Annotated in this window: 86 protein-coding genes, 1 tRNA gene and 2 pseudogenes (1 of these 89 only partly in view); 37 read left to right on the forward strand and 52 right to left on the reverse strand. The window is 43.8% G+C overall.

Annotation, left to right across the window (positions count from 1 at the left end):
• Positions 1 to 398: 398 nt before the first annotated feature.
• The 9 genes from BM100_RS03430 to BM100_RS03470 all read right to left on the reverse strand — a co-directional run bounded on the left by BM100_RS03430 (position 399) and on the right by BM100_RS03470 (position 11,862).
• Complete coding sequence (locus BM100_RS03430; RefSeq protein WP_092507976.1) at positions 399 to 869, reverse strand: MarR family winged helix-turn-helix transcriptional regulator; 471 nt, start codon at positions 867 to 869, stop codon at positions 399 to 401.
• 91 nt (positions 870 to 960) lie between these two features.
• On the reverse strand, positions 961 to 1,716 hold the full coding sequence (locus tag BM100_RS03435) for a maleate cis-trans isomerase family protein (RefSeq protein WP_092508476.1): 756 nt from the start codon (positions 1,714 to 1,716) through the stop codon (positions 961 to 963).
• A gap of 14 nt (positions 1,717 to 1,730) precedes the next feature.
• A complete protein-coding gene (locus BM100_RS03440) occupies positions 1,731 to 2,753 on the reverse strand; it encodes a carbon-nitrogen hydrolase family protein (RefSeq protein WP_092507978.1) in 1,023 nt (340 codons plus the stop codon).
• 32 nt (positions 2,754 to 2,785) lie between these two features.
• Positions 2,786 to 3,697 (reverse strand): fumarylacetoacetate hydrolase family protein, encoded by a 912-nt coding sequence (locus BM100_RS03445; RefSeq protein WP_092507980.1) that lies wholly within the window; start codon positions 3,695 to 3,697, stop codon positions 2,786 to 2,788.
• A gap of 2 nt (positions 3,698 to 3,699) precedes the next feature.
• Complete coding sequence (locus BM100_RS03450; RefSeq protein ID WP_175494906.1) at positions 3,700 to 4,839, reverse strand: cupin domain-containing protein; 1,140 nt, start codon at positions 4,837 to 4,839, stop codon at positions 3,700 to 3,702.
• 180 nt (positions 4,840 to 5,019) lie between these two features.
• Positions 5,020 to 7,353, reverse strand: a complete 2,334-nt coding sequence (locus BM100_RS03455) for a bifunctional salicylyl-CoA 5-hydroxylase/oxidoreductase (RefSeq protein WP_244590590.1) — start codon at positions 7,351 to 7,353, stop codon at positions 5,020 to 5,022.
• 105 nt (positions 7,354 to 7,458) lie between these two features.
• Positions 7,459 to 7,878, reverse strand: a complete 420-nt coding sequence (locus tag BM100_RS03460) for an acyl-CoA thioesterase (RefSeq protein ID WP_092508482.1) — start codon at positions 7,876 to 7,878, stop codon at positions 7,459 to 7,461.
• A 139-nt stretch (positions 7,879 to 8,017) separates the two neighbouring features.
• Positions 8,018 to 9,661: an indolepyruvate oxidoreductase subunit beta family protein gene (locus BM100_RS03465; RefSeq protein ID WP_244590591.1), complete on the reverse strand. Its 1,644-nt coding sequence runs from the start codon at positions 9,659 to 9,661 to the stop codon at positions 8,018 to 8,020.
• A gap of 14 nt (positions 9,662 to 9,675) precedes the next feature.
• The gene (locus BM100_RS03470) at positions 9,676 to 11,862 is read right to left on the reverse strand and encodes a thiamine pyrophosphate-dependent enzyme (protein ID WP_092507982.1); all 2,187 of its coding nucleotides are present in this window, start codon (positions 11,860 to 11,862) and stop codon (positions 9,676 to 9,678) included.
• Between the two features lie 555 nt (positions 11,863 to 12,417).
• Here BM100_RS03470 and BM100_RS03475 point away from each other — a divergent pair.
• Positions 12,418 to 14,592, forward strand: coding sequence for an autotransporter domain-containing protein (locus BM100_RS03475; protein WP_092507984.1), 2,175 nt, complete (start codon positions 12,418 to 12,420; stop codon positions 14,590 to 14,592).
• Positions 14,593 to 14,724: 132 nt separating this feature from the next.
• Here BM100_RS03475 and BM100_RS03480 read toward each other — a convergent pair whose 3' ends face one another.
• Complete coding sequence (locus BM100_RS03480; protein ID WP_092507986.1) at positions 14,725 to 15,960, reverse strand: MFS transporter; 1,236 nt, start codon at positions 15,958 to 15,960, stop codon at positions 14,725 to 14,727.
• A gap of 550 nt (positions 15,961 to 16,510) precedes the next feature.
• On the opposite strand from BM100_RS03480, the gene BM100_RS03485 reads away from it, so the two are divergent.
• On the forward strand, positions 16,511 to 17,560 hold the full coding sequence (locus tag BM100_RS03485) for an AraC family transcriptional regulator (RefSeq protein WP_092507988.1): 1,050 nt from the start codon (positions 16,511 to 16,513) through the stop codon (positions 17,558 to 17,560).
• Positions 17,561 to 17,597: 37 nt separating this feature from the next.
• On the opposite strand, the gene BM100_RS03490 is transcribed toward BM100_RS03485, so the two are convergent.
• On the reverse strand, positions 17,598 to 18,356 hold the full coding sequence (locus tag BM100_RS03490; RefSeq protein WP_139216927.1) for a hypothetical protein: 759 nt from the start codon (positions 18,354 to 18,356) through the stop codon (positions 17,598 to 17,600).
• A 136-nt stretch (positions 18,357 to 18,492) separates the two neighbouring features.
• On the opposite strand from BM100_RS03490, the gene BM100_RS03495 reads away from it, so the two are divergent.
• A complete protein-coding gene (locus tag BM100_RS03495; protein WP_092507992.1) occupies positions 18,493 to 18,702 on the forward strand; it encodes a hypothetical protein in 210 nt (69 codons plus the stop codon).
• 123 nt (positions 18,703 to 18,825) lie between these two features.
• Here the strand turns inward: BM100_RS03495 and BM100_RS03500 are convergent, their stop codons facing one another.
• The 7 genes from BM100_RS03500 to BM100_RS03530 form a co-directional block, all read right to left on the reverse strand.
• Positions 18,826 to 19,716 carry a SphA family protein gene (locus BM100_RS03500; protein WP_092507994.1) on the reverse strand — a complete coding sequence of 297 codons (891 nt, stop codon included), beginning with the start codon at positions 19,714 to 19,716 and terminating at the stop codon, positions 18,826 to 18,828.
• A 67-nt stretch (positions 19,717 to 19,783) separates the two neighbouring features.
• A complete protein-coding gene (locus BM100_RS03505) occupies positions 19,784 to 21,385 on the reverse strand; it encodes a phytoene desaturase family protein (RefSeq protein WP_092507996.1) in 1,602 nt (533 codons plus the stop codon).
• Complete coding sequence (locus BM100_RS03510; RefSeq protein ID WP_092507998.1) at positions 21,382 to 22,185, reverse strand: cyclase family protein; 804 nt, start codon at positions 22,183 to 22,185, stop codon at positions 21,382 to 21,384. Before BM100_RS03510 ends, BM100_RS03505 begins: the two co-directional genes overlap by 4 nt.
• 62 nt (positions 22,186 to 22,247) lie before the next feature.
• On the reverse strand, positions 22,248 to 22,796 hold the full coding sequence (locus tag BM100_RS03515; RefSeq protein WP_092508000.1) for a flavin reductase family protein: 549 nt from the start codon (positions 22,794 to 22,796) through the stop codon (positions 22,248 to 22,250).
• A gap of 13 nt (positions 22,797 to 22,809) precedes the next feature.
• The gene (locus BM100_RS03520) at positions 22,810 to 24,078 is read right to left on the reverse strand and encodes a styrene monooxygenase/indole monooxygenase family protein (protein ID WP_092508002.1); all 1,269 of its coding nucleotides are present in this window, start codon (positions 24,076 to 24,078) and stop codon (positions 22,810 to 22,812) included.
• 72 nt (positions 24,079 to 24,150) lie between these two features.
• Entirely contained in the window at positions 24,151 to 25,002 is an 852-nt protein-coding gene (locus tag BM100_RS03525; protein ID WP_092508004.1) for an SDR family oxidoreductase, read from the reverse strand.
• A 450-nt stretch (positions 25,003 to 25,452) separates the two neighbouring features.
• The gene (locus BM100_RS03530) at positions 25,453 to 26,070 is read right to left on the reverse strand and encodes an Ail/Lom family outer membrane beta-barrel protein (RefSeq protein WP_092508006.1); all 618 of its coding nucleotides are present in this window, start codon (positions 26,068 to 26,070) and stop codon (positions 25,453 to 25,455) included.
• Positions 26,071 to 26,594: 524 nt separating this feature from the next.
• Between BM100_RS03530 and BM100_RS03535 the strand changes: the two genes are divergently transcribed.
• On the forward strand, positions 26,595 to 27,869 hold the full coding sequence (locus BM100_RS03535) for a bifunctional O-acetylhomoserine aminocarboxypropyltransferase/cysteine synthase (RefSeq protein WP_092508008.1): 1,275 nt from the start codon (positions 26,595 to 26,597) through the stop codon (positions 27,867 to 27,869).
• Between the two features lie 145 nt (positions 27,870 to 28,014).
• On the opposite strand, the gene BM100_RS03540 is transcribed toward BM100_RS03535, so the two are convergent.
• From BM100_RS03540 to BM100_RS03565, 6 genes are all read right to left on the reverse strand, one after another.
• On the reverse strand, positions 28,015 to 29,415 hold the full coding sequence (locus tag BM100_RS03540; protein WP_092508010.1) for an RtcB family protein: 1,401 nt from the start codon (positions 29,413 to 29,415) through the stop codon (positions 28,015 to 28,017).
• Between the two features lie 360 nt (positions 29,416 to 29,775).
• Positions 29,776 to 31,053, reverse strand: coding sequence for a F390 synthetase-related protein (locus BM100_RS03545; RefSeq protein WP_092508012.1), 1,278 nt, complete (start codon positions 31,051 to 31,053; stop codon positions 29,776 to 29,778).
• Positions 31,050 to 31,856 (reverse strand): MBL fold metallo-hydrolase, encoded by an 807-nt coding sequence (locus tag BM100_RS03550; RefSeq protein WP_092508014.1) that lies wholly within the window; start codon positions 31,854 to 31,856, stop codon positions 31,050 to 31,052. Before BM100_RS03550 ends, BM100_RS03545 begins: the two co-directional genes overlap by 4 nt.
• A gap of 1 nt (position 31,857) precedes the next feature.
• Positions 31,858 to 32,868: an NAD-dependent epimerase/dehydratase family protein gene (locus BM100_RS03555; RefSeq protein ID WP_092508016.1), complete on the reverse strand. Its 1,011-nt coding sequence runs from the start codon at positions 32,866 to 32,868 to the stop codon at positions 31,858 to 31,860.
• Positions 32,865 to 33,863, reverse strand: a complete 999-nt coding sequence (locus BM100_RS03560; RefSeq protein ID WP_092508018.1) for a 3-oxoacyl-[acyl-carrier-protein] synthase III C-terminal domain-containing protein — start codon at positions 33,861 to 33,863, stop codon at positions 32,865 to 32,867. Before BM100_RS03560 ends, BM100_RS03555 begins: the two co-directional genes overlap by 4 nt.
• Positions 33,864 to 34,410: 547 nt before the next feature.
• Positions 34,411 to 35,046 (reverse strand): phosphatase PAP2 family protein, encoded by a 636-nt coding sequence (locus BM100_RS03565; RefSeq protein WP_092508020.1) that lies wholly within the window; start codon positions 35,044 to 35,046, stop codon positions 34,411 to 34,413.
• A gap of 750 nt (positions 35,047 to 35,796) precedes the next feature.
• Here BM100_RS03565 and BM100_RS03575 point away from each other — a divergent pair.
• From BM100_RS03575 to BM100_RS03585, 3 genes are all read left to right on the forward strand, one after another.
• Positions 35,797 to 36,402: a LysE family translocator gene (locus BM100_RS03575; protein WP_092508024.1), complete on the forward strand. Its 606-nt coding sequence runs from the start codon at positions 35,797 to 35,799 to the stop codon at positions 36,400 to 36,402.
• Positions 36,403 to 36,418: 16 nt separating this feature from the next.
• Entirely contained in the window at positions 36,419 to 37,216 is a 798-nt protein-coding gene (locus BM100_RS03580; RefSeq protein WP_092508026.1) for an AraC family transcriptional regulator, read from the forward strand.
• A 240-nt stretch (positions 37,217 to 37,456) separates the two neighbouring features.
• Positions 37,457 to 38,173 (forward strand): hypothetical protein, encoded by a 717-nt coding sequence (locus BM100_RS03585; protein WP_092508028.1) that lies wholly within the window; start codon positions 37,457 to 37,459, stop codon positions 38,171 to 38,173.
• Positions 38,174 to 38,295: 122 nt separating this feature from the next.
• On the opposite strand, the gene potD is transcribed toward BM100_RS03585, so the two are convergent.
• The 5 genes from potD to BM100_RS03615 form a co-directional block, all read right to left on the reverse strand.
• Positions 38,296 to 39,348 carry a spermidine/putrescine ABC transporter substrate-binding protein PotD gene (potD, locus tag BM100_RS03590; RefSeq protein ID WP_092508030.1) on the reverse strand — a complete coding sequence of 351 codons (1,053 nt, stop codon included), beginning with the start codon at positions 39,346 to 39,348 and terminating at the stop codon, positions 38,296 to 38,298.
• Positions 39,349 to 39,638: 290 nt separating this feature from the next.
• Entirely contained in the window at positions 39,639 to 40,418 is a 780-nt protein-coding gene (gene potC / locus BM100_RS03600) for a spermidine/putrescine ABC transporter permease PotC (protein WP_092508032.1), read from the reverse strand.
• Positions 40,415 to 41,275, reverse strand: coding sequence for a spermidine/putrescine ABC transporter permease PotB (gene potB / locus BM100_RS03605; RefSeq protein WP_092508034.1), 861 nt, complete (start codon positions 41,273 to 41,275; stop codon positions 40,415 to 40,417). The genes potC and potB overlap by 4 nt, the downstream gene beginning before the upstream one ends.
• Positions 41,259 to 42,374 carry a spermidine/putrescine ABC transporter ATP-binding protein PotA gene (gene potA / locus BM100_RS03610; protein ID WP_092508036.1) on the reverse strand — a complete coding sequence of 372 codons (1,116 nt, stop codon included), beginning with the start codon at positions 42,372 to 42,374 and terminating at the stop codon, positions 41,259 to 41,261. Before potA ends, potB begins: the two co-directional genes overlap by 17 nt.
• 1,085 nt (positions 42,375 to 43,459) lie before the next feature.
• Positions 43,460 to 43,936 (reverse strand): DUF2165 family protein, encoded by a 477-nt coding sequence (locus tag BM100_RS03615; protein ID WP_175494907.1) that lies wholly within the window; start codon positions 43,934 to 43,936, stop codon positions 43,460 to 43,462.
• A 660-nt stretch (positions 43,937 to 44,596) separates the two neighbouring features.
• Here BM100_RS03615 and fruB point away from each other — a divergent pair.
• From fruB to fruA, 3 genes are read left to right on the forward strand one after another with little or no spacing between them, the layout of a single operon-like run.
• Positions 44,597 to 45,736 carry a fused PTS fructose transporter subunit IIA/HPr protein gene (fruB, locus tag BM100_RS03620; RefSeq protein WP_092508040.1) on the forward strand — a complete coding sequence of 380 codons (1,140 nt, stop codon included), beginning with the start codon at positions 44,597 to 44,599 and terminating at the stop codon, positions 45,734 to 45,736.
• Positions 45,733 to 46,722, forward strand: a complete 990-nt coding sequence (gene fruK, locus BM100_RS03625; protein WP_092508042.1) for a 1-phosphofructokinase — start codon at positions 45,733 to 45,735, stop codon at positions 46,720 to 46,722. The genes fruB and fruK overlap by 4 nt, the downstream gene beginning before the upstream one ends.
• Positions 46,719 to 48,410, forward strand: a complete 1,692-nt coding sequence (fruA, locus tag BM100_RS03630; protein WP_092508044.1) for a PTS fructose transporter subunit IIBC — start codon at positions 46,719 to 46,721, stop codon at positions 48,408 to 48,410. The genes fruK and fruA overlap by 4 nt, the downstream gene beginning before the upstream one ends.
• Before the next feature lie 240 nt (positions 48,411 to 48,650).
• Here fruA and BM100_RS03635 read toward each other — a convergent pair whose 3' ends face one another.
• Both BM100_RS03635 and BM100_RS03640 read right to left on the reverse strand, forming a co-directional pair.
• On the reverse strand, positions 48,651 to 50,465 hold the full coding sequence (locus BM100_RS03635; protein WP_092508046.1) for a Hint domain-containing protein: 1,815 nt from the start codon (positions 50,463 to 50,465) through the stop codon (positions 48,651 to 48,653).
• A 373-nt stretch (positions 50,466 to 50,838) separates the two neighbouring features.
• Positions 50,839 to 56,541 carry an inverse autotransporter beta domain-containing protein gene (locus tag BM100_RS03640; protein WP_092508048.1) on the reverse strand — a complete coding sequence of 1,901 codons (5,703 nt, stop codon included), beginning with the start codon at positions 56,539 to 56,541 and terminating at the stop codon, positions 50,839 to 50,841.
• 697 nt (positions 56,542 to 57,238) lie between these two features.
• Here BM100_RS03640 and BM100_RS03645 point away from each other — a divergent pair.
• Together BM100_RS03645 and BM100_RS03650 are read left to right on the forward strand one after the other, a co-directional pair.
• Positions 57,239 to 57,559, forward strand: a complete 321-nt coding sequence (locus BM100_RS03645) for a heavy metal-binding domain-containing protein (RefSeq protein ID WP_092508050.1) — start codon at positions 57,239 to 57,241, stop codon at positions 57,557 to 57,559.
• A 231-nt stretch (positions 57,560 to 57,790) separates the two neighbouring features.
• Positions 57,791 to 58,498, forward strand: a complete 708-nt coding sequence (locus tag BM100_RS03650) for a GNAT family N-acetyltransferase (RefSeq protein ID WP_092508052.1) — start codon at positions 57,791 to 57,793, stop codon at positions 58,496 to 58,498.
• A 41-nt stretch (positions 58,499 to 58,539) separates the two neighbouring features.
• Here the strand turns inward: BM100_RS03650 and BM100_RS03655 are convergent, their stop codons facing one another.
• Genes BM100_RS03655 through uxuA form a run of 3 tightly spaced genes read right to left on the reverse strand, consistent with a single transcriptional unit; the run spans position 58,540 to position 62,261 of the window.
• The gene (locus BM100_RS03655) at positions 58,540 to 59,526 is read right to left on the reverse strand and encodes a sugar kinase (protein WP_092508054.1); all 987 of its coding nucleotides are present in this window, start codon (positions 59,524 to 59,526) and stop codon (positions 58,540 to 58,542) included.
• Between the two features lie 27 nt (positions 59,527 to 59,553).
• Positions 59,554 to 61,065 carry a fructuronate reductase gene (locus BM100_RS03660; RefSeq protein WP_092508056.1) on the reverse strand — a complete coding sequence of 504 codons (1,512 nt, stop codon included), beginning with the start codon at positions 61,063 to 61,065 and terminating at the stop codon, positions 59,554 to 59,556.
• Positions 61,066 to 61,076: 11 nt separating this feature from the next.
• Complete coding sequence (gene uxuA, locus BM100_RS03665) at positions 61,077 to 62,261, reverse strand: mannonate dehydratase (protein ID WP_092508058.1); 1,185 nt, start codon at positions 62,259 to 62,261, stop codon at positions 61,077 to 61,079.
• A gap of 397 nt (positions 62,262 to 62,658) precedes the next feature.
• On the opposite strand from uxuA, the pseudogene BM100_RS03670 reads away from it, so the two are divergent.
• From BM100_RS03670 to BM100_RS03680, 3 genes and pseudogenes are all read left to right on the forward strand, one after another.
• Positions 62,659 to 63,174, forward strand: a pseudogene (locus BM100_RS03670) (type I restriction enzyme endonuclease domain-containing protein); the annotation flags it as partial.
• Between the two features lie 205 nt (positions 63,175 to 63,379).
• Positions 63,380 to 64,363: an AAA family ATPase gene (locus BM100_RS03675; RefSeq protein ID WP_092508060.1), complete on the forward strand. Its 984-nt coding sequence runs from the start codon at positions 63,380 to 63,382 to the stop codon at positions 64,361 to 64,363.
• 15 nt (positions 64,364 to 64,378) lie between these two features.
• Positions 64,379 to 66,889, forward strand: a complete 2,511-nt coding sequence (locus BM100_RS03680) for a S8 family peptidase (protein ID WP_211284488.1) — start codon at positions 64,379 to 64,381, stop codon at positions 66,887 to 66,889.
• A gap of 109 nt (positions 66,890 to 66,998) precedes the next feature.
• On the opposite strand, the gene cuyB is transcribed toward BM100_RS03680, so the two are convergent.
• Positions 66,999 to 67,685: a cysteate racemase gene (gene cuyB, locus BM100_RS03685; protein ID WP_092508062.1), complete on the reverse strand. Its 687-nt coding sequence runs from the start codon at positions 67,683 to 67,685 to the stop codon at positions 66,999 to 67,001.
• 129 nt (positions 67,686 to 67,814) lie between these two features.
• Here cuyB and BM100_RS03690 point away from each other — a divergent pair, with 129 nt between their 5' ends.
• Complete coding sequence (locus BM100_RS03690; RefSeq protein ID WP_092508064.1) at positions 67,815 to 68,705, forward strand: LysR substrate-binding domain-containing protein; 891 nt, start codon at positions 67,815 to 67,817, stop codon at positions 68,703 to 68,705.
• Positions 68,706 to 68,769: 64 nt separating this feature from the next.
• Here BM100_RS03690 and BM100_RS03695 read toward each other — a convergent pair whose 3' ends face one another.
• Positions 68,770 to 70,053: a dicarboxylate/amino acid:cation symporter gene (locus BM100_RS03695; RefSeq protein WP_092508066.1), complete on the reverse strand. Its 1,284-nt coding sequence runs from the start codon at positions 70,051 to 70,053 to the stop codon at positions 68,770 to 68,772.
• A gap of 215 nt (positions 70,054 to 70,268) precedes the next feature.
• Here BM100_RS03695 and BM100_RS03700 point away from each other — a divergent pair, with 215 nt between their 5' ends.
• The gene (locus BM100_RS03700; RefSeq protein WP_092508068.1) at positions 70,269 to 70,973 is read left to right on the forward strand and encodes a hypothetical protein; all 705 of its coding nucleotides are present in this window, start codon (positions 70,269 to 70,271) and stop codon (positions 70,971 to 70,973) included.
• 346 nt (positions 70,974 to 71,319) lie between these two features.
• On the opposite strand, the gene abgT is transcribed toward BM100_RS03700, so the two are convergent.
• Both abgT and BM100_RS03710 read right to left on the reverse strand, forming a co-directional pair.
• Complete coding sequence (gene abgT, locus BM100_RS03705; RefSeq protein ID WP_092508070.1) at positions 71,320 to 72,846, reverse strand: p-aminobenzoyl-glutamate transporter; 1,527 nt, start codon at positions 72,844 to 72,846, stop codon at positions 71,320 to 71,322.
• A gap of 5 nt (positions 72,847 to 72,851) precedes the next feature.
• Entirely contained in the window at positions 72,852 to 74,165 is a 1,314-nt protein-coding gene (locus BM100_RS03710) for a M20 family metallo-hydrolase (RefSeq protein ID WP_092508072.1), read from the reverse strand.
• A 269-nt stretch (positions 74,166 to 74,434) separates the two neighbouring features.
• Here BM100_RS03710 and BM100_RS03715 point away from each other — a divergent pair, with 269 nt between their 5' ends.
• Together BM100_RS03715 and BM100_RS03720 are read left to right on the forward strand one after the other, a co-directional pair.
• On the forward strand, positions 74,435 to 75,334 hold the full coding sequence (locus BM100_RS03715) for a LysR family transcriptional regulator (RefSeq protein ID WP_092508074.1): 900 nt from the start codon (positions 74,435 to 74,437) through the stop codon (positions 75,332 to 75,334).
• 691 nt (positions 75,335 to 76,025) lie between these two features.
• A complete protein-coding gene (locus tag BM100_RS03720) occupies positions 76,026 to 76,844 on the forward strand; it encodes a purine-nucleoside phosphorylase (protein ID WP_092508076.1) in 819 nt (272 codons plus the stop codon).
• A gap of 83 nt (positions 76,845 to 76,927) precedes the next feature.
• Here BM100_RS03720 and BM100_RS03725 read toward each other — a convergent pair whose 3' ends face one another.
• The 3 genes from BM100_RS03725 to BM100_RS03735 all read right to left on the reverse strand — a co-directional run bounded on the left by BM100_RS03725 (position 76,928) and on the right by BM100_RS03735 (position 80,208).
• A complete protein-coding gene (locus BM100_RS03725; RefSeq protein ID WP_092508078.1) occupies positions 76,928 to 77,455 on the reverse strand; it encodes a P-loop NTPase family protein in 528 nt (175 codons plus the stop codon).
• A gap of 281 nt (positions 77,456 to 77,736) precedes the next feature.
• Positions 77,737 to 78,900 (reverse strand): MFS transporter, encoded by a 1,164-nt coding sequence (locus BM100_RS03730; protein WP_092508080.1) that lies wholly within the window; start codon positions 78,898 to 78,900, stop codon positions 77,737 to 77,739.
• Between the two features lie 48 nt (positions 78,901 to 78,948).
• Positions 78,949 to 80,208, reverse strand: a complete 1,260-nt coding sequence (locus BM100_RS03735; protein ID WP_092508082.1) for an ATP-grasp domain-containing protein — start codon at positions 80,206 to 80,208, stop codon at positions 78,949 to 78,951.
• Between the two features lie 539 nt (positions 80,209 to 80,747).
• Between BM100_RS03735 and BM100_RS03740 the strand changes: the two genes are divergently transcribed.
• From BM100_RS03740 to BM100_RS03760, 5 genes are all read left to right on the forward strand, one after another.
• Positions 80,748 to 81,944, forward strand: a complete 1,197-nt coding sequence (locus BM100_RS03740) for a saccharopine dehydrogenase C-terminal domain-containing protein (protein ID WP_092508084.1) — start codon at positions 80,748 to 80,750, stop codon at positions 81,942 to 81,944.
• Entirely contained in the window at positions 81,928 to 83,208 is a 1,281-nt protein-coding gene (locus BM100_RS03745; RefSeq protein WP_092508086.1) for a SidA/IucD/PvdA family monooxygenase, read from the forward strand. The genes BM100_RS03740 and BM100_RS03745 overlap by 17 nt, the downstream gene beginning before the upstream one ends.
• Before the next feature lie 78 nt (positions 83,209 to 83,286).
• Positions 83,287 to 85,275, forward strand: coding sequence for a class I tRNA ligase family protein (locus tag BM100_RS03750; protein ID WP_092508088.1), 1,989 nt, complete (start codon positions 83,287 to 83,289; stop codon positions 85,273 to 85,275).
• Between the two features lie 107 nt (positions 85,276 to 85,382).
• Positions 85,383 to 86,693, forward strand: a complete 1,311-nt coding sequence (locus BM100_RS03755) for a KamA family radical SAM protein (protein WP_092508090.1) — start codon at positions 85,383 to 85,385, stop codon at positions 86,691 to 86,693.
• 64 nt (positions 86,694 to 86,757) lie between these two features.
• Complete coding sequence (locus BM100_RS03760; RefSeq protein WP_169924671.1) at positions 86,758 to 88,005, forward strand: ATP-grasp domain-containing protein; 1,248 nt, start codon at positions 86,758 to 86,760, stop codon at positions 88,003 to 88,005.
• Positions 88,006 to 88,144: 139 nt separating this feature from the next.
• Here the strand turns inward: BM100_RS03760 and BM100_RS03765 are convergent, their stop codons facing one another.
• The 4 genes from BM100_RS03765 to BM100_RS03785 all read right to left on the reverse strand — a co-directional run bounded on the left by BM100_RS03765 (position 88,145) and on the right by BM100_RS03785 (position 90,878).
• Positions 88,145 to 88,642 carry a hypothetical protein gene (locus BM100_RS03765; protein WP_092508094.1) on the reverse strand — a complete coding sequence of 166 codons (498 nt, stop codon included), beginning with the start codon at positions 88,640 to 88,642 and terminating at the stop codon, positions 88,145 to 88,147.
• Between the two features lie 132 nt (positions 88,643 to 88,774).
• Entirely contained in the window at positions 88,775 to 89,131 is a 357-nt protein-coding gene (locus BM100_RS03770) for a DUF7079 family protein (protein ID WP_092508096.1), read from the reverse strand.
• A 377-nt stretch (positions 89,132 to 89,508) separates the two neighbouring features.
• Positions 89,509 to 90,306, reverse strand: a complete 798-nt coding sequence (locus BM100_RS03780) for a helix-turn-helix transcriptional regulator (protein ID WP_092508100.1) — start codon at positions 90,304 to 90,306, stop codon at positions 89,509 to 89,511.
• Positions 90,307 to 90,575: 269 nt separating this feature from the next.
• Positions 90,576 to 90,878, reverse strand: coding sequence for an HTH domain-containing protein (locus tag BM100_RS03785; protein ID WP_244590592.1), 303 nt, complete (start codon positions 90,876 to 90,878; stop codon positions 90,576 to 90,578).
• A 447-nt stretch (positions 90,879 to 91,325) separates the two neighbouring features.
• On the opposite strand from BM100_RS03785, the gene BM100_RS03790 reads away from it, so the two are divergent.
• From BM100_RS03790 to BM100_RS03800, 3 genes are read left to right on the forward strand one after another with little or no spacing between them, the layout of a single operon-like run.
• Positions 91,326 to 93,917: a type I restriction-modification system subunit M gene (locus BM100_RS03790; RefSeq protein WP_092508102.1), complete on the forward strand. Its 2,592-nt coding sequence runs from the start codon at positions 91,326 to 91,328 to the stop codon at positions 93,915 to 93,917.
• Position 93,918: 1 nt separating this feature from the next.
• A complete protein-coding gene (locus BM100_RS23390) occupies positions 93,919 to 95,112 on the forward strand; it encodes a restriction endonuclease subunit S (protein WP_211284489.1) in 1,194 nt (397 codons plus the stop codon).
• 9 nt (positions 95,113 to 95,121) lie between these two features.
• Positions 95,122 to 98,358, forward strand: a complete 3,237-nt coding sequence (locus tag BM100_RS03800) for a type I restriction endonuclease subunit R (protein ID WP_092508104.1) — start codon at positions 95,122 to 95,124, stop codon at positions 98,356 to 98,358.
• 383 nt (positions 98,359 to 98,741) lie between these two features.
• Here the strand turns inward: BM100_RS03800 and BM100_RS03805 are convergent, their stop codons facing one another.
• The 3 genes and pseudogenes from BM100_RS03805 to BM100_RS03815 form a co-directional block, all read right to left on the reverse strand.
• Positions 98,742 to 99,782, reverse strand: a complete 1,041-nt coding sequence (locus BM100_RS03805; protein ID WP_092508106.1) for a DUF4917 family protein — start codon at positions 99,780 to 99,782, stop codon at positions 98,742 to 98,744.
• Positions 99,783 to 100,078: 296 nt separating this feature from the next.
• Positions 100,079 to 100,234, reverse strand: a pseudogene (locus BM100_RS24020) (Arm DNA-binding domain-containing protein); the annotation flags it as partial.
• A gap of 483 nt (positions 100,235 to 100,717) precedes the next feature.
• Complete coding sequence (locus BM100_RS03815; RefSeq protein ID WP_092508108.1) at positions 100,718 to 100,981, reverse strand: helix-turn-helix domain-containing protein; 264 nt, start codon at positions 100,979 to 100,981, stop codon at positions 100,718 to 100,720.
• A gap of 1,084 nt (positions 100,982 to 102,065) precedes the next feature.
• Here BM100_RS03815 and BM100_RS23790 point away from each other — a divergent pair.
• From BM100_RS23790 to BM100_RS03855, 9 genes are all read left to right on the forward strand, one after another.
• The gene (locus BM100_RS23790) at positions 102,066 to 102,197 is read left to right on the forward strand and encodes a hypothetical protein (RefSeq protein ID WP_255296583.1); all 132 of its coding nucleotides are present in this window, start codon (positions 102,066 to 102,068) and stop codon (positions 102,195 to 102,197) included.
• 180 nt (positions 102,198 to 102,377) lie between these two features.
• Positions 102,378 to 104,165 carry a type VI secretion system baseplate subunit TssF gene (locus BM100_RS03820; protein WP_092508110.1) on the forward strand — a complete coding sequence of 596 codons (1,788 nt, stop codon included), beginning with the start codon at positions 102,378 to 102,380 and terminating at the stop codon, positions 104,163 to 104,165.
• A 34-nt stretch (positions 104,166 to 104,199) separates the two neighbouring features.
• A complete protein-coding gene (tssI, locus tag BM100_RS03825) occupies positions 104,200 to 106,215 on the forward strand; it encodes a type VI secretion system tip protein TssI/VgrG (RefSeq protein ID WP_092508112.1) in 2,016 nt (671 codons plus the stop codon).
• Entirely contained in the window at positions 106,212 to 106,709 is a 498-nt protein-coding gene (locus tag BM100_RS03830; RefSeq protein ID WP_092508114.1) for a DUF4123 domain-containing protein, read from the forward strand. The genes tssI and BM100_RS03830 overlap by 4 nt, the downstream gene beginning before the upstream one ends.
• A complete protein-coding gene (locus BM100_RS03835) occupies positions 106,706 to 107,053 on the forward strand; it encodes a hypothetical protein (protein WP_092508116.1) in 348 nt (115 codons plus the stop codon). The genes BM100_RS03830 and BM100_RS03835 overlap by 4 nt, the downstream gene beginning before the upstream one ends.
• A 1-nt stretch (position 107,054) precedes the next feature.
• The gene (locus BM100_RS03840; RefSeq protein ID WP_092508118.1) at positions 107,055 to 107,672 is read left to right on the forward strand and encodes a restriction endonuclease fold toxin 5 domain-containing protein; all 618 of its coding nucleotides are present in this window, start codon (positions 107,055 to 107,057) and stop codon (positions 107,670 to 107,672) included.
• Between the two features lie 11 nt (positions 107,673 to 107,683).
• The gene (locus BM100_RS03845; protein WP_092508120.1) at positions 107,684 to 108,400 is read left to right on the forward strand and encodes an Imm52 family immunity protein; all 717 of its coding nucleotides are present in this window, start codon (positions 107,684 to 107,686) and stop codon (positions 108,398 to 108,400) included.
• 3 nt (positions 108,401 to 108,403) lie between these two features.
• On the forward strand, positions 108,404 to 108,667 hold the full coding sequence (locus BM100_RS03850; RefSeq protein ID WP_092508122.1) for a PAAR domain-containing protein: 264 nt from the start codon (positions 108,404 to 108,406) through the stop codon (positions 108,665 to 108,667).
• Positions 108,668 to 108,750: 83 nt separating this feature from the next.
• A complete protein-coding gene (locus tag BM100_RS03855) occupies positions 108,751 to 109,248 on the forward strand; it encodes a hypothetical protein (RefSeq protein WP_092508124.1) in 498 nt (165 codons plus the stop codon).
• 539 nt (positions 109,249 to 109,787) lie between these two features.
• Here BM100_RS03855 and BM100_RS03860 read toward each other — a convergent pair.
• The 4 genes from BM100_RS03860 to BM100_RS03875 all read right to left on the reverse strand — a co-directional run bounded on the left by BM100_RS03860 (position 109,788) and on the right by BM100_RS03875 (position 114,200).
• Positions 109,788 to 112,226 carry a toprim domain-containing protein gene (locus tag BM100_RS03860; RefSeq protein ID WP_092508126.1) on the reverse strand — a complete coding sequence of 813 codons (2,439 nt, stop codon included), beginning with the start codon at positions 112,224 to 112,226 and terminating at the stop codon, positions 109,788 to 109,790.
• Between the two features lie 107 nt (positions 112,227 to 112,333).
• Complete coding sequence (locus BM100_RS03865; protein WP_038240319.1) at positions 112,334 to 112,540, reverse strand: helix-turn-helix transcriptional regulator; 207 nt, start codon at positions 112,538 to 112,540, stop codon at positions 112,334 to 112,336.
• Between the two features lie 154 nt (positions 112,541 to 112,694).
• Positions 112,695 to 113,951 carry a tyrosine-type recombinase/integrase gene (locus tag BM100_RS03870; RefSeq protein WP_092508128.1) on the reverse strand — a complete coding sequence of 419 codons (1,257 nt, stop codon included), beginning with the start codon at positions 113,949 to 113,951 and terminating at the stop codon, positions 112,695 to 112,697.
• A 164-nt stretch (positions 113,952 to 114,115) separates the two neighbouring features.
• Positions 114,116 to 114,200: transfer RNA gene (locus tag BM100_RS03875), tRNA-Leu, on the reverse strand.
• Between the two features lie 383 nt (positions 114,201 to 114,583).
• Between BM100_RS03875 and ampH the strand changes: the two genes are divergently transcribed.
• Positions 114,584 to 115,343 carry the 5' portion of a D-alanyl-D-alanine-carboxypeptidase/endopeptidase AmpH gene (gene ampH, locus BM100_RS03880; RefSeq protein ID WP_092508130.1) on the forward strand. Its footprint extends 458 nt past the window's final position, so 760 of the gene's 1,218 nt are visible here — the first part of the coding sequence; it begins with the start codon at positions 114,584 to 114,586; its stop codon lies off the right edge, out of view.

The raw sequence follows: 115,343 nt of genomic DNA on the forward strand, positions 1-115,343 counted from the left end.
TTTGCTTTTTTTGGGGGTTTTAATCAATCTATTTAATAATACCATCACATTTATTTATATCCTGACTTCCTCAACGCTTTTTCAATTCGTCAAAAGTCATGATCTCATTTGGATATTGGCTTTGTTTCCTGTCTCAATAATTATTATTTATCGTCTTGCAAAAAATAGCACAAGCAAATAAACAACAGAGATATTATTGCGTGCGCTTGAAACAAGCGATAAGCAATTCAGAGCAATCGTATCTAAATTTGTTGTCCTTTAACTTAAATCAGTTTCAATGAATTTTCGATGCGGTTGCCCTGTGATTTCATATGCGTACCGTTACGAAGCGCCCATTTCGCTGTAATGGCACTGTACTGCTTGGGATTTGTGGGGTATTTTTTTTCCAGCCATCGCTGTTATTTTTCCAATCCCCCCAATATCTTATAGACCGGCGTATGCCGTTTAATGAGTTCTTGCAGAACCTCTTTCAACAATTCGCTTTTCCCACTGCCCAAGGGTTCCAGTACACTTTTCTCATGGGATTCCGCTTTAGACAACAATCCCGTTACTGTTTGCAGCCCCACTTCTGTCAGGCGTACCAAGGTGACACGACGATCACCGCCGCCATTGGAAAAACGCTCCACATAGCCTTGTGACTCCAGGCGCTGCAAAACACGGGTAATCGTTGGTTGTTTACTGACTGTTTTTTGCGCCAACAGGCTAATGTTGATCGCCCCACTTCCCGCCAGCGTTGATAACACCCGCCACTCCAACACTGACAGCCCTTGCGCTTCAACAATGTCATGGAACTCAGAAGAAACCAACATCCATGCCTGCCCCAGTAAGGCAGGCAAGTAATTGTCAACAAACACTTTTGAATCTGGCATAAGTTGAACAACCCTTTTATCTCAGGAAGTTTTTCGTTTTCCGATTTTAAAAGGTTCAACCGTGAAAAACACGTCCCTGATCATAATCTTCTCAATATTTTCCTGATAACAGTGAGCCAAATCTCGGAACATATGTATTCAAGCCAAGCTGTTTCAATATCCTGTAGGTTGTTGCCACAGATGAGGAAATAACAGGCAACCCAACCCTCTCTTCTATCAGTGGCACTGACGCCAGTGACGGCATTTGTACACAAGCGGAAGCAACCATAACATCGACATTGCTGTTCAAGCGCTTGGTTATCTCCAGTGGCGCGAGGGGATCTTGCCGCCCGACATCAAGGTTATCGGGGATTTCCAACGAAATGCTATCAACAACTTCAATGCCTTCGTTTTCAATGTAATCAATCACCAATTGCGTCAATGGCTTCATATAAGGGGTCAGTATGGAGATCCGTTTTGCCCCCAATGTGTGGAGGGAATCCACCAATGCTCCCGCACTGCTGACGACTGGAGCTGGATGCCCGTTTTCCTGTGTCCGCAGATGCAGACGTTTTTCAGATATCCGGTGATACCCTTTTCCCATGCTCATGATGGCAACCAAACAGGCATATCCCAGCACATCCACGGCGGCATCCGATAATTCAAGCGCACAGCGATCACTGTCGGCGTCCATTGCCGCCAGTTCATCCTTGGTGACGGTTTTCATTCTCATCCGGCTGGCATGAAAGGTAAAACGTTCCGGGCCAATCGCTTCACGGGCACGTAAAATGGCGGGGATCTCCGTTTCCATCGTCGTGTTGGAGGAAGGGACAATCTGGCCGATTCTGAAATTACGTTTCTCGCTCATGGCTGGTTTATCGCTCATGGCTGCTTCCCCTGCACAGGCTCCATCCCTATATTGAGATCATCTTGTTCCTGTGGAGTATCCGTAAACCGGATCGCATTGCCGGGCCGACGGTTGACTTGCAAGTCAAAAATATCAAAGCGATTGTAATGCCCTGTTATATCGTGCATCTGGCGAGGCTGGATACAGCGGTTCAAATCGATGTCGGCATACACTATCCCTTCATCATCAATCAAGGGATTGCCTATCACGCGGCCATCCGGCCCAATCACGCCCGTAAATGCGCTTTTGCGGCGGGACAACAACTCTTCCGCTTCGGGGTGGCTTTCCGCCATCGCCTTGATTATTCCCGCTGAGATGGTGGAACAGGAAACAATGGTAAACACCTTACCTTCGAAAGAGTGGGCCGCCGCCCGCAAACGAATGGCCTCAGCCATATCATAATCCGGCGGTGCGACCGGCAAAGAAATGTAGCTGGCGACATGTACCAGCTCCCCCTGAGACAACAAAGAAAAGCGCGCCAGCGTATTGGTATTTTCGCCGCAAGCCAGCACTCCCAATGGGCCAATGCTGGTGTCATGCACTTTCAGCGAAGAAGCATCACCATACGCCCACGTCAGTTTTTCTGCCCACGTTGGAACCAATTTACGATGGCGTCCAAGGATGATCCCTTCATCAGAAATGGTCACCAACGTGTTATACAGTGTCGCGACGCCCTTGGGATTGCGTTCGTTCACACCAATCACGACATTAATGCGATGGCGAGCCGCGGCCTGCGCGATTTTTTGGATTTCCGGCCCCGGTATTTCGATGGCTGATTTGCACAGCTTTTCAAACCATGCGCTTCCCTGCACTGGGTTCATGATCCAATTCCAATAAGGATAGCCGGCAACAAAGACCTCAGGAAAAGCGATCAGACTCGCACCTTTGTTTGCTGCTTCATGAATTATCTGGCAAACAAAGTTAACTGTGGCCTCCGTATCCAGAAAAATTGGGGCTGCCTGTACTGCGGCTGCTTTGAACTTAGGAAGATTCAGCATATCAGGCTCCTGTTTTTACGTTTTCAATGGCGCTACACAGCGATGACGGAATGTCGCAAATCACCTATTTTTTCAAGGTGCGCTTCGATAATATCCCCCGGCCAGACCCATTCTTGTGGCGAACGCCCCGCTCCCACACCTTCAGGCGTTCCCGTCGCGATGATATCGCCCGGTTCCAGCGTGATTCCTTTGCTGATATCTGCAATCAGGGTGTTGACCTTAAACAACATATGACGAGTATTGGACGCCTGTTTGGTGACTCCGTTGACTTTCAGGCTCAGGGCAAGATCTTGGGGATCAGGAATTTCATCAGCCGTGACAATGCAAGGGCCGAAAGGCGCATAAGTGTCTTGTCCCTTGGAATAAATCCACTGCCCGGCACGGCGGCAATCACGGGCACTCATATCAATAATCAGGCTATAGCCAAAAACATATTTCAACGCATCTTCTTCCGATACCCCTTTGGCCCGTGTTCCCATAATCACTGCCAGCTCAACTTCCCAATCCAGTTGTTGAGTGATTTCACTGTTATGTTCAATGGCATCACCGGGGCCAATTACTGTCGTCGGCGGCTTGGAAAAAATAACCGGTTCTTTTGGCAGATCTTTCGCCGTATCTAGAGCCAGGCTGGATTCCGCCACATGTTCAACATAGTTCAGGCCAATGCCAAAAATGTTTTTCCGTGGCCGGGGAATGGGAGCCAGAATTTTCACATTCTGCACGGACAATGCCACGCCCAACGGCCATTGTTCATTGAAAGAATCCAGCAGGTCACTTGTGTGGCTCACTGCCAGTGGCCCCAAATCGATAAAATCCAGCATATTGTCCGGTAACACTTCCCCGATATGGGCCGCCAACTTTGCCAGATCCACCACATGATGATTTACAATCGCCCCCAACCGTGCTGCGGCGGTTATTTCTGTACGGTAAGTCACTAGACGCATCTTTATCCCCCCACTTGTTGATGCCCGCCGTTATCGTGCAAGGCTTCTTCGTAATACAACTGCAATGCCTGAATAACCGGCAAATCATTGAAGCAGAACAGGCAGGCATCCTCGGTTTGTGAAGTATTCACATGTTCATGGAATGCCCATGAGGGAACGCAGAAAATATCACGCTTCTGCCAGTCAAACCGTTGCCCATTGATGATTGAGTATCCCTGCCCTTTGGCTACCTGATAAATGAAGCTGCCGGTATGGCGATGTGCCTTGCCGACAAAGCCGGGACGCAATAACTGCATGCTGGCACCAAGGGTTGGCATGACATGCCCACCGGTCAGCGGATTGGTGTAATGCATCAGAATATCGTCAAAAGGAGATCCTTCCGCAATGCTGGCATAACGCTGCAAGGCTTCATAAGTTGGCCCCCATTGATATCTGAACAGCGGTGAATAGGGTTTGTCCCAACCGACATTTTGCGGGCGCAAAGCCGGAGCCCCCCATAAGGCAATGCTGGAATTTACTGGCTCAGTGACAGCCTGGCGCAACTCGGGATGCACTTTATAAAAACTGGCTTCCAAGGTATTGACCAGCGGGATATCCAGCCCATCCTGCCAGATGCACTGCGAGCCATCAGGTTCAACGCCGTGTTCATGCCATGTTCCATTCGGCGTCAAGACGAAATCATTCTCTTCCAGTAACATTTTTTGCCCATCGACGATGGTGTAGGCTCCACGCCCTTCCATGATAAAGCGCAGGGCGGAAGAAGAGTGGGCATGGGCTGATGCCGATTCACCGGGTTGCATGGTCTGGAGGCCGGAATAGAGCAATCCCACGGCGGTGGACATTCCCTTTCCCCCTGAGTTGTTCAGATAAACTACTCGACGCCCTGCCTGCTCCGGTGTCACCAAGTCGGCAGATTTAATAACGTGCTCCCGTAGATCGCTATAGCGCCAAAGTACGGGAACTGAGGCGGATTGCGGCTGCCAAGGCTCAATCTTATTGGCGATGGTCCAAAGTGCCCCTGTTTTGTATTTTTCCAATTCCTGATAATAGGCCAGTAATTCAGGGGAATCGGATACATTGGCTCGACCGAGAATATCTTCCTTGTATAAGTCATGAGCCAGATATTTTTCTTCTTGAGACATAAATATCTCCTGCGCTTTCATGTTGGAATGTCTGTCTGCCGTCTCTCAAATTGCCGCTTTGCTGGCGGCAACTTGAAATCCATCGGGGACAGAATTGGCTATAAATCTGAGTATAAAGTTGGGTATTAAAGATAATGCCGACATGCACGGATAACGTTGAAACCGTCGCTGCCTGAAAATCTATTGGGCATGTTTCTGTGCAAGTTGGCGTTCCAGTTGCTCTTTGCCGTAGAGATAAGGTTCAGGCCACTGAATATGTGTCCAACCGTATCTGGCGCACTCACGCAATAACCAAGCCGCATCAGATAAAAATGGGCGTGACAAGGCACAGAGATCGGCACGGCCAGAAGCAATGATGCTGTTGATTTGGTCAGCATCTGTAATGGCACCGACGGCAATAACAGGGACTCTGCCTTCATTGCGAATGCGATCCGCCATTGGGGTTTGGTACATGCGTCCGTAAATGGGTTGCTGTTTTGTGGAAACTTCACCTGTAGAGCAATCGATGATATCCACCCCTGCCTCATGGAAATAGCGGCTGATAGCCACTGCTTCATCAACTGTGGTTCCCCCGTCAAGCCAGTCCGTGGCAGAGATCCGCACAGATATCGGCAAATCAGCGGGCCACACTTCACGTACCGCGTTAAAGACCGCCAGCGGAAAGCGCAGGCGATTTTCCAGTGAACCGCCATATTCATCAGTACGCTGATTAGTCAGCGGCGAAATAAAGCTGGAGAGTAAGTAGCCGTGGGCAGCTTGAATTTCCAGCCAGTCAAAATCCGCCTCTATGGCACGCCGTGTTGCAGACACAAACTGATCAATAATTTCACCCATCTGTGCCTCGGTCATTGCCTCCGGCACTTGTGAAATTCCCGGGAGATAAGGCACTTCTGACGCGGAAATCAAAGGCCAGTTGCCTTCGGCCAGCGGATGATCCGACTGCTCCCATCCCCGCTGGGTTGATCCCCGGCTTCCTGCGTGCCCCAGTTGAATGCCTATCCGGGCATGAGTGTGCTGATGGACAAAATCAGTAATTGCCTTCCACGCCTGCACTTGTTTGTCATTCCACAAACCCGTGCAAGCTGGCGTAACACGCGCCTGTGGTGAAATTGCCGTCATTTCGGCAATGACCAACCCCGCTCCGCCCTGTGCCCTGCTGCCCAGATAAACTTGATGGAACAGCCCGGGAACGCCATCTTCTGCGCTATACAGAAGTGTCGGAGACACAACGACGCGATTTTTTAAAACAACGTTCCGTACCTTATAAGGTGTCAGCAAAGGCGGAACGAATTCAGAAGAATCACCGGCCTGTTGAGTAAACCAATCCTCATAATTTTTCAGCCATGTTTTATCCCTCAGCCGCAGGTTTTCATGCGAGATGCGCTGCGAGCGCGTCAGCAGCGAATAGGCAAATTGCTCCGGTGAAAAGTTTTCATAGCGCATCACGTTTTCAAACCATTCCGTTGAATTACGCGCGGCATTCTGGATTTTCAGCACTTCAATGCTGCGCACGGCTTGATAGTGGGTTAAACCCGCCTGTAGATCCCCTTGATGAACCTTCAGGCTGTTGGCGAGTTCAATGGCATCTTCCAATGCCAGTTTTGTGCCGGAGCCAATGGAAAAATGGGCGGTATGGGCGGCATCTCCCATTAACACAATAGGAAGCGGCTTGCTGTTTTCTGTCTCTGGCTTGAGCCAATGCACCCAATTAGCGCAGATTACCCGGGGAAAACGGATCCAGATTGCAGCACCGCGCAGATGGGTAGCATTAGAGATAAGGGGGTGCCCATCCAGCCATGACGCAAACAGCTTTTCACAGTAAGCAATTCCCTCTTCCTGTGACATGTTGTCGATCCCCGCCGCCAGCCAGGTTTCTTCTGTGGTTTCGACAATAAACGTCGATAGCCCTTCCTGAAATTGGTAGGCATGAACCTGAAACCAGCCATGTTCGGTTTCTACAAACAGAAAGGTAAAAGCATCGAATACCTTGCGGGTGCCCAACCAGACAAAACGGCAATGGCGTTGGTCGATATCAGGCTTAAATGCGTCGGCATGGCGGGTACGGATCTGGCTGTTGATCCCGTCGGAAGCAATCAGTAAATCTGCATGATATTGGCGGGCAATTTCTTTCTCGTCATCAACTTGGGTTTCGAATACCAACTCCACCCCAACCTCCTGACAGCGATCTTGCAGAATATTCAGTAATTTTTTGCGGCCAATTCCGATAAATCCGTGACCGCCACTGCGATTGACCGTGCCCCTGAAATGGATGTCGATATCATCCCAATGACTGAATTCCTCTCCAATTGTTCGGGCCGATACGGGATCTGCCGCGTTCAGGTTTTCCAGCGTAGCATCCGAAAACACCACGCCCCAACCAAATGTGTCATACGGACGATTTCGCTCAATCACGACAACGCGGTTGTCAGGATTTTGCAATTTCATCAACAGGCCGAAATACAAACCAGCCGGCCCGCCGCCAACACACACTATATTCATACTTTTTGGGTTCATACTTCCTCTCCTGTCACACCGAGTCTGGCACCTGATAGTGCGATTGGAATTTAAATCAATGAAGATGCGGATTGCCCAAGTGCCATCGCGAAGGCATCTGTTTTGTCAGGGCATTTGTCTTGTTAACGCATAATAAAGCTCGTCAGGAATAGGTATTGCCCGATGGGTATCCAATGAAGTGGTCACATAAGTCTGCATTACCCTCATCCTTAACTCCCCGTTCTTGCTGATGCAGCGCTGGAGTAATTTCAAAGATTTCCTGCCAACCTGTTCAACCGCCAATTCAAGATTGACTTCATCCCCCATCCTGCTGATGGCTTTAAACTCAGCCTCCAGATGCACTGTCGGCAACCCGAAACGGTGTTTGGAGATGTAATTGGCATATCCCATTGAGGTCAATTCATCGAACCACGTTTCCAACAGGTTGTTGAACATCACGAAATATTGTGGGTAGAAAACAATCCCCGCGGGATCACATTCAGAAAATCGAATCTTATGAGGTAAGGCAAATTTAAGCAGGTTCACCACAAACGCTCCCTAATTCAGCTTCATTGATATACCGCCCCTGTCACGAGTCAGTTAGTCAATATGTTGTTTGTTTAGCATGTTGTTTATTCAATACGTTTGTTGCTCAAAGCACGGGCTATTCAATCTGGCCGGCCCGTCAATACAATGAGAGATGCCGCTGGCATGCGCGCAGTTGATCACCATGTTCATCAGCCAAAGCCGCTTCCCTGAGCAATCGCAAACTGGTTGGGGACAGGTGAGGCAAATGGCGATCAATAATTTGCATCAAGGTTTGGAAGTTATTCATCCCACGGGTATAGGTATCCCCATATCCCTTGATCAAACGCTGGCAGTGAACAATTTCCAGCGCCAACGCCGGCTCATGTGCTGCTGTCGTTCCAATTCGCTGCAACCACTTTTCAATTCGCTCCGTTTCCTGCTGAAAGCGTAAAGTATGCCGGCGCATCCGACGCCAGCTCGCCAACGTATACAGCAGCAGATAACCGCCAATCGAACTTGTGGTGATCACGTGCCCACGACTTAGCCATTTTTCCAATATTCGCTTAACGAAATGAGAATCAGACAACCAGCGGGCAACACTGACTGGCAAGGTGTCACAGATTTCCTCGATTCTGGGATGCAGGAATTCCTTGATCTCAATAAGTTGATCACTTCCGGCCGCCACATCTCTGCTTATCCGCTCAAATCGGCTGGCGCGGATTTTCAGATCTGCCACTCGGATGGTGTCTTCATATGCCATCCACAGCGCCAAGTGGCGGGCAGTTTCACAGAGTAATTTTTTACTGCGACTGTGGTTATGATCCGGCTTTCCAGCCCTGCCTATCAGCGCTTGCAATCGCTCAAGGTACAATCGGGCATACGCCGGATCTTGGTAATCAATTAAACGTCTGATCCCTTTTTGAGCAATATCGTGAAGGTAAGGTGGCATCTGCTGCTGGATATGCTGCAATAGGCTTTTTACCTCGTGCTGATCCGTCGGGCCATCATGGGACAGGCCACGATCACTGTGCCCATGATGAGGATCCGGTGTATTTTCCTGAATATCGCCATCAGTATTGGGGGTGTGAAATGCAGAAGTTGAAGCCGCAATACCATCTTCTGACTGCACTCGCCCCAGCCCCAAACCAAAAGCAGTCAAACTGGGTTTTATCCCTACACCACCTTTGATAATAGTTTCTTCAAACTGGGTACGATTGAATGGCAGGATGCCGATACCACAAAGCGCCCCGAACAGCACGGCACTGATCACACTGCCACTTTTTTCCGCCACTGACGCCATATCAAAATGGACAAAGTGTCGGGCAGCCTGACGGCACTGCTGGATCAACACATTGCTATCCACGCGCCCGTCTCCCATCGCCGATTTTTCTTTCATGGAGAATACGCGATGAGTTGAAGTGATCAGCGTGGTGCGATCGGGTGTAACAAGGCCACGCTGAACCGCACGACCGGCTTCCATCAATTCAGAAGCCAGCACAATATCCACGTCACCGGCAGTCGGCATCAAAGCCAGTACAGGCACAGCTGTCTCCGGATTATCTGCACCGGGAAATAATTCAACGTAATAAACGGTTGCCCCCGTTCTTTGCGCAACACCGGGCACAGAGGTCGTTTGGGCAAAATAGCCATGCGCTTCAGCTAAATTGACAATCCAGTCAGCCAGCACGCCGCCGCCTTCTCCCCCCATCGCCAAAATAGCAATTTTGATCAGCTGCATTTGCGATTGCATGAGCGTCTGTTTCGTCGGTTGAACGCCCTGTATTTCATTGGGTGATTTCATTAAGAGCAACTCCCTTAAAAATCATACCGTGCGCGGCGTTTAGCATCATGGCGCTGCAAATAACCGATCACTTTTTTGCGTACACGATGCATGATCCGCTCCCAGCGAGTCGGATTGGCAATAATTCTCGTCTTGAAAAAAGAGGGGCACAGCACTGCGGCATGGGAAACTTCTCCGCATAACCCACAGCCCACACAGCTATTCAATACGGTGGCAATCGGATCTGTACGCAACGGATCCGGATTGGGCTTGATTGACAACGAAGGGCAGCCGGATAAACGAATACAAGAGTGATCTCCCGTACACGTATCAGGATCAATGCCAAAACGCTCACGGACGATCCTTTTCCCCGCTGCAATCGCTTTATGGTTCTGCCTCTTTTCACGACGTTGCTTGTTCAACATGCACTCGCTCTGGGCGATCACGATTTTTGGTCCTTTTTCGCGGCTCGTCAGAGCTTCTCGCAAGGTCTGGATCATCGTTTTCAGATCATAGGTACGCCTGACTGTCCGCACCCATTTCACGCCAACGCCTTTTACCGCTTTCTCGATGGCATGACCTGTGCTGCGGCTCCGGTTCAGAGCGCTGGAGGATGGGATATCCTGCCCTCCTGTCGCTGAGGTGTAGCTGTTGTCGACGATAATCGTCAGATTATCGCTGCGATTAAAAACGCTATTGGCAACGCCGCTTGTCAGCCCGTTGTGCCAAAATCCACCGTCTCCCATGACGGAAACCGCCCGCTTGTTCGAGTTTGGCGTATTCAGCGCCGCCGAGCCGGCAGCCCCCAGCCCATATCCCATCGTGGTATTGCCAAAATTGAATGGCGGCAGAATGGCAAACAGGTGGCAGCCAATGTCAGCACTGACATGGTGCGGCCCCAATTCCCGCTCAATCAATTTCATGGCCGTAAAGATCGGCCGTTCCGGACATCCCGTACAAAACCCGGGGGGGCGGGTATGAACCGCGTTCAACAGAGAATCTTCCGGTACAGCATTGGCGCGCAGCTCCCCGACAGGCAAGGTGACCGCGGGAATGCGTACCTGACAAGCGGCTGCCGTGACCTCAGCTTTAATCTTGTCGTAACGTTCAAGGAACGCCCGCAGCCCCGCCAGCACTGTGGCCGTGTTGTATTCGCCCGCCATTGGCAGCAGATCTTTGCCGTGTAAACGGGTAGTAATGCCACGTTGGTGCAGGATATTGGCAACATTCTGCTCGACAAAATTAGGCTGGCCTTCTTCCAATACTAAAATGGCCTGCTTGCCATGACAGAAGCATTCAAACTCTTCGTCGATCAGCGGATAAGCCACATTCATCACATACAGTGGGATCTGGCTATTGCCGAAAACATCGGCCAACCCAAGCAAATTCAAGGCCCGGATGACGGTGTTGTAGCATCCGCCTTGCAGCGCAAGACCGACATCATCCGCCCGTTCAGAAAAAAATTCATTCAAACTATGCTGCCGGATAAAGTGCACAGCAGCAGGCCAGCGTTGCTCAATTTTCTCTTTCTCATGCAGAAAGCTGGCGGGAGGCAGAACAATCCGGTTCAGATCGCGCACCGGATGTTCCAGCGCATCTTTGATAAAAAACGACGGGGCGCGGTTCTGCGCACAGACAAATCGGCCATGTACATGGCAGGCACGAATGCGCATCTGCAACATAACCGGCGTATGGCTGGCTTCCGACAGCTCAAATCCCATTTTCACTGCCTGAACAATTGAAGGTAAATTGGGACGCGGATCGAGCAGCCAAATCTGGGATTTCATCGCAAAAGCATGGCTGCGTTCCTGCATGATAGAAGAACCTTCGCCATAATCTTCTCCGACGATAATCAACGCGCCGCCAAGCACGCCCCCCGAAGCGAGGTTTGCCAGCGCATCTGAGGCAACGTTGGTGCCAACCGTGGCCTTGAAGGTGACGGCACCACGCAAGGGATAATTCACGGATGCGGCGAGTGTTGCAGCAGCAGTCGCTTCACTGGCACTGTTTTCAAAACGGACACCATATTCGGACAGGATATCTTGCGCATCAGCCAGTACATCTATCAAATGTGAAATCGGGGCGCCCTGATAACCGGCCACATACGCAACCCCTGACTCCAGCAGTGCTTTTGTCACGGCAAGTATGCCTTCACCACTGAAAACATCGCCCTGACCCAGACGCAATTTTTTGACTTCTTCTACAAATGATCGCTCTGCCATGCTCACCTCGTGGTATCCGTTAATCATATTCACCTGTATTCGCTTCAGGCTTTTTAATTATTTTTTGCCTGCCAGTAATTCACCTTTAATTAGGTTTTTATATCATTCAGCGTTTATGTAATTCAGATAAGGATTAACGGTCAATGCATGATTTGTCATGCAGTTGTTATTTATGCAGTGTTTGGATAAAGCATGCAGCAAGCGGATAAATAATGAGGAAAAACAGAGGGAGATAGGATTATTCGGAATAGATATCGATTCTTAAGCCATGGCTCTCCAATTTAAACACAAAAACATTTCATTAACATCGACGCAATTACCTCACTGTTCAAAATACAGGCTCAATATCACACTTTTTTCATTAAATTCAATTCGAAATGGAAGAACCACAATAAGCAACCATACTTACATGAAGCCATTTTGTTACCAAATGGTTAATTAAAAATATCCGTTAATTAAATGCATCAGCAAATCCATTGAGAGGCATCATCTATATTTTTCCCTTAATAAGCGATGTGCTGATAATTAAAAAAAGATCCTTAAGGAGAATGCTAAATGAAAAAGGCATTTTTATTTACACCTGTGCTGCTGGCTATTTCAATCAGTTCCTTTTCCCATGCTTTTACCAATATAAATCCATGTATCATTGGGGATAGCTTAAGTGATACAGGAAATGTCAAAAACTTAAAGGGAGGTACACTCCAGGCGCGTTACACCACGGATGGGGACACATCAAGGCTTTGGCATGAATCAGATAACGGCCACAGGTCAACACCCTCCAAATTAGGTGGCACCAACTATGCCGTAGGCGGCGCAACCGCAATCGGAAAATTTAACCTCACCAACCCCAACAACACGACAGCAAATCAACTGATAAATTGTCTGAAAAATAGAACCAACCCAAACGGAATTTATGCTCATTACGTAGGCGGAAATGATATCAAAGCCGCATTGGTGATGAATCAGGAAAAACTGTTTAACCTCAAAAACCCCTCCGACTTTAATCCCGATGCGCTGATAAAAGAAAGTGCGGACGCTGCCGCAGCACAAATCAACACATTGGTGAAAAACGGCGCATCGTTAGTTATTGCCCCTAACATTCCTAATGTGGGTGCAACGCCAATATTGTTGGATATGGTATTGGCAGAAGGCATAAAAATGAAAGTCAAAAAAATAGTCGATACTGAACTAGATAAAATGAACGGGTTTATACGCGGGTTTGCCGAAGGCAAAATCAACAAAGCTATCCAAAATGAAATGCCAAAACAAATAGAAAATATTTTGGGCGAAATACATTTAAAAATTAATGAAAATCCCGACCTGGTTAATGAATATGCCCGTCAAGTAGCACTCCAAAAGTTATTTGAGAGACTCGGTCAACAGGCTGAAGAAAAAGTTAAAGACATGGCGAGACAATACGAAACAGATCTTTCGATGGCTGGAATAGATCTGAAAGATATAAAACTAGACCCCAAACAAATTGAAAATGAGCTTAGCCAAGGCTATGCCAAATTCGCTGCTGCGGCGACAGCCTTGACTGAAGCTTATAACAAACGAGTGGATGACAATATCAACGGGAATATCTTACGTGTTGATTTTGATGGCCTGCTGCGTGAGGCTATGGCTAACCCATTGATTTATGGCTTCGGCAATAACCTCGGTTATGCTTGTGGCGCGGGGGTTGCTGCCAATCAATGTTCTTCCAAATCGAACGGCACTGGAAAGCTCGGCCCTAAAGATTTTGATGGCAGCAAAGAATTTATTTTCTCTGATGGTTTCCATCCATCGCCGTTGGCACACAAGATCATGGGCCAATCTCTTAAATCCACCTACATCGCGCCAACACAGGTCATGACCTTGAATCAGGTCAATCGCTTGGCCGTCAATAACACCCGTCATTCCCTTGATGCTCATTTACAACAACTGCGCAAAGGCGGTAATGAACAAGGGAAAATTGGCGTCTTCGGTGCCTATACCGGCAACCGTCATAACTCCTTTACGCTGGGTGGCGATTATCAATTGGCCGAAAACTTTTTGTTGGGCGCGTTGTACTCCAATGACGAATTCGATCGCTCGCCTACTTCCGATTTCAACTATGATGGAATGGCTCATGTGGTAACAGGTTATGCTTTATGGAATGTCTTTGACAATGCATGGTTGAACGCCGATCTCCATTACGCACGTATGAAATATGATGATCTGACCCGCAGCATCCAGCTGGGTATGGCGACCCGCAGAGAAACAGGCGCAACCAACGGTAACCAGTGGGGCGGCCGTCTTTCCGCCGGTTGGGATATTCCTGTGACCAATGCCATCAGCACCAGCCCAATTTTCCAGTTCGCTTGGGATAAAGGGGATATAGATGGCTACCGGGAATCCACCCAAAACAGTACTTCCATGCGCTTCGGTGACCAGAATTACACGTCTAAAGTCGCTACATTAGGCTTGCGTGTCGATACTCAATTAGGCCGTTTCAATCCTTATGCCTCTATCACGTTTAATCACCAATTCGGGGATAACCGCTACTCGCTGCGCAGTGCCATTAAATCCACCAGAACGTCCTTTGTGACGGAGAGTGACCAACAGAAAAGAAACTGGCGCGAATATACAATAGGCGCAAACGCTAATCTGGTCGGTAATGTGCGTGGTTTTGCTTCCGCCACCCGTAATGAAGGCCGTTCGCAAGACCCTAAATATCATTTCACTCTGGGTATCAATGCCAGTTTCTAAATATGTAACGGTTAGTACGAAAAAATACAGTTTACTACTAAACCAATACCCCCAGCTCTCTGGCTGGGGTATTGGTGTATATTGAATCCAGTAACGTGATATCGGTGCTCACAAATTTATAAATCACCCAATTTATAAGCCGCCATATTCTCTCTCATATAAATCAGCAATATCGTCTTGCTCATGAGCAAGCAGCTCATAAAAAAGAGGAATAAAGCGAATAAAAATAGAAATAACGATAATTACTGACGCTGAAACTATCAATGCTGATACATAGCCATAATTTGCGATCATAAAAGGCGTCAACAATAGGCCGAGCGGGTTACCAATCCCAATAAAAGCATTATGGATAGTTTGTACTTTCACTCGATTTCTTTCAGGAATTGCGATGGAGCGACTTGATTCGATACTGACATTATTCATCACTATGGCTATACCGATAATAAATGCCAGAATACTCCAAATACCAATATGATTGGTGAAAGAAAATAATAAGAAACAAATCCCTATAGCAAAAAAGGAAAGAATGACACTGCGAGACTTCCCTATAATCGGTTCGATTTTCTTTTGTAAATAACATGATGAGAAAATAGCGCCGCCCGCTGCACACCCTTCAATTAATCCAATAGTGACAGGCTCCCCTCCAACGACTTTTATTATAAAGTAAGGAATGATAAATGATGAGAATGAAACAAGGAACATATTGACTACCATTGAGGAAAAAGCCCACCAAGGCTCAAAGCGGTAGCCCATGAATATCGCTATTGAATTTTTCATGTTATTACTGGAAGGCGGTGGACTTGAAGAAACGGGTATGCCTTTACAGCTTATGGAATGAAGAATAACGAGAGAGGCTAATGATAAAAGAATAATAGCCCATATCATATTTTCAAACCCAACCCATTGGTATGCCCCCATTCCAATTGCAATCCCGAATAAATTATTTGAAGCTTGAATCAAGAAAGTTTTTCTGAATGCTTCAGTAATAAAGTTTTTATCCACTATCGTCGGGATAAAAGCATTAACAACAGGTGAAAAAAATGCCTCAACAAACCCTACGCCAATAGCAATCGGTATCAATGCCAACAAGCTCACCGACAGGGATTTGAGGAGCATAGTTGTCAGTAACATACAGATAAATAAGAATATTAATTGAGTCAGCAGCCGTTTTTTGCCTAATTGTTCAAATTTATGTGCAAGAAAAAATCCGAATACACTTTTAGACAAGAAATAGATGGCAAGAAAGCAAGATGATAACCAGACATTGTCGTCATGTAGAAGGTAAAGTGTCATGACAGAAATAAAGATACGTGACGATAGTATATATATCGATTCACCATAACGTATTTTCCAAAAATCACTCGTCATTATGTTCTATAACTCCTGACTTAGCCTTGTCTCTATTAAATGAGTCAACAGATTCTTTCCGGCTGGTGTAAGTTTAGAATGGTTTTTAACGGCTATTAATTTTTTACTTCGTAATTTATCATGGCATTAATTAATGTATTTATTAATTAATCACCTTTTTTACATGAATAAATGGTTGATAGCTGACATATTTTTGACTAAGTTCAACATATGCTAACAACAAGAAGTTTATGTGTTTTTTTATCTATTGTCTATTGTTTGTTTAAAAAACAAACGTAGGGTATTTATAGTTAATTATTCTAATAATAAATATATTGAATATCATGTAAGAAAATAACTTTTCATAAAAATGCCATACTTCGTAAGGCATGTAACCTCAATGTATCCGCCATTCATTGTGCCCGCCATTTATAGTAAATATATGCTTATAATAATTGTGAAAAACTATTTATATTCCATTTAAATAAAATATGGATACTGTCAGTAGACAAAGAGATAACGTTAACAGCACGTTATTGTTTATTCATATTTATTGATGGAGGCATCTGACATGGTGAACAGCACTTGGCCTCTCTATTCAGACCCCAGATCTTCTGATTCAAAATGTGCGGACCCCAAATACGCCGTGCCAAAAATTGAGGCTCATCTCAGTTCACCAGAACATTTACTTTTTGCATCCAATGATCTTGATGAAATAAAGTCGATGGTTGGGCGGGTGATGCAACCTCATCAACTCAATATATTGGGCAGCAATCAAAAGCTGGATGCCCGGATGCATTATATTCCGCTTGGGGATTTTTCCATGAGCCGCTTGCGTTACGGCGCCAATGTGAATATCGATCCGGGTGAATTAGGTGACTTTTTTCTCGTCCAGATGCCATTGGTAGGCCGCGCTTGCATTGAAAGCGGTAACCGGCAACTTGATTCGACTCCTGATATGGCGTCTGTACTTAGCCCCAATCAACAGACTTCCATGCACTGGCATGCGGATAATGATCAGTTCATGGTCAGAATTTCCCGCTCTTTGCTGGAAAGAACGTTAATCGGGCAGATCGGACATCCGCTGGATCATCCCTTGGTATTTGAATTGGGATTTGCGTGGCGGAATTGTCAGGCATGGCGCTGTTTGATGCTTTATCTGCTGGAGTGCGCAACTCAGGTGCCTGATATTCTACAATACCGGATGATCACCAACCAGATGGAACAATTGCTTTCTGTTACTCTGCTGTCCACACATCAGCACAATTACATTGAATCGGCTAACCACCGTTGCGCTATTCGCCCGCGGCATGTGCGGCGAGTACAGGAATATTTGCAGGCACATGCCCACGAACCCATTACGGTCGAACAGCTCGCCCAAGTCGCGGGAGTCAGCCTGCGCAGCCTTTATTCAGGTTTCAAAGAATTTCTGAATATCAGCCCCATGCAATATTTACGCGATCTGCGCATGGCACATGTCCGCACAGAACTGCTGGCAGGAGAAGCCTCCAGCGTCACTGGTGTCGCCCTGCGTTGGGGGTTCGCCCATATGGGGCGATTCAGCGCAGAATATAAAGCCCGCTATGGTGAAACACCGAGTGAAAGTTTAAAACGCGGTTAATTTGTTATCACATTCAGAGCGGGTTGCAGCCCGCTGTTTATATCCAGAAAGGATCTGCATCTTCAGGCGGTTCTGCTCCACGGGGATAGAATTTTTCCAGTTGATTTTGTTGATAGTCCCTTACACAAAAGCAACTAGTCCCTCTAGAAGTTGAATGGAACCGATTACGAATTTCACCTCGAGGGGCATAGACAGGCAAAGTTAATCTATCGGCCAGATATTGTAGATACTGGTGCAGATAGTCATGTATGAAGCTAGTCGTAGAAGTGCCAGCGAGGGCTATGAAGGCATTAGTGGTTGTGGCAGCGATATTTGGTACGGCCACAAAAACAGCATCGAGCTTATTTCTTATGTCCATCCTGTTCGGCTCTGGAACTGATTTATATGTAATCCAAAAACCTTCCTGCAATATTATTTCTCTGACACTTGAGTAAAGCATCCAGGGAGTTATATGTGGATTCAGTAAGTCGTGACTCTCTTCTGAAGAGATGAGAACAAGCACATTTGCCTTGCCATCCGAATGATCGATGAAATAACCAAGACTAAATGGATTTGGAGCGTTTGCTACAAACGTAGTGCGAGAGCGCAGGGGAGCATAATTGCTATGATTTACCAAATCAGGGCGATCACCATAATGACTCATTTGTTGATAAAATTCACGAAAGGGCTTTCCCATCATTTCCCTCCTTGACTTACAAATTAAAGCTGTATTCACCATAAGGTAAAAACAATTTAATTTATAATAGTGATAATTTATTTGATAATAATCACATATATCAAATAAACCACTTGTCATTTAACTTACCTCCTGCAACCTGATTGAAGCGTATTTTCCAAATGTTTTTGGTTCCAATTTTTGCAAAATTTCTTTCTTTAGCTGTTTCTTTTTTCTGACATCGACCTGTCCACACCGGAATTTATAGGAGTAGGTGATGAAAATAAGCACAATAGCAGTGGCCATAATTGGTTTCACTCTGACCCCATCAGTACTGGCTGCAGATAACATTCATCCAAAAACGGGAGACGTTAAAATAAGTACCACACTGGGCTGGTTGGGTGGAGAGTCTAAAGAGTATACATACGCCGTAAGTTATTCTGGCAAAAAAATGGCTTATCAGTATCCAGACGATATACGACGTTGAGGGATCGATTCATTCCTCAACGTCGATAAAAGCAGAAGTCTAAACACCGTAAGGTTCCTCTCCCCTTAGAACGAGGAGTATGTCGACTATGCAGCGATTATTATTTGAATCCCCAACGTAATATTAGAATGGCACCACCGCTTTCAAGAAAATTTGCGATCCCGCCGGACGGTTACTGACTGCAATATCTTTTTGCCATTTCAGTGCCAGCAACCAGCCTTTATTATTGGCATAACGCACAGAAGGGCCAAAACCAAATCCGCTCTCTTTGCCTTGTGCTGAATTTGGCCCGTGGTCATTGGTAATTTGCTGGAAAACATAGCCCCCACCCCCCAAGACCAGCCCGTTGCCAACGCCCCACCCCAATGCGTAATCGGCATGAATGGCCTGACCAGAAGTCGTGTTGGTCGCTCTGTTCCTAAAGTTGATGTCATACATCACCTTAAGATCGGCATTAATGCCATAGGCAGGGGAGTAACTCAGCGCCAGAGCCGGTTGCAGTCCCCAATGGTTTTTTCCTACGCTGGCAGGGTCTTGACGATCATAGCGGCCTGTTGGTGCGTAGGTATCTAAACCAATCACATAGTCTAAATTAGGCGTCGGGTGATAACCCAAGACAGAGCCAACTGTGATATCCCCTATCCCCTTGCTGCGGCTGGATTGGCCTTTTCCCTTTAGGGTTACATCCAATATGGGGGCAACCATATGGAAAGCCAGTTGACCGCCAAAAATCTGTTTTTCAGTCACCCAAAGCGCCCTTGGGGCAAAGAAATTAACGTTAGCCTTAAAGCCGGGAATCGGTAGCAGCGCGCCATGATTTCCCCGCAATTCCGTATAATGAACATGACCCGCATAAAATGCGGTATGGAATCCCGGGGGTGGCAGTGCACCTGACAAGTAGCTATCCAAGCCATCGGGATACAAGCCAACACCACCATTTTCTGTCGCCATTGCAGAGGTGCCCAGCAGGGATAACGTGATTGCATAAATAAGCTGTCTGAATTTTGTTGCCATACGCTTTTCCTCTCAGTTAGAGATAAGTTATGAATAAACAAGCTGTGAAATGTCTGGCTAATGTCGATTAGCGCCGCGCAAGTTGACGGGCGACAAGGTAGCCGGAAGTTCCGCCTAATCCGGGGCCGGGATGCGTTGAGGCCCCAATGTGAAATACATTGCTGACAGAGGTTTGATGCGCTTTTGCGCCTTTCGAGGAAGCGAAGGGACGCAACCAGAAAAATTGGTCAGGCGAGCAAATACCTGAGTAGGGATCCCCTCCGACCAAGTTACAATTCAATGCCTGCAAATCCGCCGGGGAATAAGATTTACGCCCGACAATTGAAGATGAAAAACCGGGGATCACTGTTTCAAGACGCTCCTGCACACGATCGGCAACGGCCTCGCGGAGAGCCGCATTCCATTTCCCGTCTGAAGGTATCGAAAGTTCTCCCAGAGCATCCCCTTTCACATGAGTGGGCAACTCCTGCATCTGGATCCACAAGATCCAGCCCCCGTTCGGCGCCCGTGAGGGATCAACCGCCGTGGGTTGCCCGATGGCCAATGTCGGGTGGCTCGGCAGATAGCCGTTGTTGGCCTGCGTTACCGATAAGCACACTTGTTCCATGCTTTCGGTTAAATGGATGAGTGGTACATAGCGCAATTCCGGCTCACGCCATGCAGGTGGCGCGCTTAAAGCAAAGTGGATTTGCATGCCGCCACGTCCATAGCGATAGCTCTGTGCGCGTTGCAGGACAGCATCGGGCTGGTCATCCAGCAACTGCCCATACAATTGCTGGGGGGTCACATTGCAAACCACCGCCTCACTTGCGTGATAAACCTTCCCTGCCACTAACACACCAGAAGCACGGCGTTTTTTTCCTTTCCCTTGTGTGATGATCCGATCAACCTTGGCATTGGTGATAAGTTGGCCGCCATGTTGCTCTATAATGGTGCTGAGTGCTTCTACCATCCGGAAGCTGCCGCCTTTCACTACCGGCATTCCCCCAGCGACCACTGCGGCGAAGGTCAGCTTGCCTATCAGGGCGGAGCTGGCATCATCAGGCCCCAATCCTGTATGCAGCACCCACGGTGCTATCAAAGCGCGGTTGAAATCAGACTGTAATTCACGTTCAGCCCAGCGTCGGAAAGTTTCCAGTGAATGACCGGTAAATTCAGCCAATCCATCAATGCCCCGCTTCCGCCATTCAGAAAAGAGCAATTTGAGCATTCCCAGTCCATATGGATTTTGTCCCAACAAACCAAAAATCAATCCAGCATCATCATGGAAAACGTGTTGCACCATGCGCTGCAATACAGCGCCATCCCCCAGGGCGATGCTATCCAACCACAAGCTAGAACTGACAATATCCCGCGTTAAAGCAATGCTCTTGCCATTCGGCTGTATCAGCCCAGTTGAATAATCACTTTGCGCGAACGCCAAACCCGCTTTTTCCAGGGCCGGTTTCAGTATCTGGTAGGCTGGACTGCTCAAAAACAGCGGATACCAACAGGAAAGCACATCATGGGTATAACCGGGGAAAAGTTCTTCTGTGCGGATACAACCCCCCAATACTGCATTCCGCTCAAGCACCAGCACAGACTTTCCCCATATTGCCAACAGTGCGGCGCATACCAACGAGTTGATCCCGCTGCCAACGATGATGATGTGTGGTTTCGATCCTGTCATGAGGCAGCGGCTCCTGAAAGTGGATCGACCAAAGCCAGCACACGCAGGGGGCTGCCTGAACCACCGCCAATTTTCAGGGGAGCCGCAATCAGTACCGTTCCGGTTGGCGGTAATTGATCGAGGTTTTTCAGGCATTGCAAGCCGTATTTATTTTCTCCGTGCATTAAGGTATGGCAAGGGTAAGCCAATGGCCATGCATAGGATTGGCCCGCATCAGTATTGATGGTTTCGACCCCGAATCCCCGGATGTCGCGCTCGTGGATAAGCCACTCTACGGCTTCCTGCGTTGGGCCGGGGGTATGCGCACTGCCACCTTGCATATTGAGGAAGCGAGCCGGATCTTCTGCCCATTTCGACCAATCGGTTCTGAACAGCACCCATGCGCCTGCGGGAATGCGCCCGTACTGCTCTTCCCACGCCAGTAAAAACGCCACGGTCAGGAGCCAATCCGGATCCTGTGCCACCTGCTGGCTGGCATCCACCACCACCGCAGGAGCCACAAAGTTATGCAAGGGGATGGTATCGACACTGTTATCCGGGTGATCTTTGCCGCTTATCCAGTGAACCGGTGCATCAAAATGCGTTCCCGTATGTTCACCGCAACTAAAATTATTCCAGTACCAGCCCGGGCCATTCTCGTCATAATGGGAAATGCGCTCCATCTTGAATGCCCAGACTTGCCCAAATTGCTCAGGCAATTGCAGGGCAGGAAAATCCGACGTTAATGTCTGAGTCAGATCGACAATCTTCACATTTCCCTGATCCAGCGCGCAAATCAGCGCATTTAATGGGTTTTTCATGAGTGTTCTCCTGAGTTTTTCAATTCGATGGATATGCAGACAAAAAAAAAAGCAGAATGGCTTTATATTTCGCGCATATCATGCAGTGCAGTGAACATACCGCCATGAAAAACCAGTGGCCTGCCTTCAATGCTGGCAACCCGCCTCACTTGCCCAATCATCAGTAAGTGATCACCCAAATGCGTTTGCTGGTGGTTAGTGCAAACCAGCGTTGCTATTGCACCGCCGATTGAGGGGATCCCTTCCGGCGTCTCCTGTACCTCAATATCCTGAAATTTGTTTTCTACTCTTGGATTCGCAAAGCGCAGTGCCAGATCCTGATGTTCACACCCCAAAATGCTGACCGTGAAATATTCACAATCACGGAATACTCTCAGGTTTGGAGAGTGGTTGACCAAACTCCAGAGGATCAACGGGGGTTCCAGAGAAAGCGAGGCAAATGAGTTGATTGTCAGCCCTACATTGCGTCCATCGCTAGTGCGTGTGGCAACCACGGCCACACCGGTCGGGTAATTTCCCAAGATTGCGCGCAGCGTCCTCGACTCAAATTCAGTGATCCCCCATTCGCAATCAAGCCCCGGTATCTGGCTGTTCAATATATTGATACTCATGGCAATCCCCCCTCTACGCCCTGACTTTTTCAATTGGCTGTGAATGTGTCAGTGAGCGTGCCTGTAAATGAATGAACTCCTCACAGGCATGACTCTCTTTCCACCATGGAAACAAGACAGGGGGATGGTTGAAGGCATTGGCGATAGTGCTTGCAAGTGCCGGTAATTGTTGGGCGGCTCCCAATAAATGGAGGATGTGGGGTTCCGGCGGGGCAAGCAGGCTGTTTGTCCATTCCACGACATGATGGCCATATTGCCAAAATTGCTCGAAGGTATCGTTCATCCATTCAGCCGTAAAAGGTCTGTCGCCGCGGGCAATGATCGCTTCATAGTATACTTTGCAGGCTTTGGTGGCGTTGTTGGAACCTTGTCCGGTCAGAGGATCATTGGTCACCACCGCATCGCCCAAACCGAAAACCTGCCGACCCGACGGCAACGTCAGCACGGGCTTACGTACCACCGGTGCAAAACATCCGGCCAGAATGCCATTTGCATCCGTCAACTCCACGTTCTCGCAACGTTCAGCTTCCCACGGCAGGAAAGTCTTGAGGATATGCTTGCTATAGGCCAGATGTTCCTGCGGTGTTCTGACCTCTCGCCAGCCATCCATTGCTCCCCCCGGAATGCCTTCAAATACCATGATATCGCAGGGGCCATTGAGGGTCAGAGCCGGAAAAACGAAATATTCCCCCACGCCGGGGATCAGGTTAAAAGACACGCGCGAATAATTGGGTGTTGGCAGCATGCCGTTCACATAAGTCAGTGCCAACGCACGCTGAGGCTTATCATAGGGAGAACGGGCAGCGTCACGTTCCAGCAGTTTCACGATTTCGCCTTTTCCTCCCGCCAGAATAACCAGCTCATGGTTAGCGGCCAGCTCTTCCAGCTCCGTGACTCCGACATCGCGGATTTCCAGATTGCCGCCACGGGCAGCGAATTGTTCCATCCAGATTGGCATTTTGATTCGTTGATCGACGGCTTGCGCATACTTATCAAGTCTGGCGCTCCATTCAATCAGCTTATCACCGGGAATTTCAGGATGAGGAACCGTGAAACCAATGCCTTCAACGGGCGGACATTCTTCCTCCCACTGGTTCAATCCTAAATCACGTTCGAATTGCAAAGAGGTATCGAACATACACTGACTCGACATCACCCGGCCATTGCGAACATCATCAGGAGTGCGATTGGTAACAACTGTCACCTGATAGCCCTTGTCCAACAGCCCAAGGGCCAGAGGCAGTCCGGCTTGACCACCTCCCACGATAGCTATACGACGCATAATATTTTCCTCTTTCATTTTATTCTGGGCTGTGGAATCGAAACGCTTTCGTTATCCCCTTTTCGGGCATATCTACTGTTGTTGCACAGGTTCTGGTGGAGCGGTTGTTGGTGGAGTCGTTTTTGGTGGAACAGAAGATTCCGTCAAACGTGGAATTGCAGGCTTGGCCTGCTCTGGCCCCATCGCTGAATAGCCACCATCAACGGCATAATCAGCACCGGTCACAAAACTCGCCAAATCTGACAGCAGGAAAGCAACCACTTGGGCAATTTCCTCTGGATCACCCACGCGGCCAAGCAAGTGGTAATCGGCGGCGACTTCATCGGTTTTTTGGCGATTTCCCTGAGTCAACTCATCCATGATTCGTGACCAAGTCCAGCCAGGTGAAACGGAATTAACGCGAATGCGATCAGGGGCATAATCCATTGCCATACTGCGGGTGACCTGCAATAAAGCGGCTTTTGACGCGGGATATAACCAACGCCCTGTCTGGGCTACTGAAGATGAAATGCTGCTGAAGTTAACGATGGCCCCGCCACCGGCGGCCACCAAATAAGGACGCACAAATTGGGCAGCCCTGATAGCGCTGACCACATTGATATTCAAAGCGGTCAACCAATCTTCTCGATTGGCATCAGCACCATCATCCAGATAGGTTGCGGCGAGATTAACGAGGAAATCCAGACTTTCATAATATGCAACAACTTCGTGTATCCCCTCAGAAAGTTGTTTGTCGTCTGCAATATCAATATGCCAAAAACGGATGGATTCCGGTTGCTGGCTGGCGGCTTTGCGCCCTCCTTCTTGATCAATATCGAAAATCGCAACCTTGATACCATATTCACTCAATACTTTGGCAACTGCGGCCCCAATTTTGGTAGCACCACCAGTGATAATGGCGACTTTATTATTTAAGCCTTTCATGAGTGATCACCTTTAGTTATTTAATCAATGGTTTTTAGGGGATCATCATTACGTAAAATAAATAAATTCAATTAGCCGCTATATGCAGAAAAGATCCATTAAATGCAGATATGTCAGGAATATTTGGGAGGAAATGGGAAATTATCCGAATTGTGAATTGGTTATCCAATAAATGACTCAGCACACTGAATAATCCGGTAAATAATAATGAAAAGGTAGGTGATACCCTACTTATTTTGGCAGAAAGAATGCTGACATGAAAAGAAAAAATAAGGTGTTCCAAAATGGGGAACACCTTTTTTATATTAAGGTAATGTTTCCAGAAGAATAGCAAACTACTTCATCAAGATAGAACTCAATACATCAATGCCATTTTTAAAACACGACTATTTAAAAAGCTATGACTTTAAAAATAGTTACTTGAAAAACCATTGCTTATAAAAGCATTAGTTAAAAACGATAGCCTATCCCGATATTGAACCCATTAATGCCATGGTTTTTATTGCCAACGACTTTTGCTGATGAACCTTCATAACCAGCATATACGCTGAAGTTCGGCATTGGATTCACTTCTACGCCAGCACCGTACGCAAAATCGGTAGATTTTTTATCTAAACTCGTTCTGCGAGAGCTTATTGGGCCGTGTTCTCCTTCAAGCAATTCCTTAATATCTGCATCTATTTTTGTATGGGCAAACCCCAATAACCCATATATGCTGACATAATCATTAATGCGGTAAGCAGGGCCAGCCATCAATGAATAGTATTTCCCATCCAAATGGCCTCTGGCAGAATAATATTTTGCATCCATCGCCCCTCTGCCAGAGTCAAATTCTCTCCTGCCACTGTGGTTCTCACTGCCTTTCATATACGTAAATGAACCGATGATGCTGACAGGCGAATCCCACTCATAACGATAATGAAGATTCACACCACGAATATTTTTAAAGTCTTGCACTTTACTTTGAGCATACCCAATGGCAACAGTATGCGAATCTGCATAAGCGAGAGAGCCATACATAAAACCGGATACAACCAACGTTGCCAGAAGCGCTTTTTTCATCACCATCAGAAGTTACCTTTTGAGTTTATTAACCATTTTAAATAGATAAAACTTAGGCACGGAACCCGGATAAAACAAAACAGCTTTGATTAATATTAGTTTATTTATTCAATTACCAATCATTACTTATAGATATATTTCATTTAAAAAACCAAATAAAGGCTGTTTAAATCAGGTATCAAATTGATATCTATTAATATTTATTTTTGATATTGCCCTAACACATTGCCATTTTGTAAATTAGCCAATAATCCACCTTGTTTAACAAGCTGATAGCAAAGCAAAGTAAGATACCTTCTACTTATGCTGCTTTAAGAATGCGCTTCCAGAATGTGCTTTCCGGATGAAATAGCTTTACTGAGACTCACCATACCAAAATAGTTTCATGCGCCGACAAGCAATAAAAGAACCACCATATCAATAGAATCAAACACATCGCGATATTTTGACTGTCATTATTTTCACAGCCCGTATTTTGAGTTTCAGTCTCGAATGTAAGTATCTCGTCACTAAACTAATAGGAAATGACAATGAAATTAGAAACTTTGTCCATCCATGCTGGTTATTCACCTGATCCGACAACGAAATCAGTTGCTGTTCCGATTTACCAGACCACATCTTACGCTTTTGATGATACCCAACATGGTGCTGATCTATTTGATTTAAAAGTTGCAGGCAACATTTACACCCGCATCATGAACCCGACAAACGATGTATTGGAAAAACGCGTAGCCGCTCTGGAAGGGGGAATTGGTGCGCTGGCCGTTGCATCTGGCATGGCAGCAATCACCTATGCCATTCAGACCATCGCAACCGTGGGGGATAACATTGTCGCAGTCGCAAAACTGTATGGCGGGACTTATAACCTGATGGCGCATACTTTCCCCAATATGGGGATAGAAACCCGTTTCGTTGATCATAATGATATGGCGGCCATGGAAGCGTTGATTGATGGGAAAACCAAGGCGCTGTTTTGTGAATCCATCACAAACCCTGCCGGGCATATTATCGATATTCAAGCAATGGCCGATGTTGCCCATCGTCACGGTATTCCCCTTATTGTCGATAATACTGTCGCCACTCCTTACCTATGCCGCCCGTTTGAACATGGCGCCGATATTATTATTCATTCCCTGACCAAATATATTGGTGGGCACGGCACGTCTATCGGTGGGATGGTTGTTGATTCCGGCAAATTCCCTTGGAAGGAACATCAAGATCGCTTTGCTATTTTGAGCACCCCGGATGCGTCGTATCATGGAATAACCTATACCGAACATTTTGGTGACGCCGCCTTTATTGCCCGCTGCCGTGTCGGGCCACTGCGCAGCATGGGTGCAGCCCTGTCTCCATTCAATGCCTTCCTGATTTTGCAGGGGCTTGAGACATTGGCTCTTCGCATGGAACGCCATACGGAAAATGCCCTGAAAATTGCACAATATCTGGAACAACATCCGCAGGTATCCTGGGTTAAATATGCCGGATTGCCCACCCATCCAGAATATGATTTAGCGGTCCGTTATATGGGCGGGAAACCCGCTTCCATCCTCTCATTTGGCATCAAGGGGGGTGAAGAGGCTGCTACCCGTTTTATTGATTCCCTGCAATTGATTGTGCGTCTGGTGAATATTGGCGATGCCAAATCACTGGCTTGCCATCCGGCATCCACCACGCATCGGCAATTAAATGAAGCAGAAATGGTCAAAGCAGGTATAACTCGGGATCTTATCCGCCTATCCATCGGGATTGAACACAGTGATGACATTATTGCCGATCTCGCTCAGGCATTAGACGCTGCGAAATAATACAAAGAAAGAAATAAAAAGAAATAAATAGCGTGAAATAGGGCGCAGAGAGAAATAATACGGGGTAGAAGAATAACGCGGGATAGATTGTTCCTGCCCGCTACCCCGTAAAGTATAAGGGCTGATTAAAAACCAGCCCCCAATATCAGGCTTTAAACGTGATCCACGGCCTGACTCTCGCGACAGGTTGAATTAACCCCGCCTGTTCTTGTATCTCAATCACCGGCGTAATGGGTTTGTAGGCTGCCGGAGCCTCTTCACGCAAGCGGTCACTTTTCAACGTAATACACTGCCAAGGCAAATGACCATTTTTGTGGATGTCCGGTAATTTACCGCGCATTTCCTGACGTCGGACTGAACGCCCGGCGCCGTGAGAACATGACCACAACCAATCGGGATGGCCTTTTCCCAGCACCAAATAGGAATAATCCCCCATTGAGCCGGGAATTAATGCCAATTCCCCAGCCCGTGCGGGTGTGGCACCTTTGCGGTGAAGGTTCATTCCCTGCTCAGGAAAAATAATATTGTGCGAAAGATCCACAATCAGTTGGCTTTTATCCTGCGCAAATACCTGCTGCCACGCTGAGCGAACCAATTCAGTCAATACAATGCGATTCGCCCACGCATAACGTGCCGCCACCCCCATCGCCAGAAAATATTCATGAGCATGCTCTGCGGTCAAACCAAACAGCCCCGAGGCCGGATATTTTTCCGTAGCGGGCCATAGCATCTTTGCTTTATCTGCCCAACGCTTGCCGATGTAAAACCCCACATCGCGTGAACCAGTGTGGATCATCATTAATACTTCACCTTCACGTAAACCTGCGGCATAAGCGGCATGTCTGTCCAGAATGGTGTCGACGATTTGCAGTTCCACAAAGTGATTGCCTGAGCCAACAGTACCCAAGCTGGCCGGGCGAATAATTTCCCGCTTTTCAAAAAAGGCGTCAGGAGCATATCGGCTATGGGCCTTGACTGCCTGCGTGCTCAAAATCGCACTTAATTCGCCAGACATCCGCTTGAAATCGGCCTGTTGCCAAATTCCCTGACACGGCAATTCCTGTAACCAAGCATCCAGGCCGTCATCAAACAAGGCATTGAATGACGCTGGCGTCACCGGCACATCACGCTGATCCAGCAACAATTTATTTTTCAGTTGCTGGATCAGTTCGGCTTTCTCTGTGCTTGCCTCTTCATAACTCAGCCCCGTTCTGAGTAAACGCATTCCACAATTGATATCTGTACCAATTGCAGCGGGGATTACTAAATCCTCGGTAGTTGCCACAATACTGCCAACCGGGGCGGTTGATCCGGGATGAAAATCCGGCGTTGCCCGAGTTTTACAGACCTTGGCTGCACTGCCCGGCACATGCACTGATGCCAGATCGAGTAATTGCTGTACCGCTTTTTCTTCCAATGGCAATGATTCGGGCAGCAATACTTCTGCTTCAATTTGATTTCTGTTGAAACGATAAACGTTATTTTCGTAATGCGTTTCGATTCCCTGACGGGATAGACGTTTTTGTAACCGCTTAAATGTAGACATGTTCGCTACCTAGAAAAACAAAAAATCGCTTCTTCCGGTTTGATGGGTAAGAAGTGTTGTTTTTCCTGCAGCAGCACAAATTCAGGAAGGTTTAGGGGCGGCATTTTAGCCACAATATCAGGCATTGTAAATGGTTAATTAATCTACTCAGTTATCTTGATGTTGCTATTTCCTTTTCAGACTGTCTGCCCCCCCCCATCCATTTGCCAACTGACTTGTACGTCAATTTATTTACCAACTTACACTCACCAATTCATCCCGATAAATCTTATTCCTATAAACCTCGCCCCTATAAAAAACAAACGGTGCAAGCACACCAACAATGGCCACCTGCACCGTTTTAAACGCCCTATTTTCCGGCTATCCCTTCTTTCTGATAATCCGGCGGCGCTTATTAAACAAATCCGGCAATATCTCCTGCGCGATACAGTCCCATTCAATTTTATCAGTATCTACCCCCTGTTTAGCGAAATAGTCTGACAGCGCCAACTGGCATTTTTGGAGGATTTCGATGGGGCAATTTCCTTCTAACTTTATCGACAGGCCGGTCTGCGTAAGACGATAATCACTCGTCAGCGGCAACGTATTGGCAATAATCCGTGAACAAGGGTCGGCGAAAATACTGACGTTTTCCCCATTATGGGCAGGCAAAATCAATTGATCATCATTGCGCCCTTCAATCCGCTCTATCGCCAGTGCAGGATTACCGCAGCCACAAGGAGTTTTCTTCACAATTAAAATATCATCAAGCTGATAGCGTACGATTGGCTGGGTTTCCCGTGTAAAGTCGGTAATGATCGGGTTAAAGCGCAATTCATCAATCCATTTCGGCTCAATATGCAGGGACTCTTCATTAAGATGTAATGTGCCATGAGAGCAACTGCATCCTAAAAAGCCTTCGGTTGCCTGATAGATTTCCCCCACCTCCTTGAATACCATCTCCAGCAATTGGCGATCTTGCGGCTCCAGCACCTCTGCCACTGAAATCACTTTCGTCGGTGACAATGACACTTCACCTCGCTGGATCTTCAAGGCCAGCGCCCGCAAGACCTGGGCCGGAGCCACGATGATTGTGGCATCGTATTCAGCCAATGCCTGGGCCTGTTGATTAAAATCAGCGAACAAATCAAAAAACCGGAAAGAGATCCAACGGTTCTGAATGCTGTCGTAAAGATTATTGCCCGCCCGCAAAAACAGCGCGACTCGCTCACCGTGGAACAGGCCGTTTGGCAGCACCTTGGCCAGCATGGTGCCTGCCCAAATGCTCCGCTCTTTAGGACTGGCAACAAAAATACCGCGCTGCCCTGATGTCCCCGATGACATACCAACACTGTATTGCCCCACCTTGGGTTTGAAATCACGCGATTGTTCACTCAACCGAGCGCATTCAAGCAGCTCCTCACGTTTAAGCCCCGCGGTATTCATCTGGTCGAAATTTTCCATCATGATGGCTTTGTTCATGAGGGGATATTCCGCCAGCGGTAAATCACCATAGGCAGAAAAATATGGGCTTTTCGTCAAAATTTTCTGCCTGAATTTCCCCAGCCTTCTCGTTTGATGCTGTTCAAGCTGCTGGCGGTCATAAAATTTCCACTGTCTTTTGGCTCGCCAATAGTACCAAAGTGTTTTCAGTATCATTCCAAATCTCCCTCATGACATAGCTGGATAGGAACCTGCTTTTGGTCAATTTGGTGCAGCTTGTTCAATGTTTCGTAATAGGCACGGCTGTCATCCATAATGATATTCGCCAATTTGGCCGGCCCGCGCAGTTCACGGTAATTAGTGGGGGACCAAGCCGCATCTCCCGCCAATAATATCCAACCCTGTTCAGTCAATACGCAAAGGCCAAGATGCCCCGCAGCATGACCGGGCAATGGGACAATAATCATCTGTCCCTGACTTTCAGGAACTGCATAACCTTCCCCCAATACCGCTAATTCTTCTGGCAAGGAAGTGGTCTCAAAGCCTTCATAAAAACAAGCTCTGGATTCGAAATCTTCCGGAATTAGCCCCCGTACAAATGCATTTTTTAGGGCGGCAAAACCACGCAAGTTGCGGGTTTTCTGCCAGCCATCCCCCGAACAGATAAATTTGCTCTGCGGAAAATCACGCAATCCCGCAATATGATCACCGTGGAAATGAGAAATGATAATGCCATCAATATCACGCGCTTGAATGCCTTCCTCTTTCAGTTGCATCACCAGTGAATCTTTGGTTTCAAAGTAGACAGGCGTCACGGTGCGATACAACTGAATAATCCCACTGCGGGTATGATCGTAAAAATGGCTGGCATATCCGGTATCAAGCAGCCATCGCCTGTCATTGCACTCCAGCAACCAGGCGCGGGCTGGAAATTTACATACGCGAAAACTGGCCCCCGTCAGTGCCATGCAGCCAGGATGGGTACAATATCCCACTTCAAACACACGCATCTTAACCATGTCAATTCGCCTGTTTATCTACCTGTTTTAACCAGTTGGCTGTCAGATGAATGCCTTCCTCAATGGTATAAATCGGTGAGTAACCCAGCTCTTCCTTCGCCTTTGAGTTATCCAGAGTCATGGAATAATAGGCCGCCCCGATACCATAGCGTGTCAGCAATGGCTCTTTTTTAGTTATCACGGAGATACCTTCCAATACGGCGGCAATGCCATACAGCAATGGGTAAGGCAATGATTTTATGCGATAACCAAAATTCATCTCGTCAAATAACAGCCCCAATGTCTTCGCCAATGGCTGCGGTTGCTGGTTAGTAATGTTGTATATCTCCCCACTTTTCAGCCCCTCACGATGGGTTGCCAATGACATGGCATGAACGACATTCATGACATAGGTGATATCCAAGACATTCTTTCCCCCCGCAGGTAAGGCCATGACGCCGTTGCTGGCCTTAACCTGTGCCAACAAACGCGGCAACAATACGCGATCATGCGGGCCGAACAGCCCGCGGGGACGCAAGATAATATAAGTAGTCTCAGGGTAACGCTGCACCGTCTGGCGGACACATTCCTCTGCCAGAAATTTCGTTCGGGCATAATCATTGGCAAAATTCTGGCTGCGCTGATTTTCGGTAATCTGCTGTTGGTGCGAAAAATTAAAATACACGGCGGGTGTAGATATATGCACAAACCGTTTGATACCACATATTCCCGCCGCCTGCGCCAACATGTACGTCGCAGTCAAATTGATGCTTTCAAATTCATCAGGATCTCCCCACGGCGATGATTTAGCCGCACAATGCCAGACTGCATCGCAATCTGACATCAGTTCAACCGCATCATCTACCGTCAGCGTTGCCAATTCAGCACAGCGAAATTCTGCGCCCAATTGAATCAAGGCTTCTCCCGCTCGCTTATCACGCCCTGTTGCCACAACCGTTTCCCCGTTCGATAACAGGTAATCCACGGCATTGCGCCCTAACCCGCTTGTTGCTCCGGTAACAAGAATTTTCATGGTTTCAGAATCATCTCACTCAATGAAAGCCCGGCAGCAGTACCAAGTAACATCACATAATCACGGCCATAATAGCGATCAGTCATAATCGCTTCGTGCAATGCGCTTGGAATTGAAGCTGCAACCTGATTACCGCGGTGACGGTAAATATTCATAAATTGCTCATCGCTGATATTCAGCCGCTTGCGGATATGTTCCAACCCTAAATGGCTGGCTTGATGGGGTATGACTGTGTCTATCTCAGGCATGGTCAGATTGGCGCTGGAAAGTACACGATCCGTAAAATCTTCAATGAGTGAAGCGGTCAGTTTAAATAAGGGTTTGCCCTGCATCTGGAAAAGAAAATCGCTATCGTCCATTCCCGTGCGGAGATTTTTGCGGGTTCCTCCGCAACGGACTTCACACAGTTCAAGACCTTCCGGATACGTTTCATGTTTGTAAGTCACGATCCCGCTCTGACCATCCCCCCTTTCAACAATCATGCAGGCCGCACCATCACCAAAAATCAATGCAGATTCTGGCTGCTCCCAATCCAGGCCGCGGGAAGGCATTTCCGCAGTCACAATGGCAATACGCTTATATTGCTTGGTCGCCAACAATCCACTGGCGACATTCAAGGCGGAAACAAAACTGACGCAACTTGAATTAATATCAAAACAAGCCGTTCCCGCCTTTAATTGACTCTCTTTTAAAACATGGGCAGCAGAATAAGGTAAAGTCTGAATTGGTATTGCCGAAGCAAAAATGAGAAGATCAATAGAGCCAGGAGAAATTTGATGATTTTGTAAAGCCGCATGCAATGCATCTGCTGCTAATTTAGCCTGAGACATTTCATAATCAGAATGGTAACGATATTCAATTCCAGAACGTTTTTGGACAAAGCCATTTGGTTTATTTAACTTAATATCTAAATCGGATGAATATACTCTATTTTCTGGCAAAGCAGTGCCAGAAGCAATGATCTTTAATGGGATCAATTCGTTTGAATTTTTCATTGTTTTATCACTTCCGAATGTTAATTTTATGTTTGAATTTATTTTCAGAATATAAGGTGAGTTCTGAATATAGGATCAAGAGTAAATTAGTATTTATCAGATAGTCGATTAAACCGGAAGTTTATATTTATGATACATCGCATTAGAAAAATGAAACACCTTACACAGCCATATGAAAAACTTACATTTTTATTTTCACACGCTCTCTGTGTCATAAAATTTTTTTAATAAAATAAAAGTATCATGAGATTTAATTATGGCGTTTGTTGAATTTATGTGAAATAAAAATTAACATTTATTAACCAGTGAATAAGTATTACTTATTCACTTGAAATAGTTTTCACTGGTTTTATTTCTGCGATAAATCAATTGGATATCATTGTTAAACAAAACATTATTTAATCATTAATCCAATATTTTGAGACGATAATTTTATTAAATAACATAAAATCATCGCTCATTAAAAAATATCTTTCACAAATAAAGTCGCTAAAACTATCTCTTTAAATAAAATGATGACATCCAAAATAATAAATAAAAAGATTTTTCAACTGCAATAAGCGCGAGTAGCGACAATTCGTAAAATTATTAGGTATAAAATACTGATAGCAATTGCGGTTAATATTCCAGCAACGATGTCTATCAATAAATGTCGTCGCAATTGAATAATCGAAAACCCGATCAAGATGCCCCACGTTACCCACAATAACCGCCAAAACTTTTGTTTTCCTTGCCACATTGCATACACAGATAACACCGTCAGTGACGCATGCAGTGAAGGCAAACAGTTTTGTGATGAATCGATTTCAATCAGATACCTGAGCACATGATCAGATATCTTATCGCCTGTGACGGGCGGATAATCCAGCGTAGTGGGATATAACAAATAAACCACCCCGGAAAACAGCGCACACCCCTGCATCACAAACATCAGCCAACGGACTCGAAATAAAGGACAAAACAGGTAAGACAACGGTATCAATAAAAAGAAAGAGAGATAGAGCCAAACACCACCGGAAGAAAATACAATCCACTCATCAATGAAAGAAGGTGGCAATATCTTCGCCTGACTATAACCATTCTTCTGGTAATTTGCGGTAAGTTTATAAATTATCCCAACCGTTCCCCATCCAAATACACAGCACAATAGACGATATCCCAATCGTTCAATATGCCAGTTCATTCTGACCTCCTATTCTGAACAAGTAGCAACGCGTATAGGCAATCATTCCCTTATCGGGAATTAGAGTAGGCTATTCTTTATCAGATAATCGGGAGAACAGAAAGAGAATATTTTTTAACCACAACTAACTAAATTTGATAATCCAACTCATTCAATAAAAACCGCTCCTGTGGAAATGGGTCGTTGGTAAATAGGTTGCTGAAAAAGTTTTAATTTTTAAAAGTCAGCCTATGGCTTTGACTAAAGTCATAAACAACAATTTTGTACAATATTTATCATTGATACGGGGATATCGTTGTTCAAAATTTAAGACACGGAACGATGGAATGATACCTCACAATAATGGGATGATTCTCAACAACGATAACGCTTGGATGAGATTTTCATCAGAAATTGTTTCAATCGTTACTCTTAGTTCTGAAAGAACAGGGCTTCAATCTACTAAGAAATATTTGCCCAACTTACCAGGGAAACTCTTATCTATACACTATGGATTTCAAGATGCGTCGAGGCGGCAAGGGAATGACAAATTCGTCGGGAACGAATTTGCACAGCCAAAGGCTGACCTTCGGTGAAAGGAAGGAGCCTTTCATTCATCCCCGGAAGCATAGATAACTATGTGACCGGGGTGAATGAACGCAGCCAACAAAGAGGCAACTTGAAAGACGACGAGTATATATTTTTTGAATTTACATTTGAGTATGGTGCATTTTTGTATGCACCTCCTGCTTATTATCATGGTAGAAGTTTATGACGCAATTATTTGCAATGGCAGTTTTTGCTCTGATAACGTCAATCTCTCCAGGGCCTGTAAACATAATAGCAACCGTTACCGGAGCCAATTGCGGATATATTCGAACGCTCCCTCATATAACCGGCGCAACAATGGGCTTTGTATCAATTCTATTTTTGCTGGGTTTCGGATTGGCTCAAATTATCAACGGAGTGCCATATCTAACCGAAGTACTTACTTATATAGGAGGTGGTTTCTTGTTATATTTGGCATACAAAGTTGCCATACAAACCCCAATATCAGGTGATGATAGCGAGCTAAAAACAAGTGCTCCATCGCTTGTACAAGGAATGATGTGCCAGTGGCTCAATCCAAAAGCATGGGTTGTGTCTTTAGCAGGTATATCCGTATTCTTTAGTCACCGCGATGCAGAAATTACAGCGCTGCTGCTTTTTTGTGGGATCTTTTTTATTGTCTGTTATGTATCAATTTCCGTGTGGGCTATTTTGGGAATAACGATTAGAACAGTCTTAGATACACCTAAACATTACAAGCTCTTCAATCTCACTATGGGATTACTGTTAGCCATTACAGTCATATATACTTTTTTTATGTCTAGTTAACATGGTACGTACACAGATGAGTAAACCACAATTCTATCGTTCAAGCGCAGTTCCAATTGAATTGCGCTCTTCTGAATCTTCGAAAGCCTGTTACGGAAAACACACTCATGAAGAGTTTTCTATCGGCTCTGTAGAGAGTGGTTATAGTGATTATTTCAATGGCAACATTGAGCGCAGAATACAAAAAGGTTCTCTTGTCCTGATTAACCCTCTGGAAGTCCATTCATGTAACCCAGCACCAGACACAAACTGGAGCTACAAAATGCTATATGTGTGCCCTAAATGGCTAGGTTATGTGCAATCTATGGTTACCGGCAGAAGAATAACAAATTTTATTCCATTCTCAATGAATCATACCGATGTGCCGGAACTGTATGATCAGTTTCAAGCATTAGCCAATACCATCATCCTTGATAAGGATAAAATGAAAACGGAAGAAGTGAGTATTTCTTTTTTTTCCAATCTCTTTTCGCTGTCCAACGCTATACCTTTGGAGAAAACGATACCAAAGAATAATGTCGCCAAGGCGTATGAATACATTTGTGACAACTTTAGAAATAATATATCGATAAAGGATATCGCCGTTCAGGCGGAATTAAGTGAATACCACATTATTCATACATTCCGAAAAACCTATGGTATTACCCCACATGCCATGCAAATGGCCATGCGCATTAATGAAGCAAAAGTGCTGTTGAAGCAAGGAATGAAGATTGCTTCTGTTGCGGCTGAATTGGGTTTTCATGACCAGAGTCACTTTCATCGAAACTTCAAAAAATTGGTCGCAGCAACGCCTGCTGAATATAAAAAATAAATGTCATTTATGATGCCACTCTATAAACGCAGATAAATTCACATTATAAATTCAGCACTATCAAGATTTAATTAATACATGTATATTTTTAAAATATGAAATAACAATCATAAAACCTCCTTATAACCATTGTATAGTTAAGAACAAATAATTAGTAAATTTATAATGGCTGAATATATTATATCATCTCTAATGAGCCCATATTTTACTGCTCATGATTAACCAATCAGGAAAAATAAAATGCCATTTTTTAATTTTTTTAATCGCACTTATACTATTTCTACTACATCGACTACACCTATGACTCCTGCAACGCCCACCACTCTTACAGTAGGCGTTTCTCAGGGGGATATAGTTTGTGGGTTGAACGAGGAAAGGAAAAGATACGTTAGAGATTATGCGCCATTTAGACTTGCTAATATTGACAATAATTTGCCTATAATAAATGTTATTCCCTCAATTATAGATCTTTATACATTTCCGCTGGAAATAGAACGCTCAGCACAAAAAAAGAATGTGGAAAGACGCGCTTTCAACATGGAATTGCCGAAACAACTCCCCTTTAAAAATAGTCTCAATACATATTTGAAACATTCTAAATATCAGTCAGTGTTATCAAGCGAGTATTCTGATAAATACTATAGGAGAAAATGCAAAGGCGGGTTATCTTGGGTACTCATGGGCCAAGATCCTATAGCTCAAAAAATAAAAATACATTTTATTCTTGATGGCATAGATTTTAAATCTGTCACAAGAAAAAACAGAAAAATTGAATGGGGCTATCATGTCACTGGAAGTGAATTAAGATGGCTTTATAGAAACAGAAACCATCCTAACTTAAAACGAAAAGTACAATTTTGGTTTCAAGGAGAACCCTCTGTCCCGCCCTGGGAAAGAGAGGAATCGAAGGAAGTATGGCAAAACTACTTTCCCTGTTCAGAGGATATACATTTTTAATATGATTATCGTGAGAGCTTCTTTTTGAAATTTAATAATGTATACCCAATGGATCTCAAGATACCGCATAGCAACAAAAAGGGGGAGCCAATGCTCCCCCAATAATTCAGCTGAAGTTGAGGTCACTGACCTGCTTTCAGTTTCTGGAAATACTCTTCATACAGAATATTGGCATTACCCACATCATTCTGCCACTCTCCTTTCTCGATAATCGAATTATCGGGATACAGAGACTTATCTTCCGTCATTGTCTTAGGCAGCAATTTCTGCGCGGCCAGATTCGGCGTCGGATAACCGACCTTCTCAGATACCTGTGCCGCAATCTCCGGACGCAACAGGAAGTTAATTAACTTCATCGCACCCTCGACATTTTTAGCATTGGCAGGGATAGCCAGACTGTCCATCCAGAAAATACCGCCCTCTTTCGGCCAGATAATCTCAACCGGCGTGCCTGATTGGCGAGCAACATAAGCAGAACCCGGCCACATCATGCCCACATCCACTTCGCCTTCCATAAAGGGATTTGCTGGGTTATCAGAGTTAAATGCCAGTATATTTGGCATCAACTTTTGTAATTCTTTATAGGCTGCCTCAATTTCTTTCGGATCGGTGGTATTGCCGGAATATCCCAATTTCAGCAACGCCATTTGGAAGACTTCACGCGCATCGTCCGTCAGAACTAAACTATTTTTATACTCAGGCTTCCAAAAATCAGCCCAAGAAGTAATGGATTTCGGATCAACATTATCGCTGTTAACCCCAATTGTCGTCGCACCCCAAATATAAGGAATGGAGTAATCGTTATTCGGGTCAAAAGATTTGTGCAGCAATTTAGGATCAAGATTATGGAAATTGCTCAGTTTGCTCTTGTCGATTTTTTGCAACATCCCTTCTTTACTCATTTTTGAGATAAAGTAAGTGGATGGAACCACTAAATCATAAGCACCGTCTTTATAAGTTTTCAGCTTGGTGTACATGCTCTCATTGGATTCATAGGTGGAATAAATCACCTTAATCCCAGTTTCTTTAGTGAACTGGTTGAGCAAACCAGGCGGAACATATTCAGTCCAGTTGTAAAAATACAGCGTCTTGCCGTCATTTGCGGCAGCGGCATTCACCGAACCAATGCTTAATGCCATCATCCCAGCGGCCAGCAGACAGAACCACTTTTTCATGCAGTGTTTCCCCTCGCAGTTGGTGCGTAAGTATCATATAGGTTCAATGAACCTATCCCCGAAAAAGCGGCTATTATAAGAGCGCTATTTAATGGGGTAAAGCCACTTGTTATGAAGCAGGCTGATGAATTGTATAACTAGTTAGCTTAAATTGTACAACACGATGAAGTGTACATAATAAGTACAAAGTAAGAGGATAAATAATGAATACATTCACTATTTCACATGCTCGTGGAAACTTAGATAGTTAAGAAAAGCGTAGCCAACCCATGACTACGCTTAAACTGGCATCAAGACTTACCCGTGCGATCCCGCATCACAAATTGGCTAATCAAGACTAAAACCAATGACATAAGCAGCAAAATCGCAGCCAATGCGTTCACTTCCGGCGAAACCCCGACTTTTACCATTGAATAGATTTTCAGTGGCAGGATTTCATAGCTCGGCCCTGTTACAAACGAGGAGACAACCACGTCGTCCATCGACAAGGTAAAGCTCAATAACCAACCCGCCATAACGGCTGGCATCGCCAGAGGTAGGATGATTTTACGCAGGATAGTTAACTCACTGGCACCCAAATCGCGTGCTGCTTCCAGCATTTTGACGTCAAAATCTTTCAGACGGGAGTAAACCGTCACGACCACAAACGGCAGGCAAAACGTGATGTGTGAGAACAATAATGACCAGAATCCGAGCGAAACACCGAGCAGCATAAACAGTACCAGCAATGAAATCGCCATCACGATATCCGGTGACATCATGACCACAAACAACATGCCGCCAACGAATTTCTTGCCACGGAACGAATAACGGTACAGGGCAACAGCGGTCAAGGAACCAATCAGTGTCGCAAACGTAGCGGAAGTTACTGCCATCGTCAGAGAATGACCCGCCGCTTGCAGCAAGCTGTCATTGGAGAACAGCAAGCTGTACCATTCAGTGGTAAAACCCTGCCAGCTAATGCCAAAGCGCGACTGGTTAAACGAACTTACCAGCAGGATAATAATCGGGATATACAGGTAAGCATAAACGATGGTCATAAAGCCACCGCGCAACAGGCGTCCGATCATTCCAGTTCCACCTTCTTGTTCAGCAACTTAGCCGCACGATAATAGACGAACAGCATCAATCCCATCACCAGCGTCAGACAAATGCTGGTTGCCGCCCCAAACGGCCAGTCACGGATATTGAGGAACTGGCTCTTGATCACGTTTCCGATCAACAAGTTTTTCGCCCCGCCCATCAAATCTGCCACATAGAACAGCCCCATTGCTGGTAGCAAGACCAACAGACAACCGGCAATAATGCCCGGCATCGTCAATGGAATGATAATGCGGATGAACGTCTGCAACTTGCCCGCGCCTAAATCCCGTGCCGCTTCCAGACAAGGCTTATCCAGTTTTTCGATACTGGAATAGAGCGGCATCACCATAAAGGGCAACAGGATATACACTAGCCCCAGAACAACAGCCTCGGAGGTATACATAATGCGCAGGGGTTTATCGATAATCCCTATCCACAGCAGAAAATCATTCAGGTAGCCGCGGGTACTGAGGAACATTTTTAAACCGTAAATACGGATTAATGAGTTTGTCCAGAACGGAACGATCAGCAGGAACAGCATGAGCGGACGCAATTTTTTCGGCATGCGCGCCAGAAAGAAAGCGAACGGATAGCCAATCGCCAGACAGCACAGCGTCGCTACAATCGCCATATTCAGCGAATGCAACAACACTTCAGCATACAGCGGATCAAACAATCGGGTGTAGTTATCCAGCGAAAAGACCATCTGTACCAGATTGGCATCATCACGGGTCAGAAAGCTGGTTCCAATAATCATCAAGTTCGGCAGAAAAACGAACAGCATCAACCACGATACCATGCCCGTAATGACGATATTCTGGAATAGTTTACGCGTCTTCTTCATCGACCAGCACAACCTCCCAGCTTTCTACCCAAGTGACGGCGATCTTCTGGTTCAGGGAATGGTCAACATCAGGATCATCTTCATTGAAGAATTCACTGACCATCACCATTTTGCCATTTTCCATTTCGACCACAGAATCCAGTGTCATGCCTTTATAGTTACGTTCACGAACATAACCAATCAAACCGGATAACTGTTCACCATTGTTGATTTCTTCAACGCGCAGGTCTTCCGGACGCAGCAACACTTTCAATGTCTGTCCGGCAGTCACCGGCAGTGCAGTGAAAATATCGCATTCATGGCCTTCGACATTGGCGCGTATCCGCTGCTCATCAATGCGATGCAATACATTGGCATCAAAAATATTGATTTCGCCGATAAAGCGGGCAACGAACAGGTTTTTCGGCTCTTCGTAAATCTCACGCGGAGAGCCATCCTGCTCAATACGACCGTCACGCATCACCACGATCCGGTCTGACATGACCAGCGCTTCTTCCTGATCATGAGTCACGAAGATAAAAGTAATGCCGAGCTTGCGCTGAAGCGCCTTCAGCTCATTTTGCATCTGTTTGCGTAATTTGTAATCGAGCGCAGACAGCGATTCGTCCAGCAACAAAACTTTCGGCTTATTCACAACCGCGCGGGCAATCGCCACACGTTGCTGCTGGCCACCAGAAAGCTGTGCGGGTTTACGCTGGGCAAATTCTTCAAGTTGCACCATGCGCAATGCTTCCTCAACACGCGGAGCAATCTCTTTTTCCGGTGTTTTCTGCATGCGAAGCCCGAAAGCGACGTTTTCAAATACGGTCATATGGGGGAACAGCGCATAACTCTGGAAGACCGTATTTACATGACGGTGTTCAGCAGGAATATCAGTAATATCCTGCCCTTCCAGTAAAATTTGGCCGCTGTCCGCATCTTCCAGCCCAGCAATCAGACGGAGTACTGTGGTTTTGCCACAACCGGATGGCCCAAGAATGGTCAGGAACTCGCCATCATTGATTGTCAAATCGAGCTGTGAAATAACTTGTTTGCCGTCGAAGCCTTTGCTCAAGGCTTTCAATTCCACAAGTGGAGTCAGAGAGGTATTCTCAGTCATTTATGCTATCATCTATCCCTTGGAATAATGCAGATAGAACCGCCACGGGAAAAGACTGTGTCAGCTAGCAGGAGGCATCATATCTCCGCTGAAGCTCAAAGCCAGTGGCGCCGGTTGAAATTACGAAGCGCGCATAATAAACGCAGTAAGCCCAAATTGAAAGCTGAAACACTGACAATATGTCATTTTTTATTATCATTCCATGAATGATAACATTAAGACACCATTTTTCAGCCAGTTCTCCCTGTTGAACATCATTTCTTGATGATTATTTTTCACTCAAACCCAACACATTGTTTTTCAATATAATTTAAAAAACAAAAAACAGCCCATCGCTATTCATGCTTTACGACCCCATCTCGCCATTAATACCGATATTTTGGCCTGTTGTTATAGATATTGTTATAGATATCGTTATGCTGTTCTGACTCCCTTCGTTGCTCTTTTTATTCTAAAGGCAAATGGTTTTTTTCGTATTCAATCCTATTATTTAATTTGTATTATTTTTTATTGTTTTAATAACTAAATTTATTAATTCTTACATCAAAATAAATAACATTCACATGTTACCTTGATAAATAATAACAAAAAAAATAAAAAATAACGCCAATATGTTACTACTGGCGTTTTAATATGAATATTGAAATAAATTTAGAATAATAATCAAAATATTATTCTTTTAATAATCTCTTATTCTATCTTATTTGAATTATTAGAAGTCTGTCTGGACATTAATGATGTGATAAGTGATCTTACCAAATCTTTAGGCGAGTATTACCATTTCAGAGAAACAGATGCTTCTCCATCAATAACAGGTTGTCGATATTGCCCGTTTATTGGCGATCGACAACAGCATTCCGGCAAAATAAGTTTGCCAATAAAAAACCAAAAATTGGGAAATAATCCCGTGGGAAAGATGTCAACATCCGGCAAGAGCAGGGTATATTCTTACCCTAACCTCTTGCGGCAACATTTTGATAAAATTATCAATGTGGTATCAAAGAGGGATGAGGTGAGTATACGAATTTCTGATTTAAACCTTCCCATGTGCAACTCACCAAATTCCCATATCTATTTCAATACATTTAATTCACGGGGAAATTAATAACAACAGCGCTTAAAATCCCTAAAATGATCAATGTAAAATGGGCAATCATTAAATCACTTTGCTTAATGTAGTAAGCAAACCACAGCCCAGTAAGGCTTAAGGAAAAACTCATGCCAATAAACATGGCAATGCCATAGTTTGCCCACAGTAAAAACTTATCTTGAGGGCCGTTTTCCATCATACTTGCCTCGAAAAAATAATAGACGGCAATAAAGAGTAATAATGATGAAATAGCATTAAATGCAATCAATACGGCAGTCCCAAGCCAATGGAACCATTCATTGGAAACCCGTCGGCTTAATAGTTTTGTTGGAACAATCGGTTTTTCTTCAAGCAGAACCATGTTCATGGTGCGCCCAACGGTTCTTTTCGCGCCGACAAAATCTCTTAGTAACCCCCACGATTCGAGAAAACTCCAAATAGCCAGTCCTAACACCACAACTAATTTAATCAAGTTAATACCACTTAGAGTTATCATATTGCCTTCCCTTCTTTGTCATTTATTGCCTTAACAAATAGCCTTTAATTTTTTATTAGATTAGGCATATTATGCGATACGCAAAAATACGGCGAATACATGATAGCAATCATAAATAAAGTTGGATTAACTGTTAATAAAGGGATTTTTAAGATATCTCTCCGCTATGAAGATGAAATTATTCCATATCATTTTAATCACCAAGTTTATAATGAATGAAGATCACAAAATGAGAAATAATTAAGATCACTATCACCCTTTAAGAAAATAATTCAAAACCTGACTTTACACACTATCACTTTGGCGATATTTTCTCAAAAAAACAGGATATAGAATCACTCACTTATATCTTTAAAAATCAATAAGTAATTAGTAACAACAAGAAATTATTGCTGGCAGGAATTTTATTATTTCCTTATCAGTTTATATCAGTAATTTTTGGTATTAATACAATTTAAACCTGAAAAATAAAACCATTTGGCGTATCCGATAATGAAAATAATGTTAATTCATTCGGTTTCATTTTTACTCAAAAAGCTGAATCGTTTCAATAAAATTAATCGAATCGAACTCAAGTTGCAGCAATACCCAAAAAGCAGCAGCTTAAAAATGAAGTGAATAATGAGGTAAAACGAGATGTTTAATTTATCATTCCAAGATATTCATCTGGCAGCACAGGCCGATAATAAAGAAAATGCCATTCACCAAGTCGCCAATGCCCTGAACGCTGCGGGATATACCCAAAAAGGCTATGTAAAAGGAATGCTGGAACGGGAGACCCAGTCTTCAACTTATCTGGGCAATGGCATTGCCATTCCGCATGGAACTCACGCAACGCGCGATGACGTGATAAACACTGGCGTACAGGTGATGCAATTTCCGCATGGCATTCCGTGGGATGATAATCAAACCGTCTATATCGTTATCGGCATCGCCGCAAAATCTGACGAACATCTCAACATTCTGCACCAACTGATCCCCATCATCAGCGACGAACAACGCGCCGGTCAGATGGCAAAAGCGACCTCGGCGGATGAACTATACCGTTTATTGATGCACTCACAACCGCCCTGCCCGCTGGATAAAACCACCATCACACTGAATGTTGATACCCATGACCTGACAACCTTGCAGGCGGTCAATATCGCTCATTTGCAAAAAAACAGCGCCGTAAATGCAGAATTTATTGCAGATGTTCTCGCCAGACCACCGATACACCTCGGGCAAGGGATCTGGTTAAGTGACAGTTCACAAGGAAACTTGCGCAATGTAGTCGCCATTGCCAGACCCAAAATCGCCTTTTCTTGTGATCAACAGCCAGTAGGCCTGCTTCTGACCATCGCCTGCATAGATGATCAATTGGATAATCTGCTCAATCATCTCAGTACGCTGCTACAACACAGCAAGGGAGAACGATTGTTACGCGCCCCGGATAGCAGCACAATCATTGCGTTACTGACAACGGGCATCCCACAAGAGCAACAAGAAACAGGCGCGCTGACCGCCGATTTCGTCCTGCCTAATGAACATGGATTGCATACCCGACCCAGTGCGCTGTTGGTCAACATCATTAAGCAGTTCAGCAGCCATGTCACCATCACCCCGCTTGATGGCAACGGCGTTCCCATTGATGGCCGCAAACTGATGCAAGTGGCGGGATTGGGCATAAAACAGGGCGAACGCATTCGCTTTACCGCCACCGGCTCCGATGCCAAAGACGTTCTCATTGCGATTGAATCCTTGTTCAACAACAACTTGGGTGAGGAAATAGCATGAGCAAAAAAGTGGCAACCATCACCTTTAACCCCGCTTATGACTTGGTCGGATTAACCGGAGATATCAAAACCGGTGAAGTCAATCGCATTCAAACCGCTGGATTATATCCAGCCGGCAAAGGTATCAACGTTGGCAAGATCCTCAGGGCGCTCGATATTGATGTGACCGTGGGCGGCTTTCTGGGCAAAGATAATCAAACCAGCTTCCAAAAAGTATTCACGGAGCTGGGGATCACCAACCGATTCCAGGTAGTTGAGGGACGAACCCGCATCAACGTCAAACTCACGGAACAGAATGGGCTTGTTACCGACTTCAACTTCTCCGGATTCAGTGTCAGCAAAGAAGAGTGGCAGCACTTCGCCGAAACTTCCCTCAAGTGGCTCAGTGATTTCAACATGGTGTGCGTGAGCGGCAGCTTGCCAGCCGGTGTCGAAATGGATGATTTCATCAATTGGATGCAACGATTGCGTGAAATCTGCCTGTGTGTCGTATTTGACAGCAGCCGGGAAGCTTTAGCGGCCGGACTCAAAGCCCGCCCCTGGATGGTCAAACCGAATCGCCAAGAACTGGAAATCTGGGCTGGCAGGCCGTTACCGACCCAGAAAGATATCATCACCGCCGCCCATGAACTACGTGCTGCCGGGATTTCACATGTCGTCGTCTCACTGGGAGAAGAAGGCGCAATACTGGTCAATTCAGCGGGAGCTTGGCTCGCCAAGCCACCGCATTGCGAAATCGTCAGCACCGTCGGCGCAGGAGATGCGATGGTCGGTGGTCTGATTTATGGCCTGATGATGGGGCAACCCATCGAGCACACTCTGCGCCTCGCTACGGCGATATCTGCCATGACTGTCAGCCAAAGCGATGTCGGTAACATCAACCGCCAAGAACTTGCCCAACTGATGGCAAAAGTAGAGCTAACTTCATTAAAAAAACCGTCGATCCAAAAACCGATTGCGAAAAACAACAAGAAGGACATTGCATGAAAACGCTCATTATCAATAACGATAAACAGGGACAGGCACGTGCTTACCTCGCCAAACACACATTGGAGAATGCAGCCACCAAACAGGGAATGACCTTTACCACAGATCTGAACGATGCTGAATTAGTGATTATCATCGGTGAAACTGTGCCAACCTCCCCCAACCTATACGGCAAAAAAATCTTTATCGGTCGGGCGGAACTAGCGATCCGCGAACCTGAAACATTTATTCACCAAGCCAAAACTGAATCCACTGTTTATCAACAGCAAAACACCACCGACGCCACTGAGCGAAAACCCATCAATGTTGTTGCTATCACGGCCTGCCCGACAGGAGTTGCGCACACGTTTATGGCAGCGAAGGCGCTCGAGACAGAAGCACAAAAACGCGGCTGGCAAATCAAAGTAGAAACCCGAGGCTCAGTGGGAACAGGCAACACCATCACCGATACCGAAATCTCAGACGCAGATTTAGTGATTGTGGCTGCGGATATCGACGTCGATCTGACCCAGTTCTCCGGCAAACGCCTCTACCGCACTTCCACAGGTGCAGCCTTGAAAAAAACCGCCCAAGAGCTGGATAACGCACTAATCGAAGCCGAAATCTATACCGCCAAAGGCAACACTTCCGTCTCCGGTAATTCCAATAAAGCCAATAACAAAAAACAGGAAAGACTTGGCGCCTATCAACACCTGATGACCGGTGTTTCCTACATGTTGCCAATGGTCGTCGCAGGCGGCTTGTGCATTGCATTATCATTTGTATTCGGTATCGAAGCCTTTAAAGAACCCGGTACGCTGGCAGCAGCACTGATGCAAATCGGCGGAGGCTCCGCACTGGCCTTGATGGTGCCGGTACTCGCGGGTTACATCGCCTACTCTATCGCAGGACGCACCGGACTGGCGCCCGGCCTCGTCGGCGGCATGCTTGCCGTCAGCACAGGAGCCGGATTCCTCGGTGGAATTATCGCCGGCTTCCTCGCAGGATACATTGCCAAATTCCTGACAACCAAACTGCACATGCCACAAAGCATGGAAGCATTGAAACCCATTTTAATCATCCCTCTGGTGGCAACATTGGCAACCGGCCTGATCATGATTTACGTTGTGGGTAAACCCGTTGCCTCGATTATGGAGTGGCTGACTCACTGGCTGAAATCAATGGGAACCACCAACGCAGTCATCCTCGGCGCAATTCTTGGCGGCATGATGTGTACCGATATGGGCGGCCCGGTCAACAAAGCCGCTTATGCATTTGGCGTCGGCTTACTGAGTGCCCAGACTTATGGCCCGATGGCGGCAATTATGGCAGCAGGAATGGTTCCGCCGCTGGCAATGTGGCTGGCAACCGTAATTATGCGGAGCAAGTTTGATCAAAGCGAGCGCGAAGGCGGCAAGGCAGCGTTGGTATTAGGGCTGTGCTTTATCTCCGAAGGCGCAATTCCATTTGCGGCGAAAGATCCAGTCAGAGTACTGCCGAGTTGTATTCTGGGCGGTGCCGTAACAGGGGCACTTTCAATGTACTTTGGCATACAATTGATGGCTCCGCATGGCGGGCTGTTTGTATTGCTGATACCGGGAGCAATTACACCGGTGCTGACTTACTTGGGGGCTATTTTGGTCGGCACCGTGTTGACGGCGGTGATTTATGGGCTGGTGAAAAGAAAAAGCCTTGAGGTTATTGGTTGACGTTTATTGTGTTGGAGGGGTTGTAATATATGCAATTTCTCTAACATCAATGATGATGTATAGTAATTATTTCAAATCACTATCATCTCACCCAAATAACAACAAAAAATATTAGCCATTTATTCGGTCAATTTATTAAAGTTAAACTATAAAAATAACGCCAGCATGTTATTACTGGCGTTTATTATAATATAAATATGGATATAAACTTTGAACACGAAATACAATGCTTCTGGTTAATTATTTTTGGATAGACAGTTTTCCTTGCAGTTCATTATCACCCACTAAAATACCGCCAGCAAACAGCAGAGCATCATTTGTTGCTAATTCATCTTTAGAGTCTGTATTTTCTAACACAACATTATAAACATTTTTCGATTCACCACTGTTTTTGTTAACCGCTTCCAGTGTGACTTCACCATTGCGGGTATAAACGGTATCACCTGCTTTTACCTCATCCGCACGGAGAATTCCACGTGCTGTAAGTACCGGGTGTGTTGGTGTCATCGTGACCACTTGTTCATTTAAGTCTTGCTTATAATGTAAATCGACAAAGTCAGTATCAACACCGGTAGTACGGCTCTTTATCTTTAATACTTTACCATTTCTACTGATGACAACATCACCATTGCGGATATCTTCAACTTTGCGCTTGGTGCCGTCAGCCATATCAACTAACGTACCTTCAAGCAGGCAGCCATATTGAACAACGATAGGTGGATATGCATGTTTTATTCCTTGAAGGGCTACCTCATTACGCGCCGTATAGTGGAAAACAACCAAATCCATATCTTCATCATCCTCTGAACCATTCTCGCTGGTATTTATCCATGCCTGAAGCTCCAAAAGGAATTCTGAATTACTCTTCCAGCAGACCTTACCAAAGTCTGCATACCCTGTTTTATCACCTTTCTTATCAGAGAAATCCCATGTTAATTTTTTACCTGATTTATCGATAGAAGTACGTTTCCAAAATTCCTCTGGTTCAATGTCAGATCTCTTCCAACATGCTCCCCCGGTCTTTGGAGCAAACAATACAAGTGACATTTCATTAGGAGAATCTAAATCTTTTGAGAATGTAGGTTTCCCATTCTTTGCGACAACCATATCCTGAAATGTTGCTGAACCAGTAATAGTTAGCAAAATATGCGCATCGGAAGCTTGATATAACTGACCTCCGGCATACATCGGCCCATAATCGCATGGATCTGGGTGCTCGGCATCAGGGCCTGCTCGATTTAAGCAAACTGTAACAAATCTATTTTTATTTCCGTCTCTTCTGGCTGGAGCGATGCTTTCCAGTGTTACCGGAAATTCTTTGTCATTTGCCGTGTCTATAACGCCAGTATCATTCGTGTTAATCAATACCAGATACCTTTTTCCTAACGATGTCTTAGTCAGGCCTCCTAACACTGAATATATTTTATATTTCGGTATATTATTCTCTACGTCGGGCCCTTTCTTTCCATTAGGCCCAGCCAATCGATTTGTATATACTTCAAAGTACCTTACTTCTTTACCCTTAGCTTTTTTGTTACCTGTTCCAATTTTTTTATCTTTACCGTTATCAAGTTTAGCAAAAGTAGTCAGGTTTACATAAGATGTTGGAGCGTATTCATTATCCACAAGTTCAGGATAATATTGGGTCACAGCTACACTTGTCATGACTTTTTTTCTATCATTGTCAAAATGAAATGCTGGCCAACTGTGATAATTTGCTGGAGTAGCTTCCATTATGGGTAGTTCTATGCTAATTCCATTTTTGTGAGCTTCTTCTTGTTCCTTCTTTAAAAGCTCGATTTCCTTGAACCATTCAGGGTCACTTTCTCTGGTAATACCTTGTAAACGCAATAAAGCAATATAACCTTGCTCATTTTCAGGAATAGTCAAGTCAACAGCGCGAGGCTTTTTATTCCCTTTCTTCACAACTAAAAATTTTTCTAACGCTTGCTGCTCTTGTACAGATAAATCTTCAACCTCAATATCCGCATAGCAAGACGATGCCATGGCGAGTAATAGGAAGGAAGATGTCAGAAAACGTTTAATCATAGACATATATTCTCCTTATATAATCAATAAATAGAATTACCAGTATCAAACACCTATTTAAATTCCAACCGAATTAATAACAGAATATAATGATATCTCTACTCGATAACTATTGAGCAATGTTTATTATTCACTATTAAAATATAAACCTATCAGAGATAAAACTGACTTAAAATAACCTTGAGTGACATTTGAAATAAAATAAAATAAATCATATTAATTGCATACGTAAATGCAAAAAATAAATAATAAATATATTTACGTGAAGTCTGATTAAAACAAAATTAAAGCCACGTGTACAGCATTTACTCATTATTTTTAAACTGCCCCGAATGGGGCAGTTTTCCAGTTAAAGAAAATATCATTAATGATTCGATCATTATTTTACACAACTAATAACGTAACTCCCACCACCTACATCATCAATGTTATTGCCAATAACCTTATTATCATTAAGGCTGAGAATTGCTCTCACATTTTCATTGCCATCAGATTCTGATGTCCAAATATTACCACTAACCTTTTTACCATTAACCGGCCAACCATAAGCAGCATATAGCGAATACTCGCCAGATGCAGTTTTTTTATTCAAAGCTGCCAAACTTTTTGCTTCTTCAATTGTTGGCAAGCGCGCCTGCATATTCTCTTTGCAATAACTCTCAGCTCTATTCCATTTTAATTGTGCCCAGCTTTCTTTGTTCCTTTTGGCAGGGTTTATATCCTCATAGCTAATCTCCTTCACTAGCTTTAGCCTATGGAAATTCAAGCCGTTGCCATTTGGTACACTTTCAGGCATATGCCCGTAATACTGAGCATCTTTTACATTTGGGCTGGTAATCACACTAAAGATCACATCCCTAGTCTTCTCAGTAAGATCTCCTTTACTGCCTTCTGCGGTTATTTTTAAGGTCGTCTTCACACCTAAACCCTCTGGGTCAGTGAGTTTGATAACAAGATTGCCCTCTCCATCTGTCTGACCAGAAACGGTATCACCTTGTTTCTTTCCTAAAATTCCTTTCTTTTGTGCTTCTAGATTTATGGTGATCTCATTTGTCTTGATTGCGGTTTTAGCTTGGTTCATTGCAGATAGATTAATGGTGACAGGCACGCCACCTACCGGAGTTCCGTCCTTACTGGTTTTGATCGTTAACTCAATATGTTCTGCTTCATTATTAAGCAAATCGATTTTAGCTCTCTTTCTCACTTCACGTTGAGATTCACTTCCGTCCAGCGCGACGCTAAAACTATCCGCGATCCCTTTAACCGAACCATCTGGATTACCCTTCAAATCAGGAAACTCTGTCGTGGTTTTGGTTATCGGTACACCATCAAGGGCTTTATGCTCTACCTCATTATTATCTGTCCAGTCCACATTAATTCTCGGCTGAACGGTAAGTTCCAGAACTTTCCCTCCATCATGTATCGAAACTTCATGTGGTGGTATCTCTCCATGAGTAAGAATTTTCTGGTCTTTGGTAGCAACATCTTGAGCCGTCTTCCCGATTTCCCCCCAGTTATAGCGGGAACTGTCGTTCCCATCATAGAGCAAAGCATCGCCCTGGTAGGTGGCTTTCAATATCGCCCCTATCGTCAGTTCCTTACTGCTTTCATCCAGCATAATTGTCAGATCTTTAATCGTCGGGGCGTTGTCCGGATCTAATAAACCGCGAGACCTAGTACCAGCGGTGGTTTTGTCTCTTGGATCAATAACCTTTCTTTTCTCATCGACCTTTCCAGTGTAGATCTCTTGCTTTTCACTGCTTCCCCCTTTGCCATTGGTGGGGGTAATCGTGAATCTTACAGTTCTACCTGAATACTCTTTACCGAAAGCAGGAGAAACAATTTTACCGCTATTGCCATCAGATATTGCGCCATGATCAACCTCTACCTCTTCATTGTTTTTCTCAGTGTTAACAACAATCCATTGGTAGGTTGACTGATCCGTTGGTTCTCCCTGATTGGGATTAAATATGTAGGTTGCGGTCAATTGTTGATGAATTATCAGTTTTCCGCTCAAGATCAAATCATCAACGGTAGGTTTGGCATCCGGATTATAGAGATCAATCTCGGTCACTTTTTCCAAATCCGTCCCTTCAACCTTGGTCGTGATTTTCCACTTACCGGTTTTTCCTCCCACATCGGCAAGCACTTCATAGATGCCGGAACCCTCTGGATTTTCTTTCACTTCTTTGATGGCCGGTGCATTACCCTCCCCCACCAACTCAGCAGCATTGTCACTGTATTTGATACTGTTTTTGATACCCGAAAGCGGATCTCCTTTATGATCTTTCAAAACAATTTTGATGATCGTTTGTTGTGTACCATTGGCCGCCACAATCCCATTCTTGTCCGATGGCTCGATGCTTGATTTGGTATCATCAACTTTACTGCCTAACGATTCGCCAAAAGTAATGGTCGTCGGTTTCAGCTCCTGACCATCCACCGTTGGGGTGACTTTCAGAACACCTTTTTTCTCCCCTGCGGTGATCTTAGCTTTGTAAATCCCGCTACCGGCCGGATCTTCTCTCACGCCTTCCAGTTTTGGCTCAGATCCTTCGCCATACAATCCACTTTTATCTTCCGTCAGATTGATTTTGTCCACGGCACCTGTAATGGGGTTACCGTCCTTGTCGGTCAGTTCAAGAACGATGTCTGTACTCTCACCTTTCTTACTGAGCGTACCCTCTTTGGGCTTGAACGTCGTTTTGCCCGGATCTACCATATTTTTCACTGACTCACCAAAATCAATCACGGTGGAATTCAGTGCATGACCATCAACTGTCGGCGTGATTTTCCATTTACCTTGTTTGGTTCCGGCAGTGGTCACAACTTCATAAATCCCGCTGCCTTCCGGAACTTCTTTAATCGTCGTGCCCAGTACCGGATCTTTGCCGTCGCCGGTGAGTTCACTTTTATCCTCAGTCAGTTTGATCTTGTCAGCGATACCGTTCACAGGCTTGCCATCTTTGTTGCCCAGTTTCAGGCGAACAACCGTCTGGGTTTTACCATCAGCAACCATTGATTTATTGGCAGGCTCGAAGTGGGTGTTATCCTTATTCACATCCTTGCTCTGAGAGTCACCAAAAGTAATGGTTGTCGGTTGCAGTTCCTTGCCATCCACCGTTGGGGTGACTTTCAAGGTACCTGTTTTCCCACCAGCAATAACCTTCGCTTTGTAAATCCCGCTACCCGCCGGATCTTCTCTCACCGCTTCCACTTTTGGCTCAGATCCGTTACCGTACAGCCCACTTTTATCTTCAGTCAGCTTGATTTTGTCCACGGCGCCAGCAATGGGGTTACCGTTCTTATCGGTCAGTTCAAGAACGATGTCTGTACTCTCACCTTCCTTGCTGAGCGTGCCATTTTTGGGCTTGAACGTCGTTTTGCCCGGATCGACCATATTTTTCACTGACTCACCAAAATCAATCACGGTGGAATTCAGTGCATGGCCATCCACCATTGGCGTGATTTTCCATTTACCCTGTTTGGTTCCGGCAGTGGTCACAACTTCATAAATTCCGCTGCCCGCCGGCACTTCCTTAACATCCGTCCCCAGCACCGGATCTTTGCCGTCACCGGTAAGTTCACTTTTATCCTCAGTCAATTTTATCTTATCGGCGATACCTGTTACGGGTTTACCATCTTTATTGCCCAGTTTCAGGCGAACAACCGTCTGGGTTTTACCATCAGCAACCATTGATTTATTGGCAGGCTCAAAGTGGGTGTTATCCTTATTCACATCCTTGCTCTGAGAGTCACCAAAAGTAATGGTTGTCGGTTTCAGTTCCTTGCCATCCACCGTTGGGGTGACTTTCAAGGTACCTGTTTTCCCACCAGCAATAACCTTCGCTTTGTAAATCCCGCTACCGGCCGGGTCTTCTCTCACCGCTTCCACTTTTGGCTCAGAACCCTCACCGTACAGCCCACTTTTATCTTCAGTCAGTTTGATCTTGTCCACAGCGCCAGCAATGGGGTTACCGTCCTTGTCGGTCAGTTTAAGAACGATGTCTGTACTTTCACCTTCTTTGCTGAGCGTGCCATTTTTGGGTTCAAAGGTTGTTTTTCCCGTATCAACCATATCAATCAGTGATTCGCCAAAATCAATCACCGTCTGCGGCAATTCATGTCCGTCAACTTTAGGAATAATGGCCCATTTGCCGTGCTTAGTACCGGCAATGGCGGGGATCTCATAAATACCGCTGCCTTCCGGAACTTCTTTAATTGTCGTGCCCAATACCGGATCTTTGCCATCACCGGTGAGCTGGCTCTTATCGTCGGTCAAGGTGATACTGCCCGCGGCGTCGGTGATAGGCTTGCCATCTTTGTCCGTCAGTTTCAAGCGAATAACAGTTTGAGTTTTGCCATCGGCCACCATGGATTTATTGGCCGGCTCAAAACCGGAATCTGTTGGATTGACAGCAGAAGCGATAACCTGTATCTGAGCTTCCATCCGCTCTGAGGCATTGCCCTGTTTGTCATAGGCCACACCGGACAGGCTGTAGGTGTTGTTGCCTTTCTCATTATATGATGGCAAGGTCAGCAGGTAATGGGTTCCGCCGCGAACGGATGAAGCAGTGGCATTCTTAAACAATTCACCACCTTCACCGCGGGCATTTTCACTGCGGACAAGCTGCCCATTCATGCTTTCCAGCTTACCGCCTCCGGCCACCAGGCTGGCAGTGTCCCAGATAATTTCTTTCAGCCCATGTTTAGCGCTGACATTCACATTCAACGGAATAACAGCCCCCCCACGCCCGCTAATTCGTGTTTCCATCATCAGGCGTATCAGGTTTTTCTTGCGGTATTCCAGCACGATTTGGTTATTGCGCTCGACCAAGTCATAGCGACCGCCTTGCAGAGTACGCTTAAAGGCCACTGCATTGGGGTTAACTTGTTTTGACCATGGTGTGCCAATCTCATAATTGAGACCGAAATTAAACAAGGTTTCCCCGCCCCCTGCAGCACTTTGGCGGCGATCAAGCCCTAAGGTTACCAATGGAATAGGCGTGTAGTTCACACCAAGGGTAAAGGCTGCCGGATTTTTCTGACGCTCCGTTTCACTGAGTAACCCCACTTCATTGCCAAAATATTGCTCATAGATAAACTTCCCCCCCAGTTGTGGATAGGTTGGTACATACCCCTCTGCCCGCAGGTCAAAGCCATTGGCCGGACGCTCCTCATAATCAGTCAGTTTTTGACCTTCTTTCCAGCCACTAGCGCGGAAGTAACCGTTAATCCCAAATTTCATAAAGTCACGGGCATACTCCGCCCCTATGCCGAAACGGGTATGCTCGCGGGTAATATCATGGTCAAGAAAGGCGTTATAGCCAAACATGCCATCTTCCAGAAAATGACGCTGTCCCAGCCCGAAATTCGCCGTGGTACGGCTGTCGATGTGGCGCAGACCAAACTGAGTGAACGTCAGGTGTTTCGCGGTATCGTACAATGGCAACAGCATATCAAACTGACTGCCGTCCAACCGCCCGCGGTCATCGACATTGGCCTGCACTTTGACATTACCGTAACGTTGCAGCCAATTTCGTACCGCCTGATTAGCTTCACTCACAGCCATTCCTTGCAGTTGACGCTTGGCATTGTCCACAATGTTGCCGCTGTTTATCATGCCCGCAGCGTGGGATGCGGTGCTCGCCAACCAGCGCTCAGTGCTGTTTTCTGTGATGGGAGGTTCTGTAGCGCGAATGCCAGTTGCAGCTTTTAGGCTGTCGCCCAGCAGTTGGTCAGATGTGGAATGCGGTACGTCAATCTCATCTCCGGCACCCAATTTCGCAAACGGTTTATGGAATACCCGTTGTTGGTTGAGCCTTTTGAGCTCCGTAACGGTCAGGCCATGACGTTTCGCCACACTTTTGATACTTTCACCGACACTCAATCGGTAAGGCCGGGTTTGTTCAATTTGTCGATGGTCTTCCCGCACTTGGTTCTCACTTTTGGCGGTTACCACGGCGGGGGTCAATGTAGCCGCAACGGGAAAAGCCACTAGGGCAAAGATATTCACCCACGCCACCCATTTGAGGTGGTGGCGCTGCTTTTCTGTCCATTGCCTATCTTGTTTCTTTAGCATATTTATCAACCTTTAGAATCAACATTATTTTCACCAGATATAGATAAATTCTGGTGTCATTGACTCATCCCAGAGCGATATTGCTATTCCTGTGATGGCTTTACCTTTTCATAGAAAATAAATAAGTGTATTTATTCCGGTATGGTCAGAATTAGTTAACTTTAAAACTGAATAAAAAATCGAAAAAATAATTCGATGATTAATCAAAAGTGAAATTAGACCATCCTTTAGTTTTTATCATTATTTCCACCAATTTATTAATCAACCCCAGATTATTAACAAACTTGACATTTAATTAAATATTAAATAATTAAATAAGTTACCTTTTCAAAATTGGTTATTTTGTTCATTTTTATAATTTAACAAAAAATGCCATTTTGTTAATTTTATGAACACATATTTGATGAATATAATTAATACTCTTGATTCAAACATTAAGTGCAACACCGTAAATTCAAACCAAATTTAACCAAAAATAACATAGATTAAAAATACGGAATTTTTAAATTTTCCTTCAGATAAATTCCATTATGTCTACGAATAAAAAACTTGAACCATGACTTATAATTCAAAAGGTATTAGATGAATTTGAGAAAGTATTTAATATGATTCTGGAGTAATATAGTCACCTAATGTGGCAGATAATGCCGCCCAAACACCAAGAAAAAAGTGATGCAATATCAAATGGAGATCGATTATGAAAAATTCAACAACACCCACACTGGAAGGCTATACCATCACCGATTATCTGGGTGTCGTCACAGGGGAAACGATTCTTGGGGTCAATATTGTGAAGGACTTTTTTGCCGGGATCAGAGATATCATCGGTGGACGTGCAGGCTCTTATGAAAAAGAATTGAAAAATGCACGAGAAATCGCCTTTGCAGAAATGAATGCTCAAGCTCAAGCCTTAGGTGCCAATGCGGTTGTCGGCATTGATATTGACTATGAAACCGTCGGGAAAAATGGCGGTATGTTGATGGTTACCGTATCGGGAACAGCAGTTAAGATTGTTTAAAGAAAAAAATCGTATTGAGTTCGTGAATTAAGCCATCGGTTGGGTGGCTTAATTTGTAAGATCTGCCTTGTATTGTCCCCGAATACCAATGATAACATCATGAATTGGCGAAAAATAAATCTAACTTTAAGGAGCCTTCTTTTATATTTCACTATGCTATGGTTTGCACCATACAGCTGTAGGCCAATTAAGTAATGAATAAAATCGTCATTGCTGATGGGAGACATATTTATGTTATTCAGATCAAAATCTTTCAATATTAATCGTTCGGATAATTCCAATTCGTTGAACCGTTCTCAATCCAGCCCTAATTTATCTTCCCTTTCTTTTGACGCTAAAGCATCATTAGTTTCTGAAAAAATTTCTTTATCAAAAGCATATGAAATATCAAGACTAATAAAATTAAGAATAGAAAACAGCAAATGGAAACTAAAATTAGACAAAAAAGAAAGAAGAGATACAGAATTAAGAAATTGGAATGACAGGTGCATATACTCTTGTGGCGTTCTTCAATCGATACAAGAAAGAGTAGGTAGAACATTACGTGAAGACATTCACGAACAAGAAAAATATCATTGTTTCGTAGCCAATTTTAGAGGCACCCCTGTCGGAGTACTAATACTGACTATTACAGAAAAGAAATTACTCAATGCCCCAAAATTCCTGCCTGATATTCCCCTGATCTTAGATATTTCTACACATCCTGGTATTAGAGGAGGAGGTATTTCACTTATCGAATGTGCAGTCAATGTTTCTTATCAATTAGGAAAAAATGGCGTAGTTCAACTGACCCCAATTGATGAAAGCGAAGGTTCTTATAAATATATGGGATTTAATAAAATACAAAGTAATAGGCTCGTTTTTATGGTGCTAAGACCTGCCGAAAGCCCTAAATGGCAACTAATAGAAGGACGTTATCGTTTTTTGTGGAATGTATAGTTAAATTGGATAAATTTCACAGTCATAAACAGGGTGAGTTCTTATTTCTTATGGGATTTTTGAACATTAAAACACCCTGTAATCTGCCATGTCGCTATGTTAGAAACAATCGCCCCTTTATGCTGAATCACAACCCCTGCCAATTCATGCCCCAGTAGCGCGGAGTCATGAATAGATTGCCCATTCAGCAGCCCGGAAATAAAACCAGCATTAAAGGCGTCCCCCGCCGCAGTCGTATCAACCACTGTCGCAACCGGCTCTGCCGCAATATGCTGCATTTCAGCCTGCTCACGTAAATCTCGATAAAAACAGCCCTTCGCCCCTGCTTTGATAATGGCTTGTTTGACGCCCATCTTTTGCAGGCGATTAAAACTTTCACTCATCAAATTCACGCCAGTCGAAGCCTCTCCCCAGAGCTGCAATTCATCATCGTCAGTCACCAAAGCAATATCGGTGATGGCATACATTTTCTGATAACACTCGCGAGCTTGGGCTACGCTTTCCCATAACGCCGGACGATAATTGCTGTCGAAGAAAATGGTTTTGCCTTGAGAAGACAATTTTTTCAGGTCATTAAGCAGCAATTGGCGATCTTCTTCGGGTAAAATCGCCAAAGTAATTCCGCTGAGATAAAGCGCGTCCATGCCCTCCAATTGCTGGCAAATTTTAGGGTAATCCGCATGTCGCAACAGATAGCGAGCCGCGGAGTTATTGCGCCAATAAAGAAATGTTCGTTCACCCTGTTCATCGAGCTGTATCAGGTATAAACCCGGTTGATGGGCGCTATCGATTAATACCAAAGACGTGTTAATACCCTCTTGCTGCCAGCGAGTGATCATTCCGCAACTCAAGGGATCTACGCCCATTGCTGTGACGAAATAGACATCCAGCGAACCTTTCCCCGCTCTGGCAAGGTATACCGCACTGTTCAGTACATCGCCACCGTAACTCTGTGTCATTGAACCAAATGGCTCACCGTTCAGTTCGATCATACATTCACCGATCAAAGCAATTTTTGCGGCTCGCATCTTTTAATCCTTACCTGACTTATTTATTCAACGGTTTTCATCTTGGGATGAAAGGATTTCAACAGCCCGACGCGCACCGATATCCAGTATTTGTTGATACGCATTGATAATATTCTCGACAAACTCACGGTTTTTAATCAACTTATTACCGAAGATCGCTTCAATCGCCAATAACTCTTCAACTAATGCCTTAACTGATTCCTTAACGACAACCACAGAAAGCCCATGTTTGACATAAATGGCCGCAAAGAGCGATTTTAATGGATCGCGCACATCAATCGGTTGGCCTTGTTCATCCACTCCACCGACATAACGCATCCATGCTGCAATGCCTAATGCCAAGTGGCGGTAATCGCTGCCTTGTTCAATGTGCCACTGAACCGAATCGAACCAACGTTGTGGCAATTTCTGACTGCCATCCATCGCAATTTGCCATGTTTGATGTTTTAAAGAGGGATTGCTAAACCGCTCAATCAATTTCTCTATATAACTGGCTAAATCTGTATTTTCCGGCATCGACAATGTGGGTGCTTGTTCATTCAGCATCAAAGCATGCACGGCTCGGCGATAATCCGCGTTTGTCATAGCATCGGAAATATGTGCATAGCCCCCCAAATACCCCAAATAGGCAAGGAATGAATGAGCGCCATTTAATATGCGCAGTTTCATCGTCTCAAAAGGGGTAACATCTTCGACAAATTGCGCACCAACCTGATCCCAATCCGGACGCCCATGTGCAAAGTTATCTTCAATAACCCACTGATGGAAAGGTTCACAGGCAACGGCACAAGCGTCCTTCCACCCCAGCAATTGGGCGATTTCAGTTAACGTTTCCTCTGTCACTGCCGGCACAATGCGATCAACCATCGTACAAGGAAATGTCACTCGCTGTTCAATCCACTGTGCCAACTTTTCATCCTGCAAACGCGCTAATTCCAGCACAGCTTGACGAGCAACATGACCATTTTCCCGAACATTGTCGCACGACAAAATAGTGACTGGCGGCAACTGGCGTTCAAAACGCAGCTTTAATGCCGCCGTCATATACCCAATGGCAGAGCGTGGAGAAGATGGACACGCCAGGTCTGCAATAATCAATGGGTTATTCCGATCTAAATGCCCGGTCGCTGCATCAATGCAATAACCTTTTTCCGTCACAGTCAAAGAGAAAATAGCCACATCCGGGCTGGCCATTTTTTCAATGATGGCCTGAGCACCATCAATTAATGGATGCATCGCCTCTTTTATTGAGCCGATGATTTTTAATGTCGTCACATCCTGACTTTTCTCTGCCACGGTATAGCGCATTGACTGTTTTTTTAGATTTTCAACCAACAAAGCGCCCTGCTGTGACATCAAGTTAACTTCACAGTATCCCCAATCGCTGTCGGTTTGCTGCAATAGATGGTGTGTATACAGAGCCTGATGCGCACGGTGGAATGCGCCACAACCCAGATGCACAATACGCGTGGTCAGCCGTTCTGTTGTCCAGTTAGGAAACAGAGCGGGCTTCATGGTGTTGATAAGATTTTTTTCCATCATGCGCCGCCTTATGCTTTATAAAAGGCACGGTGAATACCCAGTTCAAGACCGCGCAACTCAGCCAATGCTTTAAGGCGGCCAATCGCCGAATAACCGGGATTAACTTTCTTTTTCAAATCATCCAGCATTTGGTGCCCATGATCGGGGCGCATCGGGATAAGGTGAGTTTCACCTGCGTGCAACCGACGATGCTCTTCTTCTGCTATTGCTTTGATCACGGCATACATATCCACATCGCCGGCAAGATGGGTAGATTCATGGAATGTTCGTGGATTTTCTTCACGCAAGATTGAACGCAAATGCAGAAAATGGATCCGAGAACCAAACAATTTGATCATTTTCACCAAATCATTATCTGCACGTACCCCGTAAGTTCCGGTACACATCGTGTAGCCATTGGCATGACTGTCTACGGTCTCAGCCATCCAGCGCATATCATCCAATGTAGAAACAATGCGTGGCAGGCCTAATATCTCGCGGGGTGGATCATCAGGATGAACCGCCATTTTGATCCCGATCTCTTCTGCAACCGGTATGATTTTTCTCAGAAAATAGGCAGAGTGCTCACGCAATTTAGCCTTATCAATGCCTGAATAACGTCTCAGATGCTGGCGAAATTCATCTAAGGTATAACCTTCTTCCGCACCGGGAAGACCTGCAATGATCGTATTTATCAGCTTTTGTTTTTCTGCTTCAGTCATTGCGGCAAAGCGCTTCTTCGCCTGCGCAATTTCTTTATCGTTATAATCTTTTTCCGCACTTTCACGTTGCAGAATATAAATGTCGAAAACAGCAAATTCTATTTGATCAAAACGCAGCGCCTTGGAGCCATCAGGCAATTGATATTCCAGATCCGTGCGAGTCCAATCCAGAACCGGCATAAAGTTATAGCACACCGTTTGAATCCCGCAGGCAGCGAGGTTACGCAACGTCTGCTGATAATTGGCAATCCATTTATCATATTCCCCCGTATGCGTTTTAATATCTTCATGAATGGGCACGCTTTCCACCACCGACCACTCAAGCTGATGGGATTCAATCAGCGCCTTACGCTCTTTTATCTCCTCAATAGACCAGATTTCACCGTTGGGGATATGGTGCAACGCCGTCACTATCCCCGAGACTCCCGTTTGACGGATATCAACCAATGAAATGGGATCTGTCGGGCCATACCAACGCCAAGTTTGTTTCATGATGTCCTTTCTCCTATTTCATAAGCCATTTAGCCTCCCATAATTTTCCCTTTTCATCTGGTGAACCAATAACAAGGAGAAATACAGGCTCAGCAATTACTGTGGAGTAATATTACGGAATTTGTAGCAACTCAGGTTACGCCAGTTGATATTGCCAATATGCGACAGGTATTAGAAAAATAAAAAGTGAGTGAGAATCCGTGAAGACGAGCCCAGCGATAAAAAATCTCACTTAGCTATCGCAAAAACAACGCGTAACAGCATGCAGGTTAAACAGCTAAAACAGTCTCGGACATGGTGTGAAAATAACCTTCTGTGGATGAAATTACACCGCAGGATTGAAAATACCTATGATGCTCAAATATGGAATCTATAATAATTATAAGGTTTACCAAGTGAAAAATTATTGGGAAAAGCCATTAGTGAATTTAAAAAGGTCAACCAACTACAGGGAGTCAACTTTTCCCGCCGTTTTCAAGCAATCCTCGATAGTTATAACGAACGCAGAGCAGATGACATCTTAAGTGGCGAAGAATTTGAAACGTTTAGCCAAGAGACGGCAGATATTATCTACGATATTAAAACTGAAATGGGCACTTACGCCGAAATGGGAGTTGATATTGAAGAAAAAGCTTTTTATGACATTTTGAACCATATGCGTGAAAAATATCAATTCACCTATGACGATGAAAAAATGCTCATTTTGGCCAAAGAAATGAAGCTAGTTGTTGATAATTCGGCCCAATACCCAGATTGGAGTAAGCGAGACGACATTAAAGCCAAACTCAAAGTGGATTTAATTCTTCTACTACACAAACATAATTTCCCTCCAATAGCGAATGACGAAGTCTATTACGGCGTGCTGGCACAAGCAGAAAATTTTAAAATGAACCGAATGAACCAGACTGCCTAAAACTAGTCAGTATTCAGAAGAATAAAATGCTACATGCTATGCTGTAAGGGAGGCTAAAAAAACTCACTTACACATGGCATATCCTTTGTTATGCCATAGATTAAAATACAACCGAGTCTCACATGGATGTTTCATCAGTACTATGTCAGAATGCTAGGCAGTTTTTGTAGTTATCCTATGTCTTACATAATACGAGAAAAAGGTCATGGCAAGTTCGGAGCAGGTTAAAGCACTATTGCAATCTCATCTGGAAAAAGATGATGACAGATTTATGTCTGTTGCATTGCAAGTTGCTGCTTATGAGGCTCGCCGTGGGCATGGCAAGCTCGCCCAAGAGTTAAGAGATATTGTTGAAGTTGCCAAAAAAAAATCTAACCTCAATAAAAATGCACCAATATCAATAGCGAAAGGGATACAAGACACGAGCGGTCTACTCTCTACCTCCTATCCTAAAAATAAACTTGTCGATCTTATTGCCAAAGATGAACTAAAAAACAAACTTGAACGTGTGATTCGTGAACAAAAATTTATGACAAAGCTGAAAAGTCATGGGTTGTCTCCACGAAGAAAAGTGCTTTTGGTTGGCCCACCGGGAACAGGAAAAACATTTACAGCCTCAATTCTAGCCGGAGAACTTGATTATCCTTTATTCCAAGTCAGGTTAGATGCTCTTATTACAAAATTTATGGGCGAGTCATCTGCAAAGTTAAGGCAGGTCTTTGATGCGATCGATAATGTCCGTGGTGTTTACTTTTTTGATGAATTTGACGCGCTTGGTTCACAAAGAAACGCTGGAAATGATGTTGGTGAAGCGAGAAGGATCCTTAATAGTTTTCTTCAAATGATTGAGCAAGATGAATCAAATAGTCTAATAATTTGTGCTACTAACCACATTGAAATACTTGATCACGCTCTTTTTAGGCGATTTGATGATGTCATTCGATATGAGCTTCCTGAAGATGACGAGGTAATTATTTTATTTAAAAATAGATTATTGCCATTCGTCGCAAAGAATTTTTCTTGGAAAAAATTACCAGAAAAAGCCAAAGGGTTGAGTAGCGCAGAAATTACAAGAGCTGCTGAAGAAGCAATAAAAGACATGCTTATTCATGGTCATAACAAAATTAGTATGTCTTTACTAGACTCAGCAATCACTGATAGAAAGAATATGCGTAATGAATTATTTTAATAGGAAAGGGATAACATGCCTCCTGTAATAAAAGAAAAAAAGCATATATTTATTGGAAAAAATGGCAAAGTAAAAAAATATTCAGCTTATCCGACTCCTAGACCGCCGCCTGATATACCAATACGTGATAGGAATATACATGGGCATCAATTACTTCATCGACTTACTCAAATAAAATCAAAAGAAAGATTACTACTCAATGAAGCAGAGAAATATGAACTCGATTCTGTTCTAGGAATACAAATTACTTTCGAGAGTTACCCTGAAATAGAGTTTGATTTTGAGAAACTTGCAGACGTTAGAAGTGGCATTGAGATTCTTAATGTAATCTCTGTTGATAATAAATACATAGCAACAATATTAGTTCCTATTGGAAAATTTTCTGTTCTAGAAAAGAAAATAGAACAATACCTCGACCCTAAAAAAGACAAGAATAAAAACCCTAAAAATAGCAAACTAATAAATGCAATAAAAACTATACGACAAGCAGTTATTGAATATTTATGGAGTGATAACCCAGAGTTATATCCTGAATCTCCAGATGAAATACAATGGCTTGAAATTTGGTTACCTGTTGGTGCTGATAGGCAAGCAATCATTAGTGATTTTAAAAAATTATGCTCAATTCTAAATATTAAAATATCTCAAAGCACATTAGAATTTCCTGAAAGAACGGTTCTCCTCGTAGAAACGTCACTAAACCAATTAACACAGTCTGCTTTGTTATTAAGTAAGATAGCTGAAATAAAAAAAGCAAAAACCACTGCTGATTTTTTTGAACAGCTTCCCATATCAGATCAGCTTGAATGGTGTAATGATTTATTAAGCAGAGCATCATTTAAGCTCAATGATGATTGCCCATATATATCTATTATGGATACAGGTATAAATTTCGGTCATCCATTACTCCAACACGTATGTAACGAAAATGACTTATTTGTTATTGAGCCGAACTGGGATCCTGCTGATAGTGATGGGCATGGAACTGCAATGGCCGGTATCGCTACATTTGGTGATCTATCTTTAATATTAGATTCGCAAAATTCTGTACAAACCAAACACAGAATCGAGTCAATAAAACTCTTAAGATACTCGGGAGATAATGAAGGGAAACACCTGGGGCAAATTACTGCTGACGGCATATCCCTTTCTGAAATCACCAATTTTGATAGAAAAAGAATTTATACGCTTGCTCTATCTGCAAAAGACGCTATGGATAGAGGAAAGCCTTCAGCATGGTCTTCTGAGCTAGATGCTTTATCAGTGGATTATCTTGGTGATAATTTATATCGCAGACTTTTTATTGTATGCGCTGGCAATACCGGAAGTGATTTGACCGCTTTAAAAGAATATCCCCAATATAATGAATTACAAGATATTCATGATCCCGGCCAAGCCTGGAACGTACTAACCGTTGGAGCATATACAAATAAAATTGATATACAAGATGAAGGGGCAGAATCATATGTTCCATTAGCACCGAATGGCGGATTAAGCCCTTATAGTACAACGTCTGTCAATTGGGTATCTTCCATGCCAATAAAACCTGAAGTTGTATTTGAAGGTGGAAATATGGGGGTTGATTCATTTTCAGCCAGTTCAATGACTAGCCTACAGCTATTAACAACGCATCACGATATTCCAACGCGGTTGTTTTCGACATTTAATGCTACCAGTGCAGCAACAGCATTAGCCGCAAAGTTTGCTGCTGAAATTTATTCTGAATATCCTAATCTTTGGCCTGAAACAGTGCGTGCCTTAATTGTGCATTCCGCTCAGTGGACTGATTCAATGAAAAAACAGTTCAATTATCCCAATAAAACAGAACGCAAGAAAGCACAGCATTTAGCTCGAGTTGCGGGATATGGTGTGCCTGATCTAAAAAAAGCACTATGGAGCATGAATAATTCACTGGCAATGATTATCGAAGATGAACTACAACCATTTCAACTAATTAAAGGCGGGGAACCTACCACCAAAGAGATGCACGTTCATGAATTACCATGGCCAAAAGAAATTCTCCTTACATTAGGTGATGCACAGGTAAAAATGACTGTTACACTTTCTTATTTTATTGAGCCTAATCCCTCAAGCCGGAACATTTCAAATAAGTACCGTTATCCAAGCCATCAACTCAAATTTGATGTAAAACGACCCACTGAATCAACACCACATTTTTTGCAACGCCTCAGCCGAGATGCAATCAATGAAGCAAAAAATATATCTAAGCCTCCCTTGGACTCAAATTGGCTATTAGGGGATTTTCGTCACAAGGGGTCAATTCATAAAGATGTATGGATGGGCAGCGCAGCCGACTTAGCTGAACGCGGTATGGTAGCTGTCTATCCCATGACAGGATGGTGGAGGACACGAAAAAAATTAGAAAGATATAATAAAATGGCTCGCTATGCCTTGATCATTTCAATTGAAACTAACTCCACAGATATTGATTTATACACACCAATACAAAATCAAGTAAACAATAGGAGTTTTATAAAAACTGAAGTAACAATCAAAAATGAATAATAAGCATAGCATAATTAGGTGGTTATATATTCTGGCAACCACCTATTTTAAATAATTACAAATAATAATCATATTAATTTCATAATCTGGAAGAATTACTTTAAAACATCTAATCAGAGTAACTCCACCTCACCGCCTTTTTAACCAACTCCTCCGTAGCATCAATATACCTGCTTTGATCTTTATCCCGACTAAGAATAAGCGGTATTTCAGTACACCCCATAATAAATTTTTCAACCCCAATATTTTCAAGTTGATTTATAACCGTTGCCATTAACCGATAAGCCCGTTCCTCATCGCCGCCCTTATAAGAAAAAATACTTTCCATAACAATCTCCTGCTGTATTTCATCAGGAATAACAAGATTGATATTTTCTCTTTCCAATCTCTCTTGATAAAGCCCCGCTTTTATTGTTCCGCTGGTAGCAAGGATAGCGACGTTATTTATTCCTTCATTTACAATTTTATTGCAAGTGATATCAATTATGCTCAGGAACGGAACCTGGGTTGATTCATTTAATTCTTTATACCAATAATGAGCAGTATTACATGGCATAATAATACATTCCGCGCCTACCGATTCTAATATCTTTAATGCAACTAACATTTTATTTAATGGTGATTCGCCACCAGAAAGTATGCTCGCCGTTCTATCAGGAATGTCAGGAAATGAAACAGCGATAACAGGAATATGCTCTTGATCACAAGTTGCCGGTGTGTTTTTAATTATTTTATCCATGACATCGACTGTTGCGGCCGGCCCCATACCACCAAGAATGCCAATTATTTTTTTCATATGCCACCTCATAAAATAATCGTTATGATGGCATAGTGATGACAATTGGCAATTGCAATATTTCCATGTGCTATGCTTTATTTGCATGCATTATTTTTATGCCTATGAGTAAATAATTGGATTTTATTTATGCTTAATAATATTGAGTTGAAATGGTTATATGATGTTGTCATGTTAGAAGAGTTGCGCAGTTTTACGCTTGCCGCAGAGCGGAGAAATATTTCGCAGTCTTCTTTTAGCCGAAGGATTAAAGCGCTTGAAAATGCGGTCGGGTTTGAAATTTTCAACCGTAATTCGAATCCTTTACAGCTTTCTTTACAAGGAAGAGGTTTTATTGTTTATGCGAGAAATCTACTTAGCGATATAGAGCATCAAATTGGTAAAATAAAAGGCGGGGAAATACCTAAATATAGAATTAATATCGCAGCAGCTCATTCTATTTCTATCTCCCTTTTGCCTGAATTGATTTCGGGTTTTTCCGAAAAACCCGATAAAGTATTTAATATTGAGTCTATTGATGTTGATGAAGCCGTTAATAATATAAAAAATGGTAAGAGTGACTTTATTCTCTCTTTCTTTAATGACGAGCTAATGACTTCCCCGTTTCTTTATCATAAGGTGCTGGATGCTCGGTTATACCTTGTTTCAGGTTGTGATCCCGGAGGGAAGCCATTGTATCGACTGGGAGATGCACCGTTGCCACTGATGAAATATGCCGACGAGAGTTATATGGGCCGTCAGGTAAATCAATTATTGGAAAAAAACTTCAAAGATCAGTTTACTTATTTTTGTATTTCTTCCATGAGTGAACTGCTCAAGCGCATGATTTTGGATGGTCACGGAGTTGGCTGGCTGCCTGATTATTCAATCCGTGACGAATTGAGAAAACAGAAATTGTGCCTGCTGGAACCAAAACAGGCTTCAATAAAAACGGGCGTTTTTATTTATCGGACTCACTCTCGCCTTAATCCGTCCTCAGAACGGTTTTGGCAATATATGAAAAAAAGGTGGGCAGCGTAACCTGACCACCAGCCTGTCACCAAGTTAACTTGCTGTACTCAGTCCATGATTACAGCAAGTATCTTCAAACTTCTTGGCGGGAAATTTCACCTTGCGGTATTTCCTGTTCGTCACTACCATGCTGTGCTTCCAATTTGGCAATGACGGCAGTGGAAATGCTGTTACCCACAACGTTAGTTGCGGTGCGCCCCATATCAAGGAATTGGTCAATGGCGAGGATAAGCAAAATGCCAGCTTCGGGTAAACTGAACATAGGCAGTGTCGCCGCAACAACCACGACCGAAGCACGCGCAACACCAGCCATACCTTTACTTGTGATCATTAGCGTCAGCATAATCATGACTTGTTCTGCAATACTCAAATCGATGTTATAAGCCTGAGCGATAAAGAGCACAGCAAAGGATTGGTACATCATCGAACCATCAAGGTTGAAAGAGTAACCCAACGGTAATACGAAACTGGAGATCTTTTTCGGTACGCCAAATTGATCCAGTGCATTCATGGTCTTGGGATAAGCTGATTCACTGCTTGCCGTCGCAAAGGCCAATGCCACCGGCTCCCGAATCAATTTCATCAGCGAAAACATTCCATTGCCAAGGAAGAAGAAACCCACCGCAGACAAAATGGCCCAAAGTAACAGTAAGCCAAGGTAAAAAAGCCCAATGAGCTTGCCGTAATCATAAAGCAGACCCAGCCCCTGTACAGTCACCGCTGACGCAATGGCGGCAAACACGGCTATTGGTGCGAATGACATCACATAGTCTGTGATACGAAACATAATGCGCGCCAAATCTTCAATCAAGTTCGCGATGGGACTTGTTTTCTGGCTTTTCTGGTTGATATATGAAAGTGCTGCACCAAAAAATATTGAGAAAACCAAAATCTGCAATATTTCATTATTCGCCATTGCAGATGCAAAGCTACTTGGGAATATGTGGCTGATAAAGTTTTTCAGCGAAAATCCGCTGGTATTGAGGCCGGTATTTACTTCTTCCTGTGGTGCAACCGCCACATTAATGCCAACGCCGGGCTGGAACAGGTTCGCCATCAACATGCCAATACCGAGCGAAACTAATCCTGCGATAATAAACCATATCATCGCCTTCATCGTGATCCGCCCTACAGAGGTTGAACCGCCTATTGATAATAAACCTGTCACTATTGTCGCAAATACAAGTGGTGCGATGATCATTTTAATCAGGCGCAGAAAAATATCGGTGATGATATTGATATAGGACGCAACTTCTTTGGTTTGGTTAGCATCAAGGTAATAATGAAAAACCCAACCGGTAATAATGCCAAGCAGAATGGCGACAATAATTTGCCGCATGAGCCTTTGTTTGTTCATTATAAATAACCTCTTATTTTTTGTAGATTTTAAAGGCCAGCCTGTATAAATATTTACATTTTTTTAACCTTCTATGAAATGCAAATAAGAAATGCAGCATGCATAAAATGCATCATTCAATTTAAATGTAAACTAAATATTACCTAATTGAAGTTGAACCTCATGACTTAACAATGAGTCACAATAGATAATATCTTAAAAAATTAGGGGGAATTATGGGAAAATATCAGAAAACTTGGACAGAAATGAATAATATGTCTCAGGAGCAGCAACTTCAGCATACAACCCCATTGCAGGTATGTGATGAGGGTAAGTTCCGTTATTTTTTTGACACGTCAAATAGTAAATCCGGACTCAGGCTCAATATTGAGGGGCATTCGGCTCCTGATGGCCCGGTTTTTAAGGGAAGGATGCCGCTTTCTTATTGTATGAATGTAGATCAGTTTTCTCGCTTCGTAGAAGGTTTATTGAAAAAATATCAGGAAGTTAAATGCATCCGATTAATTGCATGCCATGCAGGAAAAAACCAGCTTGCTCAGACATTGGCTAATAAGCTCCGTATGCCAGTAAAAGCATCATTGGGAACAGTCAGTTTCCCCGAATTGCCCAATACTGGCCGTCATTGGATTGATTACCCTGACCTTAATATAGAAAATACAACGCAAAAATACCAAGAACATCTAAAAAATGATCTTGGTTATGGTAAATTCATATGGTTTAATCCGAATGAAACCACATCATATTTGAATGATTTAATAGGAATTGAGTTTCCTGCTATTCAACCTGACAAAAGCCCTCTAGAGCTTGAATGGGATACATTTGCCAATAGCCTGACACCCAATTCAGCTAATTCAGCTAATTCAGCTAATTCAGCCAAAACTACCAAAACGCCAGAATGGATTAAATTCGACGAAGATTGATCTAAAAGGCAATGCCAAATATCTTAACCAAATTATCTGTCGATAATAATTAGCCTATTGATGAAACAAAGAGTGTTTTTATCCAATTAAATACAATTCATTGGGTTTCATTGAGTAAATAACAGCAAAAGACAAATTTAGAAACATACTGATTTAATTAAAACTGCCGAAAAAAGGTATTTTCTGTAAACAGTCTTCAGGGACTATGGCGCTATTGGCAACCACTAAAGTTATATTTGGGTAACAGTTTTGGGGGTAGCGATCCTTCGCTTTTCTTCTCTCCAATTTTTACTATACCCAATGGATTTCAAGTTGCATCACGCGGCAAAGGAATAACAAATAATCGTCAATGTAACAGTGGATACATTCCCGGCCCAATCGGTAATCCGGCAAAATACCACCCTATCAGCAGCAGTATCCAGACAGCATAAAATACCAATGGATAAGGCAGTATTAAGGTGTAGTAAGTACCGAGTTGAGCTTTTTTATAGTAACGCTGGAGAAACCCTAAAAAGAGGGGCAAAAACGGTGACAAAGGTGCCAAAGGAAATACGGCGGAATCAGAGATCCGGAAAATGATTTGTGCAAAAGCAGGATGAAAACCCAACAAAACAAACATCGGTACGAAAATTGGGGCCAGTATCGACCAAATGGCAGAGCCACTCGCGATGAACATGCATAATAAGGAAGATAAAAACATCAGCCCGATAAAAGCAGGCACGCCTGTCATGCCTAACGTTTCCAGCACATCGGTTAGCCCTATCGCAATAAATTTGCCCATATTGCTCCAGTTAAAGAAAGCAACAAATTGTGACAGGGGGAAAACCATGATGATGAATCCGGCCATATTTTTCATCGGATCAACAAGCAACTCAGGAATATCGTTGGCCTTTTTTATCTGTTTTGTGGATATGCCATAAGTAATCGAAACCACAAAGAAAAACAGAATGATAACCGGCACAATCCCTCTTATAAATGGCGATGGAATGACTGAACCCGTTTGCGGATCACGCAGCAATGCCCCTTCAGGAACAACCAGTAATGCCATAATTCCAATGAAAACCAAGGCAGACAGGCCGGTCATCAACAGCCCACGATTTTGTTGCGGGGTCAGTTTCTCCAATTTTTCATCGTTTTTGCCTTCCCATGCCGGCAAACGCGGTTCAACGAATTTATCCGTTAAGATAGCCCCGGCAACCGTCAGCACAATCACGGATGTCGCCATGAAGTACCAGTTATCAATAACACTGACCTGCAAATTGGGATCAAGTATTTTTGCCGCTTCTGTACTGATCCCGGATAGCAGAACATCAGTGGTGACGATCAACAGGTTCGCAGTGAATCCTGAAGCCACGCCTGCAATCGCAGCCAATAACCCCGCTACAGGATGGCGCCCTACCGCAATGAAAATCAATGCGCCCAACGGTGGCATGATAACAAGCGCGGCATCCGAAGAAATATGGCTGAAAAAGGCGATAAACAGCACCATGTAACTGGCATAGCGTTTATGAATTCCAGCCGCCATTTTATACATGAGGGCTTGTAACAGGCCGACTTTTTCTGCAAGTCCGGCTCCAATCACTAATGCCAGAATGGCTCCGAGTGGTGTAAAGCTACTGAAATTTTTAACGATGTTGGGCAATATCCACTGTATTCCTTCCGCACCAAGCAGATTTTTCACTTTCACCAGTTCGCCATTGGTGGGGTTGCTCACGGTCAAATCAAACCAAGAAAAAACAGCCGTCGCGACCATTAAAATGAAGGTTAAATAAACGAATAAAACAAAAGGATTTGGGATTTTATTGCCGACTCTTTCTATCCACCCAAGAATACCTTCCGGGCCTTTATTGGCAGGAATAATTGTATCACTCATGATTTTCAACCCTCAAAATCAGATAGGTGAAAGGCGATGGTTGCTAAGGTTTTCACTGCTGTTGTCATCACGTTTTCATCAAAATCAAACCGTTCATTGTGATGACCTGCGCTCAGTTCCGAACCGAAAATAAGGTAGGTGGCTTGCCCGCCATTTTCTTTTACCCGCTCCATAAAATAGGTGGCGTCCTCCGAGCCCGCGGGCTGCTTGCGGCTTCTGACAACAGATGAAAGCTCGGGGACATATTGTCGCGCCTGCTGATAAATGAAATCGACCCAACGAGGGCTAGGTTGGCTACTTTGAGCGGCTCCCATCAATTCCAGTTTATATTCAACCCCCTGCATTTTTGCCGCCCCAGCAATAATATTGAGAGCCTGATTGTAGACGAATTCATTGATTTCATTGGTTTCGCCCCGCGTTTCTACTTTCATTAACGCGTGGTCAGGGATCACGTTGCGCCCTATTCCTGCCTGCAATACACCTACGTTAATGCGGGAACTGCCTTTGCTGTGATGTGGTATTGCATATAGCCCCAAAGCGGCTTGGGCGGCAGCCAGTAGCGCATTTTTCCCCTCTTCCGGCTTTCCGCCGGCATGGGAGGCAACACCGCAATAGGTCACATCTATCTTGGAGGTTGCAAGAAAATTATCGCTGCCACAGGCCAACTCCCCCTGCGGTACACCAAGGCCGATATGGATAGCGATAAAACAATCAACATCATCAACTACACCCGCTTCCACCATTGATTTCGCGCCACGGGTTCCTTCCTCCGCGGGCTGAAAAATCAATTTAATTTTCCCAATCAACTGGCTTTCGTGTTTTTTCAAAACATTGGCGAGCCCCAAACCGATTGCAGTATGACCATCATGACCACAGGCATGCATCATATGGGCATTGCAGGAGGAAAAACCGTCAGCATAAGGGCGGTGTGCGGGGGTTTGTTCCTCATTCTGGTCGAGCGCATCCATATCAACCCGAAAAGCCAGCGTCGGCCCGGGTTTTCCGGTATCAAGTGTCGCTACAATACCGGTAAATCCGCCTGAAAAATGTGGCAACCATGCAGTCAATGCCCCTTGCTTAATCGCCCGCTGTTCTTGATCCTGCAATGCCTGTGCTGAAGGCAGTCCCATTCGTGCATCCGCTTTAATAACCTCCTGCCCCATTTTCAGGCTGTAACCCAAACGATGTAATTCCTCTGCAACAATCGTCGCAGTCCTGAATTCGAACCAGCCAGATTCGGCAAAATGATGGAAATCGCGACGCCAGTTTTTTAATTGTCCAGTAATTTGCTGAATAGATTCACTTAATAAATTATTCATAATAATATCTCTTTTATATCGTTTAACTTTTAATTTCCGGTTTCATTGTCTACGCTGTAATTTAAAGCCAATGGATAATAAAGTTAATTAAACACCTTAATTAAAAGTTGGTTTCTCAATTTATTATTTAGTTAATCTTAACTTTATTTTTTTACTGTTTAATTCTGCACAATTTTTATTTCCAACTTTCAATTTAGTCAATAAAACCCATTTAAATAAGATGCAATTAACTTTGCCTATATAATTAAAAGTTATCGTAAGGGATAAATATGGCTACTCCAATAAAACTCAATCAGCTGCGCACTTTTGTGGAAATTAACCGTCATGGCAGTATCAGGGCTGCAAGCCGATCTCTTTCACTCTCGCAACCGGCTTTAACTAAATCAATGCGGGAACTGGAGGACGCCTTGGGAGCAACCTTATTCATACGCAGCAATCAAGGGGTCTATTTAACTGAATGTGGAACAAGTTTTTTGCAACGCGCCAATTTGATCCTTGAGGAACTTCGAAGCGCACAGGAAGATATTCAGCAGAGAGTTGGAGTGCTTGACGGTGTTGTCAATGTTGGCATTGCGGGAAGTCTTACACGCACCATTATGCCCAAAGTGATTACACAATTTCATCGTGATTATCCCAACGTCAAATTGAGAATTGTTGAAGGGCAATTACTAACGATGCTGCCTCTACTCAGGCAAGGTGAATTGAACTTTACGGTAAATACCTATTATCCCGGTAGTTTGGATGCCGAATTAAATTTCGAAAAACTGATGGAAAAAGAGTACAAAGTGATTGTACGAAAAGGCCACCCCAAAGCGAATGCCACTTCTTTGGAAGAATTAGTAAACTGCAATTGGACAATGCCAACACCAAAAGGCACTTATTATTGCCGGTTATTTGAAAGCTTTTCATCACTGGAAACGCCTCCCGTCTTTCGTGTTACCTGTGAAACGTTGATGGCTTGTATGAGCTTGGTCGCCGCCAGTGATTTTGTGACGATTGTGGCGGTGGATGTGGTTGCTGAGGCGCAGTTTGATCAGCAATTTGTGGCTTTGGATCTTGAAGAACAACTCCCGTTTGCCATTTTTGGCCTGATTCAACGAAAGGATGCAAAACTCACTCCCGCAGGAGAACATTTGGCGAGGCTTTTCCGGATGTATTGTCGTACTTGAATTTGGTGCTAAAAATATTGAAAGCTAAAATTAATGGGAGCTAATTAATTTTAGCTAAACAAAAAACGAGTTACGACATCTGATTCTCAGATGGAGCATTATCATGGTCATAGGGATTGGTATTAATATCAGCATTGATATCAGAGTTTATATTTGTGTTATCACAACCCACCAGAATAAGGCAAAGCAATGTAGTCAAGCTGAATAAGTTAACAATTCTCATACTTATTACTCCCTTAAAATAATTTAAATTTAGGATAAAAAACCGCTCTAATTAAAATTAATATTCCCACTAAAAAACAGGTATAGATAAGTACCTTGATCTCTTTTGCAAGATCGACAATTGTAATCGGTTATGTCTTCCTGAGTCGGAAAAATAATTGTCATTCCGCATGTGCTGTACATTTTTGGATCATGATCACAGAAATTGATAAAACAATTACCACATATACCCTATTAACTCCAAGTTTCAGGAAGCAACGTATCATCATCCCGCGTCGCGGGATGATGATACATGCACCTTGAAGTACGACGCGTATATATCGATTATGCCGCCTTGTTTTCAAAATAAATCAATTTTCTAATTTAACCTGAAAACTGATTTTTAGTTACAAGGCATTCTGATATCAATGAAAAGTATTCTTGCATTATGAATTTCATAAAAAAGATAATTTCCAGGAGAGAAAAAAACATGCATAAAACAGCTGATATCTTAGAAAGTAAAAGCTATGTTGAATCCATAACAAGCATAAAACCGACGGTAGGGATTATATTAGGTTCAGGATTAGGCCCGTTCGCAGATACACTTGAAGATGCAGTCCATATCCCTTATAGCCATATTCCCCACTTTGCCAAATCAGAAGCGGTTGGACATTCCAATGAATTGGTTATCGGGTCTATTGGTGGAAAAAATGTTGTCGCCATGAAAGGCCGTTTTCATTATTACGAAGGGTTTACGCTCGATCAAGTGACCTTTCCCGTCCGTTTAATGAAAGCATTGGGCGTTGAAAAACTGATTATCACAAATGCCTGTGGTGCGGTGAATATGGATTTTAATCCCGGTGATTTAATGCTGATTACCGATCACATTAACTTAATTGCAAATAACCCATTGATTGGGCCAAATAATCCCGATCTCGGTGTGCGCTTTCTTGATGTCAGTGAGGTGTATAACAAGGCATTGAGGAATGTGGTTATTGATGTGGCGAAGGAATTGGATATTTCATTGCGTCAGGGTGTTTATGCTTGGTGGACCGGGCCAACATATGAAACCCCTGCTGAAATCCGCATGATCAGGATACTTGGCGCTGATGCGGTAGGCATGTCAACGGTGCCAGAAGCAATTATTGCAAGGCATGCAGGGATTGAAATTGTGGGCATCTCCTGCTTAACCAATATGGCATGTGGCATTTTGGATTTGCCACTCAGCCATGAAGAGGTTATTGAGACAGCAGAAAAAGTGAAAGGGCAATTTCTTAAATTGGTCACAGAGGTTATTCTTCGTTTTTAGTTTTTATTAACGTATGTACCAATCGGTGAATATTCGTTATTGATATTCGATAAAATTCAATGGGGCATAGCTTACTAAAATAGCTACCGAGTAAGCTCCCATTTATCAAATTGCCTTTTAATCTCCTTGATGGAAGAGAGTTTAATTTTGGGAATCTCCAGTTGTTCAAAAAGAGCCTCTCGGCATTTTTTCTCCCTTGGTGTAACGATAGCAATATGATGGATCATATCCCATTTAATACTGTCTTTTCCGCCTTCCAGTCCGCCATAGCGTTGGCGTTGGAATAGTGTTCTATATGTATAGCGAAACAGACTTGCTGGCGTTGAAATATCTAAGAAAATGACCCCAGTTGCTCTGGCTAAACGTTGCGGCAAAAGTTTGCTATAGTTCCCATCAATAACCCAACTCTCCTCCTTTATTGCCATATCATGCAATGAAATAAATTCATCACGTGAACGTGCTTGCCAATCGGTATTGGGTAAATGAAAAAGTTGATCCAAATGAACCGCTTTTAAACCGCATTTCCTTGAGATTGCATTCGCAAGAGTAGATTTGCCGCTATTCGAAGGCCCTATAATGCAAATTCTATTTCCTAAATCCGAAAGCTGCATGACTTCCTCCAATAGTTATAGTTTGGATTACTGTTACCCGAATGGGGCGGAAATATTGATTATATTTAGGCGATAAGTCAAGCGATTGGTAAGTATAGATAATAATTGTGTTGACAGTTTGAAGTGTCCCTGCCCACTCCCCATTAATTAATATTAATTCAGAGCCGCCAGCTTTAAGATATTCACAATCTGAATTTCCGTAAATCGCGCTTTGTTCCCTTTTACCTCTGCAAGTTTTAAGGCAGCAAATCTAATGGGTTCCTTTGGGTTGCTAATAACGTCTACCCCTGAGTTATATTTGATTTTTTTACATAAAACGTAATAAGAATCCCAAGTAAAGCGATGCCTGAAATATAAATGAAGGACAAGTTTCCTTGATGAAATTTATGATGGAATAGCACGGTAGTAGCGCCAATAAATCCCCCAATGCCTTCACCAATCCCGACCGCAATTGAATTCAGTCCAATGGTGTTGGTACGCATTTCTGGTGGTGATACTTCAGCCAGAAATGTCGATAAGGCCGGTATCATCAGCATTTCGCCCAGAGTCCAGAAAATCACCGCTCCGGTAACATAGATAATGCCGCTGCCGATAATTATCATACTAAAGCCGAAGAGATAGAGAAAAAATCCCCAGAGCAATAAGGTATTTGAACTCACGCTATAACGGGAGAAGAACATTGCTATCGGATAAGACAAAACGATCACAATGATCGCATTCATGAAAAGCAAAGGGCCGAGCAGCTCCAATTGGTTTAGAACGACGGTGACATAAAGGGGAAGTGCCGAATTTAGCTGGGCGTAGACCATCCAGGTAAGGATGGTTAACAAAAATAATGAGTTAAGCTGTTTATTGACAAGGTGTTTCTTAAATGAATACCACAACCCCACCTGTGGTGTAAGCACGGTATTTGATGAATGAAAGAAGTATGCCAATGGCGTAGCGCCGAACAGGATGAGGCTTGAAATAAAGAATGGGGACTGCGGGCCTATATGAGTGAAAACATAAGTGCTGAACAAAGGAGCCAGTGCAGCAGCAATGTTAAAGCAAACATTCAGCCCAGCGTAACGCAATAGCAGACTATTTTTTGAAGATTGATACTCAGCGACCAGCGCTTTGACATACATACTATTACTGGCGTAACCGAATCCAATCAAGAATAAGCTGAAACCGATAAGCCAAATGTTGCTGGTGCTGGACAGGAAAAAATAGCCGAGAGCAGTCACAAAACACATGATCGGCATGACTTGGCGTGAAGGTATTGCGTTGATGATAGGGGCTGCCAATATTCTGGATGATCGAGATGTAATGGCCGCCACCATGAGGATGGCACCTATAACTCCCGCGTTCAAATGCAAAAACTCAGCTAAATAGACGGAGATAATAGCTGTGGCGGACAGATAACTGAATGAAAATATTGTGTATTCACAAATTATAAATATCATTTTAAATTATCAAATTGTCTAGTGATGATAAGGGAAGTTATCGTTTTATCATGATTTCATTTGGGTGTTTGGTCTTGTAATAATCGCGGCCTCTTGTTGAAAATGGCGCAGATATTGTTCAACTTGTTCGGAGGTTTCACCTGAAACTATCAAGTAACCAATAGATTCCAAATCTTTCCACGAGGTAACTTCCGGCACGGTATCTCCTGTGCGGAGCGTACAATGTAAACGGACACAATTCGGATGCTGACGAATGCTTTCCAGATCACCCATTTGTTCAATGATGCCAGGCGCTGGCTGAAGGTAATTTATTCCGGCTGATTTTGAAAATACATAGTCATTGCTTGGCCACGCAACAGGAGGCGGAACTACCCGGCCTAGGAGATCGTCCAGTGCAATACCATAAGTTTCTATGTCGGTGGCAAGTTCGGTCAGCCAGTTTATAAATTCGCCACCCGGGCGGGCATGAATTTCTCCCAAGGTGATTACATCTTCATTTACCCAAAATTCGACGTGGAATAATCCATAGCGTAATTCTACGGCATCAATGGCGTTACGGACTTCAGCGTAAATTTTTTGTGCTAAGTTTTTAGATATCGGCGCTGGAATGATGTGGCCGCACTCGATAAAGGTATCGTTATCGATAAGTAATTTCTTTGTAATGCCGAAGAATTGGGCCTCACCGGAGATTAATACGCCCTCAACGCTATATTCTTGGCCAAATACATATTCCTCAATGAGGAATGCCTGCCTGTCTTCTTGGCTTAGATTGTCAAACGCAGCCTGTAAATCGCTTTTCTGACGCACTATAGATACGCCTTCACTCCCTAAACCGATGCGAGGTTTTACTATCCACGGCCCCCGACGACCAGATTGTTCGAGGAAGCGTATCGCCTCTTGGATTGTTGAACAAGCTGCTATATCAGGCTGGTTAAATCCCTTTTCTTTCAGCCTATTACGGAGTAAAAATTTATCTTTAATGACGCGTATGCTGTCTGGTGTATTCCAGGGAAGATTAAGATATTGGGCGATAAGCGCGGTGGCTTCTACGGCATACTCGGAGAAAGTGAGAATATGATCAATTTTAGGGAATTCAGGCTGTCCCTCCAGCCATTTTTTGACGTGAAAAACAGCTTTACTGGGCATCGTTACGATCTGATCCGCTGCCGATAGCACAGCCTGCCCCTTCTCGATTAATTCTGCTGTTTCTAATACCACGACTTGCAGGCCCCGGGCTTTTGCCTGAGAAATACAGCGTGATGCCTGATTGATCGGGCAACCTACCAGTAGAACCGTCCCACTATTCATAAGTCACGTTCTCCGAGATAGAAAAGCAGCGAATTAAATTAATCACGATAAGAGATCACACTTCAAAGGCACTGAAATCACTGAATCATATGTTCACAAGGAGTCACAATGTTAATTTATTGTAAATAAAACTCTGGAAATTGACGTAACCAATCGATTAACACAAGCAACCAGACGAGACTTTTATCTTTGTCAGACGTGCATGTGAGTGTTGAAATGGATCATTTACCATTGCATGTTTTTTTATTTTTTTAATAAAAAACAAAACCATAATATTTTTACTTCAAGATTTATCCGGACACTGCCTAGGTCTTTCAAAGAAACTTTGTTCCAACCACATCCCTATACTTGACAATGTAATGAAGCCGCCCACCGTTGTTAACATTATTTTTTCTTTGTTGAAAACAAAAAATAACATTTTATTTTTTCATTAGTTAGTTAACTATCGATTTTTCGGTTCTTGATGAAGTTCTCATCGTTAAAATTGTATGGGGTTTAGGGGCTAGAGAGTAACACGAGACAACATAGGGGGACGCTTCATGACCATGTCAGGTCTGCATATCGTAGTGATTGGCGGTGGCAATATTGGCCAAGCGGTTGCTTGGCAATCGATTGAAAAAGGCGCAAAGGTGACTCTGTTCGATCGCGATCAAGATCGGCGTGAACTGATTAGAAAAGAGGGGCACTCCTTTATTCAAAATGGAACGCTGACGGTGCCGGACAGTGAATCTATTTTTGCAGAGTTGAATCGGCTGGCCGCTTTTCATTGTGTGATTCTGGCAACGTCATGGCAGGATGGTCGTCACCTGCTTAAGCAATTGGCAGAACAGTATAATGTGCCGATCCTCATGCTGGGGCGGCCTGATATTAATGATCCCCTTATCACCGAAATCGAACTGCAATCTACAAATAGTCCTATCTTGATGGGAACCGGGCTTGAGCCGGGTTTAATTGAGGGATTTGCAGCCAGTATGGTGTCGCAAGTGCCGAAAATTAACAGCTTAATCACCTACTGTGGAGGACTTCCGCAGCACCCCTCCGGAATTTTCGGCTATAAGCAGGTATTCGGGCGGCGCTTGCCTATCGATCCGCGAATATCGTTGTCGATTCGCGATGGCGCAGTGCTAAGTACGCCACGTTTCTCGCAGGTAGAACACGTATACTTCGAGCATATTGGCCTTCTGGAAGCTTTTGATGACGCGATGATGGCGACCACCGCTTCTATATTTTCACAACAGGTGGATCACTTTTCTCAGCGCACACTGCGCTGGCCGGGATTTGCGCGAGCGGCACAGGCTTGCACGCAACTTGGTTTGTTATCCGATGATTGCGTCACTATTAGCGAGGAAAAGCTGCCTATACGTGATATCGCAGAGAAGCTGTTGACGCGTACCGATACAAAGACCACGGTTGAAACGAAACTCGACAATGATTTTGTTCTTTGTCGCTGGGTAGTCGAAGATTCTGACGGGCAACATGGCAGCCTAACGTTGCACATCGCAGCGCCGGCAACTTCAACAGCAATGGCTTATACCACGGCAGCATTTGCAATTGCAGCGGCTGTAACCGTATTGTCCGAGCCACAGTCTGGACTCATTTACCCCCATCATCCAGTGATGCAAACCTGCGCATTAAATTTTTTACGCGGCCTGCGACATGGCAGTAACGCCATTATCGTTACGACTGGAATACTTGAAGAAATGCTGAAAGGGGAACTTGATGACAAGGGCTATTGATGTTTTATTTGTTGGCGCTGGCCCGGCTAATTTGTCTACGTTGAGCTATCTTGACGATATAGGAATTCTGTCAGGTAGCCACAAAATTATATTAGTTGAGCGAAGATCAAATAATGTCTGGCATCCGGGGCTTGCATTGCCAACCTCAACGTTACAAGTGTCTTTGCTAAAAGACTTAGCGTTCCTACGAGACCCGTCCAGCAAATATACCTTTTTCAATTACCTTAATGAAATCGGCGCATTGCATCAGTTTGTACATCTAAATACCTATTACCCATCACGAAATCTATTTTCAGATTACCTTGTTTGGGTTGGCGAGAAGCTAAAAGATTACATACTGTTTAATCATGAAGTACGCAGTGTAAGTAAAGTAACTGACGCTGCCAGCGGTAAAGTGCTGCTGGAAGTGGAGCTCTCTAATGGAAAGGGAGAGATCGAGAAAATCCTCACCAATCAATTAATCCTGTCACAAGGGCACGAGCCTTTTATTCCGCCAGAGCTAAGAATTGATAACGCTCCAATATGTCATTCGAATCATCTATTGCAATGTATTGATTTAAAAAATCTGAATTCAGAAAGCCACATTGGGGTTATTGGCCGCGGGCAAAGTGCGGGGGAAATAGTGCGCTTCCTGCTGGAAGAAACCGGGGCTGGCAAGGTTAGTGTTATTTCGCGCAACTTCACGTTTAAAGGAACAGACACTAATCCATTTGTGAATGATATATATACATTCCCACAGGCGAAGAATTTCTACCAGCTCAGTGATAATGCCCGTTTGGATGCATTGCAGGCGCTCAGGAATACTAATTTTTCTACAGTAACAGAAGATGTCTTATCTGCAATTTACAGACAAACGTTCAATGATCGCATCGCTAAAAAGCAACGATTATCTTTACTCCCCTATAAAGAAATAAGGCAAGCTGAGGTTGGTGATAAAGGCATAACCGTTGTGCTGAAAGATGTTTATAGGCACATGCCAGATCAAAGTGTTTCCCTCGATTATCTGATTTGCGCCACAGGTTTTGAAAACATCCGCCATACTGCTTTGCTTGCGCCGCTTGACCCTGTCGTTCAGGAGAATGAAGTTGTCGTCAATGAAGATTTCATGGTGAAACTAAAAGATAAAATAGATGCTTCAATTTTTGTCATGAATCATGCAATGGGGCAACACGGCCCTACCGAACATACGCTTGCTGGAATATCCGAACGCGGAAAGGTTGTTGGTGATGCCATCATAAAAAACATGTCGAATTTTTCAATGTGAAGCCGATAGCCAGAAAAAGCAGTTTCATAGCGTAACCGCTGATTACCGTGATTTAAGTCATTTGCTTGAGGTGAATTAATGAAACGTTCTGAAGTTTTTAATGTGATGAGCTCTCAAAACATGTCGGATGAAAAATGGGATGGCGATATATTTCGTATTAATCCCATACCGGAAGATTCAGCGGTTTCCATTCGGCTCATGAATATGAAGCCCGGTAGCAGTACCGAAAGGCATAATCATACTGAAGTTGAATTTTGGACGATAATCAGTGGCTCGGTACGGATTCATATGGATGGTTCGAGTTTTATATTGCAACGGGGCGACAGTATACGTGTGGAACCCTTGCAGCGTCATCGAATTGAAGCCTTAGAGCAAGGGGCTGTGATGCAAACGGTCTGGTGGCATAACCAAGAAATTTTTGACAATAATCTGATTGAGCGAAATCAAATTGATAAAGATCCACAAAAGCCGTTGCTGATTGTGCCTGCTATGTTGACACCCAATGGCGGTATGCATGTGGGGCATGCCGGTGGGCCGTTTATGTTTGCTGATGTTTTAGCCAGAATATCGAGAATGAATGGCAGGGAAACTTATTTGGTTCAGGGGACCCACGGCCACTTGGAGCACATACAGATTGCAGCGAATGCAGCCGGGGTTGACTATTATAGTCTGGCAGAAAAAAACACGGAGCGTCTAAAAAAATCGCTTAGATTACTGGGCGTTAATGAAGATATATTTCTGGAAACTCGCCCCTGTAAACGTGGTACGGAAATAGTGCATGAAGTGTTGTTTCGCCTAATGGATCAGGGGTTGATCGTCGAGCGGGTGCATAATGTCCCCTTTGATGTACGGACAGGGCAGTTTTGCGTTGATGCTTTTGTACATGGCGATTGCCCACACTGTGGTGGGGAATCATCAGGGACAGAATGTGAAGGATGCGGGGCATTAGTTCTGGATGCGGACTTAAAGAATCCGGTTAATCTGGCAGGCGAGCCCCTAACGCATAAGCCCCTGAAGCGATTATTCCTTCGTCTGGAGGGCATGAGGAAAGAAATCGAAGCTTTTATCTCCAATGAGTTGATGCCGACACAAGCGAAGCTTTATGTGGAGAGCTGGCTTTCTCAGGAATTGCCAGAGGTATGTCTGACTAATCCAAATTCGGCGGGGATCCCAGTCAATATTGCCGGGTTTGAGCACCTAAAATTTACTGTACCTATGGAGTATGTGCCCCGTCATCTGTTGGCAGTCGAGAAAATCGGTGAACTCAAGGGAATGCAGCTCCGCTGGAATGAAATCGCCAAGGAGGATTTTCCTGAGCTGGCTATTTTATTCGGTGTGGATAATTCATTTGGACGATTGTTGGTTATCCCTGCTGTATTGGCGGCCATTGGCCTACCGGGATTCGTCCCTCGTCATGTGCTGCCAAACCAGATGATGACCTTGAATGGCGAAAAATTCTCTACGTCACGCAATCATGCCATTTGGGTTGATCAATATGTTACGGCAGAAAATGCCGAGCCTTTGCGGTTCTACTTGTGTAAATTCAGGGCGAACAGAATAACCGTCGATTTCCGTGTAGAGGAATTTGAAGCTTTTAACGTCGAATTTTGGCATGGTCAACTGAAAGCTTGTGTGGCAATCGCGCAGGCGCTAATCGCCAAAGTGACCCAAAATGGCGAACTGCCGGGCCCCGGTCAATGGTCAGCCGATTGCGTTTCGTTTTTTAGCCACTGTACCTGGTTTGACGAGCAAATCCGCCAGTGTTATTCCCCAGTGATGCCAAATGTACGGTTGCTGATGCGAGGCATTATCTCTTTTATTGATGAGATGCAAACATTTATAGAAGATGCCAGCTTGATGCAGAAGCCACTCTTTGTGAATTCAGCGCTTAACAGAACGCGGGCAAGGTTGGTAGCAAAAGCGCTGATCAGCCTTTCTGTGGCACTTTATCCCATTACGCCAAACTTCTCCCGCAATCTTATTGCGCCGTTGGGGCTGGGTTATCCTGACTTTACTTTATTGGATGTTGACTGGATGAATCACGAGCTAAAAAATGTGCAGCATTAATTATATAAATACCATTGGATAATATTTTTATAAGTTATTTTTTCTGTGACTAACACAGCTGTGTTTGCGCACGTTTTTAACGGGTGACTGCAATTAGAGGTGTTAAGATGCTTAGCGAGATAAAATCATTTTCTCCTATGACAGCGAATAAATTTCGTGATACCAAATATTGGGCAAAGCTGCCGGAATCATATCGTAATACCTTCGATGTCACTTCGCTGGTATTACCTTTTCGCGTAAATGAATTTGTTCTTGATAATCTTATTGATTGGGATGCTGGCGTAAGTGACCCTTTATTTCAGTTGGTATTCCCCCAGCATGGGATGCTAACGGAATCACAATTCAAGCGTATCGATCAGGCGCGTAGTCGCGAGCGTACTGATTTAGTCTCGGAGATAAGACAGGTCCGCAATGAATTAAATCCCCATCCTTCTGGTCAAGCGTTAAATATTCCCGTTTTAGACGACATTAAATTAGGTGGAATACAGCATAAATACCGTGAGACAGTGCTGTTTTTCCCCAGTGCAGGGCAGTCCTGTCATGCATATTGCAGCTTTTGTTTTCGTTGGGCGCAATTTGTTGGCGAAAGCGAGGATCGCTTCCAATCACGCGATGTTGACCAGTTGGTGCAATATCTTCAGCACCACCCTGAAGTAACGGACGTATTGATTACGGGAGGCGATCCCATGATCATGCGTACTAAAGTGTTGGAACGTTATATTTTGCCGCTGTTGGAGAAAACAGGGATCAGCACGATTCGATTTGGCTCCAAGGCCTTGACCTATTGGCCTTATCGCTTCACCACTGATAATGATGCAGATGAGCTGCTGCTGCTCTTTGAAAAGATCGTGAAAAGCGGGCGGCACGTGGCTTTTATGGCGCATTTTAATCATCCGCGCGAACTTGAGCCAAAGGAAACCCAAAAGGCGATTGGCAGAATATTGGCAACCGGCGCAATTATCCGAACGCAAGCGCCTTTGCTGCGGCATATTAATGATAATGTTCAGAATTGGGTTGACCTATGGACCCGGCAGGTTCGATTGGGGTGTATTCCCTATTATATGTTTGTTGAAAGGGATACTGGGCCTAAACAGTATTTTGAAGTTCCCTTATCGAAGGGGTATGAGATATTCCAGGCCGCTTATTCCCAGATTTCAGGTTTAGCGCGTTCAGTGCGAGGGCCGATCATGTCAGCAACGAGCGGTAAAGTTATGGTTGATGGGATCCTTGAATTTGATGGGAAAAAATACTTTTCTCTACAGTATTTGCAAGCACGAGAGCCTCATTTATGTCGCCGCCCTTTCTTGGCGGCGTACGACAGCAACGCAGTATGGTTCGATCAACTCAAGCCAGTGACATTTCCTAATCCAGACCGGTTGCCGGTTTTTGATCAAGCTGTACGGAGCGCCGGAGTGTAAGTAGGTTTTCACTATACCTAGTGGGAAAGCATGTTGAGATATCCTACAAATGCAAGGAGTTAAAATGAGTAACCCAGTAATTATTTATGCCGGATTAAGACGTACTAACGGGGAACGTTTTGAAGTTCTGGCCGCAGCAAAGCGGCTAGGATTATCTGTTGTATTGATTGCCCGTGCGGTTCCTGAGATGGCCAAGCAACATGTAGCGGAATGGCACGTTTGTGATACTTCAAATTATGCAGAAGCATTGAAAGTTGTCGAGGATGTGGCATCCCGGCACAAGATAGTGGGAGCCGTCAGTTGGACGGATCTTGATCTGGGTTTTGTCGCCCGTATCAATGAAACCCTTAATCTTCCTGGCATGTCATCAGAAACAGTACAGACAGTCAGGAACAAATACCGTGCACGCCAAGCCGTTTCCTCTATCGCCGGCTTGTGTCCAAAATTCTGCCAAGTTTCTACATTGGATGAATTGAAGCTCGCGATGGAAACGGTGGGTTATCCGGCTGTGATTAAACCTACCGGCGGTAATGGATCTAAAGGGATATTTATCCTTCAGGATCATCGCGATCTCGATAACGTTATTGATAAATTGACCACATTGATTGCAACTAGCAAAGATCCTATTTTTGACGGCCATAAAAATGAATTTATCGTTGAACAGTTCATTGATGGTAATGAAGTTAGCGTAGAAGTGCTGGTTTATCAGAACAAGGTCGAAGTGGTTGGCATCACCGACAAACAGACCACAGAACCTTTCCATTTTGAGTTACAACATATTTTCCCGGCAACAGTCAGCCAAAGCGCAACGTTGGACGTACAAAGCAAAGTCGTTCAGATGGTGAAACTATTAGGATGTAACAACTGCACATTGCATATTGAAGGGAAAATAAAAGACGATAAATTCAGCCTTATTGAAATCAATGGGCGTCCTGGCGGCGATTATATTACCACTCACTTAATTCCGCGTAGCACGGGTATTGATCATGTCGCTAATATCCTCAAGGTAGCGACGGGGCAACAACCAGATTTAAGTTCCCCGAAGAGCATGTCGTATGCTGGGATTCGGTTTTTATTCACCGACCGGAAAGGTCAATATCAGGGTTTGGAAGGATATGATGATGTCGTCCTCGAAACCCCAGGATTAGACCATGTACTCACGGAGCTTCCTCTTGGCAGTCAGGTCGCATTACCGCCAGAAAGCTTTACCACTCAGCGTGTGGCTTCAGTGATGGCGCATGGCCCAAGCAGTGAGTATGTTGCTGAAACGCTCTTAACCGCAACGCAATCCTTGAAAATTCGGATTGAATAGCAAGACTTGATTTTATTCGCGCAGCCCAATGAGTTGTTGCTGCGTGAATAGTTTTTTTGACCTTGATATGACTTCCCTATGTTGCCTTAATAAAAATAGACGCCTTGAATAAGCAAAAACGCCTATTAAACCAAATCAATTAAATTGAATGCGCCTTATTTCCACTCGGCATTTCATGACTAGGATTAGTTTCAACATATTTAGCAAAAGCCAAATACTCTAAATTAGCGACGAATCCTTTCTTCTTTAATCTTTCTGGTAAGCTATCCATAGGATTTAAAGTAATGGCCTGAATACAGACAAATAGTTTTTTACCATCGCTCCATTGATGATTTGCCGTATCATACAAACCATAGCCTTCAGATATAAATTTTTCCCTAATTCTGTTGCCACCGCTATGCCCAGATTTACCGACCAAAGAGTTTTCTAATTGTTGCAGCCTTCCTTTTAACCCACTTTTAGCAACGGTCATGCCAATATAAGTAATGTCATCTTGCCAATTAAAATTCCGGCCTGAGTAATCATCATGAGTGATCATGATTGCATAAATACCCGGCATGCTGATATTTTCCTGAGCGTGACGATTTTCCCAGCTGTACCATTTACCATAACAAAGTGCGGCATAATCACTATGCATTGTATTTCCTTATTGTTCGTTCAAAAAACGCATCATTATTAAAAAATCATAAATTAGATTAACAATGTAATATTCTGATTAATACATTCAAAACATCATGCACTTAAGAAAACACAATATAAAAAGAAAAAATCAGCTTGTTATCATTGTCTTCAAATGCTGCCACTCTTTTTTAAAATACTTACGTAAAAAGCATCGTCTGATGTTTTCTTTTATCTTTCCTATCGTACTCACTGTTGTTTGTTTTCTTCTAACAGTTTGAATATCTGCCCAAAGCTGCTCACGATCGAAAAAAGTCCATACAGGAGGAATAGGAGTCAATCCGTTGAAATAACACACAGGCGCAACCCACTCGAAGAAGACCATTTCTACATGTTCAAGCGGGAAATTTTTTGCTACAGAAGCGATATAGTTATAGTCGATTTCATTATCAACAAAGACATAAGATAACGCCTCACACAAATCTATATCAGTTAGTGTATTGCTCAATGGGTAACGTCCTCTAGGTTCTTTGTCTGAGGGAGCTGCAATCTGAGACCAACAGTCGTGTCATTACAGGGATTAAACGATAGAATTTCCACATCATCAATTAACATATCGCTTACTTCTTTATGAACGGCAAGCCAATTAGGTATATTTATTGATTTATCAGATGGTTGAAGGTTATTGAGAGGAATTTCAGACATAAAAAAAGACGCTTCATTTTGCGTCTTGTTTTATGGGAAGGCCGGACTCGTACATATCACTCAACCTATTAATTCAAAACAATTAACAATAAACGTAATGATGTTATACCAACACATAATTTCATTGATTTTCGGCATCGAACCCGGACGAGCATGACTTGGCTAAGATGCCGAATCCTATTACGCATCATCTTCCTCGACAGACTCTAAAGCATCAAGCGCTATTCGGACCATCGCAATAGAACCAATACGGATGAAAGCATCCTCTCCATCTATGTCGGTTAACTGATATCGCTCTGTTGATTCCGGCTCTGATTCAAGAATGTCAAAAAATGCATTCAATTGACCAATATCATCAATTCCGTCGTCCTCAGAGTTCTCAGGCTCACAACACAGCTCAATAACAGGGCTACCATTCACCATAGTGATATGGACATCCCCATAGCTTTCCTCATGTGCATCGCTATCCTCCTCATCTGGAATAGGTGAAAAAGCATCGAACAGGAATTGGTGGAAAATTACTTCTCGGGCATTTAAGGCATAACGATGCTGCTCAGAATCGAAAACAAAAAAATGCTCATAACCTGGCGCTGGGTTTTCTTGAAAGTATGAGTAAAAACGACGCTTATCAGCCGGAGAAATAGGTAATAGTAAATAATCTTGCTGCCCTCGTAACCAGAGTTTCACCGTCCAAATACAACCATCCATTTCAATACCATTAGCAGCGATTTTTTCCAGTTCATCGTCACTACGGCTGCTCTGATTGCGCATTTTCTTCAGCAAGTTATCGCTATCCGGAAAAACAGCCGTCAATGGTTTCTTTAGAACACTGCTAATCGCTTGTGCCAACCCTAACTTAGCCGCAACTTTCCCTGTTTCGATGCGCTGGATCTGCTGTTGACTGGTACCCACCATACCTGCCAACTCACGCTGAGTGATTGACAGTTGGGTACGAAGTTCTTTGATTTTGTTTTGCAAGATGACATCCCTCCGACTTAGAAGTAATGGATGCCATTAAAACACATTAATGTGTAAAAAACACAAAAAAGAGTTAATAATCGGAAAGCAATACTCGTTAACGTAAAAAGCACTTCCTCATCGTTCTTATTTTGTATGCCAGAGATCTACGATGTAGATGGCAGTGCTGCGGAGTTCGTAATCTTTGAATAACACTTTTCGAATTCCCCCTCTGCTTATAAAAACATCACATCTCATTTTACTGGCAACTCCCCCGGAATTACTGGTAATCAGTCCATCAATCTGCGGTTTTGAGCCGGAATAATCCCCGACATCCCGGAATTACAGATAAACGCAAAGGTATTGAGTAAGTGCTCCCAGCCCGTTCGCCGGGTAAGTCGATAGCTGCCGCTGAAATGTTCAAGATCCAGGTGAATCAAGTGATTCTGAAAATCCCGCTGTAGCGTGCGTTCTGAAACGCCAAACTCATCAGCCAACGTTTTTAGCGCAAGGTATTCACCAGCCAGCAACCTGCTGATAATGAACGATAACCTGACAGACAGGTAGTTATAATGATCATGCTGTGTTTTCATGGTGAGAACAGTCCTATACTCCCAAAGTAACCTGATATTGATATGGGAGATTATGCAGTACTGGTACGACACGTTATGTCGTACCAATATGCAGTACTGGTACGACACGTTATGTCGTACCAAAAGGGAGGTGAGAAGAAAAAATGGTGAAGGATATTGATAATAATTAACAAATTGAAAAATAATTAATTCTTATCTAAACAAAAACTTCACCAAGAAAATAATTTAGTTCTGAAAACAGCTATACACCAATAAATACCAATGCCTTGGTTACATTTCTGCATAACCTGAAGCTAATCAGCCATGATGAGACTTGCTTGTTCTAGGCTATAAGCATTACCAACTCAGGCTTGAAAGCATTCCCTCTAGCAAGAAGCTCTTATCAAACGTACAATCAAAACCTAAAATAGCCTTTTTCAAGAAAGAATTGCCTAAATAGGATTTATAGTGAATAAACAGCAGCTTGCGGCGAAAATCTGGGAATCCGCTAACCAGATGCGTTCTAAAATTGAAGCCAACGAATACAAAGATTACATACTCGGCTTTATCTTCTACAAGTACCTAAGCGACCAGCTAGTGCTGTTTGTCACCAAACAAGGTATGACGCCCGAAGACATCAAAACCCTCAATGAAGAAGACGCTGACATCGTTGAATACGTGCAAAGCAACTTGGGTTACTTTATTGCCTACGATAATCTGTTTTCTACATGGGTTGATCCAACATCCGAATTTGATGAATCCAACGTGCGCGATGCACTCTCGGCCTTTAGCCGCTTGATTTCGCCCACTTACAAAAAACTGTTTGAAGGCATTTTTACTACTCTGGAAACAGGTTTAAGCAAACTGGGTGAAAGTGCAGGCAAACGCACCAAAGCCATCAGCGACTTACTACACCTGATCAAAAGCATCCCGATGAATGGCAATCAAGGGTATGACGTACTGGGCTACATTTACGAATACCTGATTGAAAAATTTGCCGCCAATGCGGGTAAAAAAGCCGGTGAATTTTACACGCCTCATGAAGTTTCGGTACTCATGTCGAACATCATCGCCCACGAGTTAAAACACAAAGATACCATCAAAATTTACGACCCCACTTCCGGCTCTGGTTCGTTGCTGATCAATATCGGTGAAGCGGTCGAGAAATACGCTAAAAACAGAGACAGCATCACCTATTACGCCCAAGAGTTAAAAGCCAATACCTACAACCTAACCCGTATGAACCTCATCATGCGCGGTATTAAAGCCAGCAACATTAAAACCCGTAATGGCGACACCCTGGAAGAGGATTGGCCGTATTTTGATGACAGCGATCCTCAAGGCTCATACTACGCCTTACATGTCGATGCCGTGGTGTCCAACCCGCCTTACTCACAAAACTGGGACCCCAGCTTTAAAGATAGCGATCCACGCTATTCACGGTTTGGCCTGGCACCTAAAACCAAAGCGGATTTTGCTTTTTTACTGCACGACCTCTATCACCTAAAGCCCGATGGCATTATGGCTATCGTGCTACCTCATGGTGTCTTGTTCCGTGGTGGTGAAGAAGGTGAAATTCGCAAGCAACTGATTGAACAGAATCATATTGATGCCATTATTGGTTTACCGGCCAATATCTTTTTTGGCACCGGCATTCCTACGGTGATTTTGATACTCAAGCAAAAACGCCAAAACACCGATGTATTGGTGGTCGATGCCTCCAAACACTTTATGAAAGAAGGCAAAAACAACAAACTGCAAGCCAGTGATATCAAGCGCATTACTGATGCGGTGATTAACCGAGAGAGTATCGACAAGTTCTCGCAACTGGTGAGCAAAGAAACCCTGCGCGACAATGGTTACAATCTCAACATACCACGCTATGTGGATTCTTCAGCAGCGGCAGAAAGCTGGGATTTACACGCCACCATGCTCGGCGGTATTCCCAATAGCGAAATTGCCCTGTTAGACAACTTTTGGCAAGCCTTCCCGCAATTGCGCAGTGCTTTGTTTACCCCAAAATCAGCCGCTTACAGTGAGCTGGCTATTAATAAACAAGACGTCAATGCCAACATTAGCGGACATCCGCAAGTGTTAGAATTTATAAGCACCTATAAGCAAGCCTTTAATGGTTTTGATGACCACCTAAATGCCCAGTTAATACAAAACTGGGAAAGTGTAAAACGTAACCAACAAGAATCGGTATTAAGTGCCGAGCTATTTTCTCGCTTAGCCCCCATTGCCTTAATCGACAAATACCAGGCTTATCAATATCTAAACAGCCAATGGCAACTCATCAGCACCGATTTAGAAATGATGCAAACCGAAGGCTTTGCCGCCACCAAACAAGTTGACCCCAATATTGTTATAAAGAAAAAAAACGGCCAGGACACCGAAGTACAAGAAGGTTGGAAAGGCCACATACTGCCCTTTGATTTAGTGCAGAAAACTTACTTAAGTGATGACTTAAAAGCCCTGGCAGATAAAGAAACCCACCTGACGGAAATCGCCAGCACGCTGGAAGAAATTTTAGAATCTCTGACCGAAGAAGAAAAAGAACAAGATACGGTCAAAGAAAACAAAGACGGCTTTGCCAATGCCGAATTAAGCAAGGCCGCCAAAGCCTTCTTGAAAGAACAAAAAGACAGCAACGTTAAATTCGCAGAAGAAAGCTATGAAGCCAAAATCATTCGCGCAAGCAAATTAATTGATGAAGAAAAAAACCTGAAAAAAATGGTCAAAGATGCGGCCGCTGCCCTGCACTCAGAAACCAAAAAAACCATCGAAGCATTAACCGATGAACAAGTGAACAACCTGCTGCACCTTAAATGGATTGCACCATTAAGCACCGAACTCGTAGCTATGCCAAACGCAGTGATTAGCCAGCTAACCCGCCAAGTGCAAGCCCTTGCTGATAAATATGCCGTCACCTATTCGCAAGTCTCCCATGCGATAAAAACCACCAAGCAAGAACTGGCGGAAATGATGGGTGAGCTCACTGGCAATGAGTTTGATATGCAGGGCTTAGCTGAGCTTACCAGCTTATTGAAGGGGGAATAAGATGAGTATGGATAAAAAGGTGCCTGAGATTCGGTATAAGGGATTTAATGATCAGTGGCAAGAGAGAGAATTTTCACACTTCGCTACAAGAGTATCAACACATCATCAAAGTACATGTCTAGCTTGTGTTGAATACGAAGATATAGTCGCAGGGAAAGGCATATTCAATAAGGACATCCAGCAGAAAAAAAACTTTAAAACTGGCTTAAAATTTGAAGCTGGAGATGTTGTATTTGGAAAATTGCGACCCTATCTGAAAAACTGGTTTCTAGCTGACTTTGAAGGACTCGCAGTTGGAGATTTTTGGGTGTTACGTGCCAACAATGTTGCAAGTACGTTTTTGTTTTCTTTAATTCAAACCAATAGATTTGAATTTATTTCAAACCTTTCAGCGGGCTCTAAAATGCCTCGTTCTGATTGGGGACTTGTATCCACCTCTTGTTTTTTTGTTCCTAAGAATATTTCTGAAAGCAATGAAATAGGCAACTACTTTCAAAAACTTGACGCGCTTATCAACCAACATCAACAAAAGCATGACAAACTCTGCAAGTTTAAAAAATCCATGCTGGAAAAAATGTTCCCTAAACAAGGCAAAACCATGCCAGAAATTCGTTTTAAAGGGTTCAGTGGGGAATGGGAGGAGAAGGAATTAGGTGAATTAGCTGAAATTGTTCGTGGTGCAAGCCCTCGCCCGATAGAAGATCCTAAATGGTTCGACAATCAATCAAGTGTTGGTTGGTTACGCATTAGAGATGTGACCGAGCAAGATGGCAGGATCCACTATTTGGAACAAAGAATTTCAAAACTTGGCCAAGAAAAGACTCGTGTATTGCATGAGAAACACCTGCTGTTAAGCATAGCAGCTAGTGTTGGTAAACCTGTAGTTAACTATGTTCAAACTGGGGTTCACGATGGTTTCTTAATATTCAAAAAACCGCTTTTTGAACTTGAGTTTATGTATCAATGGTTAAAATCCTTTGAAGCAAAGTGGCAACAATTTGGCCAACCAGGAAGCCAGATTAACCTAAACTCCGATATTGTAAAAAGCCAGACTGTAACTATTCCTACAAAAGAAGAACAAATCGCTATCGGCAACTACTTTAAAAAGCTTGATGACCTAATCAACCGACACCAACAACAAATAACCAAGCTCAATAACATCAAGCAAGCCTGCTTGAGCAAAATGTTTGTATAGGGAGTGCACATGATCACCTTCAAAAACGAAGCGCAATTTGAGCAGGCCTTTATTGAGGTACTCACCAACAAAGGTTGGGAGCCGGAAATACTCAAAAACAAAACTGAAGCGGATTTGCTACAAAATTGGGCATCCATTTTGTTTGAAAATAATCGCCAGCGGGATCGCTTAAACGATGTCCCGCTTACCGCGACTGAAATGCAGCAAATTATTGAGCAAATCAAAGAACTTAAAACACCGCTCAAGCTCAACGGCTTAATTAATGGCAAAACTGTGGCCATTAAGCGCGATAACCCAGCCGATACTTTGCATATGGGCAAAGAAGTCAGCTTAAAAATATACGATCGTCAGGAAATTGCTGCAGGTCAAAGCCGTTACCAAATTGTACAGCAGCCTAAATTTGAACGCGGAAGCCCTTTGCGTAACGACAGACGAGGTGATGTGTTGTTACTGATTAACGGTATGCCGGTGATCCATGTAGAGTTAAAGCGCAGTGGCATTCCAGTTAGCCAAGCGGTGAACCAAATTGAAAAATACAGTAAAGAGAGCGTATTTAGCGGCCTATTTTCGCTTATCCAGGTATTTGTGGCCATGGAACCAAACGAGGCTAAATACTTTGCCAATCCTGGGCTAGATGGCAAATTTAACCCAGACTATCAATTTAACTGGGCCGATTTTAATAACGAACCCATGAACCATTGGAAAGACATCGCCTCTACCTTACTTTCTATCCCCATGGCGCACCAGTTGATTGGCTTTTATACCGTTGCCGACGATACAGACGGCGTGCTTAAAGTGATGCGCAGTTATCAGTATTACGCCGCTAATGCGATATCTGACAAAGTGGCCAAAACCAACTGGCAGCAATTGGGCAGCGCCGCCAATAACCCCGATCGCCTTGGTGGTTATGTGTGGCATACCACGGGTTCGGGTAAAACCATGACCAGTTTTAAATCGGCACAGTTGATTGCACAATCGAAAGATGCCGATAAAGTGATTTTTTTAATGGACAGGATTGAGCTGGGTACTCAGTCGCTCGCGGAATATCGCAATTTTGCTGGTGATGGCGAAGACGTACAAGCCACCGAAAATACTCATGTACTCATTACCAAATTAAAAAGCAGTACACCTGCCGATACGTTAATTGTTAGCTCCATTCAAAAAATGAGTAATATTTTTGAAGAAGCTGATGATGAGGGAACAGCAACAAATTCAGCTGACATAGAAAAAATCCGAGCTAAGCGCCTGGTATTTATTATTGATGAAGCACATCGCTCGACGATGAGTGGAGGCAAAGAAAATAAGCTAGGCATGTTGGTAAGCATTAAAAAAACATTCCCTAAGGCACTCTTTTTTGGCTTTACCGGTACACCAATTCATGATGAAAATAAAATCAATCGCAATACTACCGCTGATGTTTTTGGTAACGAGTTGCATCGCTATAGCATAGCAGATGGTATACGTGATGGTAACGTTTTGGGTTTTGATCCTTACAAAGTGCCTACTTTTAGAGATAGTGACTTAAGAAAAGAAGTTGCATTAGAACAAGCCAAGGCTGATTCGGTTGCTGATGCGATGGCGGATCCAGCCAAAAAGAAAAAGTTTAATCACTTTATAAAAGATGTACCTATGGCAGGCTACAAAGATGCCACGGGTAAATATCACAAAGGAATTGAAGACTATGTACCTAAAAGCCAATATTTAACGGCTACCCACCAGGAAAAAGTCGTCAGTGACATCTTAGATAAATGGGATGTACTCAGCCAAGACAATAAATTCCACGCCATTTTGGCCACTGACAGCATTGCCGAAGCCATTGACTATTACCGCCGTTTAAAAGCCGCCAAACCTGAACTGAAAGTATCGGCTCTATTTGACTCGAATATTGATAACGACGGTAGTGGTGACCGAGGCCCCACCTTTAAAGGCGATGGCCTAAATGAAATTATGGCCGACTATAATACGCGTTACGGCCAAGATTTTGATTTTGCCCGCCATGCGGCCTTTAAAAAAGATTTAGCGGCACGACTTGCCCATAAAAAGCCCTACGAACGCATTCATACCGAGCCTTCAAAGCAATTAGATTTACTGATTGTGGTGGCTCAAATGCTCACTGGCTTTGACTCTAAATGGCTTAATACCTTGTATTTAGATAAGGTGATTAAATATCAAAATATTATTCAAGCGTTCTCACGCACCAATCGCTTGTTTGGCCCCGACAAACCCCACGGCATCATCCGTTATTACCGCTATCCACACACCATGGAGCAGCACATTAACGATGCGGTAAAACTCTATTCCGGCGACAGACCTATCGGCTTATTTGTTGATAGGTTGGAAAGCAATCTTGAAGCCATGAATGAATTAGTGGCAGATATTACCGAGCTGTTTGTCAGCGCCGGTGTCGAGAATTTTGAAAAACTGCCAGACGATATAGAAGTCTGTGCCCAATTTGCCAAATTATTTAACACCTTTAGCCAGCACCTAGAAGCAGCTAAAGTACAAGGTTTGCATTGGGAACAGTCGGTCTATTCATTTACTGAAAATGATGATGGACATAAGGTAACGCTGGCTATAGACGAACAAACCTACTTGAGCCTAGTCCTGCGTTACAAAGAGTTAGTAGCCAAAGGTGATGGCGATAGCGCAGGTGGCGGCGATGTGCCGTTTGATATCAGTGGTTATTTAACTGAAATAGATACCGGCAAAATCGATGCCGACTACATGAACAGCCGCTTTGATAAATATTTAAAAGAGCTGAACAAACACCAAGACTTTACGAGCATTGAAACTACATTAAATGAGTTGCACAAGTCATTTGCCTCGCTCACCCAAAGCGAGCAAAAGTACGCCAAGCTCTTCTTACACGACTTGCAGCGCGGCGATGCACAGTTAATTGAAGGCTATACTTTCAGAGACTACATCAACACCTACAAAGATAATGCAGAAAACGTGCAATTAAACGCCGTTGTTAATGCTCTTGGTTTAGATAAAGAACGGCTCAAAGCATTAATGGCTGATAGTGTTAATGAGAAAAACCTCAACGATTTTGGTCGCTTCGATGCACTAAAAGAAACAGTAGATAAAGCAAAAGCCAAGGTCTATTTTGAAAAACAAGACGGCGTAACTATACCTCCATTTAAGCTCAATATTCGCATTGATCAGTTTTTAAAGCAGTTTATTTTTACACAACCGGATGAACTCTTAAGTGATGTTGTTAACATACCAGATGGAACATTGGAATAATCATGAACAAGAACTCAAATTCATGTTGGTTTGTCCGTTCATTCTATGGCAATTCCACTTTATCCCTCATTTTTCAAAAGGTTCTTAATGTATTACCAAAAAATTTGTAATTCACCCAAGGCAAGTTAATCGTAGGAGCATAAGTCCATTCGCTTTCGCTATCTCAATGATACTGTACAGCAAGATACTGGCTGACATCAGTACTGTTTAGATTATTGGGTCAGTAAGATAAAACGATATCCTAAACGGGTACTCAGAGGTACCCGTTTAAAAGATTAATCAAGTGTATGTTCACAATTAACACGTTAATAACGATCAAATGCCACACACTCCTTTCCCTCATAAAAATTGAATTTCCCAATAACGCCACTACAGTATGTCAATTAGTTACCCCAAACATTAACTGTTTTTGCATCGAAAATCTTAACTTTTGCGTGAAATTTTGATTGTATTGAATGTATATGTTCCGCATCCTTATCAGAATAAACTCCAATATAAACACTCCATAATTTTGGCGGAGTTTTATTTTGAGCATGGGTAGCTTTATTGATTGCTTCAATGATATGCTCATCATACTCACCAAAGTTAAAACCGAAAGTAATCAAAGAACCATCTAATGATGATAATTTATCAAAACAATAAGACAGATATCTATTGTGCCTAATATGGCTAAGTTTCTCATCGCCATTACCGGCCGTTACAAATATTGGATAACTCCCTCTGTCGAGTCTTTTTTTAATTTTCTCTATTAGAAAATTACTCTGATCATATTGTTCTTTTTCAATATCAACCCCAGAGTCAAAAATATGTAAAGCACCATGTAAATAATGAATGTTCTGGTTATCTATATTGGGTCCCCAAACAAGATCAGAATATTCAGGTGTTTTACCACGAAGAACTTCATCAAGATTTTCTATCTCTCGGCCAAATCCATCAATAGCATTTTCAACATGCTGTCGCATAAGGGTCCAGTACAACAACATGTCATAGTTAGTAGAGAATATATGCCCACCGCTTTTAATAAATAAATTCAAAAATTCAGCGCAAGCAATTATCTTTTTTTCTGGTATCTTATATACATGTTCTGGGTGAAGTTGATGTATTGAGCTTAGCAATCCCTCTTTCAATTTTTTACTTGCTAAGATAATTTTTTCCTGTAATTTATTATCCGAACCAAAAGCCTCTAACAAGGCTAATGTTGTATCTAATTGCTGCATTACCAGTTCAAAATTTTTTGTTTTTATGACATCAAACAGTTTGTTTATTAATGAATCATCTCTTGATGTCAAAAAATTATAGAGCGCATTATATGAAAATATCTTATTATCATAAGCCATACTAAAACCATTTCCCATAAGTAGAGAATATGGCCTAGAATTTTTATGTAGATGAGTAATTACTTCATCAAAATTCATCATTTCCATTTAACTCTTCATTCTTGAAAAATATCCATATCTGGATGTTTTCGTTATGGTTCATAACGCAAGACTAAAGAAGTAGTTAGAGAATAGCTGTAAACTGCATCACAATTATAGAGGTAATGACACTTTCAAATATTGATATAAGTCTGATAACACTAAATAATCAAATATTCACAAATGCGCAATTAAAATACCGAGATAGATCATCAAAACTATTTCAACATTTTTAAACTATTTTTAGCAAAATCACACGGACTCGCTACCTTTTCCCGATTCGCATCTAGATAATCCTCCCACCACGACAGCATATTCTCTTTACCGCCAGAGTGATAACATAGCATCAATATTTCGAGCCGTTAGGGGTGAACCAGCAACACCATGCCTTCACCATCAGTAAGCTTATAATTTTTTGCTTCAGGCTTAACTGTACGAACTTTTACATCACTCAAAACCATGATGCATTCCCTTTCAAGGGTTCTGTATGACACAAACATTATCAAATCAGAATATACCGGCACTTGTGCCCACATTAGAAAATTGATGTAGATAGAATCAAATTGGCTTAAATTGAATAAAAAAGTGAGGAAAAAACTTGCAGGTACTGAATTTCAGACATAAAAAAAGACGCTTCATTTTGCGTCTTGTTTTATGGTGCGAAGGCCGGACTCGCAAACTACAATAACAATATGAATTTAAACAATTTTAAAATCGTTAAATCCTTTAATGCCCCTTTTAATGCCCCCAGATAACTTTATCCCTCTAACTTGTTCATCTATTTGATATGGAAGAATTTTATACATTATTTTATAAATTACCGCGTCGTGAAATAAAAAAGCCATAAGACTCCAATATGGTTAAATTACAAACACCATTTCAGTCACAGGCTTTATATAAAAATTTATTCTTTTCACGAAGTAGATCACAAATTGGGGAGAAGGTTATTTCTGTGGTTTATCGCGAACCTTACGTTCAATTAGTTGGCCATTAATATCAAAATAACGGCTAGGCCAGATTTCTGAAGGATGAATGCCTAGAAAATTCGCGATTATCCATTCGCCTTTCGGCCACGGACGGCTGAATGCATTTGCCAGTGTAGAAGAACTCAGTCCCGCTTCACGAGAGACTGCCGCTAAGGTAGTACCACGTTTACGTAATGCGGCGATAATGTCGGCCTGATGCCAGTCTTTTTTAATTTCAATCATTCCTGCTACCCCTTTCCATTAATGAATATTGATGGTGGCGATTCAAGCAGGGTTAGCAGACTGGCACTCATACCAGCGAGACTTACGTCTCCCCTGCCTGAACCGCCATTGAAAGGGCGATAACAGGCACACTGGCAAAATTTCTGCCAGTGTCTATGAGTGACAAGGCTGCTAAACCTTGACCATTAGATTTTGCTAATGGCGGGAATACTTTAACGGATTGTTTTATCTAACTCAATAACCGAAAGGCTAAGTTGAACGGCTATAAACTCGCTTAGCACACTATTTGTGTACTTTAAATTCAGTTGATTCCAGCCCGACCAAACTGAGAGTTAAACTCTTTTGTCGGTCAAGGCACAGCGAATCCTGTCCTCTGTTATCACACAAACTCAGAGGAGAATACGGACGCCTATCAATCTTTGTTGTTTATTCTCGTTCGTGATCGCTTTGCTATCCGTATTTCCCCTGTGTTTTCAGACTCATTTTACTTATTTCGAAACATTCCCTGCGTGTCGGTAAGGTTCACCATTCCGTGGTGCGTCAGATAATGTGTAGCAAGGCGAGGGTTGTGTTGAGTTTTTGCAGGAGTTCGCTACGTGCTCAGCACGGCGATGAAATACTCCCCGTTCAGTGCCTGATTAGTTCAGGATGAACGCCTCATTAATCGTGACGTGGTGTGATTTCTCCTTTTTTTACTGCATCGGCCTGTTGCAAGGCAGTGAGTGAAAAATAAACGGAATAGGTCGATGGAGGTGAAAAAGTGCTCATAGAAGCGCTGTCATCTAGTAATACAAGATTCAAATGAGTCGTAAAGGCAGGCCAGACGTGCTTTGGACGTTGGCCGCTTAGCGGCGTCACTTGGTAATCGCGCAGCTCATACGCAAGTGACGCCGCACAGTGTTCGGGACGTTATCGTGAGTTAATCAAAGTGTGGATTAAGATCGTGCAGGGGTAAATTGTGATGGTAAACGTGGCAGGGGACTGCTCTGCGTGAATGATAAGCCGGTGAATCCAGAAACCGGATAACTTTCATCGCCAGACGATGGGTTATTGTCCAACGATATCTGCTTCCAAAAGTGCGCAGATGTACCGCAATACTTGCTCTCCCTTTCAGGCTACGGGAGATTTATTTCGCCACCCGAAGGCGATCCTGACAGGCGATGGATCGTTATTGTCAGCAAAGATGTTATCGGTTGAAGTGAAAGGGGTCAAATGATTACTGCGATTGTTTTTTAAGATTTTTCTTGAATCGTAAAAACATTGAAATCCATCAATTAAATTAACGGATAATTGCGTATCATAGCCAAATTTAGTCCAATTGTTTTTTATTCATAAATATTTCAAATGAAATGCCGATAGATTATTCACTTGGACATCTGCGCAAAAAAGGAGAGACATGAAAAACCATAAAGAATCTCTATACCTGCAAGAGCTGGCTTGGTTGCGCGAAAAAATGAAGTTGACCGCAGTGGAAAGCCCCCATCTGGCCGAATTTCTGGAGCATCCCAATGATCCGGATATCATGCGGATTATGGAGGGTTTTGCCCTGCTGTCTTCCGGTGTGCGCAGTAAAATTGATGATACCTGCCCCGAAGTGTCCCATGAAACACTCGCCCGTATCTGGCCGCATACCCTGCGTCCCGTGCCTCCAACCACGATTATGCAGTTCACGCCCCATCAGGGCGTGCATCAGGGGGCAGCCCATATTCCCGAAAATACGCCTATAACGGCCGCTGAGGGAGAACAGAATCTACAGTTTCATACCTGCTATGATTTGCCTATCGAGCCATTTGTGGTGTTGGATAAACAGATCCAAAAAACCCGCGAATACAGCGATATTGTGTTGACGCTACAGCAAACGGGAAATGCCCAGCCAGTCTGGTCTGGCGGGAAACTGCATTTCTTTTTGGGTTCCGACCCAAACCGCGCCGCCCAGTTAAGTTTATGGCTGGATATGCAGATTGAGGAGGTCTATCTGCAGACAACGGAAAGCGAAATCAGGCTCAGAAGCAGTGATTTTCTGGGCTGGAGTGAAAACTTCCGACACACCTTGTTGCCCACCGAAGACCTGCCTTTTGCCCGTCTGCAACAAATGACAGAATATTACTGTCTGCCTCATGTGTTCAGTTTCATGACGCTGGATATCAGGGAACCCCGCGAGTTGCAGTTAAATCCGAATAATACTTGTGAGCTGATTATCCGCCTGAACGGGGAATTGCCGCTGGATTCGCTGGGGGATGCATTTCAACTTGGTTGTGTGCCGGCGGTTCATCTGGAGCCGATGGTCAGCCAACCTATTTCACTGGTGTCGGATCAGGCTCACTATCCGCTGGCGCTGGTAGACACCATCCGGCTTTTCCGTGCAGAAAGTATTCAGGCAGCAAAGCAACCCGGTGAAAAAGCCGCACAGGGCAGCGCACCGCGTGGCAAACCCTGCTGTTTCCTGCCGATTGACCAATTTCAATCCAAAAGTGACTGGCTGCTGAATGAAGGGGAACCTGATAACGTCTACTTTCAGTCATGGGTCACAGACGATTTATTGGGACGTCTGCATAACCAGATCCGCTTTATTGGTATGGATGGCGCGGCGGCGAACAATTTGTCACCCCAGACGGTGTGCGCCCATGTTTCTGGCTACCATATTCAGGCCATGCAATTGGGTGTCGGTGAAATTACGCACACACAGGCATCAGTGCCAGCGTATTTACATGCCCGTAATATCACGGCGGTATCGCCTGATTTTCCTCCCATGGTGATGGGCAAATCAGACTGGCCATTGATCGATTTTTTAAACTGTCCACCTTTTTTGCTGTTCAATACTGAGTCGCTGAAAGGATTTTTGCGTCTGTATGATTGTTATGCGGATCATGATCGCATGCTGAGCCGCCGGATGCAGCAGCATATTAACGGCATTGTGCGAATTGACGCCCGGTCAGATGCACGTATTGACAACACGAAAGAGGGGCAGGGGCGTTCCATTAATGGCCACTATCTGCATATCACCCTTGATCCAGACTGTTATGACAATGACGGCATTATGTACCAGTTCTGCCGGGTGATCGACGAACTGCTGACGTGTTTCATTGTGCAGAATAATTTCATCCTGCTCACCATTTACCGACAGGGTGAACAACAGGCGTTATGGACATTCCGACAGCGTACCGGGCGGCGCAGTGAAATGTAATACGTTGATATGTTGATAAAAACAAGGAGATGACATGCAAAAAAGTGGATTACGTTTTCTTTGCCGGATAGGCGATTTCCCCGAAGGAACGTTTGCCGTGGCAGACTTTACTCTGCGGGAAGGGCTGTCTGACCTCTTCACCCTGAATCTGACACTGGTTCAATCTTTGCCTGCCAACCCGTTTAAACCCAAGCCGGAAATCGATTTAACCGCGCTGTTGATGCAGGAAGCCGTGTTGCAAATTTTCTACGGAGAGGCAGAACAACGGAAAATTACCGGGATTATTTCCCATGCTGATTGGTGCGGCACGGATGGCAACAAAACGCTGTATACTTTCACTGTGCGCCCTTTCCTCTGGCGGCTGACGCTCAATCAGGACAGCCATATTTACCACCGTCAGAATGTGCCGGATATCCTAAACCTGTTACTGAAAAAACACTATGTTCGCGCCGATTCGCAACTCGAAGATCCCCATCACAGCCGGGAATACACCACCCAGAAACGGGAGTCGGACTATGCTTTCTTCTGCCGACTGGCGGCCGAAGAAGGGATCAGTTTTTGGTTTGAAGATGAAACGCTGTTTTTCAGTGACAGCCATCTGGGGATGACGGCCAATCTACCGCTGCAATACCAGCCTCAGCCTGACACCGCCCACGGGCAGGATGTGATTTATCAGGTACGTCTTGGGGTCGGCATGGCACCTAAGCGCAGTATTCACCGAGATTACAACCCGGACAGGCCACTTTCTCCGGTGTACCAATTGAAGAGTAGCCCGGAATATCAGGCATTAGGCTCACTCACCCCCTACACCATTTACGAGAGCTACGGACGTTTCCAGCAGGAAGCTGAAGGCAAACCGTTCGTGAAATACCGCCACGAAGCGCTGAAAAACCAGACGCAACGGGGTAATGGGCAGAGCAATTGCATCAAACTGCGGCCGGGCAAAATCTTCGAAATCGAAAATCACCCCCATACCCCGCTCAATACCCGTTGGCAGGTTATTGAAATCAGCCATCATGGGCGTTGCCCACAGGCATTGGGAGATAATAGCGGCGAAGGCACCACGCTCAGCAACGATTTCAGCTTTATCGACGGTTTTGCCGACTGGCGACCGCCGTTTCATTACAAGCCACTGGCAGACGGTGATGAAAGCGCCACCGTTGTTGGGCCGGAAGGTGAAGAAATCTTCGTCAACAAAGATGGGGCGATTAAAGTGCATTTTCACTGGAACCGTTACGATAAAGCCGATGACAGTGCTTCCTGTTGGGTGCGTGTCGCACAGGGCTGGAACGGTAACGGTTTCGGTTTTATGGCAATCCCACGTATCGGGCAGGAAGTGATTGTTTCCTACCTCAATGGCGATATTGATCGTCCAATCGTCACTGGTTGTGTCTACAATGGCCTGAACCGCCCGCCTCTGGATTTACCCTCCGCCAAAACCCGTACTACCTTTAAAACCAAAACCCATAAGGGCGAAGGCTTCAATGAGCTGCGCTTTGATGATGCCAAAGGCAGTGAAGAAGTGTTTATTCATGCGCAGAAAGACATCAAAGCGCAGGTACTCAATGATGAAACTCACAATGTGGGTCATAACCGGACACACCATATTAAAAATGACGCCCATTTACGTATCGATAATGAGTATCGCGTACAGGCAGGCAATGATATTTCGCTGTCAACCGGGCAAAAGCTCCATATCAAAGCCGACGATGCGCTGTTAACCCAAAGTGGCAATGAAATTCATTTGAGTTCTGGAACTAAAGTGGTGATTGATGCCGGTTCTGAATTGACCATTCAAGCCGCTGGCCATTTTCTAAAAATTGACGCAGGCGGGATTACTAGCAGCGCTGCCGTTAATATGGGGAGTGGTTCACCGGGCAATGGTTCAGGTTGGGGCGGAAAATTACCGGATATGTTAGATAAACTGTCATCCATTAATGTGGTCCAAGCGGAAAAAGTGTTAGTTACCCCGCCAGAGAAAATTTGTATTAGTTGCTTGATGAAAGCTGCATTAGGCGGTTCTGCCATGGTTATCAGGGGGCAATCATGATTTCAGTGTCACAGGAAAAATGGCAGGAATATCAAAAAAATCATCCTGATATAAAAAGGTATGCGTTGGTTGATGGCTTACAGTATGAACGCCTCTTTGATGAAGAATTAACTTATCTTGCAGGGTTGAATAATCCGCTGTTTCGTCAATTTCCGGATTCGGAGATCGCCTTTGCCGGGCCGTGGCTGTTTGACATCACACACGGTACGGTCTTAATGGAAAAATTTTTAACATTGGAAAAAACTTTTCCTGCGGTTTCATGGGTGTATACGCCACAGTCGTTGGATGCACTGACCCGTCATTTCGAACCCTACTTGAACGTTCAATTGGAAAGCGGCGAAACAGCCCTATTACGTTTTTACGATCCGCGCATTCTGCATCAAATTCCAGATATTTTTAACCAGGAACAGCTAACCGCATTCACACAATCGATTGATGAATGGGAATATTGGCTAAATGGTCAGTTTTATTCTGTGAAAGGAGCACAACGATGATAAAACTCAGTCAGGAACAGGTCGGCAAATTTATTGATGCAGAAGACGAAGCTTATATCACTGACGTCCGAAAACAAATTCAGTCAGAACATGCTGAATTATTAGTCAGAGATGAAAGCGAACAAAGCCTGCATAAACGACTAAAAGACGCGTATCTGGATTTGATTGATATGGGGTTTAAAGACGAGAAATTGATACGCTCTTACCTCTATTTTGTGGCGTTTAATCGCAATTATCATGCATCCCCTGAAATTAAAAATATGTTGAAAGCCGGTGCTAATCCAGAACAGCAATACCGTGATTATCTGTTAATACTAGATAATTTAATGAAAAGGAAACATTAAGATGCCAGTACCTTTAGTTCTTGCTGGCCCTGCGATTTTGGCAGCGGCTGAATATACTTTAACAGCCCTTGCTGGAATAGCCATTGGCACCGGCGTGGCTGTAGGAATCAATGAAGCAACAAAAGACAAATCCGACGAACAAGACAAAGCAAAAGCCGAAACGGAAGCAATCACATCATCTCGTACTAAATGTAAGGAATGTCCCGCTATTGGGAAAGTTATGATGGTTTGGGAAAGCACTAATGGCCGATCAGCTTTAGCTATTTCTTATCAAGCACTAATAAGTAAAACAATTTACGATGCAAATTTATCTAGGATTGAATCATGGAATTGTTTAAGTGTAAGCTTTGATGGTTGGCAACCCTCTAATTGTTTATTTCTCGAAGCTAAAGCTAAATATGATAATTTCTTTAAAAACGGTATACCTATGGGATGGTGGGAGGGGCAGTTCTCTATGATGTCTCAAGCAGAAAAACAACAAATGGTATGTTCTTCATTAAACGCTATTCCAACATCTCATTGGCATTTTTTACAACCAATAAGTTTTGCTTATTACGCAAGAGCATTTTCTAAATTTCCAAACATTAAAGTGTTTCATACCCCCTTAACAATAGATTAATAGGACAATATATGATTATTGTATCATTAGAAATAAGATTATATTTTGATTGGAAAGAACCATTAACTCCAAAAATAGCTCTTGCAGATTTACATAACATTACTCAACAATTAAATACATTTTTCAATCGGCATAAAACGTGGTATTTACCCGGAAATAGCCGCAAAGAGGCTTTACTTCATACTGTTTTTAATGACCAAGGAATAACGGAAGAAGCGATACAAGCATTTGAAAAAGGTTATACAGAAAAGAATCCCATACTTATAAAAGGAATTTGGGATGGAGAAAATGATGAAAGCTCAATTCAATATCAGAACTATCGTCGTGATCGGTTAGGGCAAACAGAAATAACGCTTAATATAAATATTGATAAAAAAGATTTTAAATTATCAAGTTTAATAGAATTTATTAAAAACTTGGTTTTAAATCGATCGCTACCTTATGTTCTGATTGAAATTAATGGATATTCATTATATGGAAAACAAGTATTTCCCGATCGTTTAAGCGCAGGTTGGATGCTATATTTACCTACAGAAATTGATCCAGCTTTAGTGTCAATGGCAGAAGAAATTTTATCTATCTCTGATAAGGAAGACCAAATTGGTACATTAATTATCACCACAAAAGAAATCTTTGATATAGAAAATAAAGAGCATATCAATAAAGCCAATGATATCGAAATTTGCTTACGGGATTTGCAGTTACTACCGTTGCTGAGTGAGGTATAAACTATGTCAGGCAAAGCGGTTATTCGATTAAACGACATAACAGATCATGGTGGTCAGGTTATTAGTGCTATCGATGGTTATGTTTATCAAGGTGTACCTATTGCCGCTAAAGGTGATTTAGTCGCCTGCCCAAAATGCAAAGGAACCTTTCCGATTGTAGAAGGAAGTAGTAATTTAAAATATCAAGGAAAAAATATTGCATTGGAAGGTATGCAAACCGCCTGTGGTGCAAAATTGATCGCCAGCCAGAACGGATTTTGCGCTTGATATCGTGTTGTAGTCATCAGCTATGAGTTTATCAGCTCATAGTTGATGTTGAATTTATACAATAAATGCCGAAGAGAAATAATATGAGTGACTCCTATTTAATGTTCGTACCTAAAGACCCTTCCTATATTCCAGAATCGTCAGCAATGGATGCTACAACTGAATATATTAATACACTGAGAAGAAAGCCGGCGAGGCATTTTGCAGGGATACCTTATATTGAGCATTATGTTGGTGAAGATATAGAACTGTTTCATGGTATGGAACTTTTTAGAATACCTTCATGCCGATGCTGTAAAAGTAATATTACAGAATGGTGGAATGAAAAAATGGATTATATTTGGCATCAAGAATCAAGGCTGGGAAAAATCCATACAAAATGGCCTGTTCCTTGTTGTGGACAAACACTATCGCTTCCTGAGTTAGATTACCAGAACTGTGGCGCGTTCGGTTGCTATGCCTTGATATGCAATGACAGAGAAATGGAGCTTGTCCACACGGAAGAAGGGTTGCAGTCAGTTATCAATACAGTTGAGAAATTATTGAAAACTCCCGTCAATATCGTTTGGCGATATATATAATGATGCCATTATCGAAGATTTTACGCTGGATTAGCAGAATCTAGAGCAGCTTAGGTTTAAAACCTCAAATTAATTGCCAGTTAGGAAGATCTTCTTACTTCACCGAACATAAATATCTTGGCTTGTTTAACACGACACTGACGCGCTACGCTTGTCTTCTCTGATTTATCTGGCTAATACATTAACCAGATAAATCAGAGATCTTGAAAAATACTATACCCGCCAGAAAAATCATTTTTATTTAACCCCCTCCCTATTAAAGAATTAGGAATAAAACTGTTCACCCTGTTCACCTCTAAATTTTTTCAATTAAATTCATATCGTTAGAGGGTGATGACTTGAAAGCAAACTCATCACCACTCTTCACTCAACCCTTCACCCTTAAATCTGAAAAAGGTGAACAGGGGTGAAGACTTGTGAACAGTTTAAAAATAACTGTTCACCCTTCAATATATTGATATATATGATTTAAATTACAGAGTGAACAGTAGTGAACACTTTTTTATATTTTCCCAAAAAACTAATTAAAGTGAAAAAAATTATTCTTCTGGCAGGCTATCCCTTGCCAATTGGGGCATCCATTCGATAGCCGTGTCGATATTCAGGTTCAGATTGCTGCGAATGCCTTGTTTACTTTTCTTGCGCAGGTAATGCTGACTGTATTCGGCCAATGCACCGGGCATATCCATACCGAATCGGGTCACAGAAACCGGCTTGTTTAGGTTGTTGCCTTTCATATAGGCAAGGTAGGCGTGATAGAGGTATTTACGGGGATTGAACGGCACGATTTCCGCATTGCCGATTAGCAGGCCATCAGCTTCATGAGAAGCCACCAGATAACCGCAAAAATCGACCAGTGGATCTGTACCCCGTTTTATATCTAGCGCCTCGCCAGATTTTTGTTGCGCTGCCAATAGACATCTAGCAGTGTGTGGATCTGCAAACCGATGAAGCAGTTGCCGGATAATGACCGGCAGTTCTGCCGCAATTTTGTCCCGGAGAAGCGGATCACGTTCATTTTCCGGCACCACTTCGGAAAAATTGAAAATCACCCGACGCCGCGACACTCCGCCACTGCGATCACTGAAACTCATGGCGTTATTGTTCACCGCCAGCACCACAGCCGGAATGCGGGTTGAATAGGGCTGTTTGTGCTTCGGGTCAATGGCGACTTCATCCCCGCCTGTAATGGCTTTGATACCGGAGCCATCGCCCACATAGCGGGTCTGGTCGGGCAGAATAATTAACGAATACCCGACAATCAGCGCACGATCCCGTGGGTTTTCCAGTGCGGCCATACTAGCGGAAACGGTATTGCCTTTGCCTGCCAGCATTGAACAAATTTCAGCAAAGATACTTTTGCCGCTGCCCCCAGCTCCGGTGACTTCCAGAAACAACTGCCAGTCGTAACGGTTTGCCAGTACCATAAACAGCGCAGCCAGTACTCTTTCGGCTTTGCTTTCACAATTAGCAGTTGCTCGATTGAGCCAGCGCCAGAACTGAGGTGCATGGCTTTGCAGGGTTTCCCCCGAAACGGGGGAATTGAATTCAACGTCGTTAGCAAGCAGCAGCCAGTCATGTTTGTGATGCGGCCGGAACTGGCCGATGTTCAGGTCAAACACGCCATTACGGAACCCGATTAAATGGCGCTCTGGTGCGTCCATCATGGGAAGCTGTAATTTCAGGGCATCCACGGCAGCACTAATACCATGCGGTGAGTACGGCATTTTTTCTTCCATAAAAGCCGCCACCATTTCTCGCTGTAAATCGCGGTTACTGACCGGACACCAGACAATACCATCATAGTGATGAACGGTTTCCGAAGCGCCATCCAGAGCCAAATCGCCGTCATAGCGTGCCAGTAACACTTCTCCGCGCTGGCTGGCTCCCATCTGACATAAGGTCAGTTTTGACGATTCGGCATCATTGGGCTGAATGACTGCTTTTTTTGTCGCTGATACCGGTTGATAAAGCCCCTGAGCAAACGCCAGCTTTGCCGTTTCTACACCGTGTTGTTGGCGGTAGTCGTCCCAATCGGCTTTATATTCTGTCGGTGGCAATGTGATCCAGCCATTCACCGCAATAGCCGCTTTTTCTGCCGAGATTTTGCCGGTATTCACTTTCGGTTTACCGTTTTTATCCAGTTCGCCGGGGTGATGCCAGTCGTTATCGGCGGCAAGAATGATTTTCGTGTCCGGCCAGCGTTCTCTGACTGATTGAGCAACGAAGAACAGATTGCCTGCGTCCAGTGCTGCTAGAACAGCGCCGTTACAGAGTTGGTTAACCGTGAGTGCTGTGGCGTAACCTTCGGTAATGATGGCCGTATCGGGACGTTCTTCCAGCGCTGACAGAGCAATAAACGCGCCTTTCTTCTGGCTACCAGTAAGTAATTTTTTCTCGCCATTCGATTTGATGATCTGCGCCCCTGTGACTTTTCCGTCCAGTGTTGTGAGTCGCAACACCGCTGAATTATCGGGCAATAATCCCTGATTAGGGCAATGCAGTCCCTTTGCGGCCAGATAGGGCGATTGTCCGACAACAGTTTGCGCCATCAGTGCTGCCACTCTTTCAGCAATTGGTTGAGTTGTTTGAATGGTTTTTCTGGCTGGTTTGGGTTCGGGCAAAGGTAATGCCAGTACATCCGCAACGATTTTCGCTGCCTCAATGATCGAAATTCCTTTGGTTTTTGCCACCAAATCCAGCCCATCGCCATAATTTGGGGTGTCACACTGGCGACAATGCCAGTTGCCATGATGATGATCGTCAATAAAGTGAAAACGGTCAGTACCGCCGCAGATCGGGCAGGCACCATGTTTGTCTTTTGCCGGAATATCAATACCACAGGCAGGCAGCAGATTTTCCCAATGATACATGGCGGATTTTTTCACGGTTTGGATCAGGTCGAGTGTTTTTTGACGCGCTGTCTTATCTGAAGATGTAAATTTAGGGTGAGTTTGGGTATGCTGTATATCAGCCATCATCGTTACCTCGTATAACGGTTGTTGGTCAGACGCTCCGGTTGTGTTCGCGCACTCTGGGGCGTTGTTTTTTATATTACGTGTTTTATGTCATGTTCTTTTAGGTGTTATGCTGCCCGTGATCCTGCAATACGTTGTGCAATCCAATTATCAATTTCTGATTCAATAAACGCGACTGAACGAGAACCGAGTTTGACTTGTTTCGGAAACTCTCCATTGCTAATCAATTTGTAAATCCACGCCTTGCTATAACCCGTTCTACGTTGAACTTCCGGCAAACGAATAAGATTTTCTTTCGGTGCTGTCATTGTCATATTTTTTCTCCTGTTACCGAGTCCTTGAGCGCTCATCGTGGACGTTGTTTGATGACAGGAGGATTATTTAAGAACTTTTATTAAATTAATAGGGTTAATTCTTTTTCCAAAAAATATAATTGATTGCTGATTTTGCCATCCATTTTTTGCTATTCTAAACGGTTTTTGCAAAATCATATGGTGTTATATGTTTTTCCCTATTTGCATCCAAGTAATCAGCCCACCACTGCACCATTAGCCGCCGTTCATCCAAATGTTTAGACGTGTGAATATATGCCGCCCTGACGTTATTTCTTTCGATGTGGCTTAACTGGCGCTCGATTGCATCATCACTCCATAGACCAGATTCTCCCATAGCACCACGTGCCATTGTGCGGAATCCGTGACCACAAACTTCTGTTTTAGTGTCATAGCCCATAGTACGCAAAGCATTATTTACGGTATTTTCACTCATGACTTTCTTTGGATCGTGATCGCCGGGGAACATCACTTCACTATCCCCACTCAAACCATGTAATTTTTCAATCAGAGATACAGCCTGGCGGCTCAGCGGCACAATATGTTCTGTTTTCATTTTCATACCGCGCTGGGAATGCTTAACCCCTTCAATGGGTTTTCGTGTCGCCGGTATATGCCAAACACCCCTTTCAAGATCGATTTCTTCCCAACGGGCAAATCTCATTTCACTGGAACGAACAAACGTTAATAAAGTTAGTTCTACCGCGATCTTAGTAAGTAAGCGCCCACGGTAACAAGAAAGACGAGTCAAAAACTCAGGTAGACACTCATTAGGTAGGGCAGGATGATGCTTAGATTTTACTGTGATGAGAGCGCCAGCCATATCATTGGCAGGGCTATATTCAAGAATGTCATTTTGGACTGCGTAACGCATAATGGCAGTTACACGCTGTTGTAAACGCTGAGCTATATCATGTTTGCCATCAGTATCAACGGCTTTGATAGGAGTTAACAGTTGGCTGGTTCGCAAAGTACGTACATCAAGAGCGCCAATATGGGGGAATATGTACTGTTCAAGGCTTCGCATAATCCGACCACTGTGATCTTCACTCCACCGTTTATTACTCGCGTGCCATTCGCGAGCAATATGCTCGAATGTAAATATTCCCTCCGATTCGGATTGTGCCTCTTTTTGTTCGGCTTTGGGATTAATCCCTTGAGCAAGTAATTTCTTAGCTTCGTCTCGTTTGGCTCGGGCATCAGCTAAGGACACCGTCGGGTACACACCAAAAGCCAATCGATCTTCTTTTTTATCTGTTGGACGGCGATATTTCATTCGCCAATATTTAGAACCGCGTGGAGTAACTTCCAGATACAAACCACCACCATCGGCAAGTTTATAGTTTTTTTCTTTGGGCTTAGCAGTCTCGATTTGTCGGGCGTTTAGTTTCATTTTAGGGGCACATTTAAAATCGAAGTATAGGTGCCCCTAATTATGCCCCTTGCTGCATGTTGATTGCAACGGACTACAATAGACGTCAGGATAACGAAATATCTTGATTTGGTAGGGTTTTCAGGGAATTTGTAGACTTGGGTAGACGTTAGTAAACTAACGAATGGTGCCGAAGGCCGGACTCGAACCGGCACACCCGAAGGCGGTTGATTTTGAATCAACTGCGTCTACCGATTTCGCCACTTCGGCACTGAAGGGTTCGGAGAACGGAAGTGATTATACCTGTCAGAAGAGCATTCGCAACACTTATCCTTTCAATTTTGTTCAAGCGTTGAAAAAAGAATCAGTTGCACCACTTTTTCATCATCTATGCTTAAAACTCACCCAACTTTTCACCTCAACGGCGCACGTTTCGCTTTTACTATTCTGTTCTGCCAATAGACAACCTACAAACTCCTTATATAATTCCAAACAATACACTGCAATGAGGGAAATTATCATGACAATCATCAGTTGGATTTTTACAGGCATCCTGTTGGGCCTGGTTATCGGTGCCATTTTGGCGATTTTTAAGAAAAACAAATAACGGCTTTTTCTCCCAATTAAACGCTACCTGATTGGTTAACTCAAAAATGAAAAAATGGCTATATAAACTGTGTGCGGTTTCCACCCTGACGTGGGCGCTTTCAGCTTGTGCGGATTCTGGCAATGCATACCAGAGCAGAACTCAGCAATTCAGCGCACATCCTGAAAAGTGGGAAGTTTTTGAGGGTAATGACGCTATCAAAAGAATGGCTCTTGCGTTGGTCGATCAATATTCACAATCCATCTTTGATGAAGGTAGTCCTTTAGGGATGGCAATGGTGGTGATCGATAATAATCAGGTAGTGCATCGCAGTTTTGGGGAGACTTATCCAGGAAGCGGGGTTAAACCCCGGCAAGATTCGTTGATTCGTATTGCTTCTATTACCAAGTTAATGACCAGCGAAGTTATGATTAAGCTGGCTCAACAGGAACGCATCAAGATTACCGATCCGTTGCAGAAGTATACGTATCACGGCATTAATGTGCCAAATTATGGCTCTGGTCAGCCAATCCGGCTGTATCACCTTGCAAGCCATACCAGCGGGCTGCCACGGGAACAACCGGGGGGAAAATGGGGGCGCCCCGTGTTTATTTGGCCGACTCAATCCAACCGCTGGTCTTGGCTGAAAACCGCAACACTGGATGCTATCCCCGGAACGACCGCGTCATATTCTAATCTGGCTTACGATTTATTGGCTGATGCGCTTTCCAAAGCCACCGGTGAGTCTTATTCCCGTCTTTTGAGAGAGGAAATTACTCGCCCCTATCACATGAAAGATACCACGCTGACGCCTACGCAATCCCAGT

Source organism: Xenorhabdus mauleonii, assembly GCF_900113945.1.
Lineage (GTDB): Bacteria > Pseudomonadota > Gammaproteobacteria > Enterobacterales > Enterobacteriaceae > Xenorhabdus > Xenorhabdus mauleonii.

Excerpts from the sequence above, each read along its gene's own strand:
- BM100_RS03430 (WP_092507976.1), bottom strand. The coding sequence starts at position 869 with ATGCCAGATTCAAAAGTGTTTGTTGACAATTACTTGCCTGCCTTACTG.
- BM100_RS03435 (WP_092508476.1), bottom strand. The coding sequence starts at position 1,716 with ATGAGCGAGAAACGTAATTTCAGAATCGGCCAGATTGTCCCTTCCTCC.
- BM100_RS03440 (WP_092507978.1), bottom strand. The coding sequence starts at position 2,753 with ATGCTGAATCTTCCTAAGTTCAAAGCAGCCGCAGTACAGGCAGCCCCA.
- BM100_RS03445 (WP_092507980.1), bottom strand. The coding sequence starts at position 3,697 with ATGCGTCTAGTGACTTACCGTACAGAAATAACCGCCGCAGCACGGTTG.
- BM100_RS03450 (WP_175494906.1), bottom strand. The coding sequence starts at position 4,839 with ATGTCTCAAGAAGAAAAATATCTGGCTCATGACTTATACAAGGAAGAT.
- BM100_RS03455 (WP_244590590.1), bottom strand. The coding sequence starts at position 7,353 with ATGAACCCAAAAAGTATGAATATAGTGTGTGTTGGCGGCGGGCCGGCT.
- BM100_RS03465 (WP_244590591.1), bottom strand. The coding sequence starts at position 9,661 with ATGAAATCACCCAATGAAATACAGGGCGTTCAACCGACGAAACAGACG.
- BM100_RS03470 (WP_092507982.1), bottom strand. The coding sequence starts at position 11,862 with ATGGCAGAGCGATCATTTGTAGAAGAAGTCAAAAAATTGCGTCTGGGT.
- BM100_RS03475 (WP_092507984.1), top strand. The coding sequence starts at position 12,418 with ATGAAAAAGGCATTTTTATTTACACCTGTGCTGCTGGCTATTTCAATC.
- BM100_RS03480 (WP_092507986.1), bottom strand. The coding sequence starts at position 15,960 with ATGACGAGTGATTTTTGGAAAATACGTTATGGTGAATCGATATATATA.
- BM100_RS03485 (WP_092507988.1), top strand. The coding sequence starts at position 16,511 with ATGGTGAACAGCACTTGGCCTCTCTATTCAGACCCCAGATCTTCTGAT.
- BM100_RS03490 (WP_139216927.1), bottom strand. The coding sequence starts at position 18,356 with ATGACAAGTGGTTTATTTGATATATGTGATTATTATCAAATAAATTAT.
- BM100_RS03495 (WP_092507992.1), top strand. The coding sequence starts at position 18,493 with ATGAAAATAAGCACAATAGCAGTGGCCATAATTGGTTTCACTCTGACC.
- BM100_RS03500 (WP_092507994.1), bottom strand. The coding sequence starts at position 19,716 with ATGGCAACAAAATTCAGACAGCTTATTTATGCAATCACGTTATCCCTG.
- BM100_RS03505 (WP_092507996.1), bottom strand. The coding sequence starts at position 21,385 with ATGACAGGATCGAAACCACACATCATCATCGTTGGCAGCGGGATCAAC.
- BM100_RS03510 (WP_092507998.1), bottom strand. The coding sequence starts at position 22,185 with ATGAAAAACCCATTAAATGCGCTGATTTGCGCGCTGGATCAGGGAAAT.
- BM100_RS03515 (WP_092508000.1), bottom strand. The coding sequence starts at position 22,796 with ATGAGTATCAATATATTGAACAGCCAGATACCGGGGCTTGATTGCGAA.
- BM100_RS03520 (WP_092508002.1), bottom strand. The coding sequence starts at position 24,078 with ATGCGTCGTATAGCTATCGTGGGAGGTGGTCAAGCCGGACTGCCTCTG.
- BM100_RS03525 (WP_092508004.1), bottom strand. The coding sequence starts at position 25,002 with ATGAAAGGCTTAAATAATAAAGTCGCCATTATCACTGGTGGTGCTACC.
- BM100_RS03530 (WP_092508006.1), bottom strand. The coding sequence starts at position 26,070 with ATGGTGATGAAAAAAGCGCTTCTGGCAACGTTGGTTGTATCCGGTTTT.
- BM100_RS03535 (WP_092508008.1), top strand. The coding sequence starts at position 26,595 with ATGAAATTAGAAACTTTGTCCATCCATGCTGGTTATTCACCTGATCCG.
- BM100_RS03540 (WP_092508010.1), bottom strand. The coding sequence starts at position 29,415 with ATGTCTACATTTAAGCGGTTACAAAAACGTCTATCCCGTCAGGGAATC.
- BM100_RS03545 (WP_092508012.1), bottom strand. The coding sequence starts at position 31,053 with ATGATACTGAAAACACTTTGGTACTATTGGCGAGCCAAAAGACAGTGG.
- BM100_RS03550 (WP_092508014.1), bottom strand. The coding sequence starts at position 31,856 with ATGGTTAAGATGCGTGTGTTTGAAGTGGGATATTGTACCCATCCTGGC.
- BM100_RS03555 (WP_092508016.1), bottom strand. The coding sequence starts at position 32,868 with ATGAAAATTCTTGTTACCGGAGCAACAAGCGGGTTAGGGCGCAATGCC.
- BM100_RS03560 (WP_092508018.1), bottom strand. The coding sequence starts at position 33,863 with ATGAAAAATTCAAACGAATTGATCCCATTAAAGATCATTGCTTCTGGC.
- BM100_RS03565 (WP_092508020.1), bottom strand. The coding sequence starts at position 35,046 with ATGAACTGGCATATTGAACGATTGGGATATCGTCTATTGTGCTGTGTA.
- BM100_RS03575 (WP_092508024.1), top strand. The coding sequence starts at position 35,797 with ATGACGCAATTATTTGCAATGGCAGTTTTTGCTCTGATAACGTCAATC.
- BM100_RS03580 (WP_092508026.1), top strand. The coding sequence starts at position 36,419 with ATGAGTAAACCACAATTCTATCGTTCAAGCGCAGTTCCAATTGAATTG.
- BM100_RS03585 (WP_092508028.1), top strand. The coding sequence starts at position 37,457 with ATGCCATTTTTTAATTTTTTTAATCGCACTTATACTATTTCTACTACA.
- potD (WP_092508030.1), bottom strand. The coding sequence starts at position 39,348 with ATGAAAAAGTGGTTCTGTCTGCTGGCCGCTGGGATGATGGCATTAAGC.
- potC (WP_092508032.1), bottom strand. The coding sequence starts at position 40,418 with ATGATCGGACGCCTGTTGCGCGGTGGCTTTATGACCATCGTTTATGCT.
- potB (WP_092508034.1), bottom strand. The coding sequence starts at position 41,275 with ATGAAGAAGACGCGTAAACTATTCCAGAATATCGTCATTACGGGCATG.
- potA (WP_092508036.1), bottom strand. The coding sequence starts at position 42,374 with ATGACTGAGAATACCTCTCTGACTCCACTTGTGGAATTGAAAGCCTTG.
- fruB (WP_092508040.1), top strand. The coding sequence starts at position 44,597 with ATGTTTAATTTATCATTCCAAGATATTCATCTGGCAGCACAGGCCGAT.
- fruK (WP_092508042.1), top strand. The coding sequence starts at position 45,733 with ATGAGCAAAAAAGTGGCAACCATCACCTTTAACCCCGCTTATGACTTG.
- fruA (WP_092508044.1), top strand. The coding sequence starts at position 46,719 with ATGAAAACGCTCATTATCAATAACGATAAACAGGGACAGGCACGTGCT.
- BM100_RS03635 (WP_092508046.1), bottom strand. The coding sequence starts at position 50,465 with ATGTCTATGATTAAACGTTTTCTGACATCTTCCTTCCTATTACTCGCC.
- BM100_RS03640 (WP_092508048.1), bottom strand. The coding sequence starts at position 56,541 with ATGCTAAAGAAACAAGATAGGCAATGGACAGAAAAGCAGCGCCACCAC.
- BM100_RS03645 (WP_092508050.1), top strand. The coding sequence starts at position 57,239 with ATGAAAAATTCAACAACACCCACACTGGAAGGCTATACCATCACCGAT.
- BM100_RS03650 (WP_092508052.1), top strand. The coding sequence starts at position 57,791 with ATGTTATTCAGATCAAAATCTTTCAATATTAATCGTTCGGATAATTCC.
- BM100_RS03655 (WP_092508054.1), bottom strand. The coding sequence starts at position 59,526 with ATGCGAGCCGCAAAAATTGCTTTGATCGGTGAATGTATGATCGAACTG.
- BM100_RS03660 (WP_092508056.1), bottom strand. The coding sequence starts at position 61,065 with ATGGAAAAAAATCTTATCAACACCATGAAGCCCGCTCTGTTTCCTAAC.
- uxuA (WP_092508058.1), bottom strand. The coding sequence starts at position 62,261 with ATGAAACAAACTTGGCGTTGGTATGGCCCGACAGATCCCATTTCATTG.
- BM100_RS03675 (WP_092508060.1), top strand. The coding sequence starts at position 63,380 with ATGGCAAGTTCGGAGCAGGTTAAAGCACTATTGCAATCTCATCTGGAA.
- BM100_RS03680 (WP_211284488.1), top strand. The coding sequence starts at position 64,379 with ATGCCTCCTGTAATAAAAGAAAAAAAGCATATATTTATTGGAAAAAAT.
- cuyB (WP_092508062.1), bottom strand. The coding sequence starts at position 67,685 with ATGAAAAAAATAATTGGCATTCTTGGTGGTATGGGGCCGGCCGCAACA.
- BM100_RS03690 (WP_092508064.1), top strand. The coding sequence starts at position 67,815 with ATGCTTAATAATATTGAGTTGAAATGGTTATATGATGTTGTCATGTTA.
- BM100_RS03695 (WP_092508066.1), bottom strand. The coding sequence starts at position 70,053 with ATGAACAAACAAAGGCTCATGCGGCAAATTATTGTCGCCATTCTGCTT.
- BM100_RS03700 (WP_092508068.1), top strand. The coding sequence starts at position 70,269 with ATGGGAAAATATCAGAAAACTTGGACAGAAATGAATAATATGTCTCAG.
- abgT (WP_092508070.1), bottom strand. The coding sequence starts at position 72,846 with ATGAGTGATACAATTATTCCTGCCAATAAAGGCCCGGAAGGTATTCTT.
- BM100_RS03710 (WP_092508072.1), bottom strand. The coding sequence starts at position 74,165 with ATGAATAATTTATTAAGTGAATCTATTCAGCAAATTACTGGACAATTA.
- BM100_RS03715 (WP_092508074.1), top strand. The coding sequence starts at position 74,435 with ATGGCTACTCCAATAAAACTCAATCAGCTGCGCACTTTTGTGGAAATT.
- BM100_RS03720 (WP_092508076.1), top strand. The coding sequence starts at position 76,026 with ATGCATAAAACAGCTGATATCTTAGAAAGTAAAAGCTATGTTGAATCC.
- BM100_RS03725 (WP_092508078.1), bottom strand. The coding sequence starts at position 77,455 with ATGCAGCTTTCGGATTTAGGAAATAGAATTTGCATTATAGGGCCTTCG.
- BM100_RS03730 (WP_092508080.1), bottom strand. The coding sequence starts at position 78,900 with ATGATATTTATAATTTGTGAATACACAATATTTTCATTCAGTTATCTG.
- BM100_RS03735 (WP_092508082.1), bottom strand. The coding sequence starts at position 80,208 with ATGAATAGTGGGACGGTTCTACTGGTAGGTTGCCCGATCAATCAGGCA.
- BM100_RS03740 (WP_092508084.1), top strand. The coding sequence starts at position 80,748 with ATGACCATGTCAGGTCTGCATATCGTAGTGATTGGCGGTGGCAATATT.
- BM100_RS03745 (WP_092508086.1), top strand. The coding sequence starts at position 81,928 with ATGACAAGGGCTATTGATGTTTTATTTGTTGGCGCTGGCCCGGCTAAT.
- BM100_RS03750 (WP_092508088.1), top strand. The coding sequence starts at position 83,287 with ATGAAACGTTCTGAAGTTTTTAATGTGATGAGCTCTCAAAACATGTCG.
- BM100_RS03755 (WP_092508090.1), top strand. The coding sequence starts at position 85,383 with ATGCTTAGCGAGATAAAATCATTTTCTCCTATGACAGCGAATAAATTT.
- BM100_RS03760 (WP_169924671.1), top strand. The coding sequence starts at position 86,758 with ATGAGTAACCCAGTAATTATTTATGCCGGATTAAGACGTACTAACGGG.
- BM100_RS03765 (WP_092508094.1), bottom strand. The coding sequence starts at position 88,642 with ATGCATAGTGATTATGCCGCACTTTGTTATGGTAAATGGTACAGCTGG.
- BM100_RS03785 (WP_244590592.1), bottom strand. The coding sequence starts at position 90,878 with ATGAAAACACAGCATGATCATTATAACTACCTGTCTGTCAGGTTATCG.
- BM100_RS23390 (WP_211284489.1), top strand. The coding sequence starts at position 93,919 with ATGAGTATGGATAAAAAGGTGCCTGAGATTCGGTATAAGGGATTTAAT.
- BM100_RS03800 (WP_092508104.1), top strand. The coding sequence starts at position 95,122 with ATGATCACCTTCAAAAACGAAGCGCAATTTGAGCAGGCCTTTATTGAG.
- BM100_RS03805 (WP_092508106.1), bottom strand. The coding sequence starts at position 99,782 with ATGGAAATGATGAATTTTGATGAAGTAATTACTCATCTACATAAAAAT.
- BM100_RS03815 (WP_092508108.1), bottom strand. The coding sequence starts at position 100,981 with ATGATTGAAATTAAAAAAGACTGGCATCAGGCCGACATTATCGCCGCA.
- BM100_RS23790 (WP_255296583.1), top strand. The coding sequence starts at position 102,066 with ATGTACCGCAATACTTGCTCTCCCTTTCAGGCTACGGGAGATTTATTT.
- BM100_RS03820 (WP_092508110.1), top strand. The coding sequence starts at position 102,378 with ATGAAAAACCATAAAGAATCTCTATACCTGCAAGAGCTGGCTTGGTTG.
- tssI (WP_092508112.1), top strand. The coding sequence starts at position 104,200 with ATGCAAAAAAGTGGATTACGTTTTCTTTGCCGGATAGGCGATTTCCCC.
- BM100_RS03830 (WP_092508114.1), top strand. The coding sequence starts at position 106,212 with ATGATTTCAGTGTCACAGGAAAAATGGCAGGAATATCAAAAAAATCAT.
- BM100_RS03835 (WP_092508116.1), top strand. The coding sequence starts at position 106,706 with ATGATAAAACTCAGTCAGGAACAGGTCGGCAAATTTATTGATGCAGAA.
- BM100_RS03840 (WP_092508118.1), top strand. The coding sequence starts at position 107,055 with ATGCCAGTACCTTTAGTTCTTGCTGGCCCTGCGATTTTGGCAGCGGCT.
- BM100_RS03845 (WP_092508120.1), top strand. The coding sequence starts at position 107,684 with ATGATTATTGTATCATTAGAAATAAGATTATATTTTGATTGGAAAGAA.
- BM100_RS03850 (WP_092508122.1), top strand. The coding sequence starts at position 108,404 with ATGTCAGGCAAAGCGGTTATTCGATTAAACGACATAACAGATCATGGT.
- BM100_RS03855 (WP_092508124.1), top strand. The coding sequence starts at position 108,751 with ATGAGTGACTCCTATTTAATGTTCGTACCTAAAGACCCTTCCTATATT.
- BM100_RS03860 (WP_092508126.1), bottom strand. The coding sequence starts at position 112,226 with ATGGCTGATATACAGCATACCCAAACTCACCCTAAATTTACATCTTCA.
- BM100_RS03865 (WP_038240319.1), bottom strand. The coding sequence starts at position 112,540 with ATGACAATGACAGCACCGAAAGAAAATCTTATTCGTTTGCCGGAAGTT.
- BM100_RS03870 (WP_092508128.1), bottom strand. The coding sequence starts at position 113,951 with ATGAAACTAAACGCCCGACAAATCGAGACTGCTAAGCCCAAAGAAAAA.